The 114950-nt window shown below is 63.8% G+C and carries 106 protein-coding genes and 2 pseudogenes (1 of these 108 running past the window's edge); 46 read left to right on the top strand and 62 right to left on the bottom strand.

All coding sequences use genetic code 11. From position 1 onward, the window contains the following. Both Q2941_RS03725 and Q2941_RS03730 read right to left on the bottom strand, forming a co-directional pair. A partial coding sequence (locus Q2941_RS03725) for an ATP-dependent DNA ligase (RefSeq protein WP_458191685.1) occupies window positions 1–457 on the bottom strand: 457 nt, incomplete at its 3' end. A gap of 428 nt (window positions 458–885) precedes the next feature. Next, window positions 886–1020, bottom strand: a complete 135-nt coding sequence (locus Q2941_RS03730; protein WP_256576041.1) for a hypothetical protein — start codon at window positions 1018–1020, stop codon at window positions 886–888. A 363-nt stretch (window positions 1021–1383) separates the two neighbouring features. Here Q2941_RS03730 and Q2941_RS03735 point away from each other — a divergent pair, with 363 nt between their 5' ends. From Q2941_RS03735 to Q2941_RS03745, 3 genes are all read left to right on the top strand, one after another. Continuing rightward, on the top strand, window positions 1384–1887 hold the full coding sequence (locus Q2941_RS03735) for a methyltransferase family protein (RefSeq protein ID WP_027523937.1): 504 nt from the start codon (window positions 1384–1386) through the stop codon (window positions 1885–1887). 199 nt (window positions 1888–2086) lie between these two features. Further along, the gene (locus tag Q2941_RS03740) at window positions 2087–2815 is read left to right on the top strand and encodes an IS110 family RNA-guided transposase (RefSeq protein WP_458191686.1); all 729 of its coding nucleotides are present in this window, start codon (window positions 2087–2089) and stop codon (window positions 2813–2815) included. Between the two features lie 207 nt (window positions 2816–3022). Continuing rightward, a complete protein-coding gene (locus Q2941_RS03745; RefSeq protein WP_256375283.1) occupies window positions 3023–3154 on the top strand; it encodes a hypothetical protein in 132 nt (43 codons plus the stop codon). Window positions 3155–3196: 42 nt separating this feature from the next. Here Q2941_RS03745 and Q2941_RS03750 read toward each other — a convergent pair. Both Q2941_RS03750 and Q2941_RS03755 read right to left on the bottom strand, forming a co-directional pair. Next, a pseudogene (locus Q2941_RS03750) lies at window positions 3197–3379 on the bottom strand (hypothetical protein); the annotation flags it as partial. Window positions 3380–4919: 1540 nt separating this feature from the next. Beyond that, window positions 4920–5357, bottom strand: coding sequence for a PaaI family thioesterase (locus Q2941_RS03755; protein WP_458191778.1), 438 nt, complete (start codon window positions 5355–5357; stop codon window positions 4920–4922). A 277-nt stretch (window positions 5358–5634) separates the two neighbouring features. On the opposite strand from Q2941_RS03755, the gene Q2941_RS03760 reads away from it, so the two are divergent. Beyond that, window positions 5635–7041, top strand: coding sequence for an FAD-dependent oxidoreductase (locus Q2941_RS03760; protein ID WP_458191687.1), 1407 nt, complete (start codon window positions 5635–5637; stop codon window positions 7039–7041). Window positions 7042–7371: 330 nt separating this feature from the next. Here Q2941_RS03760 and Q2941_RS03765 read toward each other — a convergent pair whose 3' ends face one another. The 7 genes from Q2941_RS03765 to Q2941_RS03795 all read right to left on the bottom strand — a co-directional run bounded on the left by Q2941_RS03765 (window position 7372) and on the right by Q2941_RS03795 (window position 12637). Further along, entirely contained in the window at window positions 7372–8076 is a 705-nt protein-coding gene (locus Q2941_RS03765) for a GrlR family regulatory protein (protein WP_254112240.1), read from the bottom strand. Between the two features lie 249 nt (window positions 8077–8325). Further along, a complete protein-coding gene (locus Q2941_RS03770; protein ID WP_007609497.1) occupies window positions 8326–8475 on the bottom strand; it encodes a hypothetical protein in 150 nt (49 codons plus the stop codon). Window positions 8476–8529: 54 nt separating this feature from the next. Then, window positions 8530–9000: a hypothetical protein gene (locus tag Q2941_RS03775; protein WP_458191688.1), complete on the bottom strand. Its 471-nt coding sequence runs from the start codon at window positions 8998–9000 to the stop codon at window positions 8530–8532. A gap of 139 nt (window positions 9001–9139) precedes the next feature. Then, the gene (locus Q2941_RS03780; RefSeq protein ID WP_458191689.1) at window positions 9140–9961 is read right to left on the bottom strand and encodes a tetratricopeptide repeat protein; all 822 of its coding nucleotides are present in this window, start codon (window positions 9959–9961) and stop codon (window positions 9140–9142) included. Window positions 9962–9993: 32 nt separating this feature from the next. Next, a complete protein-coding gene (locus Q2941_RS03785) occupies window positions 9994–10680 on the bottom strand; it encodes a substrate-binding domain-containing protein (RefSeq protein ID WP_458191690.1) in 687 nt (228 codons plus the stop codon). A gap of 16 nt (window positions 10681–10696) precedes the next feature. Next, the gene (locus tag Q2941_RS03790; protein ID WP_027523930.1) at window positions 10697–11401 is read right to left on the bottom strand and encodes a GrlR family regulatory protein; all 705 of its coding nucleotides are present in this window, start codon (window positions 11399–11401) and stop codon (window positions 10697–10699) included. Window positions 11402–11602: 201 nt separating this feature from the next. Next, window positions 11603–12637, bottom strand: a complete 1035-nt coding sequence (locus tag Q2941_RS03795) for a glutamine synthetase beta-grasp domain-containing protein (RefSeq protein ID WP_027523929.1) — start codon at window positions 12635–12637, stop codon at window positions 11603–11605. Between the two features lie 536 nt (window positions 12638–13173). Here Q2941_RS03795 and Q2941_RS03800 point away from each other — a divergent pair. Further along, window positions 13174–13377, top strand: coding sequence for a DUF2735 domain-containing protein (locus tag Q2941_RS03800; RefSeq protein WP_027523928.1), 204 nt, complete (start codon window positions 13174–13176; stop codon window positions 13375–13377). Window positions 13378–13490: 113 nt separating this feature from the next. Here the strand turns inward: Q2941_RS03800 and Q2941_RS03805 are convergent, their stop codons facing one another. Further along, window positions 13491–13799, bottom strand: a complete 309-nt coding sequence (locus Q2941_RS03805; RefSeq protein ID WP_458191691.1) for an MliC family protein — start codon at window positions 13797–13799, stop codon at window positions 13491–13493. Between the two features lie 84 nt (window positions 13800–13883). On the opposite strand from Q2941_RS03805, the gene Q2941_RS03810 reads away from it, so the two are divergent. Next, window positions 13884–14627 (top strand): tyrosine-protein phosphatase, encoded by a 744-nt coding sequence (locus Q2941_RS03810; RefSeq protein ID WP_458191692.1) that lies wholly within the window; start codon window positions 13884–13886, stop codon window positions 14625–14627. A gap of 15 nt (window positions 14628–14642) precedes the next feature. Here Q2941_RS03810 and Q2941_RS03815 read toward each other — a convergent pair whose 3' ends face one another. Next, window positions 14643–15362: an SGNH/GDSL hydrolase family protein gene (locus tag Q2941_RS03815; protein ID WP_027523925.1), complete on the bottom strand. Its 720-nt coding sequence runs from the start codon at window positions 15360–15362 to the stop codon at window positions 14643–14645. A 117-nt stretch (window positions 15363–15479) separates the two neighbouring features. On the opposite strand from Q2941_RS03815, the gene Q2941_RS03820 reads away from it, so the two are divergent. After that, window positions 15480–16160, top strand: a complete 681-nt coding sequence (locus tag Q2941_RS03820) for an SDR family oxidoreductase (protein WP_254112233.1) — start codon at window positions 15480–15482, stop codon at window positions 16158–16160. On the opposite strand, the gene Q2941_RS03825 is transcribed toward Q2941_RS03820, so the two are convergent. Next, window positions 16157–16504 (bottom strand): GrlR family regulatory protein, encoded by a 348-nt coding sequence (locus Q2941_RS03825; protein WP_254112232.1) that lies wholly within the window; start codon window positions 16502–16504, stop codon window positions 16157–16159. The two genes, Q2941_RS03820 and Q2941_RS03825, sit on opposite strands and share 4 nt — an antisense overlap. 127 nt (window positions 16505–16631) lie before the next feature. On the opposite strand from Q2941_RS03825, the gene Q2941_RS03830 reads away from it, so the two are divergent. Together Q2941_RS03830 and Q2941_RS03835 are read left to right on the top strand one after the other, a co-directional pair. Further along, window positions 16632–17318, top strand: a complete 687-nt coding sequence (locus Q2941_RS03830; protein WP_458191693.1) for a DUF2161 domain-containing phosphodiesterase — start codon at window positions 16632–16634, stop codon at window positions 17316–17318. A 103-nt stretch (window positions 17319–17421) separates the two neighbouring features. Continuing rightward, window positions 17422–17727, top strand: a complete 306-nt coding sequence (locus Q2941_RS03835; RefSeq protein ID WP_027523921.1) for a hypothetical protein — start codon at window positions 17422–17424, stop codon at window positions 17725–17727. Between the two features lie 141 nt (window positions 17728–17868). Here Q2941_RS03835 and Q2941_RS03840 read toward each other — a convergent pair whose 3' ends face one another. Together Q2941_RS03840 and Q2941_RS03845 are read right to left on the bottom strand one after the other, a co-directional pair. Further along, entirely contained in the window at window positions 17869–18480 is a 612-nt protein-coding gene (locus Q2941_RS03840) for a GNAT family N-acetyltransferase (RefSeq protein ID WP_254112230.1), read from the bottom strand. Window positions 18481–18630: 150 nt separating this feature from the next. After that, a complete protein-coding gene (locus Q2941_RS03845; RefSeq protein ID WP_458191694.1) occupies window positions 18631–19032 on the bottom strand; it encodes a PaaI family thioesterase in 402 nt (133 codons plus the stop codon). A 186-nt stretch (window positions 19033–19218) separates the two neighbouring features. Between Q2941_RS03845 and Q2941_RS03850 the strand changes: the two genes are divergently transcribed. Continuing rightward, window positions 19219–20487 (top strand): lipoprotein-releasing ABC transporter permease subunit, encoded by a 1269-nt coding sequence (locus Q2941_RS03850; protein ID WP_458191695.1) that lies wholly within the window; start codon window positions 19219–19221, stop codon window positions 20485–20487. 207 nt (window positions 20488–20694) lie between these two features. Here Q2941_RS03850 and Q2941_RS03855 read toward each other — a convergent pair whose 3' ends face one another. Next, window positions 20695–22065, bottom strand: a complete 1371-nt coding sequence (locus tag Q2941_RS03855) for a metal-dependent hydrolase family protein (RefSeq protein ID WP_458191696.1) — start codon at window positions 22063–22065, stop codon at window positions 20695–20697. Between the two features lie 285 nt (window positions 22066–22350). On the opposite strand from Q2941_RS03855, the gene Q2941_RS03860 reads away from it, so the two are divergent. Genes Q2941_RS03860 through Q2941_RS03875 form a run of 4 tightly spaced genes read left to right on the top strand, consistent with a single transcriptional unit; the run spans window position 22351 to window position 23803 of the window. Next, window positions 22351–22674 carry an ArsR/SmtB family transcription factor gene (locus tag Q2941_RS03860; RefSeq protein WP_027523917.1) on the top strand — a complete coding sequence of 108 codons (324 nt, stop codon included), beginning with the start codon at window positions 22351–22353 and terminating at the stop codon, window positions 22672–22674. Beyond that, entirely contained in the window at window positions 22671–23096 is a 426-nt protein-coding gene (locus tag Q2941_RS03865; protein ID WP_458191697.1) for an SRPBCC family protein, read from the top strand. The genes Q2941_RS03860 and Q2941_RS03865 overlap by 4 nt, the downstream gene beginning before the upstream one ends. A gap of 33 nt (window positions 23097–23129) precedes the next feature. Further along, window positions 23130–23336: a hypothetical protein gene (locus Q2941_RS03870; RefSeq protein WP_458191698.1), complete on the top strand. Its 207-nt coding sequence runs from the start codon at window positions 23130–23132 to the stop codon at window positions 23334–23336. A 56-nt stretch (window positions 23337–23392) separates the two neighbouring features. Then, window positions 23393–23803 (top strand): DUF1801 domain-containing protein, encoded by a 411-nt coding sequence (locus Q2941_RS03875; RefSeq protein WP_027523914.1) that lies wholly within the window; start codon window positions 23393–23395, stop codon window positions 23801–23803. Between the two features lie 175 nt (window positions 23804–23978). Here the strand turns inward: Q2941_RS03875 and kynU are convergent, their stop codons facing one another. The 5 genes from kynU to Q2941_RS03900 form a co-directional block, all read right to left on the bottom strand. Continuing rightward, window positions 23979–25187 carry a kynureninase gene (gene kynU / locus Q2941_RS03880; RefSeq protein WP_458191699.1) on the bottom strand — a complete coding sequence of 403 codons (1209 nt, stop codon included), beginning with the start codon at window positions 25185–25187 and terminating at the stop codon, window positions 23979–23981. 7 nt (window positions 25188–25194) lie between these two features. Then, a complete protein-coding gene (kynA, locus tag Q2941_RS03885; protein WP_458191700.1) occupies window positions 25195–26034 on the bottom strand; it encodes a tryptophan 2,3-dioxygenase in 840 nt (279 codons plus the stop codon). Between the two features lie 22 nt (window positions 26035–26056). Next, on the bottom strand, window positions 26057–26866 hold the full coding sequence (locus Q2941_RS03890) for an alpha/beta hydrolase (RefSeq protein ID WP_458191701.1): 810 nt from the start codon (window positions 26864–26866) through the stop codon (window positions 26057–26059). Between the two features lie 338 nt (window positions 26867–27204). After that, window positions 27205–28482 carry an ArgE/DapE family deacylase gene (locus tag Q2941_RS03895; protein WP_458191702.1) on the bottom strand — a complete coding sequence of 426 codons (1278 nt, stop codon included), beginning with the start codon at window positions 28480–28482 and terminating at the stop codon, window positions 27205–27207. 50 nt (window positions 28483–28532) lie between these two features. Then, window positions 28533–29258 (bottom strand): pyridoxamine 5'-phosphate oxidase family protein, encoded by a 726-nt coding sequence (locus Q2941_RS03900; protein WP_254112226.1) that lies wholly within the window; start codon window positions 29256–29258, stop codon window positions 28533–28535. Window positions 29259–29331: 73 nt separating this feature from the next. Between Q2941_RS03900 and Q2941_RS03905 the strand changes: the two are divergent. Together Q2941_RS03905 and Q2941_RS03910 are read left to right on the top strand one after the other, a co-directional pair. Beyond that, window positions 29332–30422, top strand: a pseudogene (locus Q2941_RS03905) (aminotransferase-like domain-containing protein). Window positions 30423–30490: 68 nt separating this feature from the next. After that, window positions 30491–30736, top strand: a complete 246-nt coding sequence (locus tag Q2941_RS03910) for a DUF6719 family protein (protein ID WP_458191703.1) — start codon at window positions 30491–30493, stop codon at window positions 30734–30736. 8 nt (window positions 30737–30744) lie between these two features. On the opposite strand, the gene Q2941_RS03915 is transcribed toward Q2941_RS03910, so the two are convergent. Then, window positions 30745–31110, bottom strand: a complete 366-nt coding sequence (locus Q2941_RS03915; RefSeq protein WP_027523905.1) for a hypothetical protein — start codon at window positions 31108–31110, stop codon at window positions 30745–30747. A gap of 36 nt (window positions 31111–31146) precedes the next feature. After that, the gene (locus Q2941_RS03920) at window positions 31147–31311 is read right to left on the bottom strand and encodes a hypothetical protein (protein WP_458191704.1); all 165 of its coding nucleotides are present in this window, start codon (window positions 31309–31311) and stop codon (window positions 31147–31149) included. Window positions 31312–31727: 416 nt separating this feature from the next. Between Q2941_RS03920 and Q2941_RS03925 the strand changes: the two genes are divergently transcribed. Next, complete coding sequence (locus tag Q2941_RS03925; protein WP_027523904.1) at window positions 31728–31931, top strand: hypothetical protein; 204 nt, start codon at window positions 31728–31730, stop codon at window positions 31929–31931. On the opposite strand, the gene Q2941_RS03930 is transcribed toward Q2941_RS03925, so the two are convergent. Then, on the bottom strand, window positions 31921–32469 hold the full coding sequence (locus tag Q2941_RS03930; protein WP_254112223.1) for a CreA family protein: 549 nt from the start codon (window positions 32467–32469) through the stop codon (window positions 31921–31923). The genes Q2941_RS03925 and Q2941_RS03930 overlap by 11 nt on opposite strands. A gap of 208 nt (window positions 32470–32677) precedes the next feature. On the opposite strand from Q2941_RS03930, the gene Q2941_RS03935 reads away from it, so the two are divergent. From Q2941_RS03935 to Q2941_RS03950, 4 genes are all read left to right on the top strand, one after another. Next, window positions 32678–34336 (top strand): L,D-transpeptidase, encoded by a 1659-nt coding sequence (locus tag Q2941_RS03935; RefSeq protein WP_254112222.1) that lies wholly within the window; start codon window positions 32678–32680, stop codon window positions 34334–34336. 83 nt (window positions 34337–34419) lie between these two features. Then, window positions 34420–34992 (top strand): glutathione peroxidase, encoded by a 573-nt coding sequence (locus Q2941_RS03940; RefSeq protein ID WP_254112221.1) that lies wholly within the window; start codon window positions 34420–34422, stop codon window positions 34990–34992. Between the two features lie 162 nt (window positions 34993–35154). Further along, entirely contained in the window at window positions 35155–36135 is a 981-nt protein-coding gene (locus Q2941_RS03945; RefSeq protein ID WP_458191705.1) for a polysaccharide deacetylase family protein, read from the top strand. Between the two features lie 8 nt (window positions 36136–36143). Next, complete coding sequence (locus Q2941_RS03950) at window positions 36144–36707, top strand: dihydrofolate reductase family protein (protein ID WP_027523899.1); 564 nt, start codon at window positions 36144–36146, stop codon at window positions 36705–36707. 143 nt (window positions 36708–36850) lie between these two features. Here Q2941_RS03950 and Q2941_RS03955 read toward each other — a convergent pair whose 3' ends face one another. From Q2941_RS03955 to aspS, 6 genes are all read right to left on the bottom strand, one after another. After that, the gene (locus Q2941_RS03955) at window positions 36851–38854 is read right to left on the bottom strand and encodes a tetratricopeptide repeat protein (protein WP_458191706.1); all 2004 of its coding nucleotides are present in this window, start codon (window positions 38852–38854) and stop codon (window positions 36851–36853) included. Between the two features lie 323 nt (window positions 38855–39177). After that, window positions 39178–39867 carry an ADYC domain-containing protein gene (locus Q2941_RS03960; RefSeq protein ID WP_458191707.1) on the bottom strand — a complete coding sequence of 230 codons (690 nt, stop codon included), beginning with the start codon at window positions 39865–39867 and terminating at the stop codon, window positions 39178–39180. Window positions 39868–40133: 266 nt separating this feature from the next. Beyond that, complete coding sequence (locus tag Q2941_RS03965) at window positions 40134–40982, bottom strand: outer membrane protein (RefSeq protein ID WP_458191779.1); 849 nt, start codon at window positions 40980–40982, stop codon at window positions 40134–40136. 429 nt (window positions 40983–41411) lie between these two features. After that, a complete protein-coding gene (locus Q2941_RS03970) occupies window positions 41412–41864 on the bottom strand; it encodes a DoxX family protein (RefSeq protein WP_458191708.1) in 453 nt (150 codons plus the stop codon). A gap of 146 nt (window positions 41865–42010) precedes the next feature. After that, a complete protein-coding gene (locus tag Q2941_RS03975) occupies window positions 42011–44323 on the bottom strand; it encodes an NADP-dependent malic enzyme (RefSeq protein WP_027523896.1) in 2313 nt (770 codons plus the stop codon). Window positions 44324–46709: 2386 nt separating this feature from the next. Next, complete coding sequence (gene aspS, locus Q2941_RS03980; protein WP_027523894.1) at window positions 46710–48482, bottom strand: aspartate--tRNA ligase; 1773 nt, start codon at window positions 48480–48482, stop codon at window positions 46710–46712. A gap of 195 nt (window positions 48483–48677) precedes the next feature. Between aspS and Q2941_RS03985 the strand changes: the two genes are divergently transcribed. From Q2941_RS03985 to Q2941_RS04035, 11 genes are all read left to right on the top strand, one after another. Continuing rightward, the gene (locus Q2941_RS03985; RefSeq protein WP_027523893.1) at window positions 48678–50156 is read left to right on the top strand and encodes a protein adenylyltransferase SelO; all 1479 of its coding nucleotides are present in this window, start codon (window positions 48678–48680) and stop codon (window positions 50154–50156) included. Window positions 50157–50359: 203 nt separating this feature from the next. Beyond that, entirely contained in the window at window positions 50360–51208 is an 849-nt protein-coding gene (locus Q2941_RS03990; protein ID WP_458191709.1) for a phosphodiesterase, read from the top strand. A gap of 1 nt (window position 51209) precedes the next feature. Continuing rightward, on the top strand, window positions 51210–52160 hold the full coding sequence (locus Q2941_RS03995) for a carbohydrate ABC transporter permease (protein ID WP_458191710.1): 951 nt from the start codon (window positions 51210–51212) through the stop codon (window positions 52158–52160). Next, a complete protein-coding gene (locus tag Q2941_RS04000) occupies window positions 52157–53014 on the top strand; it encodes a carbohydrate ABC transporter permease (RefSeq protein WP_458191711.1) in 858 nt (285 codons plus the stop codon). The genes Q2941_RS03995 and Q2941_RS04000 overlap by 4 nt, the downstream gene beginning before the upstream one ends. A gap of 10 nt (window positions 53015–53024) precedes the next feature. After that, entirely contained in the window at window positions 53025–54344 is a 1320-nt protein-coding gene (locus Q2941_RS04005; protein WP_027523889.1) for an ABC transporter substrate-binding protein, read from the top strand. Between the two features lie 289 nt (window positions 54345–54633). Continuing rightward, complete coding sequence (locus Q2941_RS04010; RefSeq protein WP_458191712.1) at window positions 54634–55659, top strand: helix-turn-helix domain-containing protein; 1026 nt, start codon at window positions 54634–54636, stop codon at window positions 55657–55659. A 189-nt stretch (window positions 55660–55848) separates the two neighbouring features. After that, window positions 55849–56877, top strand: a complete 1029-nt coding sequence (locus Q2941_RS04015) for a helix-turn-helix domain-containing protein (protein ID WP_458191713.1) — start codon at window positions 55849–55851, stop codon at window positions 56875–56877. Window positions 56878–57072: 195 nt separating this feature from the next. Further along, window positions 57073–57924 carry a helix-turn-helix transcriptional regulator gene (locus Q2941_RS04020; protein ID WP_458191714.1) on the top strand — a complete coding sequence of 284 codons (852 nt, stop codon included), beginning with the start codon at window positions 57073–57075 and terminating at the stop codon, window positions 57922–57924. Between the two features lie 635 nt (window positions 57925–58559). Beyond that, complete coding sequence (locus tag Q2941_RS04025; protein ID WP_458191715.1) at window positions 58560–59369, top strand: hypothetical protein; 810 nt, start codon at window positions 58560–58562, stop codon at window positions 59367–59369. A gap of 114 nt (window positions 59370–59483) precedes the next feature. Next, entirely contained in the window at window positions 59484–60512 is a 1029-nt protein-coding gene (locus tag Q2941_RS04030) for a helix-turn-helix domain-containing protein (protein WP_458191716.1), read from the top strand. Window positions 60513–60819: 307 nt separating this feature from the next. Then, entirely contained in the window at window positions 60820–63648 is a 2829-nt protein-coding gene (locus tag Q2941_RS04035) for an autotransporter outer membrane beta-barrel domain-containing protein (RefSeq protein WP_458191717.1), read from the top strand. A 363-nt stretch (window positions 63649–64011) separates the two neighbouring features. On the opposite strand, the gene Q2941_RS04040 is transcribed toward Q2941_RS04035, so the two are convergent. Beyond that, complete coding sequence (locus Q2941_RS04040) at window positions 64012–64389, bottom strand: hypothetical protein (RefSeq protein ID WP_458191718.1); 378 nt, start codon at window positions 64387–64389, stop codon at window positions 64012–64014. Window positions 64390–64444: 55 nt separating this feature from the next. On the opposite strand from Q2941_RS04040, the gene Q2941_RS04045 reads away from it, so the two are divergent. The 5 genes from Q2941_RS04045 (at window position 64445) to Q2941_RS04065 (ending at window position 73299) form a co-directional block, all read left to right on the top strand. Next, window positions 64445–67147, top strand: a complete 2703-nt coding sequence (locus Q2941_RS04045) for an autotransporter outer membrane beta-barrel domain-containing protein (RefSeq protein ID WP_458191719.1) — start codon at window positions 64445–64447, stop codon at window positions 67145–67147. 55 nt (window positions 67148–67202) lie between these two features. Further along, complete coding sequence (locus Q2941_RS04050; protein WP_458191720.1) at window positions 67203–68009, top strand: outer membrane protein; 807 nt, start codon at window positions 67203–67205, stop codon at window positions 68007–68009. A gap of 230 nt (window positions 68010–68239) precedes the next feature. After that, window positions 68240–69769: an outer membrane protein gene (locus Q2941_RS04055; RefSeq protein ID WP_458191721.1), complete on the top strand. Its 1530-nt coding sequence runs from the start codon at window positions 68240–68242 to the stop codon at window positions 69767–69769. Window positions 69770–70217: 448 nt separating this feature from the next. Continuing rightward, window positions 70218–71366 (top strand): ribonuclease D, encoded by a 1149-nt coding sequence (gene rnd / locus Q2941_RS04060; RefSeq protein ID WP_027523884.1) that lies wholly within the window; start codon window positions 70218–70220, stop codon window positions 71364–71366. Window positions 71367–71667: 301 nt separating this feature from the next. Further along, window positions 71668–73299 (top strand): tetratricopeptide repeat protein, encoded by a 1632-nt coding sequence (locus tag Q2941_RS04065; protein ID WP_254112208.1) that lies wholly within the window; start codon window positions 71668–71670, stop codon window positions 73297–73299. Window positions 73300–73369: 70 nt separating this feature from the next. On the opposite strand, the gene Q2941_RS04070 is transcribed toward Q2941_RS04065, so the two are convergent. The 5 genes from Q2941_RS04070 to Q2941_RS04090 form a co-directional block, all read right to left on the bottom strand. After that, complete coding sequence (locus Q2941_RS04070; RefSeq protein WP_027523883.1) at window positions 73370–74752, bottom strand: aspartate aminotransferase family protein; 1383 nt, start codon at window positions 74750–74752, stop codon at window positions 73370–73372. A 147-nt stretch (window positions 74753–74899) separates the two neighbouring features. Next, window positions 74900–75082, bottom strand: coding sequence for a hypothetical protein (locus Q2941_RS04075; protein WP_156944386.1), 183 nt, complete (start codon window positions 75080–75082; stop codon window positions 74900–74902). A 26-nt stretch (window positions 75083–75108) separates the two neighbouring features. After that, window positions 75109–75672 (bottom strand): cysteine hydrolase family protein, encoded by a 564-nt coding sequence (locus Q2941_RS04080; RefSeq protein ID WP_027523882.1) that lies wholly within the window; start codon window positions 75670–75672, stop codon window positions 75109–75111. A gap of 25 nt (window positions 75673–75697) precedes the next feature. Beyond that, the gene (locus Q2941_RS04085) at window positions 75698–76315 is read right to left on the bottom strand and encodes a GNAT family N-acetyltransferase (RefSeq protein WP_027523881.1); all 618 of its coding nucleotides are present in this window, start codon (window positions 76313–76315) and stop codon (window positions 75698–75700) included. Beyond that, window positions 76302–76919, bottom strand: a complete 618-nt coding sequence (locus tag Q2941_RS04090) for a hypothetical protein (RefSeq protein ID WP_027523880.1) — start codon at window positions 76917–76919, stop codon at window positions 76302–76304. Before Q2941_RS04090 ends, Q2941_RS04085 begins: the two co-directional genes overlap by 14 nt. A gap of 66 nt (window positions 76920–76985) precedes the next feature. Between Q2941_RS04090 and Q2941_RS04095 the strand changes: the two genes are divergently transcribed. Beyond that, complete coding sequence (locus Q2941_RS04095; RefSeq protein ID WP_254112207.1) at window positions 76986–78029, top strand: LysR family transcriptional regulator; 1044 nt, start codon at window positions 76986–76988, stop codon at window positions 78027–78029. A gap of 10 nt (window positions 78030–78039) precedes the next feature. On the opposite strand, the gene Q2941_RS04100 is transcribed toward Q2941_RS04095, so the two are convergent. Further along, window positions 78040–79206: an autotransporter outer membrane beta-barrel domain-containing protein gene (locus Q2941_RS04100; protein ID WP_458191722.1), complete on the bottom strand. Its 1167-nt coding sequence runs from the start codon at window positions 79204–79206 to the stop codon at window positions 78040–78042. 382 nt (window positions 79207–79588) lie between these two features. Between Q2941_RS04100 and Q2941_RS04105 the strand changes: the two genes are divergently transcribed. Then, on the top strand, window positions 79589–79792 hold the full coding sequence (locus tag Q2941_RS04105) for a cold-shock protein (protein ID WP_027523877.1): 204 nt from the start codon (window positions 79589–79591) through the stop codon (window positions 79790–79792). 88 nt (window positions 79793–79880) lie between these two features. On the opposite strand, the gene purN is transcribed toward Q2941_RS04105, so the two are convergent. After that, window positions 79881–80534 (bottom strand): phosphoribosylglycinamide formyltransferase, encoded by a 654-nt coding sequence (gene purN / locus Q2941_RS04110; protein WP_458191723.1) that lies wholly within the window; start codon window positions 80532–80534, stop codon window positions 79881–79883. 5 nt (window positions 80535–80539) lie between these two features. Further along, window positions 80540–81613 carry a phosphoribosylformylglycinamidine cyclo-ligase gene (gene purM / locus Q2941_RS04115; RefSeq protein WP_458191724.1) on the bottom strand — a complete coding sequence of 358 codons (1074 nt, stop codon included), beginning with the start codon at window positions 81611–81613 and terminating at the stop codon, window positions 80540–80542. A 154-nt stretch (window positions 81614–81767) separates the two neighbouring features. On the opposite strand from purM, the gene Q2941_RS04120 reads away from it, so the two are divergent. From Q2941_RS04120 to ppx, 4 genes are all read left to right on the top strand, one after another. Next, window positions 81768–82310 carry a CDP-alcohol phosphatidyltransferase family protein gene (locus Q2941_RS04120; RefSeq protein ID WP_027523874.1) on the top strand — a complete coding sequence of 181 codons (543 nt, stop codon included), beginning with the start codon at window positions 81768–81770 and terminating at the stop codon, window positions 82308–82310. Window positions 82311–82402: 92 nt separating this feature from the next. After that, entirely contained in the window at window positions 82403–83080 is a 678-nt protein-coding gene (locus Q2941_RS04125; protein ID WP_458191725.1) for a P-loop NTPase family protein, read from the top strand. A gap of 135 nt (window positions 83081–83215) precedes the next feature. Next, on the top strand, window positions 83216–85405 hold the full coding sequence (locus Q2941_RS04130) for an RNA degradosome polyphosphate kinase (RefSeq protein WP_458191780.1): 2190 nt from the start codon (window positions 83216–83218) through the stop codon (window positions 85403–85405). Between the two features lie 15 nt (window positions 85406–85420). Continuing rightward, window positions 85421–86923, top strand: a complete 1503-nt coding sequence (gene ppx / locus Q2941_RS04135) for an exopolyphosphatase (protein WP_458191726.1) — start codon at window positions 85421–85423, stop codon at window positions 86921–86923. 21 nt (window positions 86924–86944) lie between these two features. On the opposite strand, the gene Q2941_RS04140 is transcribed toward ppx, so the two are convergent. Beyond that, window positions 86945–87337, bottom strand: coding sequence for a YybH family protein (locus tag Q2941_RS04140; RefSeq protein WP_254112204.1), 393 nt, complete (start codon window positions 87335–87337; stop codon window positions 86945–86947). 29 nt (window positions 87338–87366) lie between these two features. Beyond that, entirely contained in the window at window positions 87367–89046 is a 1680-nt protein-coding gene (locus Q2941_RS04145) for a glutamine--tRNA ligase/YqeY domain fusion protein (RefSeq protein ID WP_458191727.1), read from the bottom strand. Between the two features lie 155 nt (window positions 89047–89201). Here Q2941_RS04145 and gltX point away from each other — a divergent pair, with 155 nt between their 5' ends. Both gltX and gltA read left to right on the top strand, forming a co-directional pair. Next, complete coding sequence (gene gltX / locus Q2941_RS04150) at window positions 89202–90626, top strand: glutamate--tRNA ligase (RefSeq protein ID WP_458191728.1); 1425 nt, start codon at window positions 89202–89204, stop codon at window positions 90624–90626. 142 nt (window positions 90627–90768) lie between these two features. Further along, window positions 90769–92070 carry a citrate synthase gene (gltA, locus tag Q2941_RS04155; RefSeq protein WP_027523867.1) on the top strand — a complete coding sequence of 434 codons (1302 nt, stop codon included), beginning with the start codon at window positions 90769–90771 and terminating at the stop codon, window positions 92068–92070. A gap of 66 nt (window positions 92071–92136) precedes the next feature. Here gltA and lpxB read toward each other — a convergent pair whose 3' ends face one another. Genes lpxB through lpxA form a run of 3 tightly spaced genes read right to left on the bottom strand, consistent with a single transcriptional unit; the run spans window position 92137 to window position 94996 of the window. Further along, on the bottom strand, window positions 92137–93327 hold the full coding sequence (gene lpxB, locus Q2941_RS04160) for a lipid-A-disaccharide synthase (protein ID WP_458191729.1): 1191 nt from the start codon (window positions 93325–93327) through the stop codon (window positions 92137–92139). Continuing rightward, window positions 93324–94181 carry an LpxI family protein gene (locus Q2941_RS04165; RefSeq protein WP_035662772.1) on the bottom strand — a complete coding sequence of 286 codons (858 nt, stop codon included), beginning with the start codon at window positions 94179–94181 and terminating at the stop codon, window positions 93324–93326. Before Q2941_RS04165 ends, lpxB begins: the two co-directional genes overlap by 4 nt. A gap of 20 nt (window positions 94182–94201) precedes the next feature. Further along, window positions 94202–94996 (bottom strand): acyl-ACP--UDP-N-acetylglucosamine O-acyltransferase, encoded by a 795-nt coding sequence (lpxA, locus tag Q2941_RS04170; RefSeq protein ID WP_254112200.1) that lies wholly within the window; start codon window positions 94994–94996, stop codon window positions 94202–94204. A gap of 159 nt (window positions 94997–95155) precedes the next feature. On the opposite strand from lpxA, the gene Q2941_RS04175 reads away from it, so the two are divergent. Beyond that, the gene (locus tag Q2941_RS04175; protein ID WP_027523863.1) at window positions 95156–95494 is read left to right on the top strand and encodes a KTSC domain-containing protein; all 339 of its coding nucleotides are present in this window, start codon (window positions 95156–95158) and stop codon (window positions 95492–95494) included. A gap of 19 nt (window positions 95495–95513) precedes the next feature. Here Q2941_RS04175 and fabZ read toward each other — a convergent pair whose 3' ends face one another. From fabZ to dnaE, 17 genes are all read right to left on the bottom strand, one after another. Then, window positions 95514–95972 (bottom strand): 3-hydroxyacyl-ACP dehydratase FabZ, encoded by a 459-nt coding sequence (gene fabZ, locus Q2941_RS04180; protein WP_027523862.1) that lies wholly within the window; start codon window positions 95970–95972, stop codon window positions 95514–95516. Then, window positions 95972–97036: a UDP-3-O-(3-hydroxymyristoyl)glucosamine N-acyltransferase gene (gene lpxD, locus Q2941_RS04185; protein WP_027523861.1), complete on the bottom strand. Its 1065-nt coding sequence runs from the start codon at window positions 97034–97036 to the stop codon at window positions 95972–95974. Before lpxD ends, fabZ begins: the two co-directional genes overlap by 1 nt. Before the next feature lie 32 nt (window positions 97037–97068). Further along, window positions 97069–99600, bottom strand: a complete 2532-nt coding sequence (bamA, locus tag Q2941_RS04190) for an outer membrane protein assembly factor BamA (protein ID WP_027523860.1) — start codon at window positions 99598–99600, stop codon at window positions 97069–97071. Window positions 99601–99779: 179 nt separating this feature from the next. After that, a complete protein-coding gene (locus Q2941_RS04195) occupies window positions 99780–100931 on the bottom strand; it encodes a M50 family metallopeptidase (protein WP_254112197.1) in 1152 nt (383 codons plus the stop codon). Window positions 100932–100976: 45 nt separating this feature from the next. Next, window positions 100977–102200: a 1-deoxy-D-xylulose-5-phosphate reductoisomerase gene (gene dxr, locus Q2941_RS04200; RefSeq protein WP_458191730.1), complete on the bottom strand. Its 1224-nt coding sequence runs from the start codon at window positions 102198–102200 to the stop codon at window positions 100977–100979. A gap of 4 nt (window positions 102201–102204) precedes the next feature. After that, window positions 102205–103047 carry a phosphatidate cytidylyltransferase gene (locus Q2941_RS04205; RefSeq protein WP_458191731.1) on the bottom strand — a complete coding sequence of 281 codons (843 nt, stop codon included), beginning with the start codon at window positions 103045–103047 and terminating at the stop codon, window positions 102205–102207. After that, window positions 103044–103802, bottom strand: a complete 759-nt coding sequence (locus Q2941_RS04210) for an isoprenyl transferase (protein WP_027523856.1) — start codon at window positions 103800–103802, stop codon at window positions 103044–103046. Before Q2941_RS04210 ends, Q2941_RS04205 begins: the two co-directional genes overlap by 4 nt. Window positions 103803–103812: 10 nt before the next feature. Continuing rightward, window positions 103813–104376 carry a ribosome recycling factor gene (gene frr, locus Q2941_RS04215; protein ID WP_027523855.1) on the bottom strand — a complete coding sequence of 188 codons (564 nt, stop codon included), beginning with the start codon at window positions 104374–104376 and terminating at the stop codon, window positions 103813–103815. A gap of 65 nt (window positions 104377–104441) precedes the next feature. Next, window positions 104442–105158, bottom strand: coding sequence for a UMP kinase (gene pyrH, locus Q2941_RS04220; protein ID WP_027523854.1), 717 nt, complete (start codon window positions 105156–105158; stop codon window positions 104442–104444). A gap of 61 nt (window positions 105159–105219) precedes the next feature. After that, a complete protein-coding gene (tsf, locus tag Q2941_RS04225) occupies window positions 105220–106143 on the bottom strand; it encodes a translation elongation factor Ts (protein ID WP_458191732.1) in 924 nt (307 codons plus the stop codon). A 126-nt stretch (window positions 106144–106269) separates the two neighbouring features. Then, window positions 106270–107259, bottom strand: coding sequence for a 30S ribosomal protein S2 (locus tag Q2941_RS04230; RefSeq protein WP_027523852.1), 990 nt, complete (start codon window positions 107257–107259; stop codon window positions 106270–106272). 237 nt (window positions 107260–107496) lie between these two features. Next, window positions 107497–109842, bottom strand: coding sequence for a caspase family protein (locus Q2941_RS04235; protein ID WP_458191733.1), 2346 nt, complete (start codon window positions 109840–109842; stop codon window positions 107497–107499). A gap of 178 nt (window positions 109843–110020) precedes the next feature. Then, window positions 110021–110956 (bottom strand): FHA domain-containing protein, encoded by a 936-nt coding sequence (locus tag Q2941_RS04240; RefSeq protein WP_027523850.1) that lies wholly within the window; start codon window positions 110954–110956, stop codon window positions 110021–110023. Then, window positions 110953–112278: a S1C family serine protease gene (locus Q2941_RS04245; protein WP_458191734.1), complete on the bottom strand. Its 1326-nt coding sequence runs from the start codon at window positions 112276–112278 to the stop codon at window positions 110953–110955. The genes Q2941_RS04240 and Q2941_RS04245 overlap by 4 nt, the downstream gene beginning before the upstream one ends. 150 nt (window positions 112279–112428) lie before the next feature. After that, on the bottom strand, window positions 112429–113169 hold the full coding sequence (locus tag Q2941_RS04250) for a carbonic anhydrase (RefSeq protein ID WP_027523848.1): 741 nt from the start codon (window positions 113167–113169) through the stop codon (window positions 112429–112431). A 100-nt stretch (window positions 113170–113269) separates the two neighbouring features. Then, a complete protein-coding gene (locus Q2941_RS04255) occupies window positions 113270–113794 on the bottom strand; it encodes a hypothetical protein (RefSeq protein ID WP_027523847.1) in 525 nt (174 codons plus the stop codon). 117 nt (window positions 113795–113911) lie between these two features. After that, window positions 113912–114950, bottom strand: partial view of a DNA polymerase III subunit alpha gene (dnaE, locus tag Q2941_RS04260; protein ID WP_458191735.1) — the final stretch only. The gene runs 2465 nt beyond the window's last position; 1039 of the gene's 3504 nt are visible here — the last part of the coding sequence; its start codon lies beyond the right edge, outside the window — the gene reads right to left on this strand; the stop codon is at window positions 113912–113914.

Genomic DNA, 114950 nt, shown 5'->3' on the forward strand with positions numbered 1-114950 from the left:
CTTTGGTGTCTTTGGACAGAGCGCCGAGCGTGCCACAAACCCTCGCCGTCCGCCCCGCCCCATAGCATCTTGATCCAGTGCTTCTGTCGCCCGCCCCGGTAAGGCCGGTCATCTCGCCGCGCTCGAACGGGGCAACGGTGATCCCGTCCGGCCTGTGTGCCAACAGTGTCTCCAGTTTGGTCTTGCGCAGATGCAGCGGCAAATCGCGCAGATCGTCGCCGCCGATGGCCAGAACATCGAAGGCGTAGAGTTGGACCTCGTGATCGTGCTTGCGGGAGTGCAGCGCATTGAAGTCGGAAATGCGGTCAACGCCGAGGATCACGACCTCGCCGTCGATGACGAAGTGCCTCTGCCGGTTCTTCAGCGCGGCTTCGGCGATCCACGGATAACGATTCGTCCAGTCGCTGCCGTTGCGGGACAGCAGGCGCACGCGCGCGTTCTCCCGGATCACCAGCATCCGGTAGCCGTCGTGTTTGACTTCGTGAAACCACTCCGGCCCCGAGGGGACCTGCTTCCCGGCGGTCGCCAGGCAAAGCTGAAAGGCGCTACGCATGAGCGGAAGATAGGCACTCCGGCGGAAAACGCGAATCGGCCCAAAGGGCTAGCAGCCCCGGCAACCGGCTGGAGGCTTGGTTAGGCCGAGGCTGCTAGTGGCACTGGTCACGCAAACCATTGCCTACTCACGGCCCCTGCGCATTATCGCATGTGAATCCAGCGCCTCTCGGAAACGAGTAGCGTGCGGGCATGGACAATGACTGGTCGTTCATCGTGTCTGTCACCTCGCTGTCCGTGCTAACGGCGGCACTGATGGCGCTCGCGCTACTCTTCATTTGACCGAACCATCACACCTCATCGTGCGTTCTTCATCCTTGATCCAGTAACGTATTACCGCTCGCCGATTGCGGAGTGCGCGGCGCGGACATGAGCGCCGACCGTGGCGTTTGTGATCGCATCGCCACAGAAGCAGCGCGCCGTTCCGTCGAGCCTCTGCGTCGGCAGCGGCATCGCAAGTTCGTGCATCCGATCCTTCCAGGCGGTCCCGTCGCGCTTCTCACGCCAGGCGTCGTAATCCGCTGCCGCTCGGATAGGCCATCATGACCTAACCCCCTCGCCTCCAGATCGCGAGCCGGGTCTAAGTGCGGGATGCTGGGTAGTTTCCGACTACGATGCCTCTCGGTGACTCAGCGGAGTCCATGGGTGCGTTTGTGTGGATCGAGGCCCCCCTAACTGGTGGAGGGAAAGGCTCCCGGCGGACTCCTGAGGGCTCTGGGAGCGGCTGCTGTAGAACTCGACGGCCGGCACAACTAATTGTGGAGCCACGTTCAACGCTCGAAGCAGAAAGTGATTTGCTGAGCTATTCTTGTCGGGTCGTAGGAGTACGCAATGTCGAAAGCGATTGCTATCTTGGGCTCCGCTCTGTTCTTCGTCATTGCGCCGTTGGTGCTGGCAGGCTTCGTCCCCTGGTGGGTCACGCAGTGGGAATTTCGGCCAGCTTTTTTCGGCGTCGATCTAACCCGCATCCTCGGCGGTATATTGATCATCGTCGGAGTGCCCGGACTTGTGGATTCATTTGCCCGTTTTGCGCTGGAGGGGCTGGGGACGCCCGCCCCGATCGCGCCGACACAAAAGCTCGTAGTGACTGGCCTTTATCGCTACGTGCGAAATCCGATCTACATCGCGGTCGTCGCAGTCATTTTTGGTCAGGCCCTTTTGTTTGGTGACTGGCGTCTCCTCTGGTACGGCGCGCTACTCTGGCTGTTTTTTCATCTCTTTGTGGTGATGTACGAAGAACCGACGCTCAAGCAAACATTCGGCACGGAGTACGAGAGCTTTCGGACTAATGTGCCGCGCTGGATTCCGCGGTTGACGCCATGGCGAGCCGCATAAAGGAATCGCTGCAAGCGGCTCGATGCCGGCTGCAACAAGCAGTGCGAGACGGCGAAGCGTAGCAAGCCCGCCTAGCGGCCTCGCCCCGTGACTGCCTGGCTGAGTTCCGGTTTTGATGCTGTGGACGGCTCCTCCACGGGCACGAGAGTGCCAAGGAGTGGGCGCCGTTTGAGGCTCCCACGATTCGGAGGAGCAGCCTATGCAGTCAATTTCGACGATTGGTCTGGATATCGCGAAGTCGGTCTTTCAAGTGCATGGCGTCGATGGAACCGGTCAGGTGGTGATCCGCCGCCAGCTCAAGCGCCGTTTCGTGCTGTCCTTCTTTGAGAAGTTGTCGCCGTGCCTGGTAGGAATCGAGGCTTGCGCGTCATCCCATTATTGGTCCCGCGAACTGCAGGCGTTGGGGCATACGGTGCGGTTGATGCCTCCCGCCTATGTGAAGCCCTACGTCAAGCGGCAGAAGAACGACACCACCGATGCGGAGGCGATTTGCGAGGCGGTCACGAGACCCAACATGCGGTTCGTGCCGACCAAGACGGTCGAGCAACAGAGCGGCCTGATGCTGCATCGAGCGCGCCATCTCTTCATCCGCCAGCAGACTGCGGTCATCAATTCAATCCGCGCCTATCTTGCCGAATTCGGGATTGTCGCTCTCGTCGGGCGCCGGGGTGTCGAGCAATTGCTGGAAGTCGTCGCCGATACAGCCGACCGCCGGCTCCCAGAGGTCGCCCGCGCATGTCTTGCGGCTGTCGGCAGTCAATTGCGGGCGCTGAAGGCCCAAATCCTGGAGTTCGACCGACGCATCATCGTCTGGCATCGATCAAGCGCGACGGCCTGGTACGGTCCCGCTGAGATGACGCCGTACCTTATTCGATCCCCATCGAGGAAATGCAAAAAGGGCGATGCTGGATCGGCGCTGCCCAACTAGGTGACCCCAGAGACGTTTGAACCATGCCACATGGCCCGTCACTCCCCTACTGTCGGCGCGATGCATAGAACCCACATAGCGTGGACGCAACGTGGTAGTCTTTCTATCGGAGGGAGCGAGATCCTTGACCTCGTGGCTCACATGTCCAGCGGAAGGATCCTCGATCTCCTTCGGACTGATGATGCCTTGAACGCGTGGTTCGTCGCCATGACTATCCTTCTCGGGGTCGGCGCGCTGATCCTGTACAGATACGACGAGCGACGCTTCCTGATCTGGATCGCGTTCGTTTGGTTCGCGCCGGGCCCGCTCCTGCTCGGTTACAGGAGCGAGCACCTGTGACCTCGCAGCCGAGCTTGCAGCCTGCACGTTAGCGCTATGATGCAGACAACGACGCGCCGTTTCGATTTCGGCATCGCTGGCGCCGTGACTTCGTGCCCACGTCTCAGCGGCCGCTTCCGAGTATTTGGCGACATAGAAACGGACAACGGCGCAAGAGACACCAGCTGTGGCCGTTTGGCTGAGCGCAATCAATGCTACAAAAGCTGGGATTGCTCGTCTCATCATCGCGATCCCCCGTGACACTAACGCAGAAACTTCGAACGCCTCTGCCTTGGTTCCGCTCGCCACCGGTCTTGGGATGAAGGCGCGGATCTCACCAGCTAGGAAAAAATGGCATCCATCCAGCTCCGCCGTCCAGTCGTTGGTAGGGAGCGCGGCGACAAATTCGATCCGAACGTTTACAAGTTATCTATAGAATCGCGCCAATGATGCATTGATTTTGCGCGAGTGATTCCCACGAAAATTCATTCGAACAAGCACTAAGGTTTAACAACTATTCTCCCGGAAGCATCTTGCAATGCGTGCAGGTTTCGGCCTTGAGAGTTTAGTGTCGAAGCACCGCGACCGCCCTCCTATTAGGGCGAACGGTCGAAGCACCGGGTGACGGTAAAGAACCGGAAGCATCCGGCCATGGCGAGGGTAATGATACGTTTGCTTAATGGCGGACGTTGAGCAGCCCTGCCGAAATGTCGACTGATGGCCCATCGCGTCATTTCGCGGCGATGCGGAAGCTGGTTCGCTATCGAGGGCCTAGCGGACATTGAGCAGGACGCACGGCAGTCTCGACTTACGAGAACGCATCATCCCTGGTGGGCCCCGGAAGCTTCCTCTTCGGCAGCGAGGCCGCCAGATGGCTACGGACCCGGTGAGGCAGTCTCCGGAGGTACAGGCTGCTCCGCCGGCTCCCACTGCGCCGCAAGCTGCTTGATCTGCTCGAAACCAAGGATCGACTGCGACAGCTGGCCTTTTCGGACTATTGTCGCCACATCGCGATCTTCGGGCAGCAACGCCATCGCTCTCGCGACTGCAGAGCGCAGTCTCATCACTCCGTGGTTGGCCAAGACAACAATCTCTTCGGGGTCTAAGACTGCGGGCATTGTCCGTCCCCATGCTGGCCGCAAGCGAGCAACCAGCCGCTGATAATTTTCCACTTGTCTCGCCCCCTCGCTTGGAATTTCAGGAGCGGGGAGCGCTTGTCCTCTAGTTCGCAAAAGAACCTCAACGTATCACGGGCGGTGGCTGCCCCGCGATCGATCGAATGAGTCTGAAGCCAACGCCGCCATTCGCGAGTAATCAGCAGTTTGCGTTGGATATGGTAAGTCGACGCGCGTCTTCGCCCCATGAGGCAGGTCCCCCGAAGGTCTTCAGTTAGTCGCGCTGGCTTTGTTAGACGGCTCTATTCGAGAGCGTTGGATAGGCATCCAGACGGTACCGGGCATCCGCCGTGCCGGTGGCACCATCGAACCCGCGATATGAAGGAGAGACCTTAAGGCTTTCTAAATCGGGCTAAGACACCCAGTCTGAAGTGCCTTCGTCTGGTTGCTTCGTCGCAGGCGCCGCTGGACCACAATGCGTGTCGGACTGCTGCGGCACATGAGTCCGATGATGGCCGATCAGCGAAGTGGCCGCGCGCCTCGTTGAAGTCCGGACAGCGGAGTATAGCGGACCCGAGCTGCTCATATTGAGTTCTTCGCATGTTGACCGGAGCAGACCTGGATCGATCTAAAAGCTCTCTCAGACCGATTGTTTGGCGCGGCGTCAACGGCTAACGGGGATGAGTGTCACCCTCATGCTTCGGCACCACGCGAAACGTGGCGTTTGCCCGAGCGATTATACTGTCGTCGGCCTTGATTAGGCTTTGCGCGAAGCAGACCGTTCTGCCGGTTTTGATCACCTCGCTGTCCACAGCGAGCCATTGCCCGATCTGGGCGATGCCAGTGAAGTCGACCGCGAGAGTGATCGTCGCTAGCGACGATGCCCAGCCAATCGCCTGTGCGCAACTATAGCCCATCGCGTTGTCAGCAAGCGCTGAGATCAGCCCGCCATGAACGTTGCCACGCGCGTTGGTGTGCGGCTTGGCTAGCCGTAATCCGATGATCACGGCTTTGTCCGTCCGCTTCGAATAGAGCGGTTCCCAAGGATTGGTGAAAGGGCTCTTGCGGAAGTGAGGCTCGAAACCTTCGGGAATACCGATACTGTTCATGGTCATGCGAGAGCTCCGTTGTTGGCGAAGACCTGTGCCATTCGCAGACGATCCGCTCAAGAAACAATCGTACCTGCGGTTTGGCATTCAAGTCCGCCCAAGAAAGGCGGTTTCCACGAAGGTGAGCTGACGAGGGCTTTGAACCTCCGGTTCTCCATATAGACCTATGTCTTGAGTCGGTCCTGCCCGCGTGATTGGCGGTCGTTGTCGTTTCGCCGCGGGAAACGATGAGGATTCCGTCCGCTTCCACGGTCGGCCGACCTCTAGGGAGAGAGGGATGAGCAAAATCCTGTTTTGCGGTGGAGGCGTGATTGGATTATGCGCAGCGATGATGCTTGGTCGCGACGGCCACCACGTCACAGTCCTAGAGGCCGACCCGACAGGTCAACCTATCGCATCTGCCGAGGGATGGGATTCGTGGGAACGCCCCGGAGTTGCCCAATTCAGGCAACCTCATAACCTCAGTTCGCGATTTCGGATGATCAGCGATCAAGAATTGCCGGGCTTGACGGATGATCTGCTTCGAGCCGGTTGCGTTTGGGTGGACTATCTCGACAGCCAATCTCTTCCCAGATCCATAACGGACCGGACACCGCGTCCGGGCGACGAGACCATACGCTTCGTCACTGGTCGGAGACCCATCGTAGAGTGGGCCGTGGCTGCAATGGCGCAAACCGCGCCTAACGTGAGGATCCGTCGGGGGACCAAGGTTCGCGAATTGATTACGGGCGCTTCGGCGATCCCTGGTGTGCCGCACGTTGCAGGGGTACGTACGACGTCTGGCGAAGAAATTCGCGCCGATCTGGTAATCGACGCCATGGGACGGCGAAGCCCGGCTTGCGATTGGATCGTCAGCGCGGGAGCCCGCAGCCCGATCGAGGAAGCCGAAGACAGCAACTTCGCTTATTTTACGCGATATTTCTCCGGGCAGCAGCGGCCCCGTAGGATGGGTCGCGCGCTCACGCCGATGGGCTTGTTCTCGATCCTTACCTTGGACGGGGACAATGATACTTGGTCAATTACCTTGTATACCTCGGCGAAGAACAAGGCGATGCGAGCCTTGCGTGATACGGCGACATTCCATCGCGTCGTCTCCGCGTGCCCGCGGCAAGCCCATTGGCTCGATGGCGAGCCAATAACACCCGTCCTTCTGATGGCGGGGGTTATCGACCGGTACCGACGGTTTGTCGTCGATGGTCAGCCCGTCATCACCGGATTCGCCGCTGTGGGTGATGCATGGGCATGTACCAACCCATCCGCCGGACGGGGCTTGAGCGTCGGCCTTCTGCATGCACAGGTGCTCCGTAATGTTGCCCGCCGACACATCGACGACCCCGGAGCGTTCTCCCGGGAATACGACGCTGAGACCGAAAGGCAAGTCGGACCGTTCTATCGAAATCAGATCGCCGCGGACCGCGCGCGGATCGCTGAAATGAGCGCACTGGAAGAGGGCATGCCGGTCCCCGCACCCAACCCAGTCATGGCCAAGCTTCTTTTTGCATCATCCCAAGACGCAGACGTCCTCCGTGGCATCATTGAAATCGCGATGTGCCTTGCGCTGCCTCAGGAAGTCATCGCTAGACCGCATATAGCCGCAAAACTCGCCGAATTGGACGGTCATCAATTGCCGCAAGACCCCAGCCTCATCGATCGACATCGGATGGCCGCGCTACTGGATGGCTGAACCGAACGAAGTCCGACCATCATTCCTGTGCGTGGCATCGTGAGCAGGACTCGGCGAGAAACGAACAATCGGTTCCTCTGCCAACCGCGTCTGATCAAGCGCGGGACTGTCGGCTCATGGCCAAGGCCGACATGCAGGCGCATCGGCTTCAACGTCGCCTTCAAACAGCAAAGCGGCCGCGACGAATTTATGAGTGCACGCCCTTAAGCGCGATGAGATTAGTCTGAATCGTCATCGCGCTTTAGGTTGTTGTTTGAGCATGATCTCCGCGCAAACGCGTTCCGCGTTTGTCGCGAGGGAAAACCGTTTCACACTTTTCCGGATCATGCCTTAGGCCCGCCGCATCAGCTTGAGCGAAGCCGCAAGGCGCAGGCTGCGCTTGCCCGCGAGCGCGATGCCTTCGAGCTCACCGCTGTCCGCGGTGCAGCTCCCTGAAAAACCGATGCCGACCTCGTAACCGCCGAAGACGGGATTCTCGCCCTTCGCCGGCGTATGCTCCTGGTTGACGATTTCGCCCTTCCACCGGCCATCCGCTGAAGAGTAGGACCCGAGATAATAGAAGAACGCGTCGCCACCGAGGATGCGGCCGTCCATCAGCAGCATCACGCCCGAGAGCCCGGCATCGACCCCGTCGAGCGCGCGCAAATGGATCGCATAGAGCCCGTTTGCGATGCCGCCTGCTCCGACGATGCCCCGCGGCGGCAACGCATCGTCATCGAGCCGCGTCAGCTCGGCCCAGAACATCGCGCCCGGCACCGGAGCGGCTTCGCCCTCGAAACGGATGCCATTGCCGGTGGTCCGGCCGCGCACGCTGATGGCGGCGACATCGGTGCCCATCAGCGGCTTGTAGTAGGGATCGTTGTTGTGACGCTCGGTGATCACCTCCCCGATGATCTCGCCGCCACGCTCGTCATAGGTGCCGAGATGCGCGAAGGCGGAATTACCGCCCAGCAGCTTGCCGTTGTGCATGCACATGATGCTGCGGCCGAACGCGTCGTTGACGCCGTATTCGACCTTGTAGAGCCCGTTCAGCAACGAAGGAAATCCCGGAAAGCGATTTCTACTCGCGGGTTATCTAGAACCGCCGCCTCGCCGAGGCCATCCGGCTTTTCCGCGCAGGCCGCTCCTTTGGAGAGGCGCTTTCCGCTCCGATGATGCCATCATGCCTCTGACTTGCCCGACGCGTCAACAGATTTCGCTAAATCCGCATTCCGCCAGCGTTGTGCCGGCTACTTTGCATGGGGTTGTTTTCGATCTTTTTGTTGCCCGGTCCGGGACGGCATTCTAGTGCCGCTTGAAATACTGCACCTCGCGCTCGTGCTTCTCGGCCGCCGCGCGGCTCTTGAACGTTCCGAGGTTGCGGCGCTTGCCGGTCTTCGGGTTCACCTTGCGTGAGTAGAGCCGGTATTCGCCGGACGCCAATTTGCGGATCATGTCGCGACTCCTGTTCGTTCAGGTCTCAACGACGGGGGCGCGAACGAGGTTCCGTCACGGCCTGCCCTGCGGCGAGAACTGCTGATTTCCGTAGGGTCGCTGATCGGTCGGAACTCTCATCACCACAAAACTGCGGTTCATGGACCGATGACAGGAATTGCAGCCCTCGGTCAGATCACCGACGGCCTTCGCGAATTTGCGGCCGTCCTTCGCGGAGATCGCATCCGACGCTGATTGCAACGGCGCTTCCAGCGTCGTGACGTTGCTGACGGGAATGCCGGAGTAGAGCAACGCGGCCTCGACCAGGCTGGCCTTCAGCTGGCGCAGCTCATAGGCGGCGAGCTCCCAGTTCTGCGCTTTGCCGGCCAACCAGAGCTTTTGATGCCGCGTCTGTGCCGCGCCCATGATGTCGCCGAGCCGCGTCACATAGTCGCCAGCGGTTGGAGACTTCAGGTCCTGCGCCATTACCGGCACCACCGAAGTGCCCATCAACGCCAAGGCCAGCGCCCAGCTTCGCCGTCGCATTTGCTAACTCCATTGTTCTTCTTGCGGCAGCGGTCGGCGCGACCGGCCGCCTTGCGGCACAGCCTATCGTGGCGTGTCGTCGCATTTCGTTGCGCTCGATCAACCTTGCGGGATTGCACGCGTCACACGCGTGCCGCGATCAGAAGCACAGAGTGGTGACGAGCTGGCCCTGCTTGTTCTTGATCGCATAGGGACAGCGGATCCGCTCCAGCGCCTTCTTGGCGTCTTCATCGCCGAGCGCGGCGGCGCGCTCATAATAGGCCTTCGCGGCGGTCGCATCCTTCGGACCGCCGCGACCTTCCTGTGCGAACGCGCCCATCCGCTCCAGCGCGCCCGGATGGTTTTGCGCGGCCGCCTTCTCGAACAGAGCGCGCGCCGCAACATCGTCCTTTTGACCGCCATCGCCGCTCGCGAGCATCAGGCCAAGCTGATATTGCGCCTCCGCGTTGGTCTCGGCGGCCTTGCCGAGCAGTTCGCGCGCCCGCGCCGGATCGGCCGGAGCTGCCCCGGGCGAACCGCCAAGCGCGGCAAGATTGCTGACGCCGCGGGGATTGCCGGCCTGCGCCGCCTTCTCGAACAGCTTTCGCGCCTGCGCCTCGTCCCTGGCGACGCCTGCGCCGGTGCCGTAGAGCACGCCAAGCTCGACCATTGCCGCGCTCGAGCCCTTGTCGGCCGCCTTGCGCCACGCTGCCATCGCCTCCCCCGCCTGACGATTGGCGGCGTAGGCGCGCCCGAGCTCGTACATCGCGCGGCGCGAGCCGCCTGCGGCCGTCTTGCAGAACTTGATCGCAGTCGCGATGTCGGCGCTCGCGACCTCGGCCACCCCCTTCACGTCGGTCGGCTTGTCCGGATCGCTGGGATCGGCCGCCAGCCGATCACACAGCACGAGATCGGCCGATTGCGCATGTGCGGCGAGCGGTGCCGCGAACGTCAGGAAAAAGGCGCAGAGAGCTTTCCGCATGGCCAGAAGGTTGCGTCCGGGCGTTGGCAAATTCAAGGCTCGAGGCCCGACTGCCGCAGCACGGGCGCAACCTCGGGCGAGGCCACATAGCGCAACAGCCGATCGGCGGCCTCAGCATTTTTCGCGCTCGCCATGCGGCCGGCCGAGAACAGCGCCGGCGTCTGCAGGTCGAGCGGGATCGGCCCGACCACTTCGATGCCTTCGACCTGCTTCAACTCGCTGATCTGCTGCACGGCGAGATCGGCCTCGCCGCTGACCAGCCGTTGCGCGGTAAAGCCCTGCTGCACGATGGTCGCCCTGGCGGTGATCTCAGCCGCAATGCCCATTCGTCCGATCAGCTCGGCAAAGTAGATCCCGCTCGCGCCCAGCCGCGAATAGGCGACGGATCGCGCCGCAAGCAGCGTCTTGCGCAAGGCGCTTTCACTGAAAATGTCAGGATGCGCCTCGCCTGCCCGCACGGCGATGCCGACATAGGAGCGCGCGAGGTCAGCCGCGCTGTCCGCCACCACGCGGCCCTCGGCGATGACCTCGTCGAGGCCTTCACGCGTCAGGATCACGAGATCGGCGGCCTCCCCATCCCGCAAACGCTTGAGCAGCGCCTGGGTCGGCGCGAAGTCGGCGTCGATGTGGACACTGGTCCCGGCTTCGTAAGCGGCGGACAGGCTGCGCATCGCCCCCATCAGGCCGAGCGTCGAGAGCATGCGAACGGTGTTTTCCATGGTCCCCGTCGATCAATCAGGCGCGATGCATCAGCTTCAGCGTCGCGGTCAGCCGCAGGCTGCGTTTACCGGCGAGCGCCGTCGCTTCGAGCACCGCCTGCTCGTCGTCATAGGTGCCGGAGAAGCCGATGCCGACCTCATGGCCGCCGAACACCGGGTTTTCATCGCGGGCCGGCGTGTGCTCCTGGTTCAGGATCTGGCCCTTCCAGCGGCCGTTCGCAGCCGTGTAGCTGCCGAGATAGTAGAACGAGGCATCGCCGCCGAGGATGCGCCCCTGGTTGAGCAGCATGACGCCGGTGAGGCCCCCTTCGATGCCGTCCAGCATCCGCAGATGGATCGAATAGAGGCCATTGGCGATGCCGCCCTCCCCGACGCCGCCGGCGATCGGCACCTCGTCCTCCCTGATCGGCATCATCACCGACTGGAAGGGCACGCCTGGCAATTCCTTCAGCTCGCCCTTGAAACGGAAGAGATCGCCGTCCGGCCAGCCCTTCGCTATCAGGGTCGCATCATCAGTGCCGGCCATCGCGCGATAATTCGGATCGGGATTATGGCGCACGGTCTTGATGACGATCGCGACCTCCTCGCCCGTCTTCTCATAAGTGCCGATATGGGCAAAGGCCGAGTTGCCGCCCAGCATCTTGCCGCCGCCGACATGCATGACGCTGCGGCCAACAGCTTCGCCGAGCTGAAACCGTACCTTGTAGAAACCTTCCAACACCAGCCGTGTCCCCGGCCTGCGCGCATCCGAGGCGCCAGTCTATCCCGCTTTCGGCCGTGACAGACAAGTTTCGTGCACCCGGACCCAACGCTCGATATCGCCAACTGTCATCGAAATGCATAAATCCGCCGAAGCCTCTCGGCCTCGGCGGATTTGAGAGCCAACCCGGACCAAGCCCCCAAGGTCCGGGCCGGAAGGATTTTAGGCGGCCGCCTTCTTGTCGGTCGGCACGGACGAGATCGTCTTCAGGATCTGCGAAGCGATCTGGTATGGGTCGCCCTGCGAGTTCGGACGACGGTCTTCCAGATAGCCCTTGTAGCCGTTGTTGACGAAAGAGTGCGGAACGCGGATCGACGCACCGCGGTCGGCCACGCCATAGCTGAACTTGTTCCAGGGCGCGGTCTCGTGCTTGCCGGTCAGACGCTTGTCGTTGTCCGGACCGTAGACGGCGATGTGGTCCATGAGGTTCTTATCGAAGGCCGCCATCAGCGCCTCGAAATACTCCTTACCGCCGACCGTACGCATGTACTCGGTCGAGAAGTTGGCGTGCATGCCGGAGCCGTTCCAGTCGGTATCGCCGAGCGGCTTGCAGTGGAACTCGATGTCGATGCCGTACTTCTCGGTCAGGCGCAGCATCAGGTAGCGGGCCATCCACATTTCGTCAGCGGCCTTCTTGGAGCCTTTGCCGAAAATCTGGAATTCCCACTGGCCCTTCGCGACTTCCGCGTTGATGCCTTCATGGTTGATGCCGGCCGCGAGGCAGAGGTCGAGATGCTCTTCCACGATCTTGCGCGCGACGTCGCCGACGTTCGAGAAGCCGACGCCGGTGTAGTACGGGCCCTGCGGCGCCGGATAGCCGGACGACGGGAAGCCGAGCGGACGGCCGTCCTTGTAGAAGAAATACTCCTGCTCGAAGCCGAACCAGGCGCCGGCGTCGTCGAGGATGGTGGCGCGCTTGTTGGACGCATGCGGGGTCTTGCCGTCGGGCATCATGACTTCGCACATCACGAGCACGCCGTTGGTGCGGGCGCCATCCGGGAACACCGCGACCGGCTTCAGCACGCAATCGGAGCTGTGGCCTTCGGCCTGCTGGGTGGAGGAGCCATCGAAGCCCCAGAGCGGAAGCTGCTCGAGCGTCGGGAACGACGCGAATTCCTTGATCTGAGTTTTGCCGCGCAAATTCGGAGTCGGCGTATATCCGTCGAGCCAGATGTACTCGAGCTTGTACTTGGTCATTGAGCCTCTCTGTAGATGATGCGAAAGGTGGGGACCGGTGGCCCCCGCACGTTGTACCCGGCCACCATCGGCCGGCGCTTAACAAGCATTTCGCGTGCCAAAACGCCGCACTGCGGGAGGTTTTCCACCGCCAGCCGTCAGGCTGCAAACCTCGGCGGCGATTCACGGATGCGTGCGTCAAAGCAGCGCACCTTTACGTTACCGCGCACCGCAAAAAACTGCAGAAAACGCCCGATTTGACAGCATGTGCCGCGCTGCACCCGGCCACCGGCTAAAGCAGCGCCAATTGCCCGCAATTTTCGCGAAGCCCTTGGCCATCTCCTCGCAACCTTCGCAATGGCCCACGCGTTCATCACACGGAACCTGCCTTGCAGGGTGCAGAGGCGCTACTGCCTACAAATTAGGCCAATAATGATGTCGTTTTCGGCACTTTGCATTTCGACAAGCAGGGCCAATATGGGGTGACCCAGTAACCATAAGCGAACGAGTCGGGCGCACCATGGAGGTCAAGCGCTCCGGCTGAAGGAGATACCGCAATGATGAACAGTAACTTGGGCCAAGGGTCGGCCACGATCTACCAATTCCCCGTCGGGGGCCGTGCGGCTCTCGGCGGTCGCCGCTACGGCGAGGCCAGTCTGCCGGCCGATCACGTCTCTTCTCCCGTCGTCGAGACGATCTGCAGCGGCAGCTGGTATCACCAGGAGGCGATCGAGGAAGCCAAGCCGAAATGGGATCGCTGATGCCTGCGCTGCCTTCGGTACCGCCCCGCGCTCGCAAGCGTCCGGCGGAAGTTTGAAAAAGGGTCGAAACGAAATCGTTTCGGCCCTTTTTGATTCGTGTTCGATTCTTGCGCTCAGCTCAGTTCGCAGGCTGTGACCGGCCGCTTCAGATGCTTGACCGTGGTACCGGTCTTGCCGGTCTTGAGTGTGATCCCGGCGCCCGAGTAACGCGCCCCCGACAGCGTCGGTCGCTTGGCGAGCGGAATGGCACCACCATCGATCTGCATGAAGGCGCGCTTGTCGTCCGCGTAGAATGCCACGATGAACTGCGTACCGTCAGCGCAACGGTAGCCCTGAAACGTCTGCGCGTTCGCACCGGTCGCAAGGAAGGTTCCGCCTGCCGAGACGGCGACAGCCAAAATAATGGCCTTGTGCCGGTCCATGTTCGTCCCCTGTAGTAGAGCTCAAGTATATCGCGCACGAGCCGGGCGACCGATTCTGCCGGCAACATAGCCCAGGCTGATCTTATGTCAGACTCCCCTGCCCGCCACCTCGCCTTGCAAGGCGCCAGCAATTTTCGAGACCTCGGCGGTTATCCCACCGCCGACGGCCGGCAGACGCGTTGGCGGCGCCTCTTCCGCTCCAATCATCTTGGCCTGCTGACCGAGGCCGATGTCGAGATCGTCCGCGGCCTGGGTGTGAGAAGCGCGTTTGATTTCCGCGGCGTCGAGGAGCGCGCCGACGCGCTATGCGGTGTGCGCGAGATCACCACGCATTCGCTGCCGATCGAGCCGACAGTTGTAGCAGCGCTCAGGGCGCAGATGGCCGAGGGCACGTTGACCGCGCCCGTTGCGCTCGAGATCATGCGCGAGTCCTACCGCAACTATGTTCGCCACAACACGCACAGTTTTCGCGCGCTGTTCGGTCATCTCCTGGAGGACCGCGCGCCACTCGTCATCCACTGTACCGCCGGCAAGGACCGCACCGGCTTTGCCTGCGCGCTGATCCTTCATGCGCTCGGCGTGCCCGAGGAGACCATCGCGGAAGACTATCTGCTGACGAATCGGTTCTACCGCCGCGATGCGTCGGCGGCATCCGAATTGCCGCAGGACGTCCGCGACGCGATCGGTTCAGTGGAGGCCTCCTATCTCGAGGCCGGCTTCGAAGCCGTGCGCGCTGACTATGGCGATCTCGAAACCTATTTGCGCGACGGCCTTAGGCTCGGCACCGCCGAGCGCATCGCACTGAAGGAGCGTTATCTGCAAGCGTGAGCCACAGCGGCCCTCTCAAGCCATCAGCCCGGTCGCCTTGATGATGGCGTTCTTGAGGGCGAAAGAGATCTGCTGAGTGCTCCAGTCGCCCTGATGCAGCTTGTCAGGATCGCTCGTGTCTATCAATTGCTCGAACGACACGTTGTCCTGCACGTGCCAATGCCGCATGAGCGCCCAGCGCTGAAACAGACTGACCTCGGCCTCATTGGCCGCATCGCGGATCAGCCGGACCATCTTGTCCGAGAGCTCGGCTCGATCATCCCAGAGCATCTTCGTCGTATACTGCGGATCAATCACCAGAACCTCGAAGCCGCGAGCGCGCAATTGCGCCAGGCCCTTCCTGATGTTCCCGGCAACGACGTCCACGTCGTATATGTCGTTGTGAAAGACCGCGTTCGTTCCAACCTGCCAGATGACCAGTGCCGGATCATCATGGAAAATATCGGTGTCGAAGCGTCCGAGTTCTTCGTTTGCCTCTTCTCCGCCCCTGCCCCGATTGAGCACGTCAATCCGGATGTCCGGCCGGTGGACAACATCCTTGAAGTATTGTCGCAGATACATCTCGAGCCGATAAGGATACGGGACGACATCGCCTCGTCCGGCAGTCGAGGATGATCCCATGGCCACGATGCGCACCTGGCCCTTCCCGTCCAACGCCTGCCGAAGCCGCATCAGCGGGTATTTTAGGTCGACGATCGCTGCGGGAAACTCGATGGCCGGCAAATTGTCAGACATGAAACAACCTCCTCCACGATCTAACGTTGCATCTAAGCCAGTCTTGAAGCCGCCGTCATTGCAAGTCCAATTCGCTCGGCGCAATAGTCGGCGGGAACTAAACCGACGGAGAGCATCGTGCAGGGAAAAGTCATTGTCGTGACCGGTGCGCTCGGGGCGCTGGGCAAGGTGGTGGCGGGGACGGCGCTGGCGCGCGGAGCGCGCGTCGCCGGCATCGATTACGCACCTTCGCAGGCGCCCGCGACAGCGCAGCATATCGAGCTCGGCGGCGTCGATCTCTCGGACGAGGCGCAGGCGAAGACGGCGGTCTCGGCGGCGGCAAAACATTTCGGCCGCCTCGATGCATTGATCAACATCGCCGGCGGCTTTGCCTTCGAGACCGTCGCCGACGGCGACATCAAGACCTGGCAGCGCATGTATGCGCTGAACGTGCTGACTGCGCTCAACACCTCGCGCGCAGCGCTCTCCTATCTCGCGGCCTCGAAGGCCGGGCGCATCGTCAATGTCGGCGCCATGGGCGCGCTCCAGGCCGGCTCCGGCATGGGTCCCTACGCAGCCTCGAAGGCCGGCGTGCACCGCCTCACAGAGGCACTCGCCAACGAGTGGAAAGGCAAGGTCACAGTGAACGCGGTGCTGCCCTCGATCATCGATACCAAGGCCAACCGCGCCAGCATGCCGGATGCTGATTTTTCCAAATGGGTGCGACCTGAGGAACTTGCCGAGGTGATCCTGTTCCTCGCAAGCGACGCCGCAAGCGCCGTGACGGGCGCACTGATCCCGGTGAGCGGACGGGTTTAATCCGGCACCAGTAGCCGCAGATTGCCCTTGAAGCGGATGCTCTGCTTGCCGGCGAGCGCGATGCCTTCGCCACAGGCGGTCTCGTCGGCGTAGGTGCCGCTGAAGCCCATGGTCACGACCTTGCGGCCCCACACCGGCCGCTCGTCGAACGAGTGCGAATGCTCTTCGTTAGTCAACTCGCCCTTCCATTTGCCGTCGGCCGAGGTGTAGCTGCCGTAGGCGAAGAAAAAAGAATCGCCGCCCCGCATGGCGCCGTCGCGCAGCACCATGACGCCTTGATTGCCGCCCTGCACGCCATCCAGCATCTCGATCCGGATGTGATAGAGCCCGTTCCTGATTGTCATCTTCTGCAAAGCGCCCGACTGTCCCGCTGGCAAGATAGCCGGCCCATCCACCCCCGATCAAATGGCGCGAGAAGCGCCTCAGATCCGGGCTAGACTGACCGCAACTGATTCTCCGACGGAACGGCCTTTGGAAACCGCGCTTTATCTGCCTGTCAAACGCTTTCTCGAAGAGCTCGGCTTCACCGTGAAGGGCGAGATCGGCGGCTGCGATCTCGTTGGTCTCAGCGCCGGCGATCCGCCGGTCGTGGTGATCGGCGAGCTCAAGCTCGCCTTCAATCTCGAGCTGATCTTGCAGGCGGTCGATCGCGCCCCGGCCGGCGATGAGATCTGGATCGCCGCAAAAATGTCCGCGCGCGGCAAGGGGCGCGAGAGCGATGCGCGCTATCGCAATCTCTGCCGCCGCCTCGGCTTCGGCATGCTTGGAGTCACCGAGCGCGGCCAGGTCGAGGTGCTGGTGAAGCCGCCGACCGCGGCGCCGCGCCGCGAGCCGAAGAAGCGCTCGCGACTCGTCGCCGAACATCAGCGCCGCCACGGCGATCCAGTCCTCGGCGGCAGCACGCGCGCGCCGATCATGACCGCCTATCGCCAGCAGGCGCTGGCCTGTGCCTCGGCACTCGCCGACGGCCCACGGGCGGTGCGCGATCTGCGCGCGCGGTGTCCTGATGCCGGCAAGATCCTGCTGCACAACGTCTATGGCTGGTTCGCACGGGCCGAGCGGGGAATCTACGGATTGACCAACGCCGGACATGCAGCACTTAAACGCTGGCCGCAGCCGAAGATCGCGCTCGACGCCGGTCAGCCGTCACCGCCCTGACATGGGATCAATGCAAGAGGCGAATAACTGAGATGCCACACCAAATTCATATTGCAATGCAACATAGGCGGCACTAGGTATCCCGGATCGAAATGAGGCTACCATGAGCGCAGACTGGAATACCAAATATGGCACGCGGCGCGTCCGCCACGATCCGCCGACCCTGGACGAGGCGATTTTCGCCGCGATCGGCATCACCGACGATCAGGAGCAGCAGGCCGAGATCGCCGCGTCCCTGATGGGCATGCCGCTCGACGTCGTGCAGGCCGAGGTGAAGAAGCAGGCCCGTACCAACAGCCGTATCACCGCCACGCGCGTCATCGCCGGCGAACAGGGCGCGCAGCGCTCGGTGGTGGTCGAGCGCCGCGTCGTGCGCCGCTTCGGCAACGACAAGCGTACTGGCACCTGAAGCGCTCTAGTCTTTGAAGATACGAAAGCGGACCGGCCTCGCCGGTCCGCTTTTTGATTCTCTTTGTCTGCGCACGATCTCGGTGCAAACACTTCGCGTTTGTCGCGAGGCAAAACCGCCGCGCACTTTTGCGAATCGTGCTCAGGCAGCGCGATTGCCGTACATGCTGGAAAACAGCTTCCACCACGTGCTGTTGAAGCTCAGCAGCGCGCGGCCGGCCTTGAATGGCGCAGCAGCGAGATCCGCAAGCTCCGCCTCCGGCGTCTTGGTGAGATCGATCGTGCCGGTCGACTCGCCGTGCCGGAATGCCAGATGCGCGCCGAATTTCTTCGCCAGCGCCCGCATCGCGTGATTCTCCGCGCCCGTCGTGATGCGCAGGCGACCAAAACCCTTCCAGCGCGCTTCCGCGATCAGCCGCCGGAACAGCACGGTCCCGACGCCCTGGCGGCGCGCGGAGGCTTCCACGCTGAACGCCACTTCGGGCAGCGAATCGCCTTCCGGCGGATGCAGTTCGGCCGCGCCGCGGACCACGCCTTCGACGATGTAGGCGACGATCACGGTACCGTCGTCCGCGCAGCGCGCGGCGTAACGCTCGATGAAGCTGTCGTCGAGAAAACCGTTGAAGCGGTCGTGCCGGCTCTCGGGATCGAGCCTCAGCAGATGATCGCGCAGGAGCGGCAATTCCTCTTGCTGGATCAGGGTCCGCACATAGCCCCGAACCGACTCTGTGTGGATGGTCTCTTCAAGTGCCACGTCAAAACTCCTCTTGGTGTCCCTCGAGGAGGCGTTCGAATCCCTAGGCCTCCTATATTGTGCGTCGCAGCATGGTTTGCAAGACGGGAACCTGCCCAAGTTAGAGGCATGGCAAACGACCAATTCGTTAACAAAATCAAAGCCCCGCGATCATACGAGGACCATCTGGGTCTGGGTCACCAGCGCCACCAGCTTGCCGTCCTCGGTCTCGAGACGGGTCTGCCAGACCTGCGTCCGCCGCCCCCGATGGATCGGAGTCGCTGTGGCGATCACCGTGGTCCCCTCCATCGCCCCGCCAATGAAATTGGTCTTGCTCTCCAGCGTCGTCGTGCCCTTGGCGTCCGCCGGCAGGTTGATCACGGTCGCGGCCGCCCCGACCGAATCGGCCAAGGCCATGATGGCGCCGCCATGCGCGATGTGGCCGAGCGTGCAGAGGTCGGGCCTAATCGTCATTCTCGCCACCACGCAGTCCGGCTCGGCCGCGACGAACTGCACACCCTTGAGCTCGGCGAACGGCATCTTCATCGCATGAAGTCTTTCGAGCGGCGTCATCGGATCTCCTCCCAGTGTCTTGAATTCTCAACGTGAATTGTCCCGCGGCGCAAAGCAATGACGTCCGAGGTCATAGCCGCGATGATATCGATGCTGCCTCCACGCGCCACGTTTGCCTGAGGACTCCAGGGTCGCCAAACCGGCTGCAACCGGACACAATGACAGGCCTGACGAGCCCTGAGGATCATGACAGCGCCGCGGAAGACCGCTCCCTTTGCGCCGTTCGAATGGATGCTGTCTGCGCGCTACCTGCGCGCGCGGCGCAAGGAAGGCTTCGTCTCGGTCATCGCTGGGTTTTCGTTTCTCGGCATCATGCTGGGCGTCGCGACCCTCATCATCGTGATGGCGGTCATGAACGGCTTCCGCAAAGAGCTTCTGGACAAGATCCTTGGGCTCAACGGGCATGTTCTGGTTCAGCCGCTGGAATCGCCTCTGACCGACTGGAAGGACGTGACCGAACGGATCAACCAGTTGAAGGGGGTTCGACTGGCGGCGCCCGTCGTCGACGGGACGGCATTGGCATCATCCGCAAACGCCTCCGGCGTTCTGGTGCGCGGGATCCGAGGGGTCGATCTCAACAAGCTCGCTTCGGTCGCCGGCAACATCAAGCAGGGGTCGATCGAGCATTTTGACGACGATCAGGGCGTTGCGATCGGCCAGGGCCTCGCCGATCAGCTTTCGCTGCATGACGGTGACGCCATCACTCTCGTCGCGCAGCACGCCGCGGTGACGCCAATGGGCGTCATGCCGCGTATCAAGAAATACAAGGTCACGGCCGTGTTCGAGATCGGCATGTCGGAGTACGACGCGAGCATGGTTTTCATGCCGATCGCGGAGGCGCAGTCCTACTTCAACCGCAGCGGCGATGTCACGGCAATCGAGGTGTTCACGACCGACCCTGATCGCATCGACATGTTTCGCAGGAACGTGATGGAGGCGGCCGGCCGGCCGATCTTCCTGGTCGATTGGCGACAGCGCAACTCGACCTTCTTCAGCGCGCTTCAGGTCCAGCGCAACGTGATGTTCCTGATCCTGGCCCTGATCGTCCTCGTGGCTGCCCTGAACATCGTGTCGGGCCTCGTCATGCTGGTGAAGGACAAGAGCAGCGACATTGCGATCCTGCGAACCATGGGTGCTTCGCAGGGCTCGATCATGAGGATCTTCCTGATCACCGGCGCCTCGATCGGCGTCGCAGGTACGCTGATCGGCTTCGTAGTCGGGCTTCTGGCCTGCCTCAATATCGAGTCGATCCGGCAATTCATGTCCTGGCTGACCAGGACCGAATTGTTTCCGCCAAAGCTCTACTTTCTTTCGAAGCTACCGGCGGACATCGAGGTCGGAGAAACCTCGGCAGTCGTGATCATGGCGCTGACGCTTTCGTTTCTCGCAACGCTCTACCCATCCTGGCGCGCCGCGCGGCTCGATCCCATCGAGGTGCTGCGACATGGGGGCTAGGGGTGGTTACGGCCAACATGGTGGGTTACGCTTCGCTACCCCACCCTACGAGCGTCGAGGTTAGGCGCGCAGCTCTATCAACGCTGTCATTGCGAGGAGCTCTTGCGACGAAGCAATCCAGACTGCCTCGGCGGAGACAGCCTGGATTGCTTCGCTGCGCTCGCAATGACGGGGTGTGGGCGCAGGCGCACCACACTATCGACGTCGCTATCTCCTGCTGTCGCCGGCCAGCGTATTCTTGTAGATCTTTCCGCCTTTCATGATGACGACGAAATTCTTCGCGGGGTCTGCGACCAGCTTGATGTTCTCGATCGGGTTGCCATCGACCAGCAGCAGGTCCGCCAAGGCGCCTTCCTCGACCACGCCGAGCTTGCCGGGATAGGGATTGCGCGGACCGGACAGGCTCAGGAGCTCGCCGTTCGCCGATGTCGCCATCGCCAGCGCCTCGGCCGGCGTGTACCAGCGGGTGAGGTCGGCGAGCATCGCGCCCTGCCGCTCGGCGAGCGCCTTGGAGAACAGGACGTCGGTGCCGAAGGCGGTCTTGATCTTGTACTTCTTGGCAAGTGCATAGACCCTGTCGGTGCCGGTGACCACCTGCTGCATCTTGTCCTGCTCCGAGGGCCCCAGCGCGGCGGCACCGGCGAGATCGAGGAACGGCTGCGTGCTCAGCCAGATGCCCTTCTCGGCCATCAGACGCGCCGAGGCCTCGTCCATGAGATGGCCGTGCTCGACGCATTTCGCGCCCGCCGCGATCGAGCGCTGGATCGCCACCGGCGTGTAGGCGTGCACGGCCACATAAGTGCCCCAGTTCTCGGCCGCCTCGACCGCCGCGCGCAGCTCGGGCTCGGTGAAGGTGGAGACGTCGAGCGGGCTGAACGGCGAGGCCACACCGCCGCCCGCCGTGAGCTTGACCTGCGTCGCGCCCTGCATGAGCTGCTCGCGGGCGCGCACGCGGACCTCGTCCGGACTGTCGGCGACCATGCTGCCGCCAATCAGCTCCATGCGGCTCAGCATGCCGCCGATCGTCCGCGGCAGGTCGGACAATTGCCGGAAGTCCCCATGGCCGCCGGTGATGGTGATCATCGCGCCGGAGGGATAGATGCGGGGACCTGCCACGAGATCCTCGTCGATGGCGCGCTTGAGCCCGAAGCTCGGGCCGCCCATGTCGCGCACCGTCGTAAAACCTCGCATCAGTGTGGCGGTGGCTTCCGCGGCCGCTTGCAGATTCAGGTAGCCGACGTCGCCCGCAATCGCAGCCGCCGGCGTCGGGCGCACCAGCATCGCGTGCCAATGCGCGTCGATCAGCCCGGGCATCAGCACGCGATTGCCGCCATCGATCGCCTGCGCATCCGCGGTCAGCGGCGCGGCCGAGATCTTCTCGATCTTGCCATTGCGGATAAGCACATTGAATGGCGCCGAGAGCGTACTGTTCCGGCCATCGAAGATGCGGACGTTCTGGAAAAGGACCGCGGAGTTCTGTTGCGCCTGCGCAGGCCGCGAAGCAACAAGGCTCACGCCAATTGCGACGAGCAACACAAAGACGATGAAGATGCAACCAGGCTTGCGCACTTCGAACATTTCCGCCCTCCTGCCGGCACGTCTGCTCGTTCCCCGGCAGCGATGCCTTGGGACTGACTCAGCGCCGGCGTGTGGAGCAAGTCAACTTACAACCCATACGGAAACATGCAGCCCAGCCATCCGGCACGAGCGGAGGTGCGATTGGAGCTGTCGCGCCTGGCTTGAATTGATTCAAGCTAGAGGCGTTCCGTCCAGGCGCGAGCGACGTCAGGCGCATCCCCGCTTGACGAATTCATAACTATCGGGTTATACGACAATTCATAACCAATGAGTTATCAATCTCACATGGCCAACACCCACGATGTGCTGTTCCGGACCCTTGCCGATCCGACTCGGCGGGCTATCTTCGAACGGCTGTGCCGCCACGGCGAGCAGACCGTTGGCGCGTTGACAGCGCGGGCCGGCGTGTCGCAACCAGCCGTTTCGAAGCATCTGATGGCGTTGAAACAAGCGGGCCTCGTGCGCGACCGCCACGAGGGCCGCCAGACGCATTACAGCGCGCAGCTTCGCGCGCTCGCCCCGCTGATCGACTGGACCAGCAAGATGACCGGCTTCTGGCAAAGCCGGTTCGATGACCTCGAGGATCTTCTCAAGAGGATGGACCAATGAACAAGATCGAGACCCGTTCCGTCGTCGTCGAGCGCGAGTTCGCACATCCGCCCGAGAAGCTTTGGCGGGCGCTGACGCAGCCGCATTTGATCTCGGAGTGGCTGATGAAGAACGATTTTGTGCCGGTGCTGGGCCATCGTTTCAACCTCACCGGCGAGTGGGGCGGCGTGCTCGACTGCGAGGTCCTCACGATCGAGCCGAACAAGGCGCTCGCCTACACCTGGAACTTTGCGCATCAGGATGCGGCCTACAATCTGGAGAGCGTGGTGACCTTTACCCTCACCCCGACGCGCGGCGGAACTCTGCTCCGCGTCGAGCAGGTGGGATTCCGCCCGGACCAGAAGCAGGCCTATGGCGGCGCGCATGCCGGATGGAAGCAGTTCTTGGCGAAGCTGGAAGAGGTCCTGCCGCAGGCAGACTGACGCCGCCGTTGCACTCTAGGACAGGAGGTCTCATTGAACTGGAACATGTGGATTCGGCAGGTTCACCGCTGGCTGTCGATTGGCTTCACGGTGGCCGTCATCGTCAATGTCCTCGCCATGGGGCTGGAGATGCAGGCGGTCTGGATCGGCCTCCTGGCGCTGTTCCCGCTCATCCTGCTTCTGCTCTCCGGCCTCTATCTGTTCGCCCTGCCCTATGCCACCAAATGGCGAAGTGGCTGACGGCGATCGCTCGCCCGACGTAGAACAGGACCAGAATTGGGAGCACAGAACCTCAAATGACTCCATCGGAAAAAATCGACCAACTGATCGCCGGGATCACCGACTGGCGCGGCAAGATGTTTGCGAACCTGCGCAACGCCATCCTCGAGGCCGACAGCGAGATCGTCGAGGAATGGAAGTGGATGGGCAGTCCGGTGTGGGAGCGCGACGGCATCATCGCGGTCGCCAATGCCCACAAGGGCAAGGTGAAGCTGACCTTCATGTACGGAGCGCGTCTCGCCGATCCCGAAAAACTCTTCAACGCCGGCCTCGATGGCAACGAACGCCGCGCAATCGATTTCCTCGAAGGTGACAAGATCAACGCGCGGGCGCTGAAACAGCTCGTGCGTGCAGCGATCGAATACAATCAGGGCAAGGCGAAGAAGAAAGCGCCGGCAGCGCGCACGAAAGCGCGCAAGGCGGGTTGATACACAATCTCAGTCATGCCCTGGCTTGAACAATTGGGATACGACAGTGTGGATAGCGCTTGCCACAAGCTCGTCATTGCGAGGAGCGAAGCGACGAAGCAATCCAGAATCCCACCGCGGCGATAGTCTGGATTGCTTCGCTGCGCTCGCAATGACGTTGTGGAGACAGCGCGGGCTACGTCACCGCATTCACGACCTGGAATTCCGGTCGCCTCCATACTTCGCCAACGATCACCTCCTCGATGATCTCGGCGGCCTTCATCACCTCGTCCTCCCCGATATACAGCGGCGTCAGGCCGAAGCGCATGATGTCGGGGGCGCGGAAGTCGCCAATCACGCCGCGGGCGATCATGGCCTGCATGGCGGCGTAGCCGCCGTCAAAGGCGAAGGAAACCTGCGAGCCACGCATCTCGTGCGCGCGTGGCGTCACGAGCTTGAGCTCCGGGCAGCGGCGCTCCACCTCCGCGATCAGGAGATCGCCGAGCGCCAGCGAGCGGGCCCGCACTTCGCCAAGATCGACGCGGTCCCAGATGTCGAGTGAAGCCTCCAGCGCAGCCATCGCGAGCACCGGCGGCGTGCCGACGCGCATGCGTTCCACGCCGCCCGCGGGCGCATAGCCGAGATCGAAGGCGAACGGCTTTGCGTGGCCCATCCAGCCCGAGAGCGCGGCGCGCGCCCGATCTGCGTGGCGCGGCGCGACGTAAAGGAAGGCCGGCGCACCGGGACCGCCGTTGAGATATTTGTAGGTGCACCCCGCAGCGAAGTCGGCGTCGACGCCGGCGAGATCGACCGGCAGTGCGCCGGCCGAATGCGCGAGGTCCCAGACGGTCACGATGCCCAGCGCATGCGCCTTTGCAGTGAGCTGCGCCATGTCATGGCGGCGACCGGTGCGGTAGTCGACCTCCGTGAGGTAGAGCACCGCAATCTCCTCCGACAGCGCGGCCTGGACCGCCTCCGGCGCCACGAGGCGCAGCTGGTGCCCTCGCCCGAGCGTCGCGATCAGGCCTTCGGCCATGTAGAGATCAGTCGGAAAATTGCCGGTGTCGGAGAGCACGATTTTGCGCTCAGGCTTCATATCGAGCGCGGCGGCGAGCGCCTGGTAGGCCTTGAGCGAGAGCGTGTCGCCCATCATCACCGAGCCTGCCTCCGCGCCGATCAGCCGGCCGATGCGATTGCCCACGTTGCGCGGCTGCACGTACCAGCCCGCCGTGTTCCACGCGCGAATGAGCTCATCGCCCCATTCCTGCCGGATCACGCGGTCAACCTTTTCGGCAACGCCCAGCGGCAGCGCGCCGAGCGAATTGCCGTCGAGATAGATCACGCCCTCGGGCAGATGGAAGAGCGCTCTGGTGTCGTCGTAGACGCGCAGTCGGGTCTTGGTCATGGCTGGCTCAAAGAATGGTGCGGACGCGCCAAAGTTCGGGAAACAGCTCGACCTCCAGCATGCGCTTGAGATAGCTGACCCCGCCGGTGCCGCCGGTGCCGCGCTTGAAGCCGATGACCCGCTCGACGGTGGTGACGTGATTGAAGCGCCAGCGGCGGAAATAATCCTCGAAGTCGACGAGTTTTTCGGCGAGCTCGTAGAGCATCCAATGCGTCTCCGGCGCCTCATAGACCTCCCGCCACGCCTCCAGCACGCCTTCGTTCAGGCTGTGTGTCTCGCGGACGTCACGCGCCAGGACAGAAGGCGGCATCGCGAGCCCCTTGCGGTCGGCGAGGCGCAGCACCTCGTCATATAGGCTCGGCGTCGCCAGCTCCGCCTCGAGAAGACGCGTGACCTCGGCGTCATGCGCATGCGGCTTCAGCATCGCGTGATTGCGGTTGCCGAGGAGATATTCGATCAGGCGATACTGGCTCGACTGGAAGCCCGAGGATTGCCCGAGCTTGGAGCGGAAATGCGTGTACTCGCTTGGGGTCATCGTGCGCAGCACGTCCCAGGCGCTGTTCAGCTGCTCGAAGATGCGGGAGACGCGCGCCAGCATCTTCATCGCCGGCGATACCTCGTCACGCGCGATGGCGCGACGGGCGGCGCTGAGCTCGTGAATGGCAAGGCGCATCCAGAGCTCCGAGGTCTGGTGTTGGATGATGAACAGCATCTCGTCATGCGCATCCGACAGCGGATGCTGCGCGCCAAGGATCGCATCCAGCTGGAGATAGTCGCCGTAGGACATCCGCCGAGCGAAATCGGTCTCGGCGCCCTCGGCGGTGGGATCGTAGTCGTTGCTGGTCATGACATCCCCTCTCAGATCTGCGTCAGTCCAGGCCAACCAGGTTCGCGGTGATTTTCGACGAGGGATCCTTGAGCCCGTCGACGACCGTGAAATGGTTGTAGCCAGGCTCGACCACCAGACGCGTCGGCACGTCAAAACCGGTCCAGACGTTTGCCATCAGCTCGGCCTGGCGGACGAATTCGGGCCGCTCGGCGCCGCCGACCCAGGCCGTGAGCGGCACGTGTCCGCGCGGCAGATGCAGCGCGGCGCTTTCGAGCGTCGCCTCCTCCAGAGTCATGCCAAGCGTGGCGTTCATCTTGGTCTTCAGCAGCGGGCGCAGATCGTGCAGACCGCTGATCGACAGCGTCCCGGCGATGCGGTTGTAGACTGCAGGCTCAAGCCGGCTGTCTTTGCAGAGCATACGGGTGACGAGATGGCCGCCGGCGGAGTGGCCGGCAAGCCGGATCGGTCCGGCGACGAGCGCGGCCGCGGTGGCGATTGCAGCCGCCATCTCGGCCGTGATGTCGGAGATGCGCGCGGCCGGCGTCAGCGTGTAGCTCGGCAGCGCGACGGCAAAGCCATGGTGGCGCGCGCCTTCAGCAAGGTCGGTCCACGACGATTTGTCGAACCGCATCCAGTAGCCGCCATGGACGAAGACGACGAGGCCCTTTGTGTCGCCATCGGGCAGGATCAGGTCGAGACACTGGCGCTCGCCTGAGCCATAGGCGATGTCCGGACGAAATGCCCTGAGCCCCGCGCGATAGGACGCGGCGCGCTCGGCCCAGAGCGCGGGCAGTGTGTCCGATCCCGGCACATGAGCCGAGTTGGCATACGCATCATCCCAATCGCGCATCGTTACTCCCAGACTCGCAGGCGACAGGTCGCCAGTCTGCCACCGGCCGCGCCGCCATCCTAGTCTTTATTTTAAGCTTAAAGCATTTAAAGGCGCACCTATATCGGGCACCGCTCCTCGCCCTGAGGAGCACGCCCTGGCGCGCGTCTCGAAGGGCGGGGCCACCGGCCACGCCGTCATCCTTCGTGACGCTTGCTTCGCAAGCTCCTCAGGTGAGGGAGTGCCACCACACTCCGTCATTGCGAGCGCAGCGAAGCAATCCAGAGTTCTTTCCGTGGCACCAGTCTGGATTGCTTCGTCGCTTCGCTCCTCGCAACGACGGCGGAGGGGGCAAAGGGCTACCCCTTCTCCACCCCGCACCATTCCGCGATGAACAGCGCCATCGCCTTGGTAGACTTCTTCAGCGACTCCAGATCGACATATTCATTGAAGCCGTGGATCTCGCCGCCGCTCGGGCCGAAGCAGAGGCTGGGGATGCCGTGGTTGAGGCCGTAGAAGCGGGTGTCGGTGAGCGCGGTGAAGACGAGGTCTTCGACCGCGCCGCCATAGACGGTGTTGAAGGCCTTGCCGAAGGCGGCTTCCGGCGCAGCCGCGTTGGTCAGCTCATAGCCTTCCGACAGGAAGCCGGACCATTCGACCTCGGGCGGATTGTTAGCGAGGAAACGGTGATTGCGCGCCGCGGCCGCGACGCAGGCCAGAATCTCCTTCTGGTGGTCGGCGATGGACCAGCCCGGCAAGACCGCGATGCGGCAATCGACGTCGCACCAGGCCGGCACGCTGGAGGCCCAATCGCCGCCCTTGATGATGCCGGGGTTGAAGTTGATGGGATGGTTGAGCGTCTTGAAATGGCGATCGGCCTTCGCGCGCTCATTCCACTCGATCTCGAGCTTTTGCAGCGCCTGGATCAGATGATAGGCCGCCATGATCGCATTCGCGCCGGAGCCGGCAAACGCCACATGGGTCGGATGGCCCTTCACGCGCAGGCGAAACCAGATCACGCCGACCTGCGAGCGCACCATCTTGCCGCCCGTCGGCTCCGGAATGAAGCAGGCATCGGCGCGATAGCCGCGCTGGAGCGTCGAGAGCGCGCCGACGCCGGTGCTCTCCTCCTCGATCACGGACTGGAAATGGATCCGCGCCTTGGGCCGAAGGCCTGCGGCCTTGATCGCATCGAGCGCATAGAGTGCGCCGATGGTGCCGGACTTCATGTCGCAGGCACCGCGGCCGTACATTTTGCCGTCCTTGATGACCGGCGCAAATGGCGGGGTGTCCCAGAGCTCCAGCGGTCCCGCCGGCACGACGTCGCAGTGGCCTTGCAGGATCAGTGATTTGCCGCCACTCGTTTGCGGGCGGTAGGTGCCGACCACCGTGCGCGCCTTGGAGAAATCATGCTCGATCGGACCGAAGCCGCGCAGATCCCTGAGTTCGTCGACATTGATGTGCCAGTCGTCGACCTCATAACCCCGCGCGCGGAGCAGATCACCCATCATATCCTGACAGGGCCCCTCAGCGCCGCGGGTCGAGGGGATCGCAACGAAATCGCGGGTGGTCGCAAGCTGGGCCTCGAAGCCTACATCGACGGCGTCGAGAATCCTCTGCTGCGTATCGGCATTCATGCTGGCAACTCCGTCAGGCATTCCAAAGAGCGCCGCGAAGCTAGCCGATTTCAGCCCTCCGGGTACTCCTCAAAATAGGCATCCAGCAATGCATCTTCGAGCAGTCGGCCCTCCGAATAACCATTCAACGTCGCTGGCCGCGTGACGCCGTCGAGCAGGCGCTTGCAAGGTTCCGGCGCGCCAAGCACGGTGCGCACGGGGATCCGCTCCGCATAGATTGGCAGTGCGTAGTCCTCATCGTCGTCTGCAAGGCCCTTGGTGCGAACCTTGGCGGAGGCTTCCTCGATCTCCATCGCGATGAAGGACGTCGCCTTGGCCTCCTGCGTGCTGCTTGGGCGCAAGCCCGCAGTGCGATCCGGGAAGAAGCGGTCGACCATGGCGACCAGCGCGCGCTGCTTCTCCTCCGCGTCCGTCACGAGGTAAGCGGTCCCGAAGGCCATCACCGCGCGATAATCCGCCGAATGATTGAAGCCGCAGCGCGCCAGCACGAGGCTGTCGAGATGCGCAACGGTGAGACAGACCCTTTGCCCGCTCGACTGGTTGCGCAGCATGCGGCTCGCGCTGGAGCCGTGCCAATAGAGCTTGGTCCCTTCCCGCCAGAAGAAGGTCGGCGTGCAATAGGGCTGGCCGTCGATCACATAGGAGACGTGGCACAGCATCGAGGAGTCCAGGATGCGGTGAACGGTGGCGTGATCATAGGACCCGCGATCATGGCGGCGCTTCACCTGGTTGCGGGACGAGACCGGATAGGACGTGGTGGCGATACCGTCGGACACGGCGGCTCCTGTCGTGAAATTGAATCTGGAAGGAGTTGTAGCGCCCCATTTGGTCTGCGATAGTGCCAATTCCATGCGAAAAATTCCGACCAATTCAAAACCGCCCCCGAAAGCCGCGCCGCGCAGGGCCGAGCTGCCGCTCGATTTTTCGGGAGCGCACATTACGGCGAGCGCTCCCTCGGCGCACCGGCTCTACCAGGCGCTCTGCCACGCGATCGTGGAAGGCCTGGTCAGGCCGGGCGAGCCGCTGCCGCCATCGCGGACGCTGGCGAAGCAAACCGGTTTCCGGCGCAACGCCGTCGTCACGGCCTATGAGCGGCTGATCGCCGACGGGTTTGCGGAAGCAACCGTCGGCTCCGGGACGTTCGTCGCTGCAAAAATTCCCGCGCGCGTGAGCGATGCGCGCAAGGCGAAGATCATCGTCGAGGCGCCGCGGCAGGGCACGCTGGCACTCGGCTGCACCCACATCGACGAGCGCTCACTGCAACGCTTCCGCGGCTTCGTCGGCCGGCGCATGCGCGCCTTCGGAAGTGAACATCTGCACTATGGTGATCCGCGCGGCAGCCGCGAGTTGCGCGTTGCGGTTGCCGATCATTTGCTCGCGGCGCGGGGCCTGCGCTGTGATCCCGACCAGATCATGCTGACCTCAGGCACGCTGCACGCCTTGCGCATCGTGCTCGGCGCGATCCTCAAAACCAACGACCAGATCTGGTGCGAGGATCCGGGCTACCCCACCGCGCGCGCGACGATCCTCCATTGCGGATATCGCGCTGTCTCCGTGCCGGTCGACGAGCACGGCCTGCGTGTCGCCAAGGGCCGGACGGCGGCACCAAGGGCGCGCGCGGCCTATGTCACGCCGTCGCATCAATTTCCGCTGGGCGTGCAGATGTCGATGCCGCGCCGGCTCGAGCTCCTGGACTGGGCGAGGGAGGCTGGCGCCTCGAGCCGTCGGTGGATCTGCGCATCGCCTCGCAGGCCAAGCACGCGGCCGGCGCGGAAGGCTGGCTGCTGGCCGACACCTATGCGCGCGCCCGTCCCCTGCCCGGTTTCGTCCTCGGCTTTTCCGGCCATTCCGTTCCGCAACTGGTGGCGTCAGCCGAAAAGCTCGCGACGCAATCGCTGGCCGCGCTTCGCGGCAGCGACATGCCGGCACGGCGCGCGTGACGAAGGTTCACTATGAGAATCGCGCGCGGCTTTCTAACATCGCCGCATCGAGGTTTGGATTTTTCGTCATGACCCATTTTCGCGCGATGAGCCTGTGCGCGCTGTTTGCCGCAGCAACAATAACGTTGGCGCGCGCCGACACGGTCGGGCGCGAGCAGGATATCGTCGGCTTGCGGCTTGGCCAGCGCGTGATGGTCGATGACGGCACCTGCCCCGCCGGGCAGATCAAGGAAGTGCGCGGTGCTAAGATGACCGAAAGCGGCATCACGGCGACACGCACCTGCGTGCCGCGGTTTGGACCGAAGTCGAAATAGCGTGCGGTCTACTTCGCCGGGTCGAACATGCACTGAAGGGTCGGCTTGGCGATCTTGGTGAAGGTCGGTCCGATCTCGGACTGCTTGGCGGCCGGCACCCATTCGTTCTCGATGGTCGGCACGCCGGTCTCGCTGATGCCGCGAAGCAGCGCTTCGCGCAGGTCGCGGTCCTCGACGACGGCGGCGGCATGATCATGCAGGCAGCCACAGACTTCCTCCGGGTGCGCCCAACGCCCAAGCATGTGCGGCGCGCATTGGCGCACGAAATCGGTGCGCGGATCCGGCAACCTGTTGGGAGAGCGCACCTGAGCCTGGGCAGCGGTGATCGTGAGGACGGACGCGAGGAAAGCTGCGGCGCAGATGCGAAACATGATGGCTTTTCTTGATCCTACCGGTCTTTTTTTCTGCGATCAGAGACGCGCGGCCATCACGATCGGCTGAGGCGCCTTGGCCCCAACCGGCGAGCCGCTATAGGCAAAGGTCCCGACGCCCGGCAGTCCGCTGTCGCTCGTTCCGGCCAGCGAGGATCCGGCGAGGACGAAGCCGAAAGCGAGGAAGAAGCTGAGCGCCCGCATGTGAAGTCTCCAGTTCCCGCGGCTGTGCGTCGCTACCGCTGATGGGGGTGATAACCATGGGCGGTTTCGTCCGTGATGCGCCAAATGCGGAAAATGGTTTCATCTTCGTGAGAATTGTTTCGTCGTCGCCGATGCGACGAAACATTAAGTCAAAAACCCCAATTATTTCAGTGAAGTCGCCTCGTGGCCGACGGCTGCTTCGCGGCCCTCTCCGGCGTTCCCGCAGCTGCCCGCGCGCGCTTGCGCTCACCGTCCCGAAGCAGCCGCTTCACACGCATTTTACGTTTCTCTGCTGAAGAGGAGCGCAAAGAAGCGCGAAGTTCCGCTGAACCGGGGTTGTTCCAGCGACGACCGACGCCTTCGAACATCGATAAGCCCGGCATCAAACCGAGGCTCAGGGTTGAGGGATGGCCATCATGATGGCTTTAGATCGCGCAATGGCGCGCGATGCGGACCAGGGTTCGGACCGCGCCAATAAGAGACAGAGGCAGTGCGGCGCCACCGGCGCGATGGCGCTGCAATCAGACCGCGGCTATGAGGCGGCACCGCAGGCGTTCGTGCGGCTGACCGGCTCGCTTCTCGCAAGGCCGCGCGCCAGCCGCAAACTCGTCACTGAGTGAAGAAGTCGCCGCACTTCTGAATGCTGGTATCCGTCGGCCCCCACGGCATGATCGGCACGGTCGAGGTCGAGTTCTTCGGCGAGCCCTCGATCAGCTTGTCGGAATAGACCATGTAGACCAGCACGTTGCGCTTGGTATCGCAGCCGCGCACGATCTGCATCTTCTTGAAGAACAGCGAACGGCGCCTTCGGAACATGTCGTCGCCCTGCTCCAGCTTGTCCTTGAACTTGATGGGACCGACCTGCCGGCAGGCGAGCGAGATGTCAGAGACCTCCTCGGCGAGCCCCAACCAGCCCTTGAAGCCGCCCTTCTCCGGTACCGTGAAATGACAGGCCACGCCCTCGACCTCGGGATCGTCGAGGCCATAGGTCGCGAGCTTGTCGTTCGGGCTCAGCCATTTGAACACGGTGGAGCGGCGGAAGATCAGATCGGGCTCATCGGCGGCTTGGGCGAAGCTGGCCGGCACGGCCATGAGCAGGAGGAATAAAGCGAGGCCTTTCAAGTGCATGCCAGAAAGACCGGGGAAACGAGATGACATGAAGTTCTCCGGTAACAAGTCCCCGCAATGTAGGGATTCGAGAGCTGATCAGGAAGGCGACCGGCTGACCCGCGCAGCCTCCGTTTACCGGTCTGTGAGGCTTTTTTGCTACGGCTTCGACAAAATTGGCTGATATCAGAACCGCTATAGTGGTGAACGCGTATCCCCTTTGCGAGACTAACTACTGATTTGGAAGACGGATTCGAGGATGAATAGCGTGAGCGTGACCGGTTCTTCTGGCGCAAGGGCGCGGTTGTGGCGGGTCGCCATTTTGACGGCGGCGGGTGCGATTGGCACCACGACCCATGCGGAAGCCGCGATGTATTACTGGTCGGACTACACCGACGGTTCTTACTATCACCAGCCGCAGCCGCGGATCGAGCGTGCGAATCCGCGCAAGCGCGCCACTGTTCTGGGCAAGAAAAAGAAAGAGAGCGGCGAGAAGGAGACCGGCGCCAAGCCGCAAGGGCCTCTGGTCATCGCCATCTCGATCGACCGGCAGAGGGTGACGGTCTACGATTCCAACGGCGTGTTCGCGGAATCGCCGGTGTCGACCGGCATGAAGGGGCATCCCACGCCGATGGGCGTGTTCAGCGTCATCCAGAAACACAAATTCCACCATTCCAACATCTATAGCGGCGCACCGATGCCGTATATGCAGCGCATCACCTGGTCGGGTGTCGCCATGCATGCCGGCGTGCTGCCCGGCTATCCCGCCTCCCATGGCTGCATCCGCATGCCGATGGCGTTCGCGGTGAAGATGTGGAATTGGACCAAGATGGGCGCGCGCGTGATCGTGACGCCCGGCGAGATGACCCCGCACAGTTTCTCGCATCCCCTGCTCGCGAGCCTGCGCGTCCCGCCGCAGCCGACGGCGAGCCTGGAGCAGCCTGCGACAACCGTCGCCGACAAGGCGGACAAGGGCGCCCCCGAGGCCATGTCTCCTGAGAGCAAGGCCGAAGAGAGCAAAGCCGCGGAGGTCAAGGCTGCTGAGGTCAAGAGTGTGAACGCCGAGCCGGCGATGGAGCTGCGCTCGACCGTCGGCCATACCGTGATGTCGGACGCAACCATTGGCAACGCGATGGCGCGCGAGGAGGCCCCCGCTGACAAGGCCCCTCCGAACGAAGACGCAAAGACGAACGGTGCGAAAATCGCTGACGCATCCGAGCCGGCAAAACCGCAAACGGACGAAGCGACCGCCAAGCCTGCTGCGAGCGCGAGCACCAAGCCCGAAGCTGTTAAGGCTGACGTTGCCAAGCCTGAACCGGCAAAGGCCGAAGCGACCGAGGCCAAGAAGCCCGATGTCACCGTGACGGCGCCGACGCCTGCAGCACAGCCCGCCGCCGATGCGAAAAAGGATCAGACCCGCATCACCGAGCCCGCGCCAGCCGCAAAGCCCGAACCGCCGAAGCGTACCGGCCAGATCGCGGTGTTCATCAGCCGCAAGGATTCCAAGATCTATGTGCGGCAGAACTTTTCGCCGCTGTTCGATGCGCCCGTGACGATCGCGGCCAGCGACCGTCCGCTCGGCACGCATGTCTTCACCGCGGAAGCCGACAAGAGCGATGCCAACGCGCTGCATTGGTCGGTGGTGTCGGTGCCCGTCGCCGTCCGCTCGGTGGAGCGTGACGACGACAGCCGCATGACTCGCCGCCAGCGCATGGCCGGCGTCATCCCGATCGCCGCAAAGCCTGTGATCACACCGGACAGTCCGGCCGAGGCGCTCGACCGCATCTCCATCCCCGCCGACACCATGGCGAAGATCGGCGAGATGCTGACCACCGGCAGCTCGATCATCGTCTCCGACCAGGGCATCAATCAGGGCGAAACCGGCGAAGGCACGGATTTCATCGTCCGCTTGCGCTAGGCCTCCGCATAACGCGGTGTTGAGCGCGCTTGGTCGCGCGCGCGGAGTATCATCGTCCCCGGATCACCTTCGGGGACATCGCCATGCTGAACCGCAGGACAATGCTCACCGCGGCGCTTGCCGCGATCACCAGCCCCGTCGCGACTCGCGCCCTTGCGCAAGCGTCGATGAGCAAGATCTCGGCTTACGCCTTCTCCTTCCCCGCGCTCTCCGGCGACGATATCCGGCTTGCCGCGTTTACCGGCCGACCGCTGATGATCGTCAACACAGCCTCGCTGTGCGGCTACACTCCACAATATGCTGGTCTTCAGGAACTCTGGAACGAGTTCCGCGAACGCGGACTGACCATCATCGGCGTGCCCTCGAACGATTTCGGCGGCCAGGAGCCGGGCGGCGTAACCGAGATTTCGGAGACCGCACATCACCAATACGGCGTTACCTTCCCGATCGCCGCCAAGGCCGTCGTGGTCGGTCCCAAGGCCCATCCGTTCTACAAATGGGCGGCGGAAGCCCGGCCGAAGGAAGTTCCGCGCTGGAACTTCCACAAATACCTCATCGGCCGCGACGGCTATATCGCCGAGGTTTTCGCCTCTGCTGTCGAGCCGACCGACACGCGCGTCAAGACCGCGGTCGCGAAGGCGCTCGCGGATAGCTGAGCTGGTCTCACGCGCCTGGGCACAATTGCCTAGCTGAGCCAAACAGCCGTTGCATTGGTGATGGCCCACCAACTAGGCTAGGATTGTCTGGGGCGGACAGGTTCGGACAGGGGCAAAAAAGCTACGGCCGAACAACGGTATCAATCTATCGAGGACAACATCATGCGTGTTGCGGCAGGACTGATTTTGGCGAGCGCGATCTCTCTTGCGATGGCGAGCGCCGCATGGTCGCAGACCCCAGCCGCGAAGCCCGCGGCAGCCGCGCAGGCCGCCCCCGCCGCAGCGCCGGCAGCGGCCCTTGCCGCGGCCGCCAGCCCGCCAGCAGCGGCACAGGGCGCGCAGCCGGCACGCGCCGCCTGCAGCAATCCCAGTGCGCTCGGCGTCGCCCGCACCGTCGAGATCGACACCACGGGTGGTCCAGGCTTCGGCTTCGAGCACTTCAAGGAGCTCGACTTCCTGCGCGACCACGAGGTCGTGCTGACCTTCGACGACGGCCCGTGGCCGAACAACACGCCTGCGGTGCTGAAGGCGCTCGCCGATGAATGCACCACCGGCATCTTCTTCCCGATCGGCAAGCACTCGACCTACGAGCCGGAGATCTTGAAGAAGGTCTATGCCGCCGGCCACACCATCGGTGCGCACACCTGGTCGCACGCCAACCTCAACAACAAGAAGCTCACCGATCAACAGAAGAAGGACGAGATCGAGAAGGGCTTCTCAGCGGTGAAATGGGCGCTCGGCGGCATCTCGCCCTCGCCGTTCTTCCGCTTCCCGGCGCTCCAGCACCCGCCGGAGATGGTGACCTATCTCGGCAACCGCAACATCGCGATCTTCTCCTGCGACCTCGACTCCTTCGACTTCAAGGCCTCCAAGCCGGAGAAGGTGATCGACACCGTGATGAAGAAGCTCACCAAGCTCGGCAAGGGCATCATCCTGATGCACGACTTCCAGAAGCACACCGCTGAGGCCCTGCCCGCGCTGCTCGCGCAGCTCAAGGCCGGCGGCTACAAGGTCGTGGCGATGCGCGCGAAGAGCCCGGTGTCGACGCTGCCCGAGTACGACCAGGAGCTGCTGAAGGACGTCAAGCTGCCGACTGTGAGCCAGCGCCCGGTCAACAGCGTGGTGACGACGGTCTCGGAATAGTCGCGCCGTTGTCTTTCCGTTTCGAAGGCTACGTCATCGTCTCCGCCGACGGCATGCTTGCCGACGCGCGGCACGTCATGCCCGACAGCCTGAAGTTCGAGGGCGACAAGAGGTTCTTCGAGCAGGCGCTCGATCGCACTGCGCTGATCGTGCACGGCCGGCACTCGCATGAGGGACAGCCGAATTCACCCAAGCGCAAGCGGCTGATCCTGACCCGCAAGATCGCAGCGCTCGTGGTCGATCCGGAGATGCCGAACGCGACACTGTGGAATCCGCTCGGCGCGAGCTTCGAGGAAGCCTGCTCTTTTGCCGACGTTGCCTCCGGCACGGTCGCGATCATCGGCGGCCCCGTCGTGTTCGACATGTTCATGGACCGCTACGACACCTTCTGGCTCTCGGAAGCCCCAAAGGTGCGCCTGCCTGGCGGCGAAGGCTGTTTCGTCGGTGTGCCAAAGCGAACGCCGCAGGAGGTGCTGACCTCACACGGGATGAATCCGGGCACACCGTATTTGCTTGACGCGGCGCATGGCGTGACTGTGACCCCGTGGCGGCCCGCGAGAGGGTCCCAATAAAACTCGAAAGACAACCCCATGCACAGTACCGGTGTTTTAATACCTGCGCATGCGTTTGCCACGCATAACGAACGACGCGCCTTTACCGGCATAACGACGCCCTCACCCACATAAGAGCGTGTGACATTCGAGAGTACGTGGCGCTACTGGACGGCGGATCGGGGCAAACTGCACTTCTCGAGTTCGGCCCGCACGTCCTGGAGGACCCTGCTCCAATCGCCGGGCTGAGGTTGGCGGAATTGGCGCAGCGTCGGATACCAGGGGCTGTCGTCGCGGTTCAGCAACCATCGCCAGCACCGATCGAAGCGATTGAGCAGCCAGACCGGGCGGCCAAGAGCTCCTGCAAGATGCGCCACCGCGGTATCGACACTGATGACCAGATCCAGTGCCTCGATCAGCGCCGCGGTTTCACCGAAGTCGTGGAGATCTTCCGTCCAGTCATGCAAGGACAGACCAGGCGGCGGCGACTGCCTGGCTCCCGATCCCTTCTGCAATGAGACGAAACTCACCCCCGGCAGGTCCGCCAGCTCCGAGAATCGTTCAAGCGGAATGGATCGGCGCCGGTCGCCGCTCATCGTCTGATTGCCGGCCCAGACGAGGCCGATCCGCAGGCCATCGAGCTGCCGGACCCGATGGCGCCAGGCCGCCACGCGTTGCGGATCGGCCCGGAGATAGGATGCCTGCTGCGGGATGGTTTCGATTGTGGTGCCAAGCACCCGCGGCAGACTCAATAGTGGACAATACAGATCGAATGGCGGCAGCGGATCGCCATGGGCGACGATGCTCTCAATTCCCGGCAACCCCGCCAGGAGCGGCACCAGCGGCCGCTGAACCTCGAGAACGACCCGCCGCCCCGCCGCAATTGCCGGCACGAAGCGACAGAACTGGAGCGTGTCGCCCAGGCCCTGCTCCGCATGCAGCAGCAGGACCTGATCACCGATATCTCCTCCATCCCAGAGAGGCTGGCTGAAGCCGCGCAGATGCTGCTTTTTCGTGTCCTGCTTCCACCGCCACTCATATTCCCGCCATCCCTCGTCGAACTGGCCGGCCAGCAACAGCGTGATCCCAAGGTTGAAATGCGCGTGGGCATAATCCGGCTTTTGCGACACCGCCGTTCGGAAGCTCTGGATGGCTTCTTCAGGCCGCCCGAGATCAAACAGCAGGGTGCCAAGATTGTTGAGCGCCTCCAGCCAGGTCGGATTGCGATCAAGAGCTGCCCGATAGCAAGACTCCGCTTCGTGGAAGCGGCCGGACTCGCGAAGGGCGTTGCCCAGGATCAGGTACGCCGGAACATAGTCCGGCTTCAGACGCAAAGCTTCCCTGCAGCATGCTTCCGCCTCTTCCAGCCGGCCCCGCAGTCGCAGCAAGTCACCGAGATTGTTCAAGGCCTCGGGGAAACATGAGTTCAGTTTGCAAGCTTCGCGAAGATTGACCTCCGCCTCGTCGAGGCGCCCCAATTTGATGAGAAGACCACCAAGATTGTTATGGGCCTCCGCAAATGTCGGGTTGAGGCGCAGGGCCTCACGATAGCAACGCTCGCATTCCTCGAAAGCGGACAGATTGAATAACACTGCCCCAAGGTTGCAGTGGGCCGCCGCAAAATCCGGTCTTTGCCGCAGCACCTGCCGAAACTCGCTGATCGCATCATCGAAATGCTTCCGTCTCATCAGCAGATTGGCGAGATGGAAACGGGCATCGACATGATCGGGAGCATATTGCAGCGCGCGCCGGTAATGGGCTTCCTCACCCGCGACGTCTTCGCATTCACCCAGCAGGATACCAAGCTGAATGTGCGTATCCAGATCGTCGGACTTATGCAGCAGCGCTTCCCGGTAGCTCGCGATGGCCTCGCCCCTTCGTCCGAGAGCGCGCAGAGTGGCAGCCATGCTGCTATGATACACGCTGTCGCGAGGCTGGAGCTTGACGGCACGGATGATGAGATCGAGCGCCCTGTCGGGGTGACCAGCCTGGAGCGAAACAAGGCCCAGGAGGTGAAGACTGTCCGCATGATCCGGCTCGGATGCCAGTATCTGCCGATAAATCGCCTCTGCTTGCGGCAAGCGGCCTGCGCAATGGTGCGCAAGACCGGCCTCGAATGATACAGAACCTGACGACTTATCAGCAAACATTACGATGGGCCCCATCATCGATGCGATTACGTAGGGTGCGAGACAGATGCCCCTTCGTGCGTTTGCCGCTCGTGCAGACTCTATGAAACGCGCCTGAGTCCCCCTACGAACTGCACAGCCAGACAAGCCGCCAGAACGCTGAGCAACTCTCGAATTTGCCTGACGCCTCGCTCCCCATCATTCTACAGCAACGACCTTGCGCGAAGCTGGGACGCACCACGCGCGTCCACGCGTCAGAAGTAGCCAACCCGCGATTTCTGCTACGATCTTGGGATTCCAGCTACAAGGGCACCAATTGCCGATCGAGACTACGCGCGGGCCCTCAATGCACCGCAGGCAGCTCAACGCGCCACGGAGCGATTGAACAACAAGGCCGGCTTCGTCTCGTCGCAACTTTCGCCGATCTGGTCGGCAAGACGCGGGCACGCTTTGCCGAGCATCGCGTTGTCCAGGATGTCAGGCAGCCTCGTATGTCGCACACAGACCGCGCCCGCAGGCGCCCAGGCCGCTTCGAAGGTCATCTCCGGTACTTTCCCGTCGGCGACGATACCGATCTTGTCGAAGATGTCGATCGCGGTGCCATTGCGCGTATGCCCCTGTCCGTCACCGCAGTAATCGGCCCGTATCAGCCGAACGCAAGCCTGATAATAGGGCGCAAGCGAAGCGCCATCGGGCGTCGAGCCCCAGGGCTTGTAGCCAAGACGGACGCATTTGCCTTCGGCGCCGCCGGTACAAGTGATCAATAGCCGGCTTCGCTCCGCTTCTACCGAGGGAGGCAGGTACCGCCCGTCCTCCGTGAACGAACCGGCAAGCGGGAATCCGAGCGGCCTTCCCTCCGGATCGGGCTGGCAGAGATTGCGCCATTCTCCGCTCGCAGGCTCCTGTTCCGAGAGCTGGTACAGAACGACCTCTCCGCTTTGGTCCTTGGGATCGTGCTCCACCGCGTCGATACGGACCAGACGACGCGCTCCTGTCCCTTGACGACGGCGAACCGAGCGGGCTTGCGCCTTCGTCGATTCACCTGCACCCATTCTCGGGGAGCGAGAATATCTCTGCATGACAGATACTGTGCCTGAAGCGAACTAGTTCGCTTCCTTTTCTCAGGAATTCTGGTTTCGCTTCCCAATTTTTTCGATTTTGCAACAAGTGCCTTAGGCTAGAAACCGACGCGCAGCCCCGCGCGCCCACTCACGAGCGAGCTGTTGTCCGACAACGCGAGGTACTCGGCTGTCGAAAACAGCGAGACATTCCGCGTGCGCCATTCAAGCCCCAGGCCACCGCCGACCGCAAGGAACGGTTACGGCGTCGGAAAGTGATAGGCCAGCACGCCGCGCAGCGTGTGCACCGTACCGCCAGCGCTCAAGCTAGTCATGAAATCAGACGCCAAATCGTCTCTCGCCTCGAGATGCGTCACGCGATACTCGGCGCGGGCGGAGATCCTGTCGCTGAAGAAGCGCTCGAAGCCGCCGCCGAAGGTCGCGCCGTGATATTCCCGCGTCGGAGCGGTGCCGGGAAATCCCAGGAAGTTGTACGTGATCGACTGCGCGGTCGTTCCGCTGTAGCCGCCGAGCAGATAGACCAGCGTCTCCGGCGCAACGAGATAGCCGACGCGTCCGCCGACGGTCCAACCCCACTTCACCGCAGCGAGATCCGAGGAGATCGCCACACCACCTGCCCCGGTCGATGCACTGACCTTGGCGCCGCCATTCGTTCCGGCATCGATCAATCCGAACGCGCCGACGACCCATTTCGGCGCGATCTGGCGATCGTAGGCGATCGTGAAAGTACCGCCGACATCGGCGCCGCCGAGACCGGACGCGTTGAAATCCAGCACGCCTGCGAACGAGCCCGCGACATGAGGCGCGATGACATCGCCCCCCAAGCCCGCACCGACGTAGACGCCTGTCCATGTCGGATTCAACACCGGCGCTGCCGATGCGGTTACTGGCCCGCCGAACTGGCCGAAACGATAGGCCGCGCCGATCCGGACCACATGCTCGGACAGGTCGGTGGTCCAGACCGCGCCGAGCGGATCGACCGTCGTGTTGCGGCCGAGCGCGACGTAGCGGTATTCGCCGCGCAGCGACACGTTGTCAGCGAGGCGATATTCAGCGCCGGCACCGACCGTGTAACCATGCGACGTCAGCGTCGATTCCTGCGCAGTGAACGAGGGGCCTCACTTGCGGCCGCGCCTTGACGGGCAGATCGGCGGCACTTGCCGGCTGCGCGGCAAAACCCAAGACCTGTGCCACACAGAAAACCACGGCCGCGCGCGCAGCCGCGCCTCGCTTCGAATGAACCAAGCCCGCCCCCAATTGCCTCGAACCACGACGGCCGCCCCTTCACAACCGCACAACCGGTAGTATTCGGCGCCGGCGCACTCCGACAAGCCGAGAGATGCGCTTGCTTCACAGCGGTCGCGATTTTGCAGAAACCCTGTGATCCCAAAGCCATAATGTGTGAATGACGGTTCACGCGATCATCACAGACCGCGAGAATGGTCAGCTCGCGCTGCGAGCCTCCGACTCATGTCGGAGAGCAGGACGTCTGTCCGCAGCCAACGCCGCTAACTGGACTACACGTCCCCGTAGGCCGCCTCGGCCGGACGGGTGGCGCGGCCGTAGCCCATGATCATGAACAGCGCGCCGATGATCGAGAGGTTCTTCAGTGCGTCTACCAGCATCTTGCCGTTCTCGGGCGGGGTCTGGTTCCAGAAGTCGTAGAACAGGAAGGTCGCGGCCGCGACGTAGATGACCAGCAGCATCGCGAAGAAGCGCGCGGCGAAATTCAGCGCGATCATCAGCCCTGAGATGATCTCGAGCCCACCGACCGCGATCGCAAGCAACTGCGGCGTCGTCATGCTGGTGGCCTGCTCCACTTGCTGGGCATAGGGGGCGATCATCTCTGGAACGGTGACCTTGCTGGCGATGAAATCGGCAGTCGCCTGTATCGCGAACAGCTTCGTCGCGCCCGTATAGATGAACAGCACGGCGAACAGGATTCGCCCGAAAGTCACGAACGCTGGCATGGTCGGCCTCTTGGCAATGCTTTAAGGGCGGGACACGAAGCGATTATGAAGATTCCGCCGGCGGTTTTCAAACGGGGAAATGTCTTCCCCTCTCCCCTTGTACAAGGGGAGAGGATTTGCAGCTTCAATGCGGCTAGGCTACGAGCTTACGTAAACAAACTCGGCTGCTGCCGTGCCGCGCGTTCCTGGGCCTCCACCACCGCGACTGCCGTCATGTTGAGGATGCCCCGCGCCGTGACACCCGGCGTGAGGATGTGCGCAGGGCGCGCCGGTCCGATCAGGATCGGCCCGACGGGAAGCGCGTCGGCCAGCACCTTGATGGTCTGGTAGGCGATGTTGGCCGCGTCCAGCGTCGGCATGATCAGGATGTTGGCCTCACCTTCCAGGTTCGAGTGCGGCAGCACCAGCTTGCGCGCCGCGCCCGACAGCGCGGTATCGGCCTGCATCTCGCCATCGGCCTCGATCTCCGGATGCTTCTCCTTCAGCAGCTGCGTCGCCCGGCGCATCTTGCGCGAGGTGTCCGTGTCATAGCTGCCGAAGTCGGAATGCGACACGAAGGCGACCTTCGGCTTCAGTGCGAAGCGCTGCACGTGGATTGCCGCGAGCGCCGCGATCTCGGCCAGCTCCTCCGCGCTGGGATTGGGCCGCACCTGGGTGTCCGCGATGAAGAACGCGCCCTTGGTGGTGATCATCAGCGCCAGCGCCGCATAGTCGCTGATCCCGCTCGAGAAGCCGATGATCTCGCGAACGTGGCGCAGATGGCTCATGTAGCGCCCCTCGACGCCGCAGAGCATCGCATCCGCCTCGCCGCGCCCCACGGCAAGCGCCGCGATCACCGTGTTGTTGGTGCGGACCACCGTGCGCGCTCCCTCCGGGGTAACACCGCGGCGGCCGGCAACCTCGACATAGGACTGCACATAGGAGCGGTAGCGCGGATCGTCCTCGGGGTTGACGAGGTCAAAATCCTTGCCCGCCTTGATCGAGAGACCGAAGCGCTTGATGCGCGCCTCGACCACCGACGGGCGGCCGACCAGAATGGGACGCGCCAGTTTCTCCTCTAGCACGACCTGCGTGGCGCGCAGCACGCGCTCGTCCTCGCCCTCGGCATAGATCACGCGCACCGGCTGGGTCTTGGCCTTGGCGAACATCGGCTTCATGACGATGCCCGAGCGGAAGGCGAAGCGCATGAGCTGGGCCGCATATTCGTCGAAATTTGTGATCGGGCGCGTTGCGACGCCCGATTCCATCGCGGCCTTGGCGACCGCCGGAGCGATGCGCAGGATAAGGCGAGGATCAAACGGGCTCGGGATCAGCGAGCCCGGGCCGAAGCCGCCCGCCTCGCCGCTGTCGAAGCTGCCTTGCGAGACCGCATCCGACGGCGCCTCGCGCGCGAGCTGCGCGATGGCGTCGACCGCGGCATGCTTCATCTCCTCGTTGATCGCGGTGGCGCCGACATCGAGCGCGCCGCGGAAGATGAAGGGGAAGCACAGGACGTTGTTGACCTGGTTCGGGTAGTCGGATCGGCCGGTGCAGATCATGGCGTCGGGGCGCGCTTTCCGCGCCTCCTCCGGCATGATCTCCGGCGTCGGGTTCGCAAGCGCCATGATCAGCGGATGGTCGGCCATCGCCTTGGCCATGTCGGGCGTCAGCACGCCCGGTGCCGAGAGCCCGACGAAGATGTCGGCGCCGCCGATCACGTCGCCGAGCGTGCGCTTGTCGGTCTTCTGGGCGTAGACCGCCTTCCAGCGGTCCATCAGCGTGTTGCGCCCGTCATAGACGAGGCCGTCGATGTCGCAGACCCAGATGTTCTTGCGCTGCGCGCCCATCGAAACCAGGAGGTTCAGCGTCGCGAGCGCAGCCGCCCCTGCCCCCGACGCCACGATCTTGACGTCCGAGAGCTTTTTACCGTTCAGCCGCAGGCCGTTGGTGATCGCGGCGGCGACGATGATCGCAGTGCCGTGCTGGTCGTCATGGAAGACCGGGATCTTCATGCGCTCCTTCAGCCGCGCCTCGATCTCGAAACACTCTGGGCCCTTGATGTCCTCGAGATTGATGCCGCCGAAGGTCGGCTCCAGCGCCGCCACCGTCTCGACCACGCGCTCGATGGTATCGGCGGCGATCTCGATGTCGAAGACGTCGATGCCGGCGAACTTCTTGAACAGCACCGCCTTGCCTTCCATCACGGGCTTGGAGGCCAGCGGGCCGATATTGCCGAGGCCCAGGACCGCGGTGCCGTTGGAGACCACGGCGACCAGGTTGGCGCGGGTCGTCAACGAGGCGGCCTCCGCCGGGTTCTTGGCGATCTCGGTGCAGGCGGCGGCGACGCCCGGCGAATAGGCAAGCGCGAGGTCGCGCTGGTTGGCGAGCGGCTTGCTCGCCTGGATCTCTAGCTTTCCGGGACGCGGCAGGCGGTGATAGGCCAGCGCCGCCTGGTGGAGATCTTCAGAATAAGACGACATGCCCTGCCTCGCCTCGCGTTTTGCGGCCTCAAAACTTTCTTCCCCCGGACCCGCCCCGGCCCGAAGGCGGTATTCCGGATCATGGAAACGGGATCAAGCACGGCCGGCGGCTTGGTGGCAACATCCGATTGCGGCCCCATCAACAGACGGCGCCGTCAAACATTTGAAAACCATAGCTTTCCCTGGACCGCGCGGCGTTTCGCGAATATGGCAGGTTGTTCCGCCCCGAGCCAGCAACTGGAGCTAACCGCATGAGACGAATCCTGATCGGCCTGATCGCGCTTGCGTTGCTCGCAGGCGGCGGCTGGCTCGGCTTCAATCTCTACGCTCAGCACCGCGCCATCGCCGAATTTGAAACGGCATTCGTCCGGACCATCCACGCCTCTGGCGGCAAGGCGAGCCACGGCAAGGTGGCCTTCGACCTGGTGACGCGGACCCTGACGGTCGAGGATATCACCGTCGAGCCGGAACGGGCGCCGCTCGCCGGCATCAAGATCGCCACTGTCAAGGCGGTCGGCGTCCGCCAGGGCGACGAGGCACGCTTCTCGGCCGACAGCATCGATATCGCCGGCCTTGAGTTCGCGATCGACGGCGCGGCCGGCCCGACCAAGGTCAAAGCCACCTACAAGGTCCCGCAGATCGCGATCAGCAACTATTCCGGGACGACCCGCCCCAAGGGCAAGCCGGCGTCGGACTCGCTCGTGGATGCCTATCGTTTCACGCTCGAGCAGTTTGCCAATGCCACGGCCGCCTCGGTCACGGTGCCGACCATCGCCGTCACGATCGATGCGGGCCTCGCCGGAGCCGGCAGCGGCGACATCACCTATTCGGGGCTGGTGATCCGGAACATCAACCACGGCAAGGTCGATACGGCGAAGGTGGATCGCGCCGTATTCACGCTCAGCACGCAGCAGCCGGGCAGACCCGACAAGCTCTCGGGCGAACTCTCCAACATGATCATCGATGATTTCGATGTGAATGCCGTGATTGCCGTCCTGGATCCGGCGAAGGCCAATGACGAGAGCTACCACCGGGTCTATCGGCAGGTCTCGACCGGCCCGTACGCGGTGACGTCGACGCAAGGCATGCGCGTGCAGGTCGACGGAGTCGCCGTCGAGGACATCGGATTTCAGCCATCGAAATTCCGGATCGCCGAGATTTTGGCGTTGCTGCCGAAGGGGGATCCGTCATCCCCCGCGACGCCGGCGCAGGCGCGCGAGATGCTGGACAAGCTCGCCGGGATCTATGAGGGCATGCGCGTCGGCAAAGCCGTGATCAGCAAACTGTCGATCGATACGCCGCAGGGAACCGCAAAGCTCAACGCGATCAAATACGCCCAAGGCGAGTTCGCGCTCGAAGGGCTCGACGCGCCTGCGCCGCAGGGGCAGTTCAAGATGGAGCGCTTCGCGCTGAAATCCTTCAGCGCAGCGAGCCTGATCCGCTGGGCAGCGAACATCGCCACCCCCGGGCAGGCGCCCTCGCCGGATCAGATGCTCGGTCTGTTCCGGGTGCTCGAAGGCGCCGAGGTCAAGGGCGTTGCCGCGCCCTACAAGAACACCAGGAAGCTCGTCACGATCGACACGCTGAGCCTGGACTGGGGGCAACTGATCGGCTCGATCCCGAGCAAGGCGCATGTGGTTGCGAAGTTCGTCACGCCTACCGATCCATCCGATCCGAAGCAGCTTCCGTTGGTTCTCGGCGGGATCGACAAGCTTCCAATCGACCTCGATCTCGGCGCAACCTGGACCGAGCAGTCCAACAGTTTCGCGCTGGCGCCGGCGACGCTCGACATCGGAGGAATCGCAAAAGCGCAATTGCGCATCGCACTCGGCAACGTGCCGCGTGGGCTGTTCTCTGCCGACTTGGCGCAGGTCATGGGCCAGGCGGCTCAAATCGAGGCCGGTACCATCGAGTTCTCGCTGCGCGACAATGGCGGCGTCGATTCCGCGGCGGCGCAGTACGCACGGGGGCAAAATGTCAGCCGCGAGGCCGCCCGTCAGGCGCTCGCCGACAGCGTCAGGGTGCGCCGCGAGGAAGTCGCCGCCGCCAATCCGGATGCGGGCACGGCCGTGGATGCGATCGCAAGTTTTGTCGGGACGCCGGGTCAGACGCTCGTCATCAAGCTCACGCCCCGCGCCAAGGTGCCGCTGATGCAATTGATGCAGCTTCTGCAAACCGATCCGCAGAGCGCGCTGGCGCATTCCGCATCGAGGCATCGACGGGGCTTTAACTCGGGCGGTTGCGGTCTCGTGTCCCGGACGCGCTGCAACGCGCGAGCGTTGCTGCGCAGAGCCGGGACCCAGAAAGCCTGTGTTTGCCGAGACATGGGCCCCGGCTCAGCAGCGCACCACTGCGTGCTGCGCTGCGTCCGGGGCACGAGACCAAATCACTTCTGCGGCAGGTTCACCCGGACGTGGAGCTCGCGAAGCTGCTTGGTCGTGGCTTCCGACGGCGCGCCCATCAGGAGGTCCATGGCCTGCTGGTTCATCGGGAACAGCGAGATCTCGCGCAGGTTCGTGGTACCGCAGAGCAGCATGACGATGCGGTCGACGCCCGCCGCCATGCCGCCATGCGGCGGCGCGCCGTACTGGAAGGCGCGGTACATGCCGCCGAAACGCTCGACCACTTCCTGCTCGCCATAGCCTGCGATCTCGAATGCCTTCACCATCGCTTCCGGCACGTGGTTGCGGATGCCGCCCGAGGCGATCTCGTAGCCGTTGCAGGTGATGTCGTACTGGAACGCCTTGATGGTCAGCGGATCCTGGCCCTTCAGCGCCTCCAGGCCGCCCTGCGGCATCGAGAACGGGTTGTGAGAGAAGTCGACCTTCTTGTCGTCCTCGTTGTACTCGTACATCGGGAAGTCGACGATCCAGGCGAGCTCGAACCGCTCCTTGTCGGTGAGGTTCAGCTCCTCGCCGACCTTGTTGCGGGCAAGGCCTGAGAACTTCCAGAACTTGTCGGGATCACCGGCGACGAAGAAGGCGGCATCGCCCTCCTTCACGCCGAGTTGCGTGCGGATCGCAGCCGTGCGTTCCGGCCCGATGTTGTTCGCGAGCGGACCTGCGCCCTCGCCGCCCTCGCGCCACATGATGTAGCCGAGGCCGGGCTGGCCCTCGCCTTGCGCCCACGAATTCATGCGGTCGCAGAAGGCGCGGCTACCGCCGCCCGGGGCCGGGATCGCCCAGACCTGGTTCTTGGGGTCTTCGAGCATGCGCGCGAACACCTTGAAGCCGGAGCCGCGGAAGTGCTCGGAGACGTCCTGCATCTCGATGGGGTTGCGCAGGTCCGGCTTGTCGCTGCCGTATTTGCGAAGAGCTTCCGCGAACGGAATCCGCCGCCAGCCCTTGGTCACCGGCTTGCCTTTGGCGAATTCCTCGAACACGCCGGTGATCACCGGCTCCATCGCCGCGAACACGTCGTCCTGCGTGACGAAGCTCATCTCGACGTCGAGCTGGTAGAACTCGCCGGGCAGACGGTCGGCGCGCGGGTCCTCGTCGCGGAAACAGGGCGCGATCTGGAAGTAGCGGTCGAAGCCAGACATCATCAGCAACTGCTTGTACTGCTGCGGCGCCTGCGGCAGCGCGTAGAACTTGCCGGGATGGATGCGCGAGGGCACCAGGAAGTCGCGCGCGCCTTCCGGCGAGGACGCGGTCAGGATCGGCGTGTTGAACTCGAAGAAACCCTGCGCCTTCATGCGCTGGCGCATGGAATCGATGATCGCGACACGCGTCATGATGTTTTGGTGCAGCTTCTCGCGACGCAGGTCGAGGAAGCGGTATTTCAGGCGGATGTCTTCAGGGTATTCCTGGTCGCCGAAAACCGGCAGCGGCAGGTCGCCGGCCGGGCCCAGCACCTCGATCTCGCTGACATAGACCTCGACCTTGCCGGTCGGCAGATCGTCATTGTCGGTCCCTTCCGGGCGGCGGCGGGCCTTGCCGTCCATCCGCACGACGTATTCCGAGCGCAGCTTCTCGGCCAGCGAGAACGCCGGCGAGTCCGGGTCCACCACGCACTGGGTGAGGCCGTAATGGTCGCGCAGGTCGATGAACAGCACGCCGCCATGGTCGCGGACGCGATGGACCCAGCCGGAAAGGCGGACCGTCTCGCCGATGTGGCTCTCGCGGAGCGCGCCGCATGTATGTGACCGGTAGCGATGCATGGTAGTCCCAAAAATGATGTCGGAGGATCGAATCGGACGACCCAAAAGGCCGGTCCGAAGTTGCGGGTGGGTTTACCCGACGAGGCCGGGTGCGGCAACCAAGGGAACGGCCTGTTTTGGGCCCGAACCGTCCATTTTTGCTCAAGCTGGGCCTGAGCCTTTGCTGATGGGCGTTCCAGCCCTACATTTACCGCCATGACCGTCCATTTCCCGTTTCAGAACTCCTATTCGGCGCTGCCGGACACCTTCTTCGCCCGCGTGGCGCCGACCCCGGTCGCTGCGCCCCGGCTGATCAAGCTGAACCGGCCGCTTGCCGTCCATCTCGGGCTGGATCCGGACCTCCTCGAGACACCGGAGGGGGCGGAGATCCTGGCCGGCAAAACGGTTCCTGCCGGCGCGGACCCCATCGCCATGGCCTATGCCGGGCACCAGTTCGGGCAGTTCGTGCCCCAACTCGGTGACGGAAGGGCGATCCTGCTCGGCGAGGTCATCGACAAGGACGGCGTCCGCCGCGACATCCAGCTCAAGGGGTCGGGCCCCACCCCATTCTCTCGCCGCGGCGACGGCCGCGCCGCGCTCGGTCCGGTGCTGCGCGAGTACGTCGTGAGCGAAGCGATGTACGCACTCGGCATCCCGACCACGCGCTCGCTCGCCGCCGTCGTCACCGGCGAGCATGTGATCCGCGAGACCGCGTTGCCCGGCGCAGTCCTAACCCGCGTGGCCGCGAGCCACATCCGCGTCGGCACCTTCCAGTATTTTGCCGTGCGCCGCGACACCGACGCGATCCGCCGCCTCGCCGATCACGTCATCGCCCGCCACTATCCCGAGCTGTCGGGGGCCGAGCGCCCCTATCACGCGCTGCTCGCGGGCGTTGTCGCACGCCAGGCCGATCTCGTCGCGCGCTGGCTGCTGGTCGGCTTCATCCACGGCGTGATGAACACCGACAACACCTCGATCTCGGGCGAGACGATCGATTATGGCCCCTGCGCCTTCATGGACTCCTACGATCCCGCGCAGGTGTTCTCGTCGATCGACGAGATGGGCCGCTACGCCTATGCCAACCAGCCGCGCATCGGCTTATGGAACCTGACGCGGCTCGCCGAATGCCTCTTGCCGCTGTTCTCCGATGACCAGGAGAAGGCGATCGAACAGGCGCAGGAAATTCTTGGCGCGTTCCCGGACGCCTTCACCAGAGCCTATCAGGCGGGCCTGCGCATGAAGGTCGGCCTGTTCACCGAGCGTGACGGCGACGAGGCGCTGATCCAGGACCTGCTGGACGCGATGGCGAAGAACGCCGCCGACTTCACCCTCACCTTCCGCAAGCTGGGCGATGCCGCGCGCGATGCGGCCGCCGACGAGCACGTCCGCGCGCAGTTCATCGACCCGGCCGCCTTCGACGAATGGGCCAAGCGCTGGCGCGAGCGTATCGCCGCAGAGCCGCAGTCCGCATCCGAGCGGCAGGCCGCCATGCACGCCGTCAACCCCGCCTTCATCCCGCGCAATCACCGCGTCGAAGCGGTGATCCGCGCCGCCGTTGACAACGACGACTACGCGCCGTTCGAAGAGTTGGTGAAGGTGCTGGCCAAGCCCTACGACGATCAGCCGGAGTACGCCGCCTACCAGGACCCGCCGTTGCCGGACCAGCGCGTGCTGCGGACGTTCTGCGGGACGTGAGCGGCGGGCGCTCGCTGCTACGCTTCGCGCGATCCACTCCCTACCGCACCGCGAGACGACCCGGTTGACCCGGTCTGCCGTTGTGCCCAACAATTTGCGACGTCGGCAACCACTGTCATCAAACTGAAACACTCGCACTCTAACCGGCTGGCGGGCCGTCTTGCCGGAGGCGACCGTCCTCCAAGAGACCTGACACACGCGCCATGCCTTTCAAATTCATCCACATCACCGACACGCATCTTGCGGGCCCGGGCCTGAAGCTCTATGGCCTCGATCCGCGTGCCCGGCTGGACGCCGCGGTCGCCGACATCAACAAGCACCATTCCGACGCCGCCTTCGCGATCGTGACCGGCGATCTCACCCATTGGGGTGACGCCGCGGCTTATGCGGATTTCGCAGCTGCGATGGCCCCGCTCAGGATTCCCCACGTCGCCATGGTCGGCAATCATGACCGGCGCGTCGCCTGCCTCGACGGGCTCAAGGCCGCGCCGCGCGATGCCAACGGTTTCGTGCAGGGCACGCGGACCACGGATCACGGACTGTTCGTCTTCCTCGACACGCTCGACGAGACCAGCGACGCCGGCGAGATGTGCGCAAAGCGGCTCGGCTGGCTGGAGGAGACGCTCGCCAAGGCGCCGACTGATGTGCCGTTCGTCTTCTTCATGCATCATCCGCCCTTCCCGGTCGGCGTCCACGCGATGGACGAGATCGCGCTGAAGCAGAGCGCTGAATTTGCCGAGGTGATCGCGCCCTATCGTCCCCGCATCCGTCACCTGTTCTTCGGCCATGTGCACCGGCCGATCTCGGGCAGCTACGGCACGATCCCCTTCTCCACCCTGCGCGGCACCAATCACCAGGTCTGGTTCGAGCTCGATGCGAACGCTCCCCATCTGGCAAGCCACGAGCCGCCGGCCTATGGCGTGGTGCTGATCGACCAGGAGAACCTGGTCGTGCACAGCCACGACTTCCTCGACACCAGCCTGCGCTTCCCCTTCTCCCCGCCAGAGGGAATGGACGATCGCGACTATGCGCTCAACTTTCCGGCGCGGTGAGATGAGCCTGGCCGAACCAGCACCTCTCGCCGTCACCAGATCAGCGCCACCGCGCCTCAACGTCCTCCGAAGGTTTATCGCCGGCTTCAAAGCCTCGCTTCCGGCTTACCTCCTGCTGTTGCCCTCGCTCATCTTCCTCGCGGCCTTCACCTATGGCGCGGTGGGACGGGTGATCGTCGATGCGCTCTACCAGCGCGCCACGCCGCGGGCGCCGAGCCGCTTCGTCGGGCTGGACAATCTGGCGGCCGTGCTCGCCGACCCCGCGTTCACAGGCGCTGTTATCAACAATCTCATCTACGCAGTCGGCACTGTGGTGCCGAGCATGGCGCTCGCCTTCCTCTTTGCGCTGGCGCTGTCGCGCACCAATGCGGTGACCAGCGCGCTGCGCGCCGCGCTGTTCCTGCCGGTGCTGATCCCGATGGTCGCGGCATCGGCGCTGTTCCTGTTCATCTTCCTGCCCAACGTCGGGCTGCTCGACTACTATATCGGCCGCCTGCTTCCGGTGCTGCCCAACTGGCTCGGCGATCCCGACGTCGCGCTCGTCGCGATCATGGTGATCACGATCTGGAAAAACGCCGGCTACTACATGCTGTTCTTCCTCGCCGGCCTCCAGGCCGTGCCGGAGGACGCGATGGAAGCCTCCTATCTCGACGGCGCCGGCCCGTGGCAGCGCCTGCGTTACATCATCCTGCCGGAGCTTAAGCCCACCTTTCTGTTCGTCACCGTGATCGCCGGCCTCAACGCGGTGACGCAGGTCGACCACGTCTTCGTCTTGACCCAGGGCGGGCCGTCGAACGCAACCAATCTCGTGCTGTTCTACATCTACGAGCAGGCGGTCGAGCATTACGATGTCGGCAAGGCGTCGGCGGCGACACTGCTCTCGCTCGGCGTGCTGATGGGACTGACCGCGCTGTCCTTCCGTACGCTTGCCAACCGCGAGGGCGGGCCATGAAACTGTTCAAGGACGCCCCGCTCGCGACCCGCAACGAGATCACGCCGAGGCTCGGCTTCGTCCTCGTGGTGCTGCTCGCGCTGGTCTGGCTGATCCCGTTCCTCTGGATGGTGGTGGCGACGCTGCGTCCGGCTTCGGACGGCATCAACACGATGGCCGAGCTGATGCCGAGCCTGAAACCCACGCTCGACAATATCAAAGACGCCTGGGACATCGGCGACTTCCCGCGCTACTTCCTCAACACCACGATCATCTGCACCGGCATCCTGCTGGTGCAGTTCGTGACCGTGACACTGGCGGGCTTCGCCTTTGCGCGGCTCTCCTTTGCCGGAAAGTCGCTGATCTTCTATCTCTTCCTGCTCCAGCTCATGCTGGTGCCGGTGCTGCTGATCGTGCCGAACCTGACGCTGGTCGCAAAGCTCGGGCTCTACGACACGCTGACCGGCGTGATGATGCCGTTTTTCGCCTCGGCTTTCGGTACCTTCCTGATGCGCCAGGCCTTCGAGGCCATTCCAACCGAGCTGGAGGACGCAGCCCTGATCGACGGCGCCGGCGTGTTCGCCCGCATCCGCCACATCTACGTGCCGCTGTCCCTGCCGAGCTTCTCGGCGTTTGCCATCGTCTCCGTCACCAGCCATTGGAACGACTTCCTCTGGCCGCTGATGGTGATTAACTCGCCGGACAAGCGGCCGCTCACCGTGGGACTCTCCGTCTTCACCAAGACCGCGGAAGGCACCCAGGCCTGGGGCACGATCGCCGCCGGCACCTTGATCGTGATCGCGCCGCTGCTCGTCACCTTCCTGATCTTCCAGAAGCGCTTCATCAGCTCTTTCGTCACCTCAGGCATCAAATAGGAGATTTTCGATGCTGCTCTCCCGCCGGCTTGCGCTCGGCCTCACCATCGCAGGCGCCCTCGCCTTTCCGGCCTTTGCCGAAGGCCCGACCGAGATCGACCTGTTCTTCCCCGTCCCCGTCGACGGCAAGCTCGCCCGCGACATGGGCACAATGATCAAGGAATTCAACGAAACCCATCCCGAGGTCAAGGCGACCGCGGTCTATACCGGTTCCTATGACGACACGCTGATCAAGACGCGCGCCGCGATCAAGGCCGGCAAGCCGCCGGCGGCCGTGATCATGTCGGCGAACTTCCTCCTGGACATGCAGATCGAGAACGAGCTCACCAATCTCGATTCCCTGATCGCCGCTGACGGCACCACCAAGGCGCAATTTCTCGGCCAGTTCTTCCCCGCGCTGCACGGCAATGCCGTGATCAACCGCTCGGTCTATGGCGTGCCGTTCCACAACTCGACGCCGCTGCTCTACATCAACGCCGAGCACGCCAAGGAAGCCGGCCTCGATCCGGACAAGCCGCCGCAGACCTGGGCCGAGGTCACCGAGTGGGCCAAGAAGCTCACCAAGCGCGAGGGCGACAAGGTCACGCGCTGGGGCATCGAGATTCCCTGCGCCTACGACTATTGCGGCTGGATGATGGAGACGCTCACCATGTCCAATGGCGGGCGCTACTACAACGAGGAGTTCGGCGGCGAGGTCTATTACGACACGCCCTCGATGCTCGGCGCGCTCTCCTGGTGGAACGACCTCATCGCCAAGCACAAGGTGCATCCGCCGGGCGCAACGCCCGGCCCGGCCGTGAGCACCGCCTTCATCTCCGGCAACGCCTCGATGATGATGCTCTCGACGGGCTCGCTCACCTACGTGCGCGACAACGCCAAATTCCCCTACAAGGTCGCCTTCATCCCGCGCAACGTCCGCAATGCCGTGCCGATCGGAGGCGCCTCGTTGATCATTCCTGCGGGCCTCGAGGCCGACAAGCAGAAGGCAGCCTGGACGCTGATCAAATGGATGACCTCGCCGGAGAAGAGCGGCTGGTGGAGCCGCGCCACGGGCTATTTCGCCCCGAACATGGCCGCCTACAAGACGCCGGAGATGCTCGACTTCCTCGGCAAGAATCCGGACGCGAAGACCGCGGTCGACCAGCTCGAAGTCGCAAAACCTTGGTTCGCGACGTACAAGACCGTGCCGGTCCGCAAGACCCTCGAGGACGAGGTGATGCTGGTCCTGAACGCCAAGAAGCAGCCGAAGGACGCGCTCGCCGCCGCTCAGAAAGCCGCCGACGAGTTGCTCAAGCCCTACAACGCGGAGACCGCGCTGAAGCTGCCGTAAACTTCAGCGAGCACGAAACAGAAGACATCGGCGCCCCAGGACCTGGGGCGCCGTACTGATTCCGGACCCCGGTAACAGCCGGTCTTGAGCCTGAGCCCCTGAACATGGTCAAGTGGGCCCGACCGCGCATTTCCCAAAACTTCCGACAGCTCTTCCCAAAAATTCCTTTTCTGCTGTCGCCTGCTCGTTTGGGCCCATATCGTGCTAGCGGCAGGTTTGTCGCACGCGAACCTGGTTACGTCGGAAGGGCACCAACTGCGCGCGTGGCAGATCGGAAAAACGTCGAGACATGGCAGAGCAACCACACAGCGGCATCCCCCATTCGGGCCTCGACACGCGTGGTCTCCCGGGAAAGCAGGCATTCACCCTCTGGCAGGAGCACCTGAGCCGGCACTACGACCTGCGCGCGAAGGAATATCCGCAGGCCTTCGACGTCCGCGCGAACTTTTGGCAGCTCGGCAACGTTCTCCTCAGCGATTTTCAGGTGCCTTCCCAGGACTGGAGCCGCTCCCGCGCCTGCATCGGACGCGACGGGATGGACCTGTTCATGGTGCAGCTCTATCGCAAAGGCTGGAACGGCCCGCGCGACAGCGGAACGATGGCCCGCGCTGGCGACATCCTGATCTTCGACATGGCGCAGCCATCGGACAGGCGTGGCGGCGACAACGACACGCTCACTCTGTTCCTGCCGCGCAGCCTGCTCGGCCCGCATCTCAAGGCGCCCGATGAACACAATCTGCAACTATTGTCATCGCGCGACCCGCTGGCCGCGCTTCTCCGCGATCATCTCGTAGGCCTTCACGCACGCTTGCCCGAGATGTCGCTTGACCAGGCGCAAGCGGTCATCCCCGCCACCGTGCAATTGACCGCCGCGGCCCTCAACGGCAGGGTTCGCGAGGAACAGGCCAGCGGCGTACGGATGGCGATGTCCGAGCGGATCGGCTCCTACATCAACGCCCATATCCTCGCCCCCGACCTCAATCCGGAGACGATCGCCGCCCGCTTCGGCATGACACGGCGCAACCTCGGCTATCTCTTCGAATCCCAGGGCGGCGTTGCCGCCTACATCCGACAAAAGCGCCTGTCGATGATCCGCGCGGCGTTGAGTGATCCGGCGCACAAGGGACAATCGATCGAAGCGATCGCCGAAGCGCATGGATTCAATCACTATCGCAGCTTTGCGCTCGCGTTTCAGAGGCAGTTTGGAGTCACGCCACGCGAGGTGCGTGCGCGAGGGCTCGAGGGCCAGGCCATGCCGTCAGCGCCGGACGACAAGCTCGCGGAGTGGGCACACTGGATCAGGAGCATGACGTGACGGGCCGGCGAGCTTCGCGGCGCCGGCACTCTCCTCTCGGGACTTCCTGTTCACTTTGCAATTTCCGATTTCTTGCCGCGGCTCGCCTCGCCACATATCGTGCCGGCGGCGGCGCTGCCCCGTTAGAGCCGGGTTCAATCGGAAAGGCACTCACCGTTCGCGCGGGGCGGATTGGGAATTCGTTCAGGCATGACAGGGCACCCAGACATTAGCATCCCCCATTCGGTCCTCGACACCCGCGGTCTGCCGGGGAAGCAGGGTTTCGAGCTCTGGCAGGAGCACGGAGGCCTGTACTACGACCTGCGCGCGCACAAGGAACATGCGCAAGCCTTCGACGTACGCGTGGATGCCTGGCATCTTGGCAACGTACTGCTCGCCAATTTTCAGGTGCCTGGCCAGGATTACAGCCGCTCTCGCGCGTGTATCGGACGCGATGGGGCGGATGTGTACATGCTGCAGATCGTTTGCAAAGGTTGGAGTGGCTCACGCGACGGAGAGGCGTCGGCTCGCGCCGGTGACATGATGATCTATGACCTGGCGCAGCCATCTGTCAGCCGTGGGGGCGACAATGAGGTATTCGCCCTGTTCCTGCCGCGCAATCTGCTTGCACCTCATCTCAAGGCGCCGGACGAGCACAGCATCCACCAATTGGCGGTAGGCAACCCGCTGACCAGCCTGCTCGGAGATCATCTCATAGGCCTTCGCGCACATCTGCCGAAGATGTCGCTGGACCAGGCTCAGGCAGTCATGCCTGCCACCGTGCAACTGGTCGCCGCAGCACTGAACGGCACGGTTCGCGAAGAGCAGGCTGGCAGCGTACGCATGGCCGTGACCGAGCGCATCTGCACGCATATCAACGCCCACATCCTCGATCCGAATATCAATCCGGAATCCCTCGCCGGCCAATTTGGCATGACCCGGCGCAATCTCGGCTATCTCTTCGAATCCTACGGCGGAGTTGCCGCTTATATCAGACGCAAACGCCTGTCCTTGATCCGCACGGCCCTGACCGATCCGGCGCGCAAGGGAGCGTCGATCGAGGCGATCGCCGAAGCGCATGGATTTAATCACTATCGCAGCTTTGCCCTCGCGTTCCAGCGGCAGTTTGGTTTCACGCCACGCGAAGTGCGCGCGCTGGCGCAAGAGGGCCAAGCCCTGCCGCCAGTATCGGACAGCAGGCTCGCGGATTGGACGCAGTGGATCAGGGACTTGAAGTGAGCGCTGGCGGCTGAAAGGCTGCATGCTCAGGCCCATTGTTTTCCTGCCCCTTCCCATTTTACTTCCCGATTTTTCCTATTTCGCGACGGCAGGTCATTCGATCTGTTCATCCTGCACGCGCTTCGGCAAAACCATGAGACCGGCGTTGAAATCGGATCGGAATGATCCGGCATAGATTGATCGTAACAACCGTCCATGACTGCGACGAAGCCGACCTCCTCCCCCATCGCGATCTCGACGGAAGATATCCCGCCCCACCAGCGCCTCATCCAGTGGCGCAAAATCTACGGCCGCAGCATCGCTGGAGTAGACATCAAGCTGATCGACGACGAGCCGTTTCGAGCCAGCGTGGTGTTCTGGACTTTGCCCAACACCGAGTTCGCTACTCGCTTCCGATCGGCCGTCATCTCGGGGATCGAACCGTCCGCCAATACGATGCACAGCCACTGGAGTTTCCTGACGATCGTACTGCCCGGGCCTAGTCTCCCGGCGCTGGTGCAGGTTCTCGATTCCATCTATCCAAGTCAGATCGCTGCCGACAACAACGCTCTTCAGCTCCTCATCCGTTACCTGAGAATGCTGCATGACGACGGTCCGCTCGACGACGCGGCGCTCGCGCAGGCCGTCGCAAAACAGATCATCGATCTTGTCGGACTTGCAATCGGCACTGGCGCAGACGTCGCGCACGAGCCCCGGCAGCGCTGGGATGGCGCGGCGCGCCTACGGGCCATCAAGGCCGACATCCGCAACTGTCTTGGCGATCGAACCCTGTCGTCCACGACGATCGCGGCTCGCCACGGTGTCAAGCCGCGCTACGTGCGCAAGCTGTTCGAAGGTGATGGCACAAGCTTGTCGCAGTTCGTGCTGGCGCTCCGTCTTCAACGTGCACTGGAGATGCTGAAGAACCCCGAATTTGCGGGTCATGAGATCAGGGCCATCGCGTTCGATTGCGGTTTCAGCGACATCTCGCACTTCAACCGGAGTTTCCGCCGGGCCTACGGCACGAAACCATCAGATATTCGCGCAGCGATCGATCGCATGAACTGACGCATCGGGCCCGCTGAATGGACACGCTGGATCAGGGACTTGAAGTGAGCTGTCGGCCGAACAGCCGCATGAAGATGCGCCTATAGCGACATGAATCGGAACGGTTATGTTCGCGACGCCACGCGCACGATAGCTGACTTCTGCCGCGCTCATGCAGCGCGCGATTCTCCGGTAGATCTACGGTGAGCAGGGATGCCGTGTCTTCCCTCAATTTCGTGTTTCATTTCCTGTCATTTCCAATTTCACGACAGTTCGTTACTCGATCTGTCTTTTCCTCACGCCTTCCGCCAAAGAAGAAGCACGAGTCAGGCTGCGCACGCGAACGAGTGCGTGATGCGTCCCTGGCAATGATGCGAGCTTGCTGTCTGAGGGACATGAGGAGACGACAATGTTGAAACGCATACGGACATGCCAAGCCGCATCCGCGGCTGTCGCAAGCTCTGGTCTACTGCAATTGAGGCGCGGGTGCCTGCCTACAGTTGGGGCCGCCCTCGGCGGACTCTTCCTGCTCCTCGCACGGCACGGCCTCCGCGCAGTTCATTTGCGTTGACGGATCAGCCTCGAATGGCGGATCAACCGCGGCAACCAGTGCCATAGCTTGCGGCGTTTCCCAGACCGCTTTCGGCCCGAGCAGCGTGGCTGTTGGCGCCGGCAACCAGGCGCTCGGCCAACAGAGTGTGGCCATTGGCAGCGCCAACACGGCAAGCGGTCAGTTCAGTGCTGCTGTCGGAACTTTGAACACGGCTAGCGGAGCCTCGAGTACGGCCGTCGGGGTCAACTCATCTGCAACCGCCGCTGGAACGATCGCCGTGGGAGCAGGGAGCACCGCGAGTGGGGTCTCCTCGACCGCGATTGGCGAGAATACGGCCGCCAACGGCACCGGCGCGATCGGCGTGGGCACTTCCGCGGTCGCAGCTTCGGCCGGCTCAATCGCTGTTGGTGCCAGAGCCTCTGCGACCGGCCTCGGCGCAATTGCCTCCGGCATAGCAAGCAGCACGAACGGCGTGGAAGCCAGTGCATACGGCTCCCGCAGCGTCGCCAGTGCCGACTATACGACCGCTGTCGGCATGACTGCGAGCGCGACCAACGTCGGCGCAACCGCCGTCGGCCAAGCAAGCCAGGCGAGCGGCGTGAGCGCCGCTGCGTTCGGCGCGGGCAGCATCGCCGGCGCCGACAATGCGACCGCAATCGGCACGACAGCGAGCGCGACAGGCGTCGGTGCAACCGCGCTCGGTGCGGGTGCGAGCGCTACCTTCGCCAACCGGCTTCGGTTTGCGGTGCTGGCCTATACTGACTCTGAAGCGAGCAGACGGTCGTCGCGGGCGCGCAATGCGTTTGTTTGCCGCGCCATGAACCGGAGAGACCACGCGCAACGCGTCACGCATGCGTCAGCCGATCTTTGGCTCCCGCACGTAGCGCACGAGTCGCCTCTCTTCTGTCAGTGATTAGCTGCGCGCTTTTTCCCGCCGTTTCCTCTTTCGTTTCCCGTCATTTCCGATTTCGCGACAATTCGTTGCTCGATCTGTCCTTTCCGCACGCCTTCCGTCAAACAGACCGTGATGGCAGAGCAGCAGGACAAACACATACCCCGCTCGATTCTCGACACGCGCGGTCTCCCGGGAAAACAGGCACTCACCCTCTGGCAGGAGCACGCAAGCGTCATCTACGACGTGCGCACACCGAAAGAGTATCCGCAGGCCTACGAAGTGCGCGTGGACGCCTGGCAAGTCGGCAACGTTCTCATCGGCGATGTCCACGTACCCGCCCAGGATTGGAGCCGCTCCCGCGCGTCTATCGCTCGCGATGGAATGGATCTGTTCATGGTGCAGCTTCTTCGCAAGGGCTGGAATCTCCAACGGGACGGCGGGGGGATGGTTCGCGCCGGCGACATCATGGTCTATGACATGGCGCAGCCGATAGACAGACGTGGCGCCGACAACCAGGCACTCATCCTGATGCTGCCGCGCAATCTGCTCGGCCCTCACCTCAAGGCGCCGGACGAACACAACCACCATGTGCTGTCGTCGATGGACCCGCTCGCGACGCTGCTCAGGACCCATCTCACCGAGCTTCACTCCCTTTTGCCTGCAATGTCGCTGGATCAGGCCCAGGCGCTCATACCCACGACCGTGCAACTGATCGCCGCGACGCTCAACGGCACGGTTCAGGAGGAACAGGCCGGGCCCGTGCGCATGGCCATGACCGAGCAGATCAGTTCGTACATCAATGCCAACATCCGTGATCCCGGCCTCAATCCGGAAACCATTGCCGGCCGATTTGGGATGACACGGCGCAATCTCGGCTATCTCTTCGAGTCTCATGGTGGCGTTGCCGCTTATATCAGACGCAAGCGCCTGTCCCTGATCCGTATGGCCTTGGCGCATCCGGCGCACAAGGCACAGTCGATCGAGGCGATCGCCGAAGCGCATGGTTTCAACCACTACCGCAGCTTTGCTCTCGCCTTTCAGCGGCAGTTCGGTCTTACGCCACGCGAGGTGCGCACACTGGCGCACGAGGGCCAAGCCCTGCCGTCAGCACCGGACAGCAGGCTCGCAGACTGGGCTCACTGGATCAAAGGCCTGAAGTGACGGGGTCGCCAAGCCCCGCGACTGCACCGCAATAGTTGCGGCCCGCCGCGACATGAATCGAGGAGAACATGTTTGCAGCGCCACGCGCGGAATCGCTGCTTCAATCCAGATCTCGTCGCGCACGATTGCTCGCCATCCCCTAAGGCAATATGCGCGCTGTCCTCTTCCCTTAATTTCCTTTTTCATTTCCTGTCATTTCCGATTTCGCGGCAATTCGTTACTCAATCTGTCCTTTCTGCTCGCCTTCCGTCAAACAGACATGAGACAGGCCACAGTCGTGCCTGCGGAATGAATGACGGAATTGCAGATGATCTCGACAGGACGCGCGCGAAAGCCAGCCCATCCCTTCTCCCGCTTCATCCCGGGATCGCCACGTCCGCGGTCGATGAAGCGCTCGCATGCGCTTTCGCTGCTGCTGGCATCGACGGCGCTGACCGCCTTGATCGCGGCGCAACCGGCTGAGGCCGGAACTCCGGTGTGGACCGGGACCAATTCCTCGGACTGGTACGACACCGGCAATTGGAATCCAAATACCGCGCTGCCGAATTCGGGCGACATCGTGACCATCGACACTGGCTCTTCGAAGCCGGCCGATATCGTGGGCGGGGTCGCAACCGCAGCCAACATCATAGTCGGCAAAACGAGCAATGGCGCCAACAGCATCCTCACCGTCAATGGCGCCAGCCTAACGAGCACCGGCATCACTGTTGGCTCACTAACCTCAGCGACTCTTTCGCTCTTCAATGCTGGTTCCGTTCAAACCGGGACGACGACTGTCGGGCTTGGTTCAGGTGGTCGGGGCGTTATTAACATCGGCGATCCCGGTACAAGCTGGGTGAACAGCGGCGCGATGTATGTCGGCTATTTTGGTCAAGGCACCGTCAACGTGTCCGGCGGAGGCAGCTTGACAAGCGACACGATTGACCTCGGCGTTCAGTCGACTAGTTTTGCACTCAACACGCTTTCCGTTGCTGGAAGCGGATCAAGCGCCCAGATCAATAACGGCCTCGTTGTCGGCGATGCCGGCACGGGCCAGCTGTCCGTCGTTAACGGTGGCAGTGTCACGGTCGGCTCCTCCGCCGGAATTGTCGTCGCCTCGCAAGCTGGCTCCTTTGGCACCGTCTTCATCTCTCTCCCGGGCTCTACCTTGACGGCCCAGAGTTTGACTGTCGGTGCGAGCGGCTCTGCCTCTCTCTACTTGTCCGGCGGATCGCTTTCGATCAATAACGGTACAGGCGACATCACCCTGGCCCAGAACGCCGGTTCTTTCGGTACGCTCATTATCGGCAACGACATTGGCTCCCCCGCGTCGGCGCCTGGAACGATCAATGCGGCAACCATCACGATGGGTGCGGGTACCGCGGAGATCGATTTCAATCACACCAGCACGAACTACGCGTTCAGCGCCGCGATCAGCGGCAGCGGCACGATCCAGCAGGGCGGCGGCGTCACCAACCTGACGGGCGATTCCTCCGGCTTCACCGGAACGACCAAAGTCTCGGGCGGCACGCTGCTGGTGAACGGAACACTGGGCGGCACGATGATAGTCAACGGTGGTACGCTGGGGGGGTTCGGCACGGTCGGAGATACGACCGTCAACAGCGGCACGCTGGCGCCAGGCAATTCGGTCAGTTCGATCGGCACGCTGACCGTGCAGGGCAATCTCGTGCTCGCGGCGGCCGCGACCTATCTGGTCCAGGTCTCGCCGACGAGCGCGAATCTCACCAACGTCACGGGCACGGCTACTCTCGGCGGCGCGACGGTGAATGCGGTTTTCGCGGCCGGCTCCTACGTCACGAAGCAGTACACCATCGTCCACGCGGCCGGCGGCGTCAGCGGCACCTTTGCCAGCCTGGTCAACACGAACCTGCCGTCAGGCTTCACCAGCAGCCTGAGCCAGGACACCAACAACGCCTATCTCAACCTGACCCTGAACTTCGCGCTGCCCTCCTCGTCGGGGCTGAACGTCAATCAGCAGAACGTCGCCACCTCCATCACCAACTTCTTCAACGCTGGCGGCAGCGTGCCCATCGCATTTGGCGCCTTGACGCCGGCCGGGCTGGCGCAATTGTCTGGTGAGGTCGCGACCGGCTCGCAGCAGGCCACGTTCAACGCGATGGGTCTGTTCCTGGGCCTCCTGACCGATCCGGTTTCGCGCGGCGATGGCGGCGCGGTTGCCGCGCCAGTCGCTGCCGGATATGCCGAAGAAACCGGCGATGCGGCAAGGCGTCGGACCGGCGACGCGTTCGCCATGGCGCTCAATCCGACATCGCGCGCACTGTACGAGCCGCGCTGGAGCGTTTGGACATCGGCGTTCGGCGGCTCGCAGTCGACAGACGGCAATGCGGCGCTCGGCTCCAACGACGCCACCAGCCGCATCTTCGGCGGCGCGGTCGGAGCGGACTATCTGTTCTCGCCGAACACGTACGCCGGTTTTGCGCTCGCCGGTGGCGGCACCAGCTTCAACGTGACCGGATCGGGCTACGGCCGCTCGGATCTGTTCCAGGCCGGCGCCTATGTGCGTCACACCAACGGGCCAGCCTACGTCACGGCCGCGCTCGCCTATGGCTGGCAGGATATCACCACCGATCGCACCGTCACCGCCGCGGGCCTCGATCGCCTGCAAGCCAACTTCAAAGCCAACGCGTATTCGGGTCGCGTGGAAGGCGGCTATCGCGTCATCGCTCCATGGACGGGCGGCATCGGCATCACCCCCTATGCAGCGGCGCAGGTCACGACGTTCGACCTGCCCGGCTATGCCGAAACGGTCCTGGTCGGCACCGGCACCTCCGCCCTCACCTACGCGGCAAAGAGCGTCACGGATACCCGCAGCGAGCTCGGCGTGCGCACGGACAAGTCGTTCGCCGCGCAGGACGGCGTCCTCACATTGCGCGGCCGCTTCGCCTGGGCCCACGACTTCAACCCGGACCGCTCGATCGCCGCAACATTCCAGGCACTGCCCGGTGCAAGCTTCGTCGTCAACGGCGCCGCGCAGGCTTCAGACTCGGCGCTGGTCACGGCCGCGGCGGAGAAGAAGTGGCTGAACGGCTGGGCCGCCGCCGCGACGTTCGAGGGCGAGTTCTCGAATGTCACTCGCTCCTATGCCGGCAAGGGAGTGGTTCGGTATCAGTGGTGACCGGCGTGCCGCGCGGGGGCATTACCGCTCGCATGCCGCACGATCTCCCTCCTCTCGGTGGACAGGCAGGGCAATCGCATATGGTTTCCTGCTGTTCTGCCGCAGCTGATACAACAAATTCGGTGTCGTCCCCGCGCGAGCGCGGGACGACGTTGTCTACGGTGCCTTGAACCTGAGAAAATCAGGCGCCACGAGCCGTGAATGCGAAACCCCAACTTTTACGCGCGCAAAGCGCTGCGCGATTCGTCTCTCTTCGCTCTGTGAACAGACGCGCGCTTTTCCTGCAATTTCCTCTTTCATTTCCCGTCATTTCCGATTTTGCGACAATTCGTTACTCATTCTGTCCTTTCTGCTCGCCTTCCGTCAAACAGACATGAGACAGGCCGCAGTCGTGCCTGCGGAATGAATGACGGAATTGCAGATGATCTCGACAGGACGCGCGCGAAAGCCAGCCCATCCCTTCTCCCGCTTCATCCCGGGATCGCAACGTCCGCTGTCGGCGAAGCGCTCGCATGCACTTTCGCTGCTTCTCGCGTCGACGGCGCTGACCGCATTGATATCAGCGCAACCGGCTGAGGCCGGAAATCCGATCTGGACCGGAGCCACGTCTTCGGACTGGTTCATCGCCGGCAACTGGAATTTCGCGAGTTCCGGGATACCAAACGCCACTGACACCGTGACCATTGACCAGACTTCGCCCAACCCGACCGTCATCAGCGGCGGAACGGCGAACGCATCCACGCTCACCGTCGGTGCCGTCCTGGGCACGGGTCAGCTCACGATCAGTGGCGGCATCTTGACCGATACCACCGCTGCGCTCGGCTATGCGACCAACGGCACGGGCACTGTCACGGTCACCGGCGCCGGTTCGACATGGTCGAACAACGGCAATCTCTCGATCGGTCGCTTCGGCAGCGGCACGCTGCAGGTTCTCTCGGGTGGCAGCGTCAGCGCGGTGAATGCCTATCTCGGCGAACTCGGGATCAGCTCAAACGGCAGCCTGACAGTGAGCGGTGCCGGCTCCTTATTCACGACGGGGGGCGCGCTGTACGTCGGAAACGCAGGAACGGGCACCCTGACCATCGCCAATGGCGGCCAGGTCACCAGCACCGGCGGCGCCGCCCTGGGCAGTGCCGGAGTTGGGACAGCCACTGTCGATGGCAACGGCTCGAGTTGGAACGTAAACGCCAACTTCGTCGTCGGACAGTACGCCCAAGGCAGTCTTTCGATCACCAATGGCGCAACAGTCACGGCAAGTGGCACGACCTATCTCGGCTTCCAGACCAACGGCTTCGGCTCGATATCGGTCGACGGCGCGGGATCGTCCTTCACGACGGGCGCACTCAATGTCGGCTTCAACGGCGGCGTCGGCCCAAATTTCCAAAATCTGTTGATAATCGCGAACGGCGGTTCGGTGACTGCTACCTCAGTCAGCGTCGGGAGTAGCAACACCACCGGAGTAATCTTCATCGGCGGGGGCGGTGGGCAGACAGCGGTGGCGCCCGGTACGCTGAACACATCGCTCATCCAGTTTGGGGCCTGGAACGGCACAATCGATTTCAATCACACCTCGTCAAATTACGTCTTCGCTCCCCAATTCGCAGGTAGCGGCTACATCGTTCAGGATGCCGGCGTCACGCAACTGACCGCCGACAGCAGCGGTTTCACAGGCAGCGCCTTCGTCAATGGCGGCACCCTGGTCGTCAACGGCGCGCTTGGCGGCGCGATGGTGGTTACTGGCGGTACGCTGAGCGGTACCGGCACGGTCGGAGATACGACGGTCTACAGCGGCACGCTGGCGCCGGGCAATTCGGGCAGCTCGAGCGGCACGCTGACCGTGCAGGGCAATCTCACCCTCTTGGCAGCCGCGACCTATCTGGTGCAGGTCTCGCCAACGAGCGCGAATAGCACCAACGTCACGGGCACCGCGGATCTTGGCGGCGCCACGGTGAATGCGGTTTTCGCGGCCGGCTCCTACGTCACGAAGCAGTACACCATCGTCCACGCGGCCGGCGGCGTCAGCGGCACCTTTGCCAGCCTGGTCAACACGAACCTGCCGACAGGCTTCACCAGCAGCCTGAGCCAAGACACCAACAACGCCTATCTCAACCTGACCCTGAACTTCGCGCTGCCCTCCTCGTCGGGGCTGAACGCCAACCAGCAGAACGTCGCCAACGCCATTACCAACTTCTTCAACGCGGGCGGCAGCGTGCCGATCGCATTCGGCGGCTTAACGCCGGCCGGGCTGGCGCAATTGTCTGGTGAGGTCGCCACGGGCTCGCAGCAGGCCACTTTCAACGCGATGGGCCTGTTCCTGGGCCTCTTGACCGATCCGGTTTCGCGCGGCGATGGCGGCGCGGTTGCCGCGCCAGTCGCTGCCGGGTATGCCGAAGAGACCGGCGATGCGGCAAGACGCCGGACCGGCGACGCGTTCGCCATGGCGCTCAATCCGACATCGCGAGCTCTGTACGAGCCGCGCTGGAGCGTTTGGACCTCGGCGTTCGGCGGCGCGCAGTCGACGGACGGCCGCGCGGCGATCGGCTCCAACGACGCCACCAGCCGCATCTTCGGCGGCGCGGTTGGCGCGGACTATCTGTTCTCGCCGAACACGTACGCCGGTTTTGCGCTCGCTGGTGGCGGCACCAGCTTCAGCGTCACCGGATCGGGCTATGGTCGCTCGGATCTGTTCCAGGCCGGCGCCTATGTGCGTCACACCAACGGACCGGCCTACGTCACGGCCGCGCTCGCCTATGGCTGGCAGGACGTCACCACCGATCGCACCGTCACCGCCGCGGGCCTCGATCGCCTGCAAGCCAACTTCAAGGCCAATGCCTATTCGGGTCGCGTGGAAGGCGGCTATCGCTTCATCGCCCCATGGACCGGCGGCATCGGCATCACGCCCTATGCGGCGGCGCAGGTCACGATGTTCGACCTGCCCGGCTATGCCGAAACGGTCCTGGTCGGCACCGGCACTTCCGCCCTCACCTACGCGGCGAAGAGCGTCACGGATACCCGTAGCGAGTTCGGCGTGCGCATGGACAAGTCATTCGCCGCGCAGGACGGCGTCCTCACATTGCGCAGCCGCTTCGCCTGGGCCCACGACTTCAATCCGGACCGCACGATCGCTGCAACGTTCCAGGCGCTGCCCGGTGCAAGCTTCGTCGTGAACGGCGCCGCGCAGGCCTCGGACGCCGCGCTGGTCACGGCCGCGGCGGAGAAGAAGTGGTTGAACGGCTGGGCAGCCGCCGCGACGTTCGAGGGCGAGTTCTCGAACGTGACGCGCTCTTATGCCGGCAAGGGGTCGTCCGGTATCAGTGGTGAGCGGTGGCCGCGCGAAGGGCGTGCGCATGATCCGTCTTCTTCCTCTCGGTGGACAGGCAGGCCTCCCTTTCCCGCGCCTTCCTGTTTCACTTCCTGTCTTTTCCGATTTCGCGACAGTTGGTCGTTTGTCCTGTTCATCCTGCGCGCGCTTCGGCAAAACCATACGATGAGTATCTGAATCGGCCGCGACAGCGGCGAAGCCTGTCAAATAGATTGAGGTTGGGGATTTTGAAATGAAGAAACTTCTGCTCGCTCTGGCCGCAGTTACGGCGATAACCGGGTCGGCTTCGGCGGCGGACCTCGCGCCGGTCTACACAAAGGCTCCAGCGGCGGTCTATAGCTGGACGGGCTTTTACGTCGGCGGCAATGCCGGCGGACAATGGGGCAGCTCGGATCCGAGCACCTCGACGATATACGCTTCGCCGGGCTACTTCGGCTCCACCAGCGTTCCCGCCGTCAATGCCGTTGGTGCCCAGCACATCAACAGCTCGAGCGTGACTGGCGGCTTCACCGCCGGCTACAACTGGCAGGTCAACAACGCCGTGTTCGGCCTCGAAGGGGACATCAACTATTTCGGCTTCAAGGGCAGCTCGACCGGTACGGGGACGTATCCCTGCTGTGCGCCGGACACCTTCACGGTGAATTCCTCGGTGTCGGCCGACTGGCTCGCCACCATCCGCGGCCGCATCGGCTTCCTCGCCACGCCGAACTGGCTGCTCTACGCCACCGGCGGCGCGGCAATCGCTGACGTGAAAGCCAATTTCAACTTCACCGACACGTACGATCCTGCAACCGAATCAGGGACGATCCGTGATACCCGCGTCGGCTGGACCGCCGGCGTCGGTGGTGAGTATGCGGTCGGCAATGGCTGGTCGCTGAAGGCGGAATATCTTTACGTCGATCTCGGCCGCGCCACGACGACCAGCACGAACCTCACGGGCGCGGGCTATGGCCCGTCCCCCTCCAGCGTGTACACCCATTCGGTCGATCTCAAATCGAACATCGTCCGCGTGGGCGTGAACTACAAGTTCGGCGGCTGATCTCATCGTGCTGCGGCGCCTGATCGCGAAAGCCCCGGCTCAGCCGGGGCTCTTTCGTTGCAGGCATCCTTCCCGCGATTTCCTGTTTCGCTTCCCGTTTTTTCCGATTTCGCGACAGCCCGTCGTTTGGACTTTTCATCCTGCGCGCGCTTCGGCAAGACCATACGATGGGGCATCTGAATCGGGTCGTGCCCGACAGATTGGGATTGGGGATTGAAATGAGGAAGCTTGTGCTCGCTCTGGGCGCGGTCACGGCAATGACCGGGGCAGCCTCGGCGGCCGACCTCGCGGCCAGGCCCTATGTGAAAGCGCCGGCGCCCGTCGCCGGACCGGGCTGGACCGGTTTCTACGTGTTCGGCGGTGGCGGTGGTGGTCTGTGGGCCGCCGATAGCAATGAGGTGGCGGTAGGAGCTGGATTTGGCGGATTTCCGGCTGGGACCACGCTCACGCGTGATCAGCGCCTCGGCGGAAGCGGTTGGTTTGGTACTGTCGGTGCCGGTTACGATTGGCAATCCAGCAACTGGGTGGCCGGCATCTTTGCCGACGGCCAATTCGGCGAGATCCGCGGTTCGCTGTCCGATGCTTACTTCGCCCTGGAGGGCCGTGAAAAATTGCGCACCAGCTACGCGGCCGGCGCGCGCCTTGGTTATCTGGTTGCCCCGAATGTGCTGTCCTATGTCAATGGGGGCTACTCCGGCTCGGATTGGTCGGGAGCCACCCTGAGCACGTTGTACGCAGTGCCCGTACCTGCTGTCACTATGGCGACCTCGTCGTTTCGGCGTGACGGCTGGTTTGTCGGTGGTGGCGTCGAGAACAACCTCAATATCTTCGGCATCAACGCCCCCGGCTGGTTCATGAGGACCGAGTACCGCTCGGCCTACTACAACCGCATCGCTTTGCCTGAGACCAGGACCGATAACGGCCTGCTGACGGGCACCGCCGTCACCTTCAAGCCGTGGGTGCAGACCATCAGCACATCGCTGGTCTACCGCTTCAACTCCGGCGGCCCGATCGTTGCGGCAACCGACCTCGCAGCCCTGCCCTATGTGAAAGCGCCGGCGGCCGTTGTCGCGCCGAGCTGGACCGGCTTCTATGGCTTCGGCGGCGCTGGCGGCGGCCTGTGGAATGCCGACAGCAACATCGTCGCCACCACAACCGGCGGCCTTGGACCGGCCGGAACCGTGCTCGCGCGCGACCAGCGACTGGGCGGCAGCGGTTGGTTTGGCACGGTCGGCGCCGGCTATGATTGGCAGTTCAGCTCCAACTGGGTGGCCGGTATCTTTGGCGATGGTCAGTTCGGCGATATCCGGGGTTCGTTGAGCGAAACCATCGTTTTCGCGGAAGGTCGCGAAAAGCTGCGCACCAGCTACGCAGCGGGCGCTCGTCTGGGTTATCTGGTCGCGCCGAACGCTCTGTCCTACGTCAACGCGGGTTACTCGGGCTCGCAATGGTCCGGGACCAATCTATCCGCTTTCGACGACGGCACGCCCTACCACACCACGCCTTCGTTTCATCGTGACGGCTGGTTCGTCGGAGGCGGCGTGGAGAACAGTCTCAACCTTTTCGGTATCGCTGCCCCCGCCTGGTTCATGAAGACCGAGTATCGCTCGGCATTCTACGATCGCATCAGCTTGCCCACCACCGATGTACTTGGCCGACCGGGCGGCAGCGCGCTTACCTTCAAGCCCTGGATCCAGACCATCAGCACCTCGCTGGTCTACCGCTTCAACTCGGATGGCGCGGTGGTCGCCAAGTACTGATCCGATCTGCATCTCGAACATCAAAGCCCCGGCATCGTCCGGGGCTTTTTCGGTGGCGAGTCAGGCTGTGCGGCCCCTGCGTTAACCCACCGTCCACCATCCCGCCCACGCGTCCGCCGGTAACCACGACAATTAACAGACCGTCAATTCGGCCCCGACAAGTCTAGCGATCTTTTCGGGAGAATTGGCCGTGGATCTGTTGGTTTTCGAGTTCCTGGGACTGGCGATGCTCGCCATGTGCGTGGTCGTGATGGCGCTGCCCTGCGGGCGGAAGCCGTCGCGGCGGATCCGGTACGAGTAGGATTTCCGCGTCCGCGACCTAACGGATTGGCCCGTCCGCGGCCGGGAGGGGCGATTCCGGTCGAAATCAACCTTCGAATTCGTTCCAACCCCCTTGACATCACAGCACTTTCGGCAGAACGGCTGATGTACGTGTCATGGGCCGTTCATGGATCTGATTACCACCACCGCTGACCTTGCCGCTGCCTGCAGCCGTCTGGCCGAGCACCCCGTCATTACCGTCGATACCGAGTTCCTGCGCGAGACCACCTACTACCCGCTCCTGTGCGTGGTGCAGATGGCGAGCCCGAAGGAGGCCGTGGTCATCGATGCCCTCGCCGAGGGCATCGACCTCAAACCCTTCTTCGAGCTGATGGGCAATGAGAAGGTCCTGAAGGTCTTCCACGCCGCCCGCCAGGACATCGAGATCATCTGGCACCAGGCCAACATCATCCCGCATCCGGTGTTCGACACCCAGGTCGCGGCCATGGTGCTCGGCTATGGCGACAGCATCGCTTATGACCAGCTCGTCGAGAAGGTCACCGGCCACCGGCCGGACAAGACCCATCGCTTCACCGACTGGTCGCGCCGGCCGCTGACGAAGGAGCAGATGCACTACGCGGTGTCTGACGTCACGCACCTGCGCGAGGTGTTCGCCGCGCTCGACGCCGACCTGAAGAAGCGCCGCCGCAACGAATGGGTCTCCATCGAGATGGAGATCCTGACCTCGCCCCGCACCTACGACTTCCACCCCGAGCGCGCCTGGGAGCGGCTCAAGACGCGGGTGCGCAAGCCGAAGGATCTGGCGGTGCTGATGGAGGTCGCGGCCTGGCGCGAGCAGGAGGCGCAAAGCCGCGACGTGCCGCGTGGCCGCGTGCTGCGCGACGATGCGATCAGCGACATCGCGACCCACGCCCCGACCACGGTGGAGAAGCTTGCTCATCTACGCTCGGTGCCGAAGGGGTTTGAAAAATCCAGGTGGGGCGCGGACATCATCGCCGCGGTCGAGCGCGGGCTGGCGCGCGACCTCTCGAAGCTGCCGAAACTGGAGAAGCCGCGCAACAATTCCAACGGCGCGGCGATCGTCGAGCTGCTGAAGGTGTTGCTGCGGATGACCGCGGAGCGCCATGCGGTGGCGAGCAAGGTCATCGCGACCGTCGACGATCTCGAAGAGATCGCCGCCGACGACGAGGCCGACGTGCCCGCGCTGCGCGGTTGGCGCCGCGAGCTGTTCGGCGACGCCGCGCTGAAGCTGAAGCACGGCCAGCTCGCGCTCGCGATCGACAAGGGCCGCGTGGTCGGCGTCACCCGGGCGTAGGAGCCGGCGACTCTCGCAAAGTCGTCGTGGCGAAAGCCAGGTAGCGGCAGGGACGCCCTTTGCTGGACGCCCTCCCCACAGATCCGTACGTGCCCGATTGAGACATACGGCTCCCACTTCGGGTGGGTACCGCAGGCCGCGGATATGCGACTGGCGGTATGCGACCCACTACCCACGGCCGTGACCTCCACCTGCCCCAGAGCCAAATTTGCTCGCCGAAGCATAATCGTTTGCCCGAAACGCGGCTTGCGCCCGTTTAACACACGGTGCGGAACAAACCGTCCAACCGGAAAGGGCAGGTATGAAAGGGCAAACTGGAGAGGCCGCGCGCGCAGAAGCGATGGTCGCCCTTCTGAACCGTGGCAATCACATGATGGATCAGGGCGAGTTGGCCAAAGCGATCGAGGCCTATCGCGAACTGATCACCCTTGCTCCTCAATTTGGTCCGGGACATCGCAATCTCGCATTGGCGCTCGAACAGGTCGGAGAGCTTGCTGAAGCGCTATCGGTATGCCGCCATGCGGTAGAGATTCAGCCCGATGATCTCGAAGCCTATCTGATTATGGCCAGCCTGTTGCTCAGGCTTGAGCGGACAGATCAAGCGGTCTCCATGTACCAACTTGCCGCCTTGGCGGCGCCTGGCCGATCCGATGTCCAAGCCAGCCTGGCGGCCGCGTTGACCCGGCAGGGACGGCTGGATGAGGCGAGCGCAGCGTGCCAAAAGGCAATTGAACTCTCCCCGCAAAACGTCGGCGCGTATCTCAACCTCGGGATCGTTCACAGCAAGAGAGACGATTTCGAAGGCGCAGTCGAGATCTACAGAAAAGCGATCAGCATCGATCCGAATTCGCCCGAAGTCTCGACGAATTTGGGCGTGGCGTTGAGCAATCTAGGCTTGAGCCAGGCGGCGATAGCGACGTCCCGTCGCGCAATTGAGCTTAGGCCCGGCGACCCGATGCTTCACTACAATCACGCGATGCTTCTCCTCTTGGCTGGTGATCTCAAAGCGGGCTTTCGAGAGTTCGAGTGGAGGCATTCTCACCCAGCTCCGCGGTTCAGGCCTGGCGCATTCGATGTCCCTCGCTGGAGGGGAGAATGTCGCAACGGCCGGACCCTGTTGATTCATGCCGAGCAAGGACTTGGCGACACCCTGCACTTTGCTCGCTTCGTATCTGCAGCAGCCGCAACAGGAGGCCCGGTCGTTCTGCAGGTTCAGCCCCAATTGGTTGAGTTGTTACGAGACAGTCTCGACGTGACCGTGATCTCGCGCGACGAGCCAGCGCCACCGTTTGACCTGCACGTGCCGCTAATGAGCCTCGCCTATGAGCTCGGTACCAGCATCGAGACGATCCCGGCAGAACGACCGTATCTCAAGGCTGCGCCGGCAAGAATTTCTGCTTGGCAACGGAGGCTTGCCAAATACTCAGGCCTCAAGGTCGGGGTCGTTTGGGCAGGAAACCCCGGCCATCTGCATGACCGGAAGCGGTCTCTGCCGGCCGAAGCTCTTCTACCAAACCTTCTGATTCCCGGCGTCCAACTCTTCAGCCTGCAAAAGGAGGTCCGCACGAGCGACCGTCCGGTACTCGAACAGCTGAAGGACAGGGTTGTTGATTTGGAGCCTCTCCTGACGAACTTCGCGGAGACGGTGGCTGCTGCGAGCGTAATGGATCTCGTAATCACCGTGGATACAGCGGTCGCACATCTGGCAGGCGCACTTGGCAAGCCAACCTGGATTCTGCTGCCGCATATTCTGGACTGGCGGTGGTTCTATGAGCGGGAAGATAGTCCGTGGTACCCGACTACTCGCTTGTTTCGTCAACATCGCCCCGGGGACTGGGAAAGTGTGCTCAATCGGCTACCTCGAGAACTGGAGCGTCACGCGGCGGATGTCCGACCGCCGGCGGAGCAGCAACAGGCAATCTGCCAAGTCTGAGGTCCTGGCTTTCGCCAGGACGACACCGAAGGCGTGACCAACGCGCTTCGCTCACGATGACGCTCTTCCCCTAGGCCGGCGTCAGCTTTGCAGCCTCCGTCTTCATGTCGTCCAGCACGCCCGCGATGGTGCCCACGAGCTCGTCGATCTGGCTCTTGGTGACGATCAGCGGCGGGCAGATGGCGATGGCCTCGAGCATGTTGCGCGAGATGACGCCGCGCTCCTGGAGCATGCGCGCCGCGATGCCGCCGACTGCGCCCGGCGTCGCCGCGGCCGTCTTGCGCTGCTTGTCGAGCACGAGTTCGATCGCGGCGATCATCCCGACGCCTCGGACCTCACCGACGAGCGGATGGCTCGAAAGCTCGCGCAGCCGCGCCTGCAGATGGGCTCCCGTCTCCGCAGCATGCGCAACCAGGCCGCGCTCCTCGATGATCTTGAGGTTTTCCAGCGCGACTGCCGCGCCGACCGGGTGACCGCCTGCCGTGAAACCGTGGCCGAGAACGCCGATCTTGTTGCTCTCGTCCGCAATCGGCTCGAACATCCGGTCATTCATCAGGACCGCCGAGAACGGGAAATAACTCGAGGTGATCTGCTTGGAGACGACGATCGCGTCGGGCTTGATGTTGTATGTGTCGCAACCGAACATCTTGCCGGTGCGGCCGAAGCCGCAAATGACCTCGTCGGCGACGAGCAGGATGTCATACTTCTTCAGGACTTGCTGGACCTTGTCCCAATAGGTCGCGGGCGGAACGATCACGCCGCCTGCCCCCATCACCGGCTCGCCGAAGAAGGCCGCGATGGTGTCCGGACCTTCCTTCACGATCAGCGCTTCCAGCTCCTCGGCGCGCCGCGTCGCAAAGGCTTCCTCGCTCTCGCCGGCCTGGCCGTCCTTGTAGAAATGCGGCGAGCCCGTGTGCAGGATGTTCGGCAACGGAAGATCGAAGGAACGGTGATTGTTCGGCAGGCCCGTGAGGCTTGCGGAGGCGATCGTGACGCCGTGGTAGGCGCGCATGCGGCTGATCACCTTCTTGCGCTGCGGCTGTCCGAGGGCGTTCGAACGATAGGCGATCAGCTTCAGCACCGTGTCATTCGCCTCCGAGCCGGAGTTGGTGAAGAACACCTTGCTCATCGGCACCGGCGCGAGCGCGACGAGCTTCTCGGCGAGATCGATCGAGGGCCCGTGCGATTTCGCGGAGAACGTATGATAGAACGGCAAGGCCTGCATCTGCCGGTACGCGGCCTCGACCAGCCGCTTCTCGTTGAAGCCGAGCCCGACGCTCCACAGGCCGGCCATCGCCTCGAAATAGCGCTTGCCCGCGGCGTCGAAGACATAGGGCCCCTCGCCGCGCTCGATCACCAGCGGGCCATTCTGCTGATGGGTGCGCGCGTTGGTATAGGGATGGAGCTGGTAGGCGACATCCCGGGCTTCTTGCGAATTGGGCAGCATGGTCATCACATCATTCCTTCAGCCTTCGGCGCGCGCCGAAACGGAGCTCGTCTGTCGACGACATCGTCACTTGGCTATTGCGGCGCGGCTCAACTTGCAACGTCAATTCGTCGGCAGCACAGCAGCGTTGCAGGAAACGGATAAAGCGTGGGTTCAGGCGGCTCCGTCATCGTCGCCGCCATCCGAGGCAGCCTCGGCCGCCTCGCGCACCTCGACGAGCGCCATCGAGAGCAGATAGACAGTCGTCGACAGGCCCAGCCGGCGCGCCGTTTCAAGGGCGAGCGACAGATCGCCTACGAGACTTTCCAGCTCTTGCCCCCGGGACAATGTCGTCAATCACCCTCGTCGCGGACCGCGCCCGTCTACACCGCGATGGCGCCGCTGGTCCTGATGAGCTCGGCGCTGGGACGAAGTGTAGCAAAATTGCTGATCACGTTCACCACCGACTGCTTGTAGTCGGCTGCATCGCCATGGCCCGGATGGCGGCAGGCGACGGCGTCGGTGACAACCTGGTAGCGATGGCTCCTGTGAAAACCGTCGACCACTGTCGCCAAAATCGTCTCGTCGAGCGAGAAACCGAGCAGTACGCAGCGGATGTTCCGGATGTTCGCGCTGTAGTCGGCAAACCGCGCGGAACTGTAGGCCGACGGCAGCGGATGCTCGAACGTGATCTCGCCCGGTCGCGGCTTCAGCTCGACAATCCAATCGGTCAGCTTGGATGCCGGATTGAACCAGGCGGCCTGCGCAATGCGCTTGAGGTGCATCACCGGCCAGAGATTGTCGCGCCACAGCGTCAACAACTCCAGGCAGCGCGAGGTCGTGGCGTCGCCGTCGAGAATGACATGGCGACGCCCGGGGGTCAGATATTCGACCTGCAGATCGGCGCAAACCAGGATCGGCGGATCGTCGTGAATGAAGTCCGGCATCTTCTTGTTCGTAGCTGCACCAATTTCAGCGGGCCATCGAGAGGTTACGCAGCGGCGATGTCACCGCCCGTCCAGCTGAGGCATCGAGCACCCCCGGCCGATCCCAATCGCCCTCGGGGCGGATGATCACGTAAGGATCACTGTCCAGCGTGATCGCGTCCGGCCCCGGCTCGATCTCGAGCACCATCTCGGTATAGGAAAAATCCGAGAAGGTGATCTTGCGATTGTGGCCGAGCGGCTTGGCGCCGAAATGGGCCCAGAAGTCGACCAGCCGGTCCTGCGCCTGCCCATAAATCTTGCGGAAGCCCTTGCGCTTCACATATTCGACGCTCGCCTGCACGAGCTTGAACGACACGCGCGAGCGCCGGTACTGGTGCCGCACCGCGAGCCGCTCGACCTTGGCGAACTCGCCGAAGAAGCGAACCCGCAGGCAGCCGGCGGGCTCATTGCCGATGAAGCCGATGAAATGCGCGGCGACCAAATCGTTGCCGTCGAACTCTTCCTCGAAAGGACAGTCCTGCTCGGCGAGATAGACCGCCGAGCGGATGGCCGTGACCAGCATGAGGTCGCTGGGATCGCGCGCGATGCGGATCGTGATGGCACGCGAGTCGGGTTTGGCTAAAGGAATTCTAGTGCCGTGCATCTGCAAAACTCCCTGCTTCGATCTTAGCCCCCGGCCTGCGCATAGGCAGTCGATTCCATGGCCGCTCGTAGCACCAGAGGTCAGGCTGGAAGCTCGCGATAGGCTCGAAACCCGTCGCTTTCATGATGTCGCGTCCGGCCGCCGTCGATGGCTGCGCGAAACAATCGGCGCTTCGTAACCGCGGCTGCCTCAGATGCGCGGCCGCCTTGCCGAGTCCAGCGATGCCGCGGCCGGTGGCTGCGATGGCCCAGATGTAGGTGGCCGAGACCTCCTCGTTGCCGGATGCGAGATGCCGGATGTCGGGCTCGGTCAGACAGATCTCGTCGAGCAGCAACGCGTCATGGCCGCGCTCATTGAGAAACAGGAAGGCCATGCCACCGACCAGCGCACCGTTACGGGTGAAGGTCAGAAGGCATTGGGAATCGAAGGTGAAATAGCGCGCAAGTTCCTGCTCGCCGATCCGCACGCCGGGGACTAACCGGTGCGCCATGTCGGCAAGCGCGGCAATTTCGGAAAATTGCGCACAATGGACATCGATGTCTGGACTGAGCGGCAGCGCGTCAAATTCATGCCTTGCGGCAAACGAGCCCCTTTCCATAGCCATCTTGCCCCTCTATCGTTTCGCCCCATCCCGTTAGGATGAGGAGCTTACCGGGTAAGGAACAAGTGTATGCAGCAACTATTGCACCGGGGTGCTGCGATGACGCAGCACCGCAGCGACGAGTCCCTCGATGCATCCTGGGACGATTTGAAGCTGTTTTTAGCTTGCGCAAAATATAAAAGTTTCCGCAACGCCGCCGAGGAGCTCGGCCTCACCTCGACGACGCTGATGCGCCGGATCGACCGGCTCGAAGAGAGCATCGGCTGCAAGCTGTTTCTGCGCGACCAGAGTGGATTGACGCTGAGCGACGAAGGCACGGCGATGATCTCCGACGTTACGTTGATGGAGCGTCACGCTTTCAATGTGTTTCGCCGCGCCTCGCGCAGTTCGAGCGATGCGACGGGCACCGTGCGCGTCGCAGTCACTGAAGGGCCCGGCAATTTCTGGATCCTGCCGCGGCTGATCGACTTCCAAAAGACCTATCGCAAGATCACCGTCGACCTGCGCTGCGCGATGGAGCAGGCCGATGTTGCGCGCCTGGAATCCGATATCGCGATCCAGCTGGAGCCGCCGACCAATCCGGATCTGATCGTGGCCAAGCTTGGCCGGCTGCATATCTATCCCTTCGTCTCGAAGGAGTACGAGAGCCTGCACGGCGTGCCCCGCACGCTTGCCGAGTTGCAGAACCACCGGATCATCAAGCAGAGCGCACCGCAAGTCGACGACACCGCCTATGCCCGCATCCTGGGGCTCAAGTCGCTCGAGGGCATCGTCGGGATCAAGACCAATTCATCGGTCGGCGTGCTCTATGCGGTGGAACGCGGGGCCGGCATCGGCTTTCTGCCGACGGTGTCGATCGCACTCGGCGCGCCGCTCGTCGCAGTCGATCTCGGCGTCAGTCACCACGCCGATCTCTGGCTCACCTATCACAAGGAATTCCGCGCCTCCGAGCGGCACAAGATCGTGGTTGAGTGGCTGAAGAAGATCTTCGATCCGCGTGCCTATCCCTGCTTCCGCGATGAGTTCATCCACCCGAACGCGCTGGTGCCGATGATGGCGTCGGCTCGAGAGAGCTTTGGCCTGACGGGCTATGTCGCGACGACGCCGAGGTGATCGGCAGCGGCTACCATCTGTATTCGAAGCCGACCGTGCCCTGTTGCGAGGTGAACTCGTTGCGGAACTTGCCGTCATAATTGACGTAGAGTCGCGCGGTGTTGGTCAGGCTGAGCGAGGCCGACGCGCCAGCGTCGAGGCCGTAGCGGCTCTCGCCGATGCCGGGCACCACGAGGCTCTGCCTGCCCAGGCTGACCTGGATCGATCCCAGGTCCTGATAGAAATTGTCGACGAACTTGCCGTAGGCGGACAGATCCAGAATCTTCTGGTCGAAGATGAAGTAGCGCCCAACCTCGGCGCCGAGCATCACGCGCGCGCGTGCGAGTGCGGACGAGCCGACGGTCAGGGGAAAGAGGCTGCCCGTCTCCTGGAACGAGGCGCTGGTGGCGCGAACATATTCCAGCGCACCTTTGGGGACGAAGCGGGTCTGGTCCTGGGTCCAGTAGTAGCTGATCTCGGTCAGCGCGCCGTCGATGGTGGCGCGATAGCCCGCGGTCGCCAAACCGAAGCCGCTTTCCCGGCTGGAATGGACATTGCCGAAGCCATGCACGAGCGCAAAGGCCCAGGTCCAGGGCCCCTTGTCGACCGAGCCGTTGATGCCGAGCTGGGTCAGATCCAGCGATGCCGATTGCAGCGCCAGGGGCACATCGATGTCGGTGTGGCTCTGGTCGACGGAGAAGCCGAGATTGACCCCCGGCGCGAGCCGCGCGCCGAAACCGGCGACCCCGCCAACGGTCTTGCGCTTGTCGCCGACGAAGTCGCCCTGCGCGTCGGTCCGCATCGAAATACCATAGCCCTCGAACCAGGTCCGGTAGCGCGGCCCTTCCGCCGCCTGCGCGGCGCCGCCGCCGCCGGGGTTGGTGCGGGAGGTCCGGTCGAAGCCGTTCGAGGCCTGGTTGCCCAGCCGCTCCAGAAAACTGGAGCCGAGGTTGAGCGTGGTGTTGCCCGTCGACTGGCCGTAGTTCATCGCGGTCGGCGTTGGTGACGGTGTAGGCGTCGGGGTGGGCGTCGGGGTCGCCGTGGGGGTCGGCGTCGGTGTAGGCGACTGCGCATGCGCCGGGGCAGCCATGATCATCAGGAAGAACGCAAAGGCGACCGCCATGACGCTCGCGGCCCGCCGGACAACACCCGGCCGGCGCGTCCGCCTTGTCCCTGAAGGCTGCGATAGGCAGCGCATAACGACACAATTCCCAAAGCAAATGGCGACACGCAAAAATGCAACACGCATCGCGGCACCTGGAACGATTTGCGCTGAACCGGCGTGAAGGGTCAATCGCTTGGGCGGCGTTGAACGGGGGGATTACCCGCGCTGTGGTACCGCTGCCACAGGTCGCAAACTGTGCCACCGCGATTCGGATCGGGACTTGAATTTTGCACGCTGCTTGCTAGCGCGCGATTTTCATGTTGCAATATCCGGCACAATCGGATTTGGCCGCTCGACTGTGCGTTTCGCGACATTGAGACTCAAGACTCGAACAGACTTCCGGAAGCCCGTTTGTGGCGTGGCACGCGCAAAGACGTGGCCGCGTCTTTTTTATGTCTAAAGGAGGAGACTGGCGATGCAAAAAGGCACCGTCAAATGGTTCAACCCGACAAAGGGCTATGGCTTCATCAAGCCGAACGGCGGCGACAAGGACGTGTTCGTCCACATCTCCGCGGTCGAGCGCGCTGGGCTGACGACCCTTAATGAAAATCAGGTGGTTGAATACGATCTCGTGGAGAACCGCGGCAAGACTTCCGCGGAGAACCTCAGAGTTCACTGACTTTCTGCCAACGATCGACATAGACAAGCATGAATCCCCCCGGCTCCGCCCGGGGGATTTCATTTGTGGCTCAAGCCTGGATGGCGCTTCAGCCCACCACCGGCGAGATCAGGAAATTCTCCGAGCCCCCGCTCCCCACGGTCTTGCAGACGTCACCGTCGATCCGGACCTTGCCGGTTGCAAGCAGGCGCAGTGCTTCGGGATAGATGCGGTGCTCGACTTCGAGGATGCGCTCGGACAGCGTATCCGGCGTGTCGTTGTCACTGACTGGAACCGCGCCCTGCATCACGATCGGGCCGGCATCGGTCGCGGGGATCACGAAGTGCACCGTCGCGCCGGACAGTTTGACGCCGGCGCGCAAGGCCTGGCCGTGCGGGTCGAGGCCGGGGAACGACGGCAGCAGCGAGGGATGGATGTTGAGCATCCGCCCGTACCAGCTTTGCGTGAACTCGGCCGTGAACAGCCGCATGAAGCCGCCCAGACAAATCAGCTCGATGCCATGCTGGTCGAGGGCTGCCTGCAGCGCCGCCTCGAAGCCGGCGCGGTCCTTGCCGAATGGCTTGCTCTCGATCAACAGCGTCTTCACGCCGCTCGCCCTCGCCTTCTCCAGGCCCAGCGCGGCGGCCTTGTTCGAGATGACGAGCGAAATCTCCGCTGGAAAATCCGGCGCGGCGGCGGCCTTGATCAGCGCCGCCATGTTGGAGCCTCGGCCGGAGATCAGGATGGCAACGCGGCGCTTCATGAGTTTTACAGCGACAGGTCGAGGTGGCCGTTATAGACGACGCGATGCTCGCCATCGGCCGGGATCACAGTGCCGAGCTGCGCCACCGTCTCGCCGGCATCGGTGAAGACTTGCACCACCTTGTCGGCGGCATCCGGCTCGACGATCGCGATCATGCCGATGCCGCAGTTGAAGGTGCGCAGCATTTCGAGTTCGGCGATGCCGCCTTGCGCCGCCAGCCATTTGAATACCGGCAGCACCGGCAGGTTCGCGAGATCAATGCCGACGCCGAGATGCTTTGGCAGCACGCGCGGAATGTTGTCGGTAAAGCCGCCGCCGGTGATGTGGGCAAGGCCCTTCACCGCGCCGGTCTCGCGGATCGCGCGCAGGCAGGATTTGACGTAGAGCCGGGTCGGCGCGAGCAGCGCGCCCCCGAGCGTCATGACGGGCGCAAACGGCGCCTGGGCCTCGAAGCCGAAGCCGGACTGCTCGACGATCTTGCGCACCAGCGAGAAACCGTTGGAATGCACCCCGGAGGACGCCAGGCCGATCACCGCATCGCCCGCGGCGATATCCTTTCGTGGCAGCAGCGTCCCGCGCTCGGCGGCGCCGACCGCGAACCCGGCGAGATCATAGTCGCCGTCCTTGTAGAGGCCCGGCATCTCGGCGGTTTCGCCGCCGATCAATGCGCAGCCGGACTCGCGGCAGCCTTCGGCGACGCCCGCGACGATCGACGCGGCAGCCTCGGGATCGAGCTTCCCGCAGGCGAAATAATCGAGAAAGAACAGCGGCTCGGCGCCCTGCACCACGAGGTCGTTGACGCTCATGGCAACGAGGTCGATGCCGATCCCGCCATGCAGGCCGGTCTCGATGGCGATCTTGACCTTGGTGCCGACACCGTCGGTGGCAGCGACCAGGACCGGGTCCTTGAACCCGGCTGCCTTGAGGTCGAACAGGCCGCCGAAACCGCCGATCTCGGCATCGGCGCCGGCACGCGCGGTGGCGCGCACCATCGGCTTGATCAGGTCGACCAGGCGATTGCCCGCATCGATGTCTACGCCTGAATCGGCGTAGGTAAGGCCGTTTTTGCGGTCGGTCATGCGGATTTCCAGTGGATTTGCGGCTGGTTACGTCGAATTCGAGGGCCGCGCAATGGCTCGCAAGGGGCCTGAGGCTATACTATGTAGACATATCAACCGGTTCAGCCTCCAAAGGGCCGGATTCGAGGTCACACCGGGTGCCGGGAAGCGCCGCGTGAGTATTCCGAACATCATTACCCTGGGCCGCATCATGCTGGTCCCGATCATCGTCTGGGCGATTGTGTCGAGCCAGATGGAGGTGGCGTTCGCCGTCTTCCTGATCGCCGGCATCAGCGACGCTGTCGACGGCTTCCTGGCCAAGCGCTTCAACATGAGGAGCGAGCTCGGAGCCCTGCTCGATCCGCTCGCCGACAAGGCGCTGCTGGTCTCGATCTATCTGGCGCTCGGCATCTGGGGCGACATCCCGCGCTGGATCGTGATTCTGGTGGTCTCGCGCGACATCATGATCGTCGCCGCCGTGATCGTCTCCTGGCTGTTCGACAAGCCGGTCGAGATGAAGCCGTCGAAGGTGTCGAAGCTCAACACTGCAGCCCAGGTGGCCTATGCGGCGCTGGTGCTGGCCTCCCTCGCCTTCGGCTTCAAGCCCGGCCCCTATGATATAATCCTGATGGGCCTCGTCACGGTCTTCACACTCTCCTCCGTGTCGCTCTATCTCGTCGAGTGGCTGCGGCACATGAGCACGATCGAGGCCAAATGAGGGGGATGCGGTCCCGCAAAAGGCCAACTCCCGCTCGATACGTCGAATCTCTTCAAACGAAGCCGGCTCGCCCGGCATGGAGCAAAGCAAGCGTGGCAGGCCGCGTTCATCCCCGACAACTGGCGTTTTCGCTTCCGCATGCGGAAAGCCTGAGCCGGGACAATTTTCTCGAAGGCCCCGCCAACGCCGCCGGTCTCGCCCTGATCAACGGCTGGCCCGAATGGCCAAACCGGGTCATGTGGCTGGCCGGGCCCGAAGGCTCAGGCAAGAGCCACCTCGCCGCCATCTGGGCTGAAGAGGCCGGCGCGCGCTCCACCACGGCCAATGCATTGACCGCGGCCGCCGTGCCCGGGGCGCTCGCCACGGGCGCACTGGTCGTTGAGGACCTGAAATCGAAGGACCTCGACGAGCGCGCGCTCTTCCATCTGTTGAACCTCGCGCGCGAGGACGGGGCCTACGTCCTGCTCACCGGCCGCGAGGTACCGGCGGCGCTGGAGATCGAGCTGCGCGACCTCCGCTCGCGCCTGCGCGCCGTGCCGGTGGTGTCACTTTTGTCCCCGGACGACCAGCTCTTCCGCGGCCTGATCGTCAAGTTCTGCGCCGACCGACAATTGAACGTCGATGAGAGCGTGGTCGGCTATCTGGCGACCCGCCTGGAGCGCTCCTCCGCCGCGGCGCGGCGGGCCGTGGAGCTGCTCGACAGCGAAGCCCTGCGGCTCGGCCGGCCCGTGACCCGGGCGCTGGCGGTCGAATTGCTGCGCGACGCCTGATCCTTGGTCTGCCGCTTGACGGCGCCGGACGGCGGAACATCAATGTCATCGAAACGTCATCGCGCTAACACATGCTCTGCGCCGGTTTTGCGCATAAGTCGCAAGATAAGGCGAAAGAAGATGGATCGACTTCTCATGGACTCCGCGCAAGCTGTTGAAATCAAAGAAAAAGAACCGGAATCGACAGGCCTCCCGGCGATCGCCACGAGCCCCGAGCGATTCATCAATCGCGAGCTTTCCTGGCTGCATTTCAACCGCCGGGTCCTGGAGGAATCGGTCAATCCCCACCATCCGGTGCTGGAGCGGGTGCGATTCCTGTCGATTTCGGCAAATAACCTTGATGAGTTCTTCATGGTCCGCGTCGCCGGCATCAAGGCGCAGGTCCGCGAGGGCATTCCCGAGCGCAGCCCCGACGGCCTGACCCCGTCCGAGCAGCTCGCGCTGATCAACCGGACCGTCTCGCAACTTGCAAGCGATCAGCAGGCGATCTGGCGCGATCTGCGCGGTACGCTCGCCGACGTCGGCATCGTGCTGGTCGAGGGCAAGGACGTCACCAAGGCGGAGAAGAACTGGCTTGAGGACCACTTCCTCCACAACGTCTTTCCCTTGCTCACTCCGCTCGCAATCGATCCCGCCCACCCCTTCCCGTTCATTCCGAGCCTGGGCTTCACCATCGCGCTTCAGCTCACGCGCGCCGCTGACGGCAAGCAGATGAACGCGCTGATCCGCATGCCCGGCAAGATCGACCGCTTCGTCCGCTTGCCCGCGGAGGGCGTGGTGCGATTGATCTCGCTGGAACAGATGACCGCCCTGTTCATCAACCGCCTGTTCCCCGGCTACAACGTCCACGGCCAGGGCGCCTTCCGCATCATCCGCGACTCCGAAATGGAGATCGAGGAAGAGGCCGAAGACCTCGTGCGCGTGTTCGAGACCGCGCTGAAGCGACGCCGCCGCGGATCGGTGATCCGGCTCGAGGTCGACGCCAAGACGCCTGAACAACTGCGCAGCTTCGTGCAGCACGCGCTCTCTGCGGCCGAAGACGAAGTGTTCCTGGTCGACGGCGTGCTCGCCATGAACGAGCTGTCGCAACTCACCCGCCTCGATCGCCCCGACCTCGAATTCACCCCTTACGTGCCGCGTCATCCCGAGCGCGTGCGCGAGCATGGCGGCGATATCTTCGCCGCGATCCGGCAGAAGGACCTCATCGTCCATCATCCCTACGAATCCTTCGACGTCGTCGTGCAGTTCCTCCAGCAGGCCACGCGCGACCCCGACGTCGTCGCGATCAAGCAGACGCTGTACCGCACCTCCAACAACTCGCCGATCGTGCGTGCGTTGGCCGAGGCCGCCGAGGCGGGCAAGTCCGTTACCGCGCTGATCGAGCTCAAGGCGCGCTTCGACGAGGAGGCCAATATCCGCTGGGCGCGCGACCTCGAGCGCGCCGGCGTGCAGGTCGTCTACGGCTTCCTCGAACTCAAGACGCACGCAAAACTCTCGATGGTCGTGCGCCGCGAGGGCGGCAGCCTCACCACCTATGTTCACACCGGCACAGGCAACTACCATCCGGTGACCGCGCGCATCTACACCGACCTCTCCTACTTCACGTCGGACCCGACCATCGGCCGCGACGCTGCGCGCGTGTTCAACTTCATCACCGGCTATGCCGCGCCGAGCGATCTCGACAAGATGGCGGTGTCGCCGCTGACGCTGCGCAAGCGCATCATCGAGCACATCCAGGGCGAGACCGCGCATGCGCGGCACGGCCGGACCGGCGCGGTCTGGATGAAGATGAATGCCCTGGTCGACCCCGACATCATCGACGCGCTCTACGAGGCATCTCAAGCCGGCGTCCAGGTCGAGCTCGTGGTGCGCGGCATCTGCTGCCTGCGGCCGGGTATCCCCGGCCTGTCGGAGAACATCCGCGTCAAATCGATCATCGGGCGCTTCCTCGAACACGGCCGTATCTACTGTTTCGGCATGGGCCAGGGCCTGCCGAGCGCGAAAGCGGCTGTGTATATCTCGTCAGCCGACATGATGCCGCGCAATCTCGACCGCCGTGTCGAGGTATTGTGCCCGCTGCAAAATCCGACGGTACATCAGCAGGTTCTCGAACAGATCATGGTCGCCAACCTGAAGGACAATGAGCAGAGCTGGCAATTGTTGCCCGACGGATCGTCAACGCGTATGAAGGCCGCGAAGGGCGAGGAGCCCTTCAACGTGCACAACTACTTCATGACAAATCCGAGTCTGTCTGGCCGTGGAAAGTCGCTCAAGGAATCCTCGCCGCGGCGTCTCACGCGCCGGAACGAACGTCATCAGTCCTGATCGGGGATTGTTGCCGTGACACGGCCGCGCAAACGTGGCGCAAGCGTCGCGGTGATCGATATCGGCTCCAACTCGGTGCGTCTCGTCGTCTACGAGGAACTGGCGCGGAGCCTCATTCCGATCTTCAACGAGAAGACGCTCTGCGGTCTCGGCCGCGAGGTGCAGAGCACTGGTCTGCTCGCGCCCGACGCGGTCGACAAGGCACTGACCTCTCTGAAGCGATTTCGTGCGCTCTGTCGCGTGATGCAGGTCGGCCGCGTCTTTGCGATCGCGACCGCCGCGTGCCGCGACGCCTCGAATGGCCCCGACTTCATCGCCAGGGCCGAGCGCATCTGCGCGGTGAAGATCGAGATCCTGTCGGGCCCGCGCGAGGCGCGGCTCTCCGCGCTTGGCGTCGTCTCCGGCATCCATCATCCCGACGGCATCGTCGGCGATCTCGGCGGCGGCTCGCTGGAGCTCGTCGAGGTCCACCGCAACAGCGTGCGCAGCGGCGTGACGCTGCCCCTCGGCGGGCTCGCCCTGCAGGATCTCGCGCATAAATCGCTGAAGCGCGCCGACCACATCGTGCAGGAGGAGCTCGACGCGGTGGAGCAGCTCAAGGCCGGGCGCGGACGCACCTTCTATGCCGTCGGCGGCACGTGGCGCGCACTCGCCCGCATCCACATCATCCAGAGCGGCTATCCGCTCCAGGTGATGCACGGCTATTCGATACCGGCGGCGGACGCACTGGATTTCGCGCGACGCCTGCGGCGCCTGGCTGCGTCCAACATGCTGGCCGACATCGAACTGGTCGCCGATGCGCGGCGGCCTCTCCTCGCCTATGCCGCACTGGTGCTCGAACACATCATCCGCGTCGCACGGCCGAAGACGATCGTGTTCTCGACCTTCGGCGTGCGAGAAGGCCTGTTGCACGAGAAGCTGTCGGAAGCCGAACGCGCCAAGGACGGATTGATCTGCGCCGCGGAAGAGCTGAACCAGCTGATGTCACGCTCGGCGCGCCATGCCCGCGAGCTGATGGAATGGACCGATCGCTTCGTGCGCGTGGTGAAGCTGCGGGAGACCGAGGAGGACCGCAGGCTGCGCCACACCGCGTGTCTGCTCTCCGACATCGGCTGGCGCGTCCATCCCGACCACCGCGGCGAGCAGACGCTGAGCCTCGTGGTCAACGGCAATTTCGGCGCAGTCAGCCATGAAGGCCGCGCCTTCGTCGGCCTGTCGGTGTTCTATCGTTATGCGGGCTTGAGCGAAGAGAACCAGCCGCCGCTGACGATGCAGGAGCTGCTCACGCCTGCGCATCTCGAGCGCGCCCGGCTCTTGGGCGCCGCGTTCCGCGTCGCACATCTGATCTCGGCGGCCCGGCCCGGCGTGCTGCCGGCCACCCATTTCCGCAGCACGGGCCGCAAGCTGATGCTGGTGTTCGAGCACCGCCTCGGCGATCTCGTCGCCGACCGCGTCGGCGGCCGCTTCAAGCAGCTCGCCCGCCTCGTCGGCCGCTCGGGGTCCATCGTAAGGCGTTAAGGCCAACAGCTTCGAGAGGCGCTACTGCGCGATGAGCGCCGTCCTCGCGGAGACGTGATGGCACGCAATCTTCCAGTCGCCATCCTCGCGGACGATGACCCAGGTGATCTTGACCGAGAGCGGCGGGGCTTCCTCGCCGAGGTCGAACGAAGCGATGGCGGCCATGTTGACCACCTCAGGCGTGACGTGCGCGCAAGCTACGTCCGAAAACGAAACGCTCGGCGCTCGCCAGCGTGGCAGACCTTTGAAATACGCCGCAACGCCGTCGCGGCCGCGATAGAGCGTTGGATTGGAGCCATAGAAGAACGCGTTCCTCGAATACAGCGACGACAGCGCCGCCGCATCCAACCTTGCGAAGCCGGCAGACCATTTCGCGATGATGGCGGAAACGATGGCGTCGGGTTCCTCCTGCATGCGACAGCTCAGCCCCTGTCAGCCCTTTCTCAGCCCTTGGCGACTTCCTTGGCAAAGGTGTCGCGCAATCCGATCGTCCGCGAAAACACCGGCTTGCCCGGCGTCGAATCCTTGTCGCGCACGAAGTAGCCCTGCCGCTCGAACTGCATCGGCTCGGTCGCATTGCTCTCGGCAACCGACACCTCGATCCGCGCGTCGGGAAGGATCTCCAGCGACTGCGGATTGAGATCGGCGGCAAAATTGGCAGCGTTCGGGCTCGGGTTCGAGAACAGCTGGTTGTAGAGGCGGATCTCCGCCGACACCGACTGCGCCGCCGGCAGCCAGTGCATCGTCGCCTTGACCTTGCGGCCGTCGGGCGCGTTGCCGCCCTTGGTCAGGGGATCATAGGTGCAGCGGAGCTCGACCACCTCGCCGGCGTCGTTCTTGATCACGCCGGTGCACTTGATGAAATAGGCGTAGCGCAGCCGCACCTCGTTGCCCGGCGACAGGCGGAAGAACTTTTTCGGCGGGTTTTCCATGAAGTCGTCGCGCTCGATATAGATCTCGCGAGAGAACGCGATCTTGCGCGTGCCGGCCGATGCATCGTCGGGATGGTTGATCGCCTCGAGCTCCTCGACCTGCCCTTCCGGATAGTTCTCGATCACGACCTTCAGCGGCCGCAACACCGCCATGCGCCGCTGCGACGTGCGGTTCAATTCCTCACGGATGCAGAATTCGAGCATGCCGACATCGACCACGCTGTTGGCTTTCGCCACACCGATGCGCTTGACGAACTCGCGAAGTGCGGCCGGCGGCACGCCACGGCGGCGCAGGCCCGCCATGGTCGGCATGCGCGGATCGTCCCAGCCCGCGACATGGCCGTCGCGCACGAGCTGGGTCAGCACGCGCTTCGACAGCACCGTGTAGGTCAGGTTCAGCCGTGCGAATTCATACTGATGCGGCTCCGAGGGCACCGGCAGCTTCTCGATGAACCAGTCATAGAGCGGACGGTGGTCCTCGAACTCCAGCGTGCAGATCGAATGCGTGATGCCCTCGATCGCATCCGACTGGCCATGCGCGTAGTCATAGCTCGGATAGATGCACCACTTGTCGCCGGTGCGCGGATGATGCGCATGCAGGATGCGATAGAGCACGGGATCGCGCAGGTTGATGTTGGGTGAGGCCATGTCGATCTTGGCCCGCAGCACGCGCGCGCCGTTCGGGAATTCGCCGGCCTTCATGCGCCGGAACAGGTCGAGGTTCTCCTCGACCGTGCGGTCGCGGAACGGCGAGTTCTTGCCCGGCTCCGTCAGCGTGCCGCGGGTAAGCCGGATCTCGTCCTGGGTCTGGTCGTCGGCATAAGCGAGCCCGTCGCGGATCAGCTTCTCCGCCCATTCGTACAGGCGGTCGAAATAGTCCGAGGCGTAGAACAGGTTCTTGCCCCAGTCGAACCCGAGCCAGTGCACGTCGGCCTGGATGGAGTCGATATATTCCTGCTCTTCCTTGACCGGATTGGTGTCGTCGAAGCGCAGGTGGCAGCGGCCGCGAAACTCCTCAGCGATGCCGAAATTGAGCGCAATCGACTTGGCATGGCCGATATGCAGATACCCGTTCGGCTCCGGCGGGAACCGGGTCACGATCTCCTTGTACTTCGCCGCATCGAGATCGGCCTGGACGATGTCACGAATGAAATCGCGCCCCGCCTCAGTCGCCACCGGTTCTGTCGTCATGCCGAAAATCCTGTAGGGAAATCAGCGGTCCTTCTGCCAGTTTCGGAAGGCTGAGCCAAGCCCTCAGCCCGGTCCGATGCGGTCCGCTGGCAGGCTTTAGTTATGCACCGTTCCTGCTATACACCACCGCCTCCAATGCATAGGCCGTTCCACTCATGACCGATTCCGTCGTCACGCGCTTCGCCCCCTCGCCGACCGGCTTCCTCCATATCGGGGGCGCCCGCACGGCGCTGTTCAACTGGCTCTATGCGAAGAAGCATGGCGGCAAGATGCTGCTCCGGATCGAGGACACTGACCGCGAGCGCTCCACCGAGGCGGCGATCGGCGCCATCCTCGACGGGCTGAAATGGCTGGAGCTTTCCTGGGATGGCGACGTCATCTACCAGTTCAGCCGCGCCGCCCGCCACCGCGAGGTGGCCGAGCAGCTGCTCGCCGACGGCAAGGCCTATCACTGCTACGCCACCGCCGAGGAGCTCGCCGCGATGCGCGAGAAGGCGCGCGCCGAGGGCCGCACCCGCTTCTATGACGGGATGTGGCGCGATCGCGATCCGGCAACCGCGCCCGGCAATGTCAAGCCGACGATCCGGCTGCGCGCGCCGCAGACCGGCGAGACCGTGATCGAGGACCAGGTGCAGGGCCGCGTGGTTTGGCAGAACGAGAACCTCGACGACCTCGTCTTGCTGCGCGGCGATGGCACGCCGACCTATATGCTCGCGGTGGTGGTCGACGACCACGACATGGGCGTCACGCATGTGATCCGCGGCGACGATCATCTGATCAACGCCGCGCGCCAGAAGCAGATCTACGATGCGATGGGATGGGCGCTGCCGAGCATGTCGCACATCCCGCTGATCCACGGCCCGGACGGCTCAAAACTCTCCAAGCGGCATGGCGCACTCGGCGTCGATGCCTACCGCGCCATGGGCTATCTGCCGGCCGCGCTACGCAATTACCTCGTCCGCCTCGGCTGGAGCCATGGCGACCAGGAGATCTTCTCGACCGAGGAGATGATCGCCGCGTTCGACCTCGCCAGCGTCGGCCGCGCTGCCGCGCGTTTCGACTTTGCCAAGCTCGAGAACCTCAACGGCCACTACATCCGTAACGCGGACGATCAATCGCTCGTGAGGATGTTCGAGGACGTGCTTGACCACGTTCCGGGACGTGCCGAACTCAAGGCCAAGCTGAACGATGCCACGCGCGCGCAGCTTCTGAAGGCCATGCCGAGCCTCAAGGAGCGCGCCAAGACGCTGATCGAGCTGATCGACGGTGCCTATTTCATCTTCGCCGACCGCCCGCTGGAGCTCGATCCCAAGGCCGCAGCCCTGCTGACGCCGGAGAACCGGGCCCTGATCGGCCGGCTTCATTCCGCGCTGGAGAATGTCGAGAGCTGGAGCGCGGCCACCGCGGAGGCCGCGCTGCGCGCCTATGCCGAGGAAAATAGTCTCAAGCTCGGCGCGGTCGCCCAGCCGCTGCGGGCAGCGCTGACCGGACGAAGCACTTCACCCGGTATATTCGAGGTTTTGGACGTCCTGGGGCGCCAGGAAAGCCTGGGCCGGCTGAAGGATCAATCTACGACCTAAGTCCTGTGCGGTGCCCATCTTGCAGCGCACACAGCAATAATATACCCATCTCACCCGTACCTTCTGGAATATCCGGCTTGCCCCGCCATCTTTTGGGGGACGATCAGGTCCGGCCCGTTTCACAATTCATCGGGGACTTACGATGGACGCAAAATCCACAAAAACAGCAACGCTGACGGTCGGAAACAAGAACTACGATCTCCCGATCCTGAGCGGCAGCGTCGGGCCTGACGTCGTCGACATCGGCAAGCTCTATGGCCAATCCGGCCTCTTCACCTACGATCCGGGCTTTACCTCGACCGCGAGCTGCCAGTCCAAGATCACCTATATCGACGGCGACGCCGGCGTGCTGGAATACCGCGGCTATCCGATCGAACAGCTCGCCGAGCACGGCGACTTCCTGGAGACCTGCTACCTCCTGCTTTACGGGAATTTGCCGACGGCGGCGCAGAAGAAGGATTTCGACTACCGCGTCACGCACCACACAATGGTGCACGAGCAGATGGCCCGCTTCTTCCAGGGCTTCCGCCGCGACGCCCATCCGATGGCGATCATGGTGGCAGCGGTCGGCGCGCTTGCCGCCTTCTATCACGACTCCACCGACATCAATGATCCGAAGCAGCGCATGATTGCCTCCATGCGCATGATCGCGAAGATCCCGACGCTCGCGGCGATGGCCTACAAGTACACCGTCGGCCAGCCCTTCGTGTATCCGAAGAACTCGCTCGGCTTCGCCGAGAACTTCCTCAACATGTGCTTCGCGGTGCCCTGCGAGGAGTACAAGGTCAGCCCGGTGCTCGCTGACGCGCTGGAGAAGATCTTCATCCTGCACGCCGACCACGAGCAGAACGCCTCGACCTCGACGGTGCGCATCGCCGGCTCGTCCGGCGCCAATCCGTTCGCCTGCATCGCGGCCGGCATCGCCTGCCTGTGGGGCCCGGCGCATGGCGGCGCCAACGAAGCCGCGCTGAACATGCTCTACCAGATCGGCACCGTCGACAAGATTCCCGAGTTCATCGCCAAGGTGAAGGACAAGAACAGCGAAGTCCGCCTGATGGGCTTCGGCCACCGCGTCTACAAGAACTACGATCCGCGCGCCAAGATCATGCAGAAGATGTGTCACGCCGTGCTCAAGGAGATGGGCCATGGCGACGATCCGATGCTGAAGGTCGCGCTGGAGCTCGAGAAGATCGCGCTCAGCGACCAGTACTTCATCGACCGCAAGCTCTACCCGAACGTCGACTTCTATTCGGGCATCACGCTGAAGGCGATGGGTTTCCCGGTCTCGATGTTCACCGTGCTGTTCGCGGTCGCGCGCACCGTCGGCTGGATCAGCCAGTGGAGCGAAATGATCGAGGATCCGCAGCAGAAGATCGGCCGCCCGCGCCAGCTCTACACCGGCGTCACCAAGCGCGACTACGTGCCGATCGACCAGCGGAAGTAAGGTCGGCTCCAAGGCCAAACGAAACGGCGCCATCGTGGATGGCGCCGTTTTTGTTTGTGATCGCCGCTAGCCCAGCTTCCCCGCCCGCCCCTTCCGCATCGTCGCCAGCACGATGTCCGCCGCCAGCACGCTCGGCGACTTATTTCCGGTCGACATGATCGTGTCGAGCTGGGCGAAGGCTTCGACTTGCTGCTTGCGCAGCGGCGAGTCCGTCAACACCTCGGCCAGTGCCTGCGCAAGTTTCTCGGACGTGCAGTCCTCCTGCAGAAACTCGGGGATCACCTCTTTGCCGATTACGAGATTGGCGAGGATCACGGAGGAGACACTGATGGCGCGGCGCAGGATGAAGGCCTCGATCGCGCCGACGCGATAGGCCGTCACCATGGGAATGCCCGACAGCGCAAGCTCCAGCGTCACCGTGCCGGATTTCGCCAGCGCCGCGCGCGCGGTCCGGAACGCGGCTCGCCGCTCGGCTTCGCCCACCACGATTTGCGGCTTGACCGGCCAGCTTGCGGTGCCCTCGCGCACCGTTGGTTCGAGATGCGACATGGTCGGCAGCACCAATTCGAAGCGCTGGCCGCTAGCCTCCAATCGGCCGAGCGCCGCGCCGAACACCTCGAGATGATGCCTGATCTCGCTGCGCCGGCTGCCGGGCAAGACCAGCAGCACCGGCGGCTCGCCATCGCGGCGCTTCTGCTCCTCCGCATTCGGTCGCAGCGAGGACAATTGTTCGATCAGGGGATGGCCGACATAGCTGCACGGCGGGCCCCGCAGCTTGCGGTATTCCTCGGGCTCGAACGGCATCAGGCCGAGCACGTGATCGACATATGACAGCATGGCCCGCGCCCTGCCCGGCCGCCACGCCCAGACCGAGGGCGAGACGTAGTCGACGATCGGGATCGCCGGATTGCGTGCGCGGACACGGCGGGCGACGCGATGGGTGAAGTCGGGACTGTCGATGATGACGAGCGCGTCGGGCGCAGCTTCCGTCACGGCATCTGCGGTCTTGCGGATCAGGCGCAGGATTTTTGGCAGCTGCTGCACGACGGCAGCAAAGCCGACGATCGAGAGCTCCTCGATCGGAAAGAGTGAGACCAGCCCCTCGCGCACCATGGTGCGGCCACCGACGCCCTCGAATTGCACGCCATCGCCGAGCCGCTGGCGCAGCACCTTCATCAGCGCAGCTCCCAGCCGGTCGCCGGACTCCTCCGTGGCGATCAGAAAAATCCTTCGCTTTGGATCGCGCCCAGACATCACGATTGCAGGCCGATGACGAAGAGGTAATTGGCGTCGGCGCGCTCGATCATCGCCTGCGGCTCGGCGGCGATGGTGTTGCCCGCGATCACGGCGATGCCCGAAAGGCCAGCGCTGGCGACACCTTCAACGGTGCGCGGGCCGATCGTCGGCAGATCGAAGCGCAGATCTTGTCCGCGCTTCGGCGCCTTGACCAGCACGCCGCGCCCGCGCGCCGCGCGGATGCGGCCCTCGCTGCGCAGCCGCGCCACACGCTGGAGCAGCCCGTCGGTGCCCTCGATGTCCTCGACCGCGACCACATGGCCGTCGATCACGACCACGGCCTGGCCGATGTCAAACGGGCTCAGCGCAGCCAGCACCGCGCGGCCGCGCTCGATATCACTCCTGGCGTTGTCTGCCGGCAAGGCACGGGTGATGCAGCCCTCGGGCATCAACAGATCAGGCGCGACGTCCTTGATCCCGACCATGCGAAAGCCGTCCTGCTCGAGCATGCGACCGACGCCGGAGAGCAGATGGTCGTCGCCCCCGCGAAACGCGCGGACGACGTGCCCGAGAAGCCGGAGTGTCTTGAGATCGAAGCGCACTTCCGACAGCGATGGCCGCATCAAGGTGCCGATGAAGATCAGGTCGCGGCAGCCCTCTTCACGAAACAGGCGCATGGCGCGGCCGAGCTGCCCCACCGAGATCCAGCGATGTCGGAATTTTTCCACCTGGACAGGATCGCAGGCGCCGCGGAGCGGAAACAGCACCGGTGCGATGCCACGTGCGGCGAGCGACTCCGCAACCGCAAACGGCATGGCGCCGCCGCCGGCGATGACGCCGACCGGTGACGAAATCTCTGGAGCCGCCGATGTCATGCTCGCGGCCATCCCCGTGCTTACTGCCCCATCGCGGGAAGACAGAGCGGGCGATGCTTGCCCTTGCCGATGAAATCGAGAATTTCGGCGATCGCGGGATCCTCGGCCGCAAGCGGCTGCACCGAAGCGAGCCGCTCGGCGAAAATCCCGGGGCCATGGAACAGCTTTTGATAGAACGCGCGCACGCTCGCGAGCCGCTGCTTGGTGAACTTGCGCCGCTTCATGCCGATGATATTGAGACCTTCGAGCACCGCATACTGGCCGTTGACGAGCCCGAAGGGGATGATGTCGTCGCGCACGCCACAAACGCCACCGACCATCACCTGCGGACCGATGCGCGTGAACTGGTGCACCGCAGACAACCCGCCGATGAAGACGAAGTCGCCGAGTTCACAGTGACCTCCGAGCGTCGCCGAGGTCGCGAAGATCGCGTCGTTGCCGACGTGGCAGTCGTGCCCGACATGGCTGCAATTCATGAAATAGCCGCGGTCGCCGACCTCTGTGATGCCGCCGCCGGCGACGGTGCCTGCATTCATGGTCACGGATTCGCGGATGGTGCAGCCTGAGCCGATCCGGAGCTTCGTCAGCTCGCCGCGATAGCTGAGCGACTGCGGCGGCGTGCCGAGCGAGGCGAACGGATAGATGGTGCAATCGTCGCCGATGGTGGTCTGCGCCGTGATGTGCACATGCCCGATCAGCTTGCAATTTCTGCCGATCACGACGTTCGGGCCGATGATGCAGTAGGGCCCGATCTCTGTGCCCTCGCCGATCACGGCGCCGTCTTCCACGCGCGCGGTGGGATCAATCTTGCTCATTAAGAAGGTCTGGCTATCCGTTGAAGTCGTTCGGTTTTCCGGTGGTTAGCGCGACTTTGCGTGATCTGTCCAGTGACGTATCATCTCGGCTTGTTTCAAGTTCGGAAGGAGCAAGCCTCCTCGGCTCGTTAACGACTTCACACGGAGCTTGAACAGAACGTGGTCAGGACCATAGCAATCCTGCTCTCGCAGTTGATGGCTGCGCCGATCGTATCTGAAACGGTCGAGATCAGAGGATGCGGCCGCGTCGATCTCGCGGCGTTCGCGTGCCGCGACATCAGCCGCAGCACCGTCCTCCAGCGCGTTTGCTACGACGTCTCGGAGAACGATCTGATCGTCGCCGTCAACGGTACCTATGATCGTTATTGCAGCGTACCAGCCGACACCGTTGCGGCTCTGATGGGCGCGCCGTCGATGGGCCAATTCTTCAACCGGACGATCCGGCGACCAGCCTCTGGCGAGCGCTATGACTGTCCGACGCAAAAGCCAGTGAAATAGCGCCGCGGGCCGGCTGGCCTCAGTCCGTCAGCATCGCGCCGACGTCGGCTTCGGCGACGACCTGACCGTTGACCTTGGCGTCGCCGTGAAACCACCACATCGCCTTGCGCCGACCGATCGAACGCATGTGGTATTCGATGGTGTCGCCGGGCAGCACGGGCTTGCGGAATTTGCACTTGTCGATGGTGAGGAAATACACCGCCCGCGGCTTCTCGGTGCCATCGACCGATGTGATGCCGATCACGCCGGCAGTCTGCGCCATCGCCTCGATCATCATCACGCCGGGATAGACCGGCCGCTCGGGGAAATGCCCCTGGAACGCCGGCTCGTTGAAGGTGACGTTCTTGATGCCGATACCGCTGTAATCGGTGCGGATGTTGATCACCCGATCGATCAGCAGCATCGGGAAGCGGTGCGGGAGCGTGCGCAGAATCGCATTGATGTCCACGAGTTCGAACCTGACCGGCGCTTCCTCCATCACTCCTGTCCCTCGTCCTTATCGGCCTTGCTGTCGCGCACCAGACGCTCCACCGCGATGATCTCCTTGAACCACTGCTTGGTCGGCTTGGCAAAAAAGCCGCCCCAGCGTCCGCCTGCCGGGATGTCGTCCTTGACGCCGCTCATCGCGGTGACCTGCGCCCCATCGCCGATCTTGAGGTGATTGTTGATGCCAACCTTCGCTCCCAGCGCCACGTTGTCGCCGATCGTCAGGCTGCCGGCGAGGCCGATCTGGGCCGCCAGCAGGCAGTTCCGGCCGATGGTCACATTGTGGCCGATCTGGACCTGGTTGTCGATTTTGGTGCCCTCCCCGATCACGGTGTCACGCAAGGACCCGCGATCGATGGTGGTGCCGGCGCCGACCTCGACGTCGTTCTGAATCAACACCCGTCCAGTCTGCGGGACCTTGAGATGGCCCTCGGGACCGAAAAAGACGAAGCCGTAGCCGTCCTGGCCGATTGAGCAGCCGGGGTGGATCAGCACGTTGTTGCCGATCAAGGCGCACTGGATGGCCGTACGGGCGCCGACGTCGCAGTCCCGGCCGATCTTGACGCCGGGGCCGATCACTGCGCCGACGCCGATCACGGTACCGCTGCCGATCTCGACATCGGGGCCGATGACGGCCAGCGGATCGACCACGACGCCGTCCTCCAGACGCGCGGTCGGATCGATGATCGCCGACGACGCGATGCCGTCATTGCCGACCGAGGATTGCGGCCTCAGCGCGTCGCCGTGCCATTCCCGGGCGATCCTGACGAAGGCGCGGAACGGCTGCGCGACGCGCAGCGCGGCGACGTGGGCCGGCACCTGCGCCTCGAAGCGCGGGCTGACGAGGCACGCCCCGGCCTTGGTCGCCTTGAGCTGGTCGACATATTTGAGGTTGTCGAAGAACGTCAGATGCATCGGGCCGGCTTCGTCGAGCGAAGCCAGGCCCGTGATGATGTGGCCGGCCCGGGCCGGGTCGACCAGCTGCGCCTTCGTCAGCGTGGCGATATCAGCCAGCGCCGACGCAGGCGGCTTCTTGAAGAAGGACGGCTGCGCCATTCCACCCCGTCGAGGTCCGGCCGGAGATCAGCTTAGAACGACGTACCGCCGCCGAACCGGAACTGCTGCACGCGGTCATACGCGCCCTTGGTGAGCGGCACTGCGTAGTCGAAGCGCAGCGGTCCGAACGGAGACTGCCAGATCAGACCGACACCCACCGAAGAGCGGACGACGTTACCATTGTCATACACCAATCCGGTACAAGTTCCAGGCGTGGCCGGGTTGACGGTCGACGGCGTACAGTTCGAGTTCTTCGTCGTCGTCGTTTCGCCGGTGAGCGCCCAGGTCGTCGGGCCCTGGTAGTCGTAGAGACCGCCGGCGTCGGCATAGACCGCGCCCTTCAGGCCCACTTCCTTGGGCAGGAACCAGAACGGCATCTGCAATTCGAGCGAAGCGCCCCAGTACTTCGTGCCGCCAAGCGCGTCCTGAGTGCCGTAGGGATTGAGGTCGCGCGGACCGATGCCGTTCGGCGCAAAGCCGCGGACGAGGTTCGGGCCCATTTGGAAGTGATCGAGCATGCGGATGTCGTTGTTGCCGATCTTGTTCAGGATGCCGCCCTGCAAGTGGACCAGGCCGACGAGGTCGGAGACCAGCGACTGGTAGTACTTCGCATCAACAGCCGACTTCAGATAGGTGACGTCGCCGCCGACGCCGGCGAAGTCCTGCTTGAAGTCGACCAGGAGGCCGTCGGTCGGGTTCTTGTTGTTGTCGAGCGTGTTGTAGCTCAGCGAGTAGCCGAGCGCCGAGGTCAGCGTCTTGCCACCAGCGAGCTCCTTGCGCACCGGCAGCGAGGCTTCGCCGTTGGCGTAACAACCCAGGCTGTTGGTGGTGCTTGCCAGACTGATGCCATTCGCATTTGCAAACGCCGGGCTCATGAAGTTCGGGTCGCCCAGCGTGTTGTTACAGTCCGTCAGGTAGGACGGCAGCGTGATCTCCTGGCGGTAGATCGAGTAGCGCAGCTGCAAGGCCAGATCTTCGCGCAGGCTGAAGCCGAGCCGCGGGCTGAAGCCCAGCGTCTTGGTGCCGTAGGAGATGAAGCTGTTGGACAGTTGCGTACGCTGATAGAGGTCGAGGCCGAGCGCGACGCGGTAGTCGAGCAGGTACGGTTCGACGAACGACAGCGAATAGCCGCGCGCATACTGGCCGTAGGTGACGGAGGCCTTGGCGAACAGCCCGCGGCCGAGCAGGTTGCGCTCGGAGATCGAGACTTCGGCCAGCGCGCCGTCGGTCGTGGAGTAGCCGCCCGACACTGAGAAGTCGCCGGTGGACTTTTCCTCGAGATCGACGATCAGGACCACGCGGTCGCTGGACGAGCCCGGCTCGGTAGTGATCTTGACGGTCTTGAAGAAGTCGAGGTTCTTCAGGCGGCGCTCGGCGCGATCGACCAGCGCGCGGTTATAGGCGTCGCCCTCGGAGAGGTCGAACTCGCGCCGGATCACGTAGTCGCGCGTGCGGCTGTTGCCGCGAATGTTGATGCGCTCGATATAGGTGCGCGGACCTTCGTCGATGTTGAACACGACCGACACGGTATGCGCATCGAAATTGCGGTCGCCACCGGGCCGAACCACGGCGAAGGCAAAGCCGCGGCGCGAGGCCTCGATCTGCATTTCCTCGACCGACTTCTCGACCGACTCGACGTTGTAGAGCGAGCCGACATTGACGCGCGAATAGGTGCGCAGCACGTTGGGATCGAAGTTGGCGATGCTCGTGCGGAAGTCGACCGAGCCGACGCGGTACTGCTGGCCTTCCTCGATCTTGAAGGTGACGAGGAATCCCTTCCTCTCCGGATCGTATTCGGTGATCGCGGCGACCACCTGCACGTCGGCGAAGCCGTGCTTGAGGTAGAAGCGGCGAATCAGGTCGCGGTCGGCCTCGACCCGGTCCGGATCGTAGACGTCGGCACTGCCGAGGAAGCTCAGGAGATTCGTCTCACGAGTCTTGATGACGTCCCTCAGGCGATAGCTCGAATAGGCCACGTTGCCGACGAAGTCGATCGACTTGACGCCCGTCTTGGCGCCCTCCTCGATCGTGAAGATCAGATCGACGCGGTTGTTCGGCTGCTCGATGATCTCGGGCGTGACGTGCACGTCATAGCGGCCGGAGCGGCGATAGATTTCGGCGATGCGCAGCGTGTCCGACTGCACCACGGCGCGAGAGAACGTGCCGCGCGGCTTGGACTGGACTTCGGCGGTGAGCTGCTCGTCCTTGATCTTCTTGTTGCCCTCGAAGGCGACGCGGCCGATCACGGCGTTTTCAACCACCGAAACCACGATCCGGCCGCCGACGCGGTTGATCTTCACGTCCTGGAACAGGCCGGTCTCGATCAGCGCCTTGAGGCCGTCGTCGATGGCCGCCTGGTCAAGCCGCCCACCCGGGCCCGGCTTGAAATAGGAACGGATGGTCTCGACCTCGACACGGCGGTTCCCCTCTACCGCAATCGAATCCACGGTCTGGGCCGCAGCAGGCGAAGACACAAGAGCGGCCCCGACCGGGGCAAGCACCGGCACGCCGAACATGATCAGGGTGGCGAGCAGGCCCCCCCGGACCTTCATACCAAAAATCATGCGCAACGACGCCCTTATCATTCCAGTGCCAGACCCAACCCCAACGCCGGTCTGGGAGATTCCCCAAGTTTCATGCCGCTTGTAGCTAATTTCACCGACGCCGCAAACGGCCGAGCGCGCCGTAATTTCAATTTCAGTCCAGGACGTTGCCTAAGAGCAACGTCACAAAAAAGCCCGCTTCACGATGCCGCCAGATGGAGGATGTCGTTGTAGGTCGCAAACACCATCAACATCAGTACCAAGCCGAGCCCGATTCGGAACCCCATCTCCTGCGCGCGCTCCGACAAAGGCCGGCCCCGTACCGCCTCCACCGCATAGAACAAAAGGTGCCCGCCATCGAGCAGCGGAACGGGAAACAGGTTCAACAGCCCGATCGAGATCGACAGCACTGCGGCCAGATGCACCAGCGCCGCGAGCCCGATCGTCGCGACCTGCCCGGAGATCTGGGCGATTCGCAGGGGACCGCCGACCTGATCGGCGGCCTCGCGGCCCGCAAAGACCCCGCCGATATAGGCCAGCGTCCGGTCGATCACGAACCAGGTTTCCTTCACGCCCAGCCACAGCGCGGTGGCCGGATCGACCCGCTCGGTGACGGTGTCACCAGCGGCTGTCTGCCGGGTGATTCCGAGCACGCCGAGCCGGTGTACGTTGCCGAACGGATCCTTCACCTCGCGCAGTTCCGGCGTCCCGGCCAGATCGACCTGGGAATCGCCCCGCTTCACGGTGAAGGTCAGCTTGTCGCCGGCATGCGTGCCGACAATCCGCTGCATGTCGGAGAAGCTTCCGATCTTGGTTCCGTCAATGGCGGTCACGACGTCGCCAACCTGGAAGCCGGCCGTAGCCGCCGCACTGCCGGCCTCGATCTTGTCGACTCGCGCCGTCGTCGATGGCTTGCCGAAAAAGGTGAAAAGACAGGTGAAGATCACGATCGCGAGCAGGAAATTCGCGATCGGTCCGGCCGCGACGATCGCCGCCCTCGGGCCGACCTTCTTATGGTGGAAGCTGCCGGCGCGTTCCTCCGCCGACATCGCGGCCAGCGTCTCGGCCGACGGCGTCGAAGCCTCGGTGTCGTCGCCGAAAAATTTGACATAGCCGCCGAGCGGGATCGCCGAGATTTTCCAGCGCGTGCCATGGCGGTCGTTGAATCCGACCAGCTCGGGGCCGAAGCCGAGCGAGAAGGTCAACACTTTCACGCCGGCCCAGCGCGCAACCAGGAAATGGCCGAGCTCATGGAAGAAAACGACGATGGTCAGGACGAACAAAAAGGGGATCGCGTAACCGATGAGCCCATGGCTCAACGTATTGAAGCTATGGAGGAAAAACTCAGTCATTGATTCCTCTTAACCCGGGGCCTCGCGGCCCCGGTTCCGAACCTACTAGGATGCCTTTAAGGCAATTTGAGGCAATAGGGTGGCTGCTTTATTTCGCGCACTATGGTCAACGGCGATGGCATCATCCGCCGAGGATAAGGGCGCCAGATTGCCACCCTTGATCCAGTCTTCGAGCGTTGCTTCGACCAGCCGCGCAATGGCGCCGAATCTGATCTTGCCGGCGGTGAAGGCCGCCACCGCGACCTCGTTCGCAGCATTATATACCGTAGTCGCGCCGCGTCCGGTCCTTAACGAATCGTAAGCAAGCCGCAGTCCCGGGAAGCGTTCGAAGTCCGGCGCCTCGAACGTCAACTGCCCGATCTTGGCGAGGTCGAGCTTGGCGGCCGGTCCCTTGATGCGCTCGGGCCAGCCGAGGCAGTGCGCGATCGGGGTGCGCATGTCGGGCGCGCCGAGCTGGGCAACGACCGAGCAGTCGGAGAATTCGACCATGCCGTGGATGATCGACTGCGGATGCACCAGAACGTCGATCTCGTCCGGCTTCAAGGCGAACAGATAGGACGCCTCGATCACCTCGAGGCCCTTGTTCATCATCGAGGCTGAATCGATCGTGATCTTCTGGCCCATGCTCCAGTTCGGATGCTTGAGCGCCTGGGCCAGCGTCGCCTGCTCGATGTCCGTGCTCTTCCAGGTGCGGAACGGGCCGCCCGAGGCGGTAATGATGACGCGCACGAGTTCGTCACGATTGCCCGAGCTCAGCGCCTGGAACAGCGCGTTGTGCTCGGAATCGGCGGGCAGAATGCACGCACCCGCCTTGGCGGCGCGCTGCATGAAGAAATCGCCGGCGCAGACGAGGCATTCCTTGTTGGCGAGCGCAACATGGGCGCCGCGATCGACCGCGGCGAGCGCGGGCTTCAGTCCGGCCGCACCGCTCACCGCCGCCATCACCCAGTCGGCCGGCCGCGCGCCAGCCTCGATGACCGCGCTCTCGCCGGCGCCGCATTCGGTCTTGGTGCCGGCGAGCGCGTCCTTGAGCTCGGCAAGCTTTGAGGTGTCCGCGATGGCGACGAAGCGCGCGGAAAACTCTTTCGCAAGCTTTGCAAGCGCGCCGACATTGCCATTGGCGGTCAGCGCCTCGACGCGATAGCGCTCGGGCGAAGCGCGAAGCAAATCCATCGTGCTGTCGCCAATCGAGCCGGTGGCACCGAGGACGGTGACGCTGCGCACCGCGGAGGCCGCGGGCTTGTTGTTACGCAAAGGGACTGGGCTCATTGTTTCACCAAACCATAAGACCGCTTCCCGCGCTATGCACACCATGGCGCAGGTAGCCGAAAATCCAGGCCACCAGAATGGCCGCGATGAAGCCGTCCAGGCGGTCCATCAGCCCCCCATGGCCGGGGATTAAGTGACTGGAATCCTTGACGCCGAACCGGCGTTTGACCGCGGATTCGAAGAGATCGCCGGCTTGCGAGACCACCGACAAGATCGCGCCGAGGGCCAGCAGCGGAACCGCCTTGCCGAACCCGGAGGCGGCAAAACCGCCTGCCACCGCCAGGCTCGCGACGAAGCCGCCGAGCGCGCCGGCCCAGGTCTTTTTGGGGCTCACGCGCGGCCACAATTTTGGACCGCCGATGCTCCGGCCCGCAAAATAGCCACCGATGTCGGTCGCCCACACCACCAGCAGCACGAACATCAGAGCGACGAATCCGTTGACCGGATCCTGCCGCACCAGGATCGAGGCGAGCAGCGCAGCCACCGCATAGGCGAAGCCGGTCCCCGCCCAGATGAACTTGTCTTTTGCCAGCAACATGATCACGACGCCGCCGACGACGCCAATCACGACCGCAGCCTTGAGCGCCCCGAAGGCGACACAGAACCCCATGATGGCGAGAACGATCGTCCCGCACGCCGTCAGGACAACCCGCCCTGCCCCGACCACCGTCAGCCATTCCACGAACAACCCGATCGAGGTGAGTGTAACCAGGAACGCCCAGATCCAGCCGCCGGCATAGGCGAGCGCGATCGCCAGCGGCGCCAGCACGAGGGCCGCGAGGACACGCATCATCAGGTTGCTTGAAGCCGGCGTTGAGCCCGCCGGCGCGGCGTCGTTTTCGGTCACGAGGCGGTTTTCGCGACCAGGCCGCCGAAACGGCGCTCGCGCCTGGCAAATTCGGCAATCGCGCCTTCCAGCGCGGCCTTGTCGAAATCCGGCCAATGGATCGGCACGAACACCAGCTCGCTATAGGCGGCCTGCCACATCAGGAAATTGGACAGGCGCTGCTCGCCAGAGGTGCGAATGATGAGATCGGGATCGGGAATCTCGGGTGCGTCGAGATATTGCCCGAGCGTTTCGGCATCGATCGAGGCCGGATCGCGCCTGCCCTCGGCAGCTTCGCGCGCGAGCTTTTGCGCGGCTTTCGCGATCTCCTGCCGTGAGCCGTAGTTGAAGGCGACGACGAGCGTGAGACGCGTGTTGTTGCGCGTCAGCTCCTCGGCCTCGTTCAAAAGGGCGCAGATGTCGCCTTCAAGTCCCTCGCGCTCGCCGATGATGCGCACCTTGACGCCATCGCGGTGCAGGCTCGCGAGGTCGTTGCGGATGAAGCGGCGCAACAGGCCAAAGAGATCGCCGATCTCGCTTGCCGGACGCGACCAGTTCTCGGAGCTGAAGGAGAAGATGGTGAGGTAGCGGATGCCTAGCTCATGCGAGGCGCGGACGACGCGGCGCAACGCTTCGACGCCGCGGCGGTGGCCCTCGGCGCGCGGCAGGCCACGCGCAGCCGCCCAGCGCCCGTTGCCATCCATGATGATGGCGACATGCGCGGGCGCCTCGGACCTTTCCGGTCCTTCCGTGACGGGCGCGGCGGCGTTGGACATGAAGGCTTCTCTAGACCGTCAGAATCTCTTTTTCCTTGGCCGCCAGCAGCTGGTCGATCTCGGTGATCGTGCCATCGGTCGCTTTCTGCACCTCGTCGGCGTGACGCTTCTGGTCGTCCTCCGACATCTCGTGATTCTTCTCGAGCTTCTTGAGCACGTCGAGACCGTCGCGACGGACATGGCGCGCGGCGACTTTGGCCGCTTCGGCGTATTTGTGCGCGACCTTGACCAGCTCCTTGCGGCGCTCCTCGTTGAGCTCGGGGATGCGCAGGCGCAGCACCTGGCCCTCGGTGGCGGGCGACAGGCCGAGGTTGGAATCGACGATCGCCTTCTCTACCGCCTTGACCATGCTCTTGTCCCAGACCTGCACCGAGATCAGGCGCGGCTCCGGCACGCTGACAGTGGCGAGCTGGTTGAGGGGCATGTGACTGCCATAGGCATCGACCTGGACCGGATCGAGCATCGAGGCGGAGGCGCGCCCGGTGCGCAGGCCCCCGAGCTCGTGCTTGAGCGACTGGACGGCGCCCTGCATACGGCGCTTCAATTCGTTGAGGTCGAAATTACCCGTGGTCATCACGCTTCTCCTTCAAAAACCTGGCGCCGCGCCCCGCATCCTCACCGAGGACGCCCGCTAGGCCGTCAGCCAGCGACGATCGTCCCGCGGCCGACGCCACGCAGAATCGCGCCGATTGAACCGGGCTCCGCGATCGAGAATACGATGATAGGCAGCGACGTCTCGCGGGCAAGCGCGAAGGCGGTCGCATCCATCACCTTATAGTCGCCCTCGATCGCCTGCTTGTGCGTCAGCCGGTCGAAGCGCTTGGCGGCCGGATCCTTCTTGGGATCGGCCGAATAGACGCCGTCGACATTGGTCGCCTTGAGGACGGCCTCGGCGCCGATCTCGGCGGCGCGCAGCACCGCCGTGGTGTCGGTCGTGAAGAACGGATTGCCGGTTCCGCCGCCGAGCAGCACGATTCGGCCCTCGGCGAGGTATTTGTGCGCCGCAGCGCGGGTGAACAGCTCGGAAATCTCGGGCATGACGAAAGCCGACAGAGTGCGCGCCGGCGCGCCCTTGCGTTCGATCGCCGCTTCCACCGCGAGGCAGTTCATCACGGTGGCGAGCATGCCCATGGTGTCGCCCGTCGGGCGCGACACGCCGCGGGAGGACACCTCGACGCCGCGAACGATATTGCCGCCGCCGATCACCACCGCGACCTCGGCACCGAGATGGCGGGCGGCGATCAGATCGTCGGCAACCCGGTCAACCGTCGGCTGGTCGATCCCAAATCCCTGCGGTCCCGCGAGATATTCGCCGGACAGCTTGATCACCACGCGACGGTAGACCGGATCAGTCATGAGCACTTTCCTTCTCCGGGCGCCGCTTCCGGCGGCACGCCGGAAGGAAACGTCCCGGCGCTTACTTCTTGCCGCTGGCGGCCGCGACTTCCGCCGCGAAGTCGCTTTCCTGCTTCTCGATTCCCTCACCGAGAGCATAGCGCACAAAGCCGGCGATCTTCACGGGGCCCCCGACCTTGCCCTCAGCTTCCTTCACCGCCTGCGCCACCGACTTGCCGGTGTCGTGGATGAAGGCCTGCTCGAGCAGGCAGACTTCCTTGTAGTAGGTCTTCAGGCCGGACTCGACGATCTTCTCGATCACGTTCTCCGGCTTGCCCTGCTGGCGGTACTTGTCGGCGAGCACGTCCTTCTCGCGCTTCACGATCGCCGGATCGAGACCGGCCGGTTCGAGCGCGAGCGGATTGGCGGCCGCGACATGCATGGCGAGCTGGCGGCCGAGCACAGCGAGTTCGTCGGCCTTGCCGGGCGATTCAAGGGCGACGAGAACACCCATCTTGCCGGCCCCATCGATGACGGCGCCATGGACGTAGCTCGACACCACGCCCTGCTTCACTTCGAGGGTAGCGGCGCGGCGCAGCGTCATGTTCTCGCCGATGGTGGCGATCGCATCATTGATCGCAGCCTCGACCGTGACGTCGCCGACCTTGGTGGCCTTGATCTTCTCGACATCGGCGCCGGCGTCGAATGCGACCTGGGCGATCATCTTGACGAGACCCTGGAACTGGCCGTTGCGCGCGACAAAGTCGGTCTCGGAGTTGACCTCGACCACGACACCCTTGGTGCCCTTGGTGAGCGCGCCGATCAGGCCCTCGGCCGCGACGCGGCCAGACTTCTTCGCGGCCTTCGACAGGCCCTTCTTGCGGAGCCAATCCTGCGCCGCTTCCATGTTGCCGTCGTTTTCGGTGAGCGCGACCTTGCAGTCCATCATGCCTGCGCCGGTCGACTCGCGCAGATCCTTGACCATCGCAGCTGTGATCGTAGCCATCGTTGAAAATCCTTCTTGCCTGCCGGTTGACCCGCGGCGCGGCGCTGTCTCGCCTCACCGCGGTCCATCACAGGACGTCGCGTCAACTGAAATGGCGGCCGGAGCGATCCGGCCACCTCTCGACTGTTATTCCGCTTCCGCGGTGAGCGCCTTGGCCTTGGCCACCCAGGCATCCGCACGGCTGGGCAGGCCGACCTCTTCGCCGATCTTGTGCGCGGTGGCGTGATCGAGTTCTGCGAGCTGCCAGTAATGGAAGATGCCGAGGTCGTTGAACTTCTTCTCGATCGCACCCGACACGCCCGGGAGCTTTTTGAGGTCGTCGGCGGTGCCGCGCGGACCGGCAAGGCCCTGGAAACCGCTGGTCGACGGAAGCTCTTCAGCAGCCGGCTTCACCGAAGCGCCGATATCGATGCCCGCATCGCCCTGGGCGCGCGAGATGCCATCGATCGCCGCACGCGCGATCAGGTCGCAATACAGCGAGATCGCACGGCCCGCGTCGTCATTGCCCGGCACCACATAGGTGATGCCCTTGGGGTCCGAATTGGTGTCGACGATCGCCGCGACCGGGATGTTGAGCCGCTGGGCTTCCTGGATCGCGATGTCTTCCTTGTTGGTGTCGATCACGAAGATCATGTCGGGCAGGCCGCCCATGTCCTTGATGCCACCGAGCGAGCGGTCGAGCTTGTCGCGCTCGCGCTGGAGCGTCAGGCGCTCTTTCTTGGTGTAGGAGTTGGCCTCGCCACCGGACAGCACCTCGTCGAGATGACGCAGGCGCTTGATCGACGCCGAGATCGTCTTCCAGTTGGTAAGCGTGCCGCCGAGCCAGCGCGAATTGACGAAGTACTGCGCGCAGCGCTTGGCAGCATCGGCAACGCCGTCCTGCGCCTGACGCTTGGTGCCGACGAACAGGATGCGGCCGCCCTTCGCAACGGTGTCGCTGACGGCCTGGAGGGCCTGGTGCAGCATCGGCACGGTCTGCGCGAGGTCGACGATGTGGATGTTGTTGCGGGTCCCGAAAATGAACGGCGCCATTTTCGGATTCCAGCGGTGGGACTGGTGACCAAAGTGCACGCCAGCTTCGAGCAGCTGACGCATGGTGAAGTCGGGTAGCGCCATGGTGATAATTCTCCGGTTGGTTCCTCCGGAAACGTGTGAGCAAAACGGAGCGTTCTCGCCCCGGTTGCCACCGGACGGCCTTTTGAGCCATGTTTCCGTGTGAGATGGCGCGCTATATAGCGCGATTTCCGCCAGAAGCAAGGAAATAAGGGCCATGGAGGGGCGTTTTGGCGCCCTGCCCCAAGCCCTTTTTCAAGCCCTTTTTCAAGCCCTTTTTCCGTCGTTTCACGCCCCTCCCTAGCACCTTGGCTGGTTCGGGGGGCATTTCTTCGCGGCAGCCGGTGCCGGGCGCGGTGGCGGCGGTGCGGCTGGACGTGGGGGCGGCGCGACCGCCACTCGCGGTGGCGGGGGTGGGGCCGGCCTCGCGGCTGGCGGCGGCGGTGCCGGCCGGGCCGCAGCGACGGGCGGAGGCGCGGCGTGCGGCGGCGGCGAGGCCACCCGCGGCGGCGGTGCCGAGGGCACCGGTTTCGCAATGGCTTGCGGGCGCGGCGGCGGAGCGGCCGGCTTGGCCGCCTGCGGCAGCGGGGCGATCTGATTCTGAGGCTTCAACGGCTCACGGCCCGTGGGTTGCACCGCAGTGATGGCAGGCTTGCCGCCGGTCCCCGCCCCGGCTGGCGGCGTGGTACCCTGCTCGCGGATGGCCGACTTCGCGCGGCTATCAGGAGCCGTCCCTGCCGGCGTTCCGGCGATCGGCGGCTTTTGGCCCGGCGCCGTGGCCGCATTTCCAGCAGGCGTGGTGGTGAGCGGAGCCGTTGCAGTCGCGGCATTTGGATGGCCTGCTTGCGTGCCATTGGCCGGCGCCGTCGCAGTTGGCGCGAGCCTACCATTCGGGGTCTGGGCAGCCGAGGGTGCCGGCGGCGTCCCATGGGTGCCGGGGACGGGCAGCGTATTGGCCTCGGGCAGCCTGCTCGGCGGCGCGGCGGCGGTCGGCGCCACATTCGCGGGCGTCGGGGCCGGTATCCCCGGCCTCGCCGTCGGCGTGATGGTGGCGCTCTGCGGCATCGGCAGCTTGCCCTGCTGGATCAAGGCGGCGCGCTGCGCGACGGCCTGCGGCACGGCAGGTGCCGCCGGCGTGGCGCGGCCGGCGACGGCCGGCGCGAGGCTGCCGGGCGCAAGGCCCGCCGCGGCCGCGGACGGCCGGTTGATGACGGTGTTGATCACCGTGGTGTTGTGGATGTTCTGGTAGATGATGTTGTTCGGCGGCGGCGCGACATAGATCGGCGGCCTGATGAACACCGGGATCGGCACGAACACTGGCTGCGGCAGCACGAACAGTCCGACCACGGGCAGCGGCGGCGGCAGCACGATGAAATCCGGTGGCGGTGGCGGGCAGAAATAGATCGGCGGCGGCGGCGGCGGCACGAAGCCGAACACGGGATCACTGAACAGCAGGACCGGCCGGTCGACATAGACGATCTCTTCCGGCGGCGGCGGCGGCACGTCGTAATCCATCATGGCAAAGCTCGGCGGCGGCTCGAGCGGCGCGGTCAGGATCGCAAGCCTGCGCCGTGCGTCGCCAGCATGCGGCCCGCGCGGATAGCGGCGCAGATAGGACCAGTATGCGTCCGGCGTGTCGGCGCGATAGGTCCGCCGCCAGGTGATCGCCTCGCGGCGCGCCGCGACGATCGCCATTACGCGCTTGGACATAGGATCGCCGGGATAGGCGGCGAGGAATTCCTCATAGGCCGGCAGCGTGTCGCGCTCGAGCGCGGCCGCATAGGCGTCCTGCACGCCGAGATCGCGGATCGGCTTGTTGCGGATCGCAGCGACCTGGTCGGGCGCGGCCTGCGGCGGCGGCGCGTCGGGTCCACGCTCGAAGAACGAGAACTGCGCGCTGATCTTCTGGTCGTCCCAGGGCACTTGCGCGCCCTTGCTGGCGTCGTTGACGCGCAGGCGCACGCGGTCGAAGACCTCCGGCAGCGACAGGCCCCCGGTGCGGATCATCTCGGCGAGCGACTGGGCGTAGATGCCGTAGGGCCCCGGCTCCTCCGGCGCCACGGTGCCGGGCGCGGCGTTGTAGGCGATCAGCATGTTCGCGTCGGGCTCGACCAGCGCGAGCCCGCTTGCGATCGGCTGGCCGCCCTCGATAAAGGGCTGCGCCCGGGCGGCATCGAGCACGACGATGTTCGCCTTCAGCGGCAGCGCCGCGAGCTGGCGGGCGTAGTCGCTGATGCGCAGCGCCTCGGTCGGAACGTCGGTATCGCGCGTGATGTTGGAATCGACCGGGATGAAGTAGTTCTCCCCGGCGAGCTGCACGCCATAGCCGGCGAGATAGATCATCGCGACGGTGCCGGGTCCCGATGTCTGGGCCTTCTGAAGAAAATCGCGAAAGCTCTTGCGCAGCGTGTCGCCGTCGAGGTCGCGGGCGCCGACGACGTCGAAGCCGGCGGCCTGGAGCGTCTGCGCGATCAGGCCGGCATCATTGGCCGTCGTTGCCAGCGGCGACTTCGCATAGGCTCCGTCGCCGACGACGAGCGCGATGCGCTTCTCCTGCTGCTGGGCACAGGCAGGGAATGTCCCGGCCGCGACGAGCAACAGGATCGGCAGCAGGAATGAGATGAACGTTCTTGGTGTCCCACGCATGGCTTGCTAGCCCCGCTGTTGTTGTTGAGCGCGCTTGCGCGCAATTGGGCGCGCGGCTGGCTGAACGGCGCTTGAACGAAAGCGCTTGGATTGAGGCGACGGAATGGCACCAGCGGTCAGGCTCACGTAAGGTACGCGGACGCGCAGGACGAAAGCTCGAGAGGGGCCTCCGGCCGGCCTAGCTGCGATCACCGTCGAGACGCCCCTTCAGATCGCCGATAGCCCCGAAAAACGTGCTCTGATCCTTCAAGGGAACCGCGCGCAACATCGGCGGCATCAGCCAGTGCACGGTTCTCTGCCGTCCGGAATCGGAGAAAGCCTCGGACTGTTGCAATGCCTGGAGCGCAATTCCGACTACCACCACGGCGGTCATGGCCGCACCTTTCAGCCACAGCCGGGTTCGACCGATCTCGCGCAGATGGAAGAAGCAGATGGCTGCAAAGATCAGCCAGATGACCGCATATTCGTAGTTGACGCCGCTCGACGAGGTCCAGGCGAACGCGAGGTACTGGACTAACTCGTGGTAAAGCGTGAAGACGGCGGTGCCGATGAGCGCGATCAGCAGGTTGCGCAGAAAGTGCGATCGCCCCGCAAAGATCCGGCACAGCAGCGCCCATATCCCGACCCAGACAAGAAGACTCGTAATCAGCATCAGCAGCGGCGAGAGATAGGTCGACGCGCGCGGCTCGCCGGTCTGGGTCAGCCAGATCTTGAGCGCATCGATCGCCGGAAGCGACAGGCCGAGAACGACGGCGAGGACGATCGGCAGGACGTGCCGCTCCGGCGATGCCAGCCGCTCGCGCTCGACCGCGTGATTGACGTCGCGAATCCGCAGGTACGTCTGCCCGATGCGGATCGGCTGCTTGCCGTCCACGATGAAGCCCGACAGCCTGGTCCTGTTGCCGTCGATGAACGTACCATTGGCGCTGCCGACGTCCTCGGCGACCAGATGGCCATCGTCATGCCGAAACACCCGCAGATGCTGCGCTGCGACGTAGGGATCATCGACCACGACATCATTGTCATAGCCCCGCCCGATGCGCACCTCCGCAGCGGTGATCCGGAAGCGTGCGGCGACCTCGCGCTGCCGCGACAATATCTCGATCCAGATCATTTGCCGACCTGCACAGCTTCGAGGAAACGCTTGCCGAGCGCGACGGCATCGTCATAACCGACGGCCTGCATGTTCAGCCGCGACACCAGCGCTTCGAGCGCCTGGTCCTGCGTCACCACGATCAGCGACACGTCGTAAAGCCCTTCGAACTGCCTGTAGGCCTGCGCGCACCACACGACCCGCAGCGGCGGATGCTGCGGCTGCGGCGGGACCTGGAGAAAGTCCTCATGGCAGCGTTGCGGCGTGTACCACTTCTTGAACGGACCGCCGACGCTGAGCCGCGGCTGGCTCAGTTGCGTGAGATAGGTCGCAAACTGGAATTGATTGAGATCGATTGTCCTGGCGAAGGAATGATTGATGTTGATCGCGCCGATATTGAGATCCGACGCGACGAATACGCTGGTGTCGCTGCCGCATTCGGTCGAATTGACGCTGGCGCGCGGCTTCGGCGTGGCGCCGGCATTTGTACTGGCCCAGCAGTTGAACCAGAGCACCTGGGTCGCGGGCGCACGATATGGACCGAGCGCATCCGACCTGAAACCCGCCGCACTCAGCGATTTGTAGAGTTCCGAGCGCCAGGCAACCAGTTGCCGCCCGACATCGCCCTTGATGTCCGCAGGCTTCTCGTCGCCGCCGGCCTGCAAAAGGGCCGCCGCAAACCGCGCCGGCACCAGGAAGCTCACGAGCTGACCTCCCCTGCGGGTTGCGACGTTGATGCCGATGACGTCGCCGTCCGCTGTGACCGCCGGACCGCCGCTCATGCCGGGATTGAGCGCGCCCGAGAAATGGATGCGTTCGGTGTAGCTGTGATCGGCAAGCCCGTTATAGGTGCCTTCGATGATGGTGAAGCCGAGGTCGAGCGGATTGCCCATCGAATAGAGCCGTTCGCCCTTGGCCAGCCTGCCCTCGATCGCGGCCCGGTCGAACCTGAAGAACGGAGCGTCCTTCTTGTCGACGCGGACCAGCGCGAGGTCATTCGGCAGATCGACCCGCATCAAGGTGACGTCGCCCTGGCTGCCGTCGGCGGCGGTGTACTCGAGCCGATAGGTCGCAGGCTCCAGTGCCGCCTGCGAGACCACGTGATAGTTGGTGATCGCCAATCCGTCGGCGGAGACCAGAAAGCCCGATCCGTTGGAGGTCTGGCGCCCGGCATCGGCGACCAATGTGCGGATCTGCAAGAGCCGCGGCGGCGCGGAAGCATAGATGCGCTCGGCCACCGCCGACTCGCCCTGTGCCGCCCACACCGTGCCCGATGCGGACGCGGCGATCGCGAGTGATAATCCGATCGCGCGCGACAGCGCGCCGACAAAATAGCTACGCAAGTCCCCCAGCCCCCGACATTCGTCGGCACCTCGTGGCGGCCTCAAGCGCCGCACATGCCCTGATGCTGCATAGCGAAAGCACGGAGGGGTTGCAACATCGTCCGGCTGCTTCCGGCCTCCACCTGAAAGCTCCAGACGCGACGCAGGCGATCAGCTCTGCCCGACCAAATCGACGGTGCCCGTGGTCAGCCGGTAGATGCCGCCGACGACCTTGAGCTTGCCCTGCTCGGTCGCCGCATTAAGGATCGGCGCCGCAGACTTCAGCTTGGCGACGTTGTCGATCACGTTTTGCCGGATCGCCTTGTCGAGGACGTCACTGCCCTCTTGCATCGCCGCCTTGGCGGCCGGTGCGATCGCCTCGACCAGCGAGGGAATGTGTCCCGGCGGCGGCTTGTTGTCCTTGAGCGCTTTCAGCGTCGCATCGACGGCGCCGCAACTGTCGTGGCCCAGTACCAGGATCAGCGGCGTGTTGAGCACGGCGACCGCATATTCCATGCTCGCAATCGTCTCGTTGCCGGCGAAATTGCCGGCAACGCGGCAGACGAAGAGATCGCCGCGGCCGGTGTCGAAGGCGTATTCCGGCGCGATGCGCGAGTCCGCGCAGCTCAGGATCGCCGCATATGGATTCTGTCCCGCAGCAAGAGCTCCTCGCTCGTGCTTGAAGTCATGGCGCCGCGTCACACCGTCGACATAGCGCGCATTGCCGTCCATCAGCCGCTTCAGCGCAGCATCGGGAGACACCACGTTCTGCGGCTTGGGCGGCGTTTTCGTCTCTTTGGCGAAGGCTGTGCCGGTGAAGGCTAGCCCCAGCGTGGAGGCGGCAAAAATCATCGCGGATCGCCGTGACGGCACGACGTGATCGAAGCGATTGTTGGAGCACTGGTCGCACATGGTTCGTTCCCTGCCTCAGCCAGTCTGGCGGATCAGCGCAGACGCGCTGTTTTACACGCCGGCTGCGACAGCGTCACGAAACATGAAGCCGTGGCGCGCCCTACTCAGCCAGCTTCAGCTCCGCGATCGTCGTCCTCGCAGCGGTCTCATCCAGAGGCAGGAAATCCACCGGCCCCTGGTTCTTGTAGCCGGCAGTCATCGCGAGGGTGAGGCCATAGCCGAGCAGTCCCGTGCTCGCGTTGGCGATCACCGCATTCTTGCGCTCGCTCACGCGCGCGACAAAAAACAGGGTCTGGCCCGATTGCGCGGCGAAATCGACGTGCGTGACGCCGGGGAAGCCCGCCTCCTCCGCGACGAACTGATGCGGGCCGGCCGGACGATCGGCATAGACATAGGTCCCGGTCTTCAGCCCTGTGAGTGGCTTGCCATCCAGGGTAAATCCCCAGCCTGCATCGGCGAGGCCGCCATAGCCTTTTTCGCGCAGAACGACGATGCGCGCCTGGCCGGCCTTTGGCGGCCCGACCTTCCGCAACGTCTCCGAATAATCCACCCCGCTCCTCGCGGCCGTCTCGCAGCCGCACAGCAACGCCGCGGCCACGAGCAGCACCAGCCCACGCAGTAACATTACGCCCCCAAAATCATCCCCGGGGCATGCTTGCCAGAAACACCGCATGGTTGCAACTGGACGGGCACAACACCTGTGCAGAGCCATGCGGAGCACCGCAGACGCGGGCGACCGTGACTACAATTGCTGCACGTCGACGACACCCGCGACCGCCTTGATCGCGCCTGCGATCTGCGGCGAGACCTTGAAGCGGCCGGGCAGCTTCATCTCCACCTCGGTCTCGAGATCGAGCATCATTACCAGCGAGACCTCGCCGTCGCCGTTGGAGCGCGGCGCGATGCCGGGGCTGCCGACCTTCGGCGCGCCACCGTTCGAGGGCGCCGCATCCGGACCTGCAAGCCGCCTCGCGATCGATTCCAGAGGCTTGGTGTCGCGCAGGAAGATGCGCAGGCCCTTCTGCGTCTTGGCGGCGGCGTCATCGAGCGGCTCGGCGTGCAGCACGCGCGCGCGGACGTCCTCGCCCTGCAATTCCGCACCTAACTGCAGCAGCACCGCAGCGCCGGGCTCCAGCACGTCGCGATATTGCGCAAGCCCCTCGGAGAACAGCACCGCCTCGAAGTGGCCCGTGGGATCAGAGAGCCCCATGATGCCCATCTTGTTGCCGGTCTTGGTGCGCCGCTCCATGCGCGAGACCACGGTGGCCGCAACCTTGCCGGCGGTGGCGCCGGTTTTCACCGCGCGCGAGAACTCCGCCCAGCTCTGCACCCGCAGGCGCTTCAGCACAGTGGCGTAATCGTCGAGCGGATGGCCCGACAGGAAAAAGCCGATCGCATCGTATTCGCGGCGCAGGCACTCGGCCGGCAGCCATGGCTCGATCTGCGGCAGCATGATGGTCGGCGCGTCGGCTGCGCCTCCGAACATGTCGTTCTGCCCGACGGTCGCGGCCTCATGCGCGCGCTGGCAGGCGGCGAGGATCGCATCCGCACCGGCAAAGACGCGCGCGCGGTTCGGCTCCAGCGTGTCGAAGGCGCCGGCGGCGGCGAGACTTTCGATGATGCGCTTGTTGATCGCACGCGGCGACACGCGCGCGGCGAAATCGGCAAGCGAAGTGAACAGCCCGTTCTTCGTGCGCTCCTCGATGATCTGCTCGACGGCCTGAAGGCCGACGCCCTTCAGCGCAGCGAGCGCGTAATAGATCGTCTTCTCGCCGACCTCG

The organism is Bradyrhizobium sp. UFLA05-153 (assembly GCF_054185185.1).

Excerpts from the sequence above, each read along its gene's own strand:
- Q2941_RS03730 (WP_256576041.1), bottom strand. The coding sequence starts at position 1,020 with ATGCACGAACTTGCGATGCCGCTGCCGACGCAGAGGCTCGACGGAACG.
- Q2941_RS03735 (WP_027523937.1), top strand. The coding sequence starts at position 1,384 with ATGTCGAAAGCGATTGCTATCTTGGGCTCCGCTCTGTTCTTCGTCATT.
- Q2941_RS03740 (WP_458191686.1), top strand. The coding sequence starts at position 2,087 with ATGCAGTCAATTTCGACGATTGGTCTGGATATCGCGAAGTCGGTCTTT.
- Q2941_RS03745 (WP_256375283.1), top strand. The coding sequence starts at position 3,023 with ATGACTATCCTTCTCGGGGTCGGCGCGCTGATCCTGTACAGATACGAC.
- Q2941_RS03755 (WP_458191778.1), bottom strand. The coding sequence starts at position 5,357 with ATGAACAGTATCGGTATTCCCGAAGGTTTCGAGCCTCACTTCCGCAAG.
- Q2941_RS03760 (WP_458191687.1), top strand. The coding sequence starts at position 5,635 with ATGAGCAAAATCCTGTTTTGCGGTGGAGGCGTGATTGGATTATGCGCA.
- Q2941_RS03770 (WP_007609497.1), bottom strand. The coding sequence starts at position 8,475 with ATGATCCGCAAATTGGCGTCCGGCGAATACCGGCTCTACTCACGCAAG.
- Q2941_RS03775 (WP_458191688.1), bottom strand. The coding sequence starts at position 9,000 with ATGCGACGGCGAAGCTGGGCGCTGGCCTTGGCGTTGATGGGCACTTCG.
- Q2941_RS03780 (WP_458191689.1), bottom strand. The coding sequence starts at position 9,961 with ATGCGGAAAGCTCTCTGCGCCTTTTTCCTGACGTTCGCGGCACCGCTC.
- Q2941_RS03785 (WP_458191690.1), bottom strand. The coding sequence starts at position 10,680 with ATGGAAAACACCGTTCGCATGCTCTCGACGCTCGGCCTGATGGGGGCG.
- Q2941_RS03795 (WP_027523929.1), bottom strand. The coding sequence starts at position 12,637 with ATGACCAAGTACAAGCTCGAGTACATCTGGCTCGACGGATATACGCCG.
- Q2941_RS03800 (WP_027523928.1), top strand. The coding sequence starts at position 13,174 with ATGATGAACAGTAACTTGGGCCAAGGGTCGGCCACGATCTACCAATTC.
- Q2941_RS03805 (WP_458191691.1), bottom strand. The coding sequence starts at position 13,799 with ATGGACCGGCACAAGGCCATTATTTTGGCTGTCGCCGTCTCGGCAGGC.
- Q2941_RS03810 (WP_458191692.1), top strand. The coding sequence starts at position 13,884 with ATGTCAGACTCCCCTGCCCGCCACCTCGCCTTGCAAGGCGCCAGCAAT.
- Q2941_RS03815 (WP_027523925.1), bottom strand. The coding sequence starts at position 15,362 with ATGTCTGACAATTTGCCGGCCATCGAGTTTCCCGCAGCGATCGTCGAC.
- Q2941_RS03825 (WP_254112232.1), bottom strand. The coding sequence starts at position 16,504 with ATGACAATCAGGAACGGGCTCTATCACATCCGGATCGAGATGCTGGAT.
- Q2941_RS03835 (WP_027523921.1), top strand. The coding sequence starts at position 17,422 with ATGAGCGCAGACTGGAATACCAAATATGGCACGCGGCGCGTCCGCCAC.
- Q2941_RS03845 (WP_458191694.1), bottom strand. The coding sequence starts at position 19,032 with ATGACGCCGCTCGAAAGACTTCATGCGATGAAGATGCCGTTCGCCGAG.
- Q2941_RS03850 (WP_458191695.1), top strand. The coding sequence starts at position 19,219 with ATGACAGCGCCGCGGAAGACCGCTCCCTTTGCGCCGTTCGAATGGATG.
- Q2941_RS03855 (WP_458191696.1), bottom strand. The coding sequence starts at position 22,065 with ATGTTCGAAGTGCGCAAGCCTGGTTGCATCTTCATCGTCTTTGTGTTG.
- Q2941_RS03860 (WP_027523917.1), top strand. The coding sequence starts at position 22,351 with ATGGCCAACACCCACGATGTGCTGTTCCGGACCCTTGCCGATCCGACT.
- Q2941_RS03865 (WP_458191697.1), top strand. The coding sequence starts at position 22,671 with ATGAACAAGATCGAGACCCGTTCCGTCGTCGTCGAGCGCGAGTTCGCA.
- Q2941_RS03875 (WP_027523914.1), top strand. The coding sequence starts at position 23,393 with ATGACTCCATCGGAAAAAATCGACCAACTGATCGCCGGGATCACCGAC.
- kynU (WP_458191699.1), bottom strand. The coding sequence starts at position 25,187 with ATGACCAAGACCCGACTGCGCGTCTACGACGACACCAGAGCGCTCTTC.
- kynA (WP_458191700.1), bottom strand. The coding sequence starts at position 26,034 with ATGACCAGCAACGACTACGATCCCACCGCCGAGGGCGCCGAGACCGAT.
- Q2941_RS03890 (WP_458191701.1), bottom strand. The coding sequence starts at position 26,866 with ATGCGCGATTGGGATGATGCGTATGCCAACTCGGCTCATGTGCCGGGA.
- Q2941_RS03895 (WP_458191702.1), bottom strand. The coding sequence starts at position 28,482 with ATGAATGCCGATACGCAGCAGAGGATTCTCGACGCCGTCGATGTAGGC.
- Q2941_RS03910 (WP_458191703.1), top strand. The coding sequence starts at position 30,491 with ATGACCCATTTTCGCGCGATGAGCCTGTGCGCGCTGTTTGCCGCAGCA.
- Q2941_RS03920 (WP_458191704.1), bottom strand. The coding sequence starts at position 31,311 with ATGCGGGCGCTCAGCTTCTTCCTCGCTTTCGGCTTCGTCCTCGCCGGA.
- Q2941_RS03925 (WP_027523904.1), top strand. The coding sequence starts at position 31,728 with ATGATGGCTTTAGATCGCGCAATGGCGCGCGATGCGGACCAGGGTTCG.
- Q2941_RS03930 (WP_254112223.1), bottom strand. The coding sequence starts at position 32,469 with ATGTCATCTCGTTTCCCCGGTCTTTCTGGCATGCACTTGAAAGGCCTC.
- Q2941_RS03935 (WP_254112222.1), top strand. The coding sequence starts at position 32,678 with ATGAATAGCGTGAGCGTGACCGGTTCTTCTGGCGCAAGGGCGCGGTTG.
- Q2941_RS03940 (WP_254112221.1), top strand. The coding sequence starts at position 34,420 with ATGCTGAACCGCAGGACAATGCTCACCGCGGCGCTTGCCGCGATCACC.
- Q2941_RS03945 (WP_458191705.1), top strand. The coding sequence starts at position 35,155 with ATGCGTGTTGCGGCAGGACTGATTTTGGCGAGCGCGATCTCTCTTGCG.
- Q2941_RS03955 (WP_458191706.1), bottom strand. The coding sequence starts at position 38,854 with ATGATGGGGCCCATCGTAATGTTTGCTGATAAGTCGTCAGGTTCTGTA.
- Q2941_RS03960 (WP_458191707.1), bottom strand. The coding sequence starts at position 39,867 with ATGGGTGCAGGTGAATCGACGAAGGCGCAAGCCCGCTCGGTTCGCCGT.
- Q2941_RS03970 (WP_458191708.1), bottom strand. The coding sequence starts at position 41,864 with ATGCCAGCGTTCGTGACTTTCGGGCGAATCCTGTTCGCCGTGCTGTTC.
- Q2941_RS03975 (WP_027523896.1), bottom strand. The coding sequence starts at position 44,323 with ATGTCGTCTTATTCTGAAGATCTCCACCAGGCGGCGCTGGCCTATCAC.
- aspS (WP_027523894.1), bottom strand. The coding sequence starts at position 48,482 with ATGCATCGCTACCGGTCACATACATGCGGCGCGCTCCGCGAGAGCCAC.
- Q2941_RS03985 (WP_027523893.1), top strand. The coding sequence starts at position 48,678 with ATGACCGTCCATTTCCCGTTTCAGAACTCCTATTCGGCGCTGCCGGAC.
- Q2941_RS03990 (WP_458191709.1), top strand. The coding sequence starts at position 50,360 with ATGCCTTTCAAATTCATCCACATCACCGACACGCATCTTGCGGGCCCG.
- Q2941_RS03995 (WP_458191710.1), top strand. The coding sequence starts at position 51,210 with ATGAGCCTGGCCGAACCAGCACCTCTCGCCGTCACCAGATCAGCGCCA.
- Q2941_RS04000 (WP_458191711.1), top strand. The coding sequence starts at position 52,157 with ATGAAACTGTTCAAGGACGCCCCGCTCGCGACCCGCAACGAGATCACG.
- Q2941_RS04005 (WP_027523889.1), top strand. The coding sequence starts at position 53,025 with ATGCTGCTCTCCCGCCGGCTTGCGCTCGGCCTCACCATCGCAGGCGCC.
- Q2941_RS04010 (WP_458191712.1), top strand. The coding sequence starts at position 54,634 with ATGGCAGAGCAACCACACAGCGGCATCCCCCATTCGGGCCTCGACACG.
- Q2941_RS04015 (WP_458191713.1), top strand. The coding sequence starts at position 55,849 with ATGACAGGGCACCCAGACATTAGCATCCCCCATTCGGTCCTCGACACC.
- Q2941_RS04020 (WP_458191714.1), top strand. The coding sequence starts at position 57,073 with ATGACTGCGACGAAGCCGACCTCCTCCCCCATCGCGATCTCGACGGAA.
- Q2941_RS04030 (WP_458191716.1), top strand. The coding sequence starts at position 59,484 with ATGGCAGAGCAGCAGGACAAACACATACCCCGCTCGATTCTCGACACG.
- Q2941_RS04035 (WP_458191717.1), top strand. The coding sequence starts at position 60,820 with ATGATCTCGACAGGACGCGCGCGAAAGCCAGCCCATCCCTTCTCCCGC.
- Q2941_RS04050 (WP_458191720.1), top strand. The coding sequence starts at position 67,203 with ATGAAGAAACTTCTGCTCGCTCTGGCCGCAGTTACGGCGATAACCGGG.
- rnd (WP_027523884.1), top strand. The coding sequence starts at position 70,218 with ATGGATCTGATTACCACCACCGCTGACCTTGCCGCTGCCTGCAGCCGT.
- Q2941_RS04065 (WP_254112208.1), top strand. The coding sequence starts at position 71,668 with ATGAAAGGGCAAACTGGAGAGGCCGCGCGCGCAGAAGCGATGGTCGCC.
- Q2941_RS04070 (WP_027523883.1), bottom strand. The coding sequence starts at position 74,752 with ATGACCATGCTGCCCAATTCGCAAGAAGCCCGGGATGTCGCCTACCAG.
- Q2941_RS04080 (WP_027523882.1), bottom strand. The coding sequence starts at position 75,672 with ATGCCGGACTTCATTCACGACGATCCGCCGATCCTGGTTTGCGCCGAT.
- Q2941_RS04085 (WP_027523881.1), bottom strand. The coding sequence starts at position 76,315 with ATGCACGGCACTAGAATTCCTTTAGCCAAACCCGACTCGCGTGCCATC.
- Q2941_RS04090 (WP_027523880.1), bottom strand. The coding sequence starts at position 76,919 with ATGGCTATGGAAAGGGGCTCGTTTGCCGCAAGGCATGAATTTGACGCG.
- Q2941_RS04095 (WP_254112207.1), top strand. The coding sequence starts at position 76,986 with ATGCAGCAACTATTGCACCGGGGTGCTGCGATGACGCAGCACCGCAGC.
- Q2941_RS04100 (WP_458191722.1), bottom strand. The coding sequence starts at position 79,206 with ATGCGCTGCCTATCGCAGCCTTCAGGGACAAGGCGGACGCGCCGGCCG.
- Q2941_RS04105 (WP_027523877.1), top strand. The coding sequence starts at position 79,589 with ATGCAAAAAGGCACCGTCAAATGGTTCAACCCGACAAAGGGCTATGGC.
- purN (WP_458191723.1), bottom strand. The coding sequence starts at position 80,534 with ATGAAGCGCCGCGTTGCCATCCTGATCTCCGGCCGAGGCTCCAACATG.
- purM (WP_458191724.1), bottom strand. The coding sequence starts at position 81,613 with ATGACCGACCGCAAAAACGGCCTTACCTACGCCGATTCAGGCGTAGAC.
- Q2941_RS04130 (WP_458191780.1), top strand. The coding sequence starts at position 83,216 with ATGGACTCCGCGCAAGCTGTTGAAATCAAAGAAAAAGAACCGGAATCG.
- Q2941_RS04140 (WP_254112204.1), bottom strand. The coding sequence starts at position 87,337 with ATGCAGGAGGAACCCGACGCCATCGTTTCCGCCATCATCGCGAAATGG.
- Q2941_RS04145 (WP_458191727.1), bottom strand. The coding sequence starts at position 89,046 with ATGACGACAGAACCGGTGGCGACTGAGGCGGGGCGCGATTTCATTCGT.
- gltX (WP_458191728.1), top strand. The coding sequence starts at position 89,202 with ATGACCGATTCCGTCGTCACGCGCTTCGCCCCCTCGCCGACCGGCTTC.
- gltA (WP_027523867.1), top strand. The coding sequence starts at position 90,769 with ATGGACGCAAAATCCACAAAAACAGCAACGCTGACGGTCGGAAACAAG.
- Q2941_RS04165 (WP_035662772.1), bottom strand. The coding sequence starts at position 94,181 with ATGACATCGGCGGCTCCAGAGATTTCGTCACCGGTCGGCGTCATCGCC.
- lpxA (WP_254112200.1), bottom strand. The coding sequence starts at position 94,996 with ATGAGCAAGATTGATCCCACCGCGCGCGTGGAAGACGGCGCCGTGATC.
- fabZ (WP_027523862.1), bottom strand. The coding sequence starts at position 95,972 with ATGGAGGAAGCGCCGGTCAGGTTCGAACTCGTGGACATCAATGCGATT.
- lpxD (WP_027523861.1), bottom strand. The coding sequence starts at position 97,036 with ATGGCGCAGCCGTCCTTCTTCAAGAAGCCGCCTGCGTCGGCGCTGGCT.
- bamA (WP_027523860.1), bottom strand. The coding sequence starts at position 99,600 with ATGATTTTTGGTATGAAGGTCCGGGGGGGCCTGCTCGCCACCCTGATC.
- Q2941_RS04195 (WP_254112197.1), bottom strand. The coding sequence starts at position 100,931 with ATGACTGAGTTTTTCCTCCATAGCTTCAATACGTTGAGCCATGGGCTC.
- dxr (WP_458191730.1), bottom strand. The coding sequence starts at position 102,200 with ATGAGCCCAGTCCCTTTGCGTAACAACAAGCCCGCGGCCTCCGCGGTG.
- Q2941_RS04210 (WP_027523856.1), bottom strand. The coding sequence starts at position 103,802 with ATGTCCAACGCCGCCGCGCCCGTCACGGAAGGACCGGAAAGGTCCGAG.
- frr (WP_027523855.1), bottom strand. The coding sequence starts at position 104,376 with ATGACCACGGGTAATTTCGACCTCAACGAATTGAAGCGCCGTATGCAG.
- pyrH (WP_027523854.1), bottom strand. The coding sequence starts at position 105,158 with ATGACTGATCCGGTCTACCGTCGCGTGGTGATCAAGCTGTCCGGCGAA.
- tsf (WP_458191732.1), bottom strand. The coding sequence starts at position 106,143 with ATGGCTACGATCACAGCTGCGATGGTCAAGGATCTGCGCGAGTCGACC.
- Q2941_RS04230 (WP_027523852.1), bottom strand. The coding sequence starts at position 107,259 with ATGGCGCTACCCGACTTCACCATGCGTCAGCTGCTCGAAGCTGGCGTG.
- Q2941_RS04235 (WP_458191733.1), bottom strand. The coding sequence starts at position 109,842 with ATGCGTGGGACACCAAGAACGTTCATCTCATTCCTGCTGCCGATCCTG.
- Q2941_RS04240 (WP_027523850.1), bottom strand. The coding sequence starts at position 110,956 with ATGATCTGGATCGAGATATTGTCGCGGCAGCGCGAGGTCGCCGCACGC.
- Q2941_RS04250 (WP_027523848.1), bottom strand. The coding sequence starts at position 113,169 with ATGTGCGACCAGTGCTCCAACAATCGCTTCGATCACGTCGTGCCGTCA.
- Q2941_RS04255 (WP_027523847.1), bottom strand. The coding sequence starts at position 113,794 with ATGTTACTGCGTGGGCTGGTGCTGCTCGTGGCCGCGGCGTTGCTGTGC.